This is a genomic window from Streptomyces sp. NPDC002884, from assembly GCF_040295245.1.
Lineage (GTDB): Bacteria > Actinomycetota > Actinomycetes > Streptomycetales > Streptomycetaceae > Streptomyces.
Genome location: NZ_JBEOVB010000014.1, coordinates 115,343 through 224,555 on the forward strand (window position 1 = coordinate 115,343; position 109,213 = coordinate 224,555).

Consider the following 109,213-nt stretch of genomic DNA (forward strand, 5'->3'; position numbering starts at 1 on the left):
AGAGGCCGGGCGGCACCGTGTGCCGATGCGGGTAGACCGTGACGATCTCAGCTTTCGTCAGGTCCGCCGCGCTCTCAACGGCCCGGTCGTCGTCCCACAGCGTTGTGACGTCGACCTTGAGCGCTGCGGCCGTCGCGTACTGGTGTCGCCGATACGGAACCTTCCCCTTCGTGATCCAGCGTTCGACGGTCTTCGGGTTGACATCGATCTCTTCGGCCAGTGCCTGAACCGTCATGCCGCTGGCCAACAAGGCAGACCGCAAGCGTTCGTTGGACATCTGTACCCCCGGTGGGACGTCTAGGGACCTCTTGAAGGTACTCAGACGTCCTTGAGGTGTCCACGCACGGGGTGACCAAGTCCCTTGACCTGGGGCGATTCTGATGGTGCGCCAAGAAGTCCCGGCGTAAAGCCAAGAGGTTCCGCCGCTGTACTTGACGGGACCCCGTGCAGTACCTGTAAAACAGGTACTGCAACGACGTCCGGAGGAAAGCCCGAGGGGGTGAGTACGAAGGCAGCGTGTGTTCCTTGAGAACTCAACAGAGTGCTTTGAATGATCGGCCCCGGCATCCAGCCGTGAGGGCGCGAGATCGAATCTCGCCCGGGGCACTGGCCTGCCGCTTCCTGCGGTGACGGCCCTCAATGGCCGGTGCGGCGTTCTCCCGGACAAGGACAACCCGCCGCCCGGTCTCCCTCCCGACGTAGCAAGAGGAGAGATCCATCATGCGTATGCGCATGTTCGTTGCCGGCCAGGAAGCGCACGGCGACTTGGAGTTCGCGGAACTGGCACTCGGTATCGACGTCGACCTGTTCCGGGGCCCGCTGGAGTCCGAGACGGACAGTGAGCGGGCGGCCCGCGAGGACGCGGCCCGTGACGTCCTCGCCGACCTGCGGGCGGAAGCGGAGGACGGTGACGAGATCGCCGGCTGGGACGCCCTGTACGCCGACGCGCTGACCCGCACGGTGCCGTTCCTGCGGTCCGTTCGCGGCCTGCGAGCGGGGACGGGGGAAGCGGCGTGAACGAGACCCGCAAGCCTCTGACTAGGGTTCAGATCGGTGTGCTGTCGGCGGCGTTCGTGCCCATGCTCGCCACGGGCGTGGTCGGTGGTATCGGCACCTACAGCAACATCGGCCACGCCTACGGCAAGGGGACCGCGCTCGGTGCTCTCGGTGCCGGTGAGGGTGCCACGGCCGTGCTCGCCCTGGTCCTGCTGGGCTTGACCATGCTGGGCCAGTCCTCGCCGCGCGTCGTGCGGGCCGGGCTGTGGGTGCTGCCGGCCGCCGCCGCCGTCATGGGCGCGATGGCAGCGCCGGACCCGGGCCGCACGGTCGTCTACGCGCTGACCCCGATGGGCATGTCCGTCTCCGCTGAGGGCATGGCGTTCCTCGCCCGCCGGATCGTCGTCCACACCGACGGCCGCGACGCGGAGAACGAGCGGCGCACCGCCGACATCGTGCAGGCCCTCGCCTACCACCGGGCCCGTGCCGCCCACCACCCGGTGAGCCGGGTGCGCAAGCGGTCCGATCGGGCGTCGTGGCGTCTGGCCCGCAGGGTCGGGGTCGGGGACGCGGCGCTCGGATCGAGGCTGCTGGACGTTCAGCGCGACCGGATCACCGGCGGCGCGGATGCTGCCCTCGCCTCGATGTTCGGCGCGGCGACCCTCGATTCCTCCTCGGTCGCAAATGCGGAGGAATCGGCAGGAAGCAGTCGAGAACGGTCTATCTCTGACCTGCCTGTATCGACCCCGGCCACGGTCGTGCTGACGCGGCTTTCGGTGCCCGATCCGGCGCCGGTCGATCTCGGCAAGTCGGGCGGCGGCATGAAGCCGATGCCCGCCGTCGTCCCGGTGGTGAAGCCGGTCCCGATCGCCCCGGCGCCCGCCCGTTCGGTCCCGGCCGCGTCGACCGTGGCGCGTCGGGCGACGGGCCGTGTCCCGCTCGCCGCCAAGTCGACCCGCACCCGCCGCACTCCCGATCAGCTCATGACGGAAGCGCGGAAGGCGACGGCCGGCCTGACGGACGCTGAGGTGACGGGGGAGGGCATCCGCCGGGCCCTGCGCACCTCGCCCGCGAACGCCCGCAAGCTGCGTGACGCCCTGCTCGCCGAACGCGCCACCACGGCGGTGACGCCGTGAACACCCTCGCCGCGCTCTTACCGGCCGTGCCGCCCGTCATCGGGTGGGCGGTACACGCCCGGTGGCTGCACGGACGGCTGACCACCGCCCGCCGTGACCCGCTCACCGGCCTGTGGACGCGGGACGCGTTCACCCGGCAGGCCCGCCGTCTGCTGCGTGACCCGCGCGCCGTGGTGGTGCTGGCGGACGTCGACCACTTCAAGCGGATCAACGACACGCACGGCCACGCCGCCGGTGATGTGCTGCTCGCCACGGTCGCCGCCCGCCTCGCACACGGCACGACCCCCAGCGGGGTGGCGGGGCGGCTCGGTGGAGACGAGTTCGCCGCCGTCGTCGTCGACCGCGACGGCACGGCCGCTGACCGGCTGCACACCCTCGCCCGCGTCCTCGCCCGGCCGGTCGACACTGCCCCTGAGGTGCACACCACGGTCTCGCTGGGGTGGGTGCGGGCCGCCGACCATCCGGGCGAGGACTTGTCAGCGTTGCTGCGCCGGGCTGATGGGGCGATGTACGCGGCGAAGCGCTCGGGTCGGCCCGGTCCTCGCCGGGCCCGTCTCGGGCGGCTGCTCGGGTCGGTCGCCGGCCGCCGTCCCGGACGGCGGGGTGCGGCATGAACGGCGCCAGTAGTACGCCAGTGAAGACGTTCAGCTTCGGCGGCGGGGTGCAGTCCACAGCGGCCCTGGTCCTCGCGGCCCGGGGTGAGCTGGACTACCGCACATTCCTGATGGCGAACGTCGGGGACGACTCCGAGCACCCCGGCACGCTCGCCTACCTGCACAAGTACGCGATCCCCTACGCGCAAGCGCACGGCCTTGAGCTGGTCGTGCTGGACCGGGTGATGAAGCGCTCGGGTGAGGTCCGCACGCTGTATCAGGACCTCACCCGTGAGGGCTCACGCTCGCTGAAGATCCCGGTGCGCATGTCGAACGGGGCCCCCGGCACCCGGTCCTGTACGGCCCAGTTCAAAATCAAGGTTGTCGGGGACGAACTCAAGCGCCGTGGGGCGACGAAAGAGAACCCGGCCACGGTCGGGATAGGCATCAGCCTGGATGAGATCGACCGGGCCAACAAGCGGCGCTGCGAGCCGCACGAGCGCATCGAATACCCCCTGCTGGAACGCGGGATCCGCCGTATCGACTGCGCCCGCATCATCCGCAGCGCGGGCCTGCCCGTGCCGCCCAAGTCGTCGTGCTGGTTCTGCCCGTTCCACCGCCCCGAGACATGGCACGACATGCGCCGCGACGAACCCGAGCTGTTCGAGCGCGCGTGCCAGCTCGAAGAACTCCTCAACCGCCGCCGTGACGAACTCGGCAAAGACCATGTCTGGCTGACCCGGTTCAACCGGCCCTTGCGCAAGGCGATCCCGGACGGCGTGGACACCCTGCCGTTCGACGAGTGGGACTCCGGATGTGACTCCGGATGGTGCATGACCTGACCTGTTCCACCCCTGCCGGGCCCGGCCGCCCACCTTCCACAGCAACCGGCCGGGCCCCAACTCCCGAAGGAGTACGTACATCGTGACCGAGACCACCACCTTCACGCCCGCCGGGGACCCGGAGGGCACCGAACAGACCACGGCCGCCATCGTGCCGTTCCCGCTGAAGAAGAAGACCGACCCCGACCCGACCGCCCCGGGCGAGGGTGTGGTGAAGCCGGGGGAGTGGGAGGCCGAACTCCCCGACACCGACGACCCGGACGCCGACGGCCTGAGCGAGGGCGCGCCGGTCGACCCGCCGCGCGAGGTCTATCCGCCTTCGGTCGCTGAGTGGATGGAGGCCAAGGACAAGGCCCGTATGCCGGTGCTGCCGGACTGGGTGAAGCTCCCTGACCAGCGCACGGCCGTGCGCAAGTGGGCCGTCCGGCACTACTCCGCCGTGGCCGGCTACCACGCCGTGCGCTTGCCGCTGGTCTACACGCCGAAGATCTGCATGTACTCGCCGCGCGGCGCGTGGCGGTGGTCGACGGCGATCGGCCGGTGGGTGTTCGACGCGGAGGGCAAGACGCTGCGGCTCGCCTCCGTGGCCAACGAGGACGCGGCGGAGTACCTGAAGCTGTCGCGGCAGCGCAACGACCGCGTCCGGCTGCGGGGGATCGTGGCGACGATCGCCGGTTTCGTCGGTCTGGCCGCCGCGCTGACCCTGTACGTCATGGCGCCGTCGTGGCTGCTCATGCTGGCCGTGGCGACGCTGACCACCACCCTCGGTGTGGTCGGGGCGCCGGCGGACCGGCCGCTGATCGACATGGCCAAGGTGACGTTCCGCAAGCGCAAGCTGTCCTCCGACATCGTCATCCGCGCGCACGACGCGTCCGGGCTGACCACCAAGGATCAGACGATCGCCTTCCCCCGCCCGATCGGCCGGGACGGCGACGGGTGGCGCGTGGTGGTCGACCTGCCGTACGGCAAGACGTTCGAGGACGCGATGAAGGCTCACGCCCGTCTCGCCTCCGGTATGGACATCGCCCCTACTCAGCTCTTCCTCGACAAGGACGAGACGAGCGGGCGGCGGGTGTCGTACTGGATCGCCGACCGTGACCCGCTCGCCGTACCGTCGGGTAAGTCCCCGCTGCTGGGGGCGACGCGGGTGGACTTCTGGAAGCCGTTCCCGTGGGGCGTGGACGAACGCGGCAACCCGGTCATGGGCACCATGCTCTGGCTGTCGCTGCTGGTGGGCGCCGTGCCGCGCCAGGGGAAGACGTTCTCAGCCCGCACGATCGCGCTCGCCGCCGCGCTGGACCCGTACGTCAGGCTGTACGTGTTCGACGGCAAGGCGTCTCCGGACTGGCGCACGTTCGCCAAGGTCGCCCACCGCATCGGGTTCGGCATCGTGCCCAAGAACGGGGTCGACCCGGTTCAGCACCTGCTGACCTCGCTGCGGGAACTCAAGGCGGACGTCGAAGACCGGTACCACCGGCTGTCCGAACTGCCGCTGCACGTCTGCCCGGAGGGCAAGCTGACCCCGGAGATCAGCCGGGACAAGAAGCTGAACATGCCCCTGACGCTGTTCGTGGTGGACGAAGTTCAGGAGTACCTGACCCACCCCGAGCACGGCAAGGAGATCCTGTCCCTGATGGTCTACCTCGCCCGGGTCGCCCCGGCCGTCGGTGTCTCGGTGATGACGGCGACGCAGAAGCCGGACGACAAGGCGTGCCCCTCGGAGCTGCGTGACCAGCATCAGGCCCGGTTCGCGCTGAGGGTCGGCGCCTACCAGGTCTCGGACACGATCCTCGGTGCGGGCTCGTACTCGGAAGGCTTGGACGCGTCCAAGCTGCTGAAGTCCCACAAGGGTGTGGGTCTGCTCAAGGGCATGTCCGACGACTCAGGGATCGTGCGGACCTACCTCGCCGACGGCCGCGATGCCGACCGCATCCTGACCCGCGCCGCCGCGCTGCGTGAGGCGGAGGGGACGCTGTCCGGTGACGCGGTGGGCGAGGTCCCGGCGGCGGAGACGTCCGCGACGATCCTTGACGACGTCGCGGCCGTGCTCGGCAAGAGCGAGACCAAGGTGTGGTCCGAGACGATCGTCGACCGCCTCGCCGACCTGCGCCCCGACGTCTACGGCCCGTGGGCGGAGCTGGAGGCCAAGCCCAAGGCGGAAGCGCTCACCGCCGCGCTCAAGCCGTACGGGGTGGCCACCGAGCAGATCAGCCGCCGCGTCGACGGCAAGGTGGTCAACAAGCGCGGCATCAAGCGCGAGGACATCGCCACCGCGATTACGGAGCGCAATAACAAGCGGGACGCCGGATAAGTCCCCAAGGTCGCTTGCGCAAGCACCGGACGTCGCTTGCGCAAGCGACCCTGCTAGCGACCAAAACCGCCACTGATCAGGTCGCCTAGCGTCTAGCGGCCGACCTGCAGAAACCCCTTGAAACCCCTCGGAGAGGCCTCTCATGAGCCTTGCTCTGCTCGCTTCCGCCTGCCTACTGATCGTCACCCTCGGTTACATCGTCAAGTGCTGGCTGAGCCCGTTCGGGGACTGCCGCAAGTGCGACGGCACGGGCCACGGCTTCAAGACCGACCGCAAGGGCAAGACCCGGCGCGGCAAGGACTGCCGACGCTGCGACGCGACCGGCAAGCGCATACGCGTCGGCCGCTGGATCTACAACCGCGCCGCGCGCACCTACCGCGCCGGCACCCGCTGACCCGCCCGGGAGACACCCGTGACCCTCACCATCCCGCTCGTGCTGCTGCTCGCCGTCGTCGTCGTGCTGCTGCTGCGCTTCAAGGCCGTCGGTGCCGGTGCGGCCGTGGCCGTCGCGCTCTTCGGCTTCTACCTCGCCCACACCGACGCGGCCGACACCGTCAACCAGCTCGTCACCGCCTTCACCGACGCCATGCCCGGCGTCGGCCGCTGACCCGGAAGGGAGACCAGCACCATGAACGAACCCACCGCGTACGGCCGTCCGGCCGGACACGAGACGGCGGCCGTGGAAGTCCACCGCCCCACCCCGATCACCCCCACGCACACCGTCCCGCTCGCCCCCGCCCACCCGCTCATGCAGCCGGGCACCATCCCGGCCGTGGCGAGTGTCGTCCTCCCGGACGGCCGTGTCGTCACCGGCTACGCGGTCGCCCCCGTGCAGCCGGAACCGGTCGCCGCCAAGCCGGTCGTCTCGCGGGCGGCGGTGAACGTCGCCCTCGGGGGCGTCGGGTTCCTCGCCGTGTGCGGCGGACTGCTGCTGCTCACCACGTTCATCACCGCCCTCACCGCTCTCATCACCCAGCTCATCACCCTCGCCGCCGTCGTCTTCGGCGGATGGATCGCCGTGCAGATCTTCGGCGGACGCGGCCACGGCGAGGGCGGGACGACGGTCAACATCCGCAAGGCCGTCATCAAGCGCAACAAGTTCTACGGCTGACAGGAGACAGACACCCATGCTCAGGCTGCGTATCTGGCGTACCGCGCTGCCCTTCAACCGGCTGATCCTGACCGACACTCCCCGCCCGGACTGCCGTGACTGTGAGGGCGTCGGCGGTATCGAGCACGACTACGGCGACTACGAGACCGGCGAGTGGGCCGGTACCGAGTGGGAGTTCTGCGGCTGTTGGACGTCGTGGGCTGTGACCCTGCTGCCGCTCCCGCGCCGGCCCCGGTGGCTGCGCCGCCGCCGCGACGTCGGCCGTGACCCGTGGGGCCCCGGCGGCTACAGCGACGAACCGCCCTTCTAGCTACGCCCGAGGGCGGCGACTCCCGGACAAGGACAACCGCCGCCCTCGGTCTCCGTATCCCGACGTTGCAGAACAGGAGACCTACAGCATGACCGAACTGCACGCTTTCGGCGAGGGCCACTCGGTCCCGACCGGCGCGACGCCCGAACCTCTGCATGTCGCCCTCGCCCTCGCGGCGGCCGGCGTCCCGGTCCTGCCCCTGCGGGCGGGAAAGGTGCCGTTCGGCAACTGCCGCACGTGCAAGGACGGTGCGTGCGGCGGGCGGCCGAACATGAAGGCGGCGGGCCCCTGCCAGTGCCCCGCACCGTGCCACGCATGGTCCGCCGCCACCACCGCCCCGCACGTCCTCACCTCGCCCGTATGGGCGTCGGTGTGGCGTGAGGCGGTGGCGGTCGCCTACCACCCCGGCGGGGCCGGGCTGACGGTGGTCGACCTGGACAACGCGGCGGCCGTCGCGTGGGCCCGCGAGACCCTGCCCGCCACCCGCACGGTGCTGACGACGCGAGGTGAGCACTGGCTCTACCGGGGCGCCATGCCGTCGTCGAACGCGGTCCGCCCGGGCGTCGACGTCAAGTCGGTTATGCAGTACGCCCGTTGGCTTGGTCCCGGCACGGGCCGTATGGCCGTTCTCCCGGCGGTCGTGCGCGCCCTGGTGGTGAAGGAAGACACCACCCCCGCCCCGGGGGAGGTGGCATCTTCTCTCCCTTCCCGCGCCCCGTGGGGCCGGTTGGTGGCCACCGGGTGCCGCCACACCGAGCGCTACGTCCGCACAGGCCTGGAACGCGGCCTCACCCTCGTACGGGCCCGCACCGAATCCGGCGCTGGATCACAGGCGTTCGGCGTCGCCCGGTTCCTCGCCTTCCAGCACACCGGGTGCCCGGGGCCGTGCGGCCTCGCGGCCATCGGCGAGGAGATCGTCACGACCGCCGTCTCGGTGGGCGTCCCGGAGGCCTACGCGCGCCGCGCGGTCGCCAACGGCCTTGAGGCGGCTGTGGAGCGCGCGGCATGAGCAAAGCAGCACGAAACCCCATGAACGGCGCTCAGGGCGCCGTACAGGGCCCGCCACGGCCGACAGTGGGCGAACCGAAGGCCGCCGCCCGCAAGGGCGTCCTTTCTGCCGTTGGTACTGACTCGCACACGGTCACCGTCACCGGCATCACCCCGGGGCTGCAAATCCAGTGCGAGGGCGTACCCGTCGCGGACTGGCTCTGTGCCTGCGGGCAGCACGAACGCGCCCGGGGCCGCGCCGCCGTCATCAGGCTGACCGCCCGCGCCCGTGTCGACGTTTGCCCCCACACCGCCACCGCCGAAGGGAGGGCCGCGTCATGACTCCACAGCCTGTGGGAAACGACCTGTGGGCCGGACTGCCCACCCTGGAAGACCCGGCCTGCGAGGATGACGCGGCACCGGACGTGTGGGAGGACCCCATTCCCCTCACCGGCCGGCGCGACCTCGCACCGTTCCCTGCCCACGTCTTCCCTGCATGGATGGGGGAGTTCGTGGCGGCCGTCGCGGAAGAGACGCAGACCCCGGTGGACCTCGCCGGATCGATCGCCCTCGCCGTGCTCGCCACGGCGGCCGGCGGCCGGTCCGTGGTCCACGTACGCGGCAACTGGCGCGAGCCCACCAACCTCTACACCGTGGTGGCGCTCCCACCCGGCAACCGCAAGTCCGCCGTGTTCGCCCTGCTCACCAACCCCCTCTACGACGCGGAGAAACAGCTCAAGGCCGCCATGCAGCCCGCCATCGTCGAGGCGGAGGTGACCGCCCGCCTCGCGAAGGAAGCGGCCGATAAGGCCGCCGCCCGTGCCGCGTCGGCCGACGACGACAAGCGGCAAGAGATGGTGGCCACCGCCGTCGGTCTCGCACAGACCGCCGGCACGCTCACCGTCCCGGCCGAACCCGTGCTGCTCGCCGACGACTCGACACCCGAGACGGTCACCTCTCTCATGGCAGAGCAGGGCGGCCGGCTGTCCGTGATGAGTGCGGAGGGCGGCATCTTCGACATCATCGCGGGCCGCTACTCCGGGGCGCCGAACATGGACGCGTTCCTCAAGGGGCATGCCGGGGACCGGCTGAGGGTCAACCGCCAGTCCCGCCGCGAGTACATCGACGCACCCGCCCTGACCATCGGTCTGGCCGTGCAGCCGGAAGTGCTGCAAGACATCGGCAAGGTGAAGGGGTTCGACGGACGCGGGTTCCTGGCCCGCTTCCTGTTCTCCCTGCCCAAGTCCATGGTGGGCGAACGGAAGGTCGTCACGGACCCCGTCCCCGAGCAGACGGCCGCCACCTACGCCGCGAGGGTCATCGACCTCACGCTGTCTCTCGCGGAGTGGACCGACCCGGCCGTCATTCAGCTCAGCCCGGGGGCAGACGCGGTCCTGATCACCTATCAGGAACGTGTGGAACCGCAGCTCAAGAAGCGTGGCGGCAAGCTGGGGCACATCACTAACTGGGCTGCGAAACTCGCCGGTGCGACCGCCCGCATGGCCGCGCTGCTGCACCTCGCCGAACATGGTGGCAACGGCTACGCCCACCCGGTCACCGAGGCCACCATGCGCGCGGCGATCGAGCTGGGGGAGTACTACACCGCCCACGCCCTCGCCGTGTTCGACGCCATGGGGGCGGACCCGGTCATCGGCCGCGCCCGCAGCGTGCTGGACGCGCTGAGGGACAACCGGTGGGAGGACGTCAGCCGGCGGGATGTCTTCACCGCCCTGTCCCGCAGCGAGGTGCCGACCGTCGCCGACCTTGAACCCGCCCTCGCGCTGCTGGAAGACCACGGATACCTGCGGTCCTACCAACCCGAGCGCACCGGCAAGCGCGGACGCCCCCCGGCGCCCCGCCTCGCCGCTCACCCCAGCCTGAGGGACAGCGGCCGGTGACCACCGGCCGCGCCTCCAACCCCTCCCGCACAAACCGCAAAATCCGCAGAAAAGCCCGGACCCGCCGCTGACCTGCGGCGGGACCCTCGCGCCACACCGGCGAGGGGCCCGCCGCACAATCCCGCGATATTCCGCAAAAAAGCCGAGCACCACACCCGCGCTGGGACCGGCGACAGGCCGCCCCTGATTTTTGCGGAATATCGCGGGTTTCTGCGCAGTACTGCCCACCACCACCCGCACACTGCATCACCGCAGGTCAGAGACCATCCCCGGCTTTTCTGCGGATTTTGCGGTTTGTGCGGCGGCACTTGCCCATGAACTCAGCCCCACGGAGTGAGCCTTGGACGAACACGCCACCCTCCCCGTCCCCGCCGACGACGACGCGACCCTCGTACTCCTCAAGGTTGAAGAGGCCGCCCGCCGACTCCGCATCGGCCGGACGACATGCTTCGCGCTCATCCGCACCGGAGAGCTGGAGTCCGTCATGGTCGGCGGTCTCCGCAGGATCCCGGTCGACGCGCCGGCCGCGTACGTGACCCGTCTCCGCACCGCCCACCGCGCCGCTTGACGACGCCCGGGGCGGCGGCACTCCCGGACAGGACAACCCGCCGCCCCGGTCCCCATCCCGACACCGAGAAACAGGAGTCTGCCTGTGGCAGAGGAACAGAAGCGCAGTCGACAGCCCAACGGCCGTAGCTCTATCTACCTGGGCAAGGACGGCAAGTGGCACGGCCGCGTCACGGTCGGCATCCGCGACGACGGCACGCCGGACCGCCGTCACGTCGAACGCAAGACCCGCGCCGAAGTGACGGCTGCTGTACGCGAGTTGGAGAAACAGCGCGACGCCAAGACGGTGCGGAAGCCGGGCAAGGCGTGGACGGTCAAGGCATGGCTGACGCACTGGATCGAGAACGTTGCGCCCCTCGCCGTCAACGACAACACCATGGTCGGGTACCGCGTCGCCGTGCGGAAGCACCTGATCCCGGGCTTGGGGGCTCACCGTCTCGACCGGCTCAAGCCCGAGCACATCGAAGTGTTCTACGCGAACATGCAGGCCAACGGCAGCAAGCCCGGGACCGCCCACCAGGTGCATCGCACCTTTCGAACCGCCCTTAATGAAGCCGTACGGCGAGGGCATCTCGGCAAGAACCCCGTTCAGTTGGCCAAGGCCCCGAAGACGGGGGAGTACGAGGTGGAGCCCTACAGCATCCAAGAGGTACAGCGGTTGCTCAAGGCCGCTGACCAGCATCGCAACTCCGCACGGTGGGCCGTCGCCCTCGCCCTCGGACTGCGTCAAGGCGAGGTGTTGGGGCTGAAGTGGGAGGACGTGGACCGTGAGGGTGGGTTCCTCGTTGTCCGCCGTAGTCGCCACCGGCCGCAGTACGCCCACGGGTGCGCGGAGCCCTGCGGACGCAAGGCCGCCGGGTACTGCCCGGAGAGGCGGCGAACCAACCCGGAGTTGTCCACCACCAAGTCCCGCGCCGGCCGTCGTGCCGTCGGTCTTCCCGAACAGCTTGTTGACCTGCTCGGTGCGCACCTCAAGGCGCAGGAAGCGGAGCGGGAGACGGCCGGGAAGCGCTGGGAGGAGAACGGGCTTGTCTTCCCGGACGAGCACGGCCGTAGTCCCTCCCACCGCAGGGATTGGGCCGAGTGGAAGTCGCTTCTTGCGGAGGCGAACGTCCGGGACGGACGTCTGCATGACGCGCGCCACACGGCCGCCACGGTCCTGCTCATCCTCGGTGTTCCCGAGCGGGCTGTCATGGGGCTCATGGGGTGGTCGACCACGGCTATGGCCGCTCGGTACCAGCACATGGTGGACGCCGTGCGGACGGACATCGCGAGGCGGGTGGATGGCCTGATCTGGAAACCCGACCCGGACCGGCCGGACGATGACGACGGCGCGGCCGACGCGCTCGTGCCGGCCGGCTGAGACATAGGGGAAGAAGTAGGTTGCGTCCGAGAGGGCGCCGCCTGCTTCTTTCCTGGCTGTGACCGTGCCCCCTGCATTCAAGAAGCTATGGCGTGGCTGTGCCTCGTGTCGTCCCATTCTTGCGCCACCGTACGAACTCGCGCCTCGATCTCGGAGTTCCCATGAAATTCATTAGGGAGGATTGTTGAGGGAAAAATATGGGCTCCAAGCAGTGAGTTTAGCTCTGGGTTGGATCGCGGCGAAAAGTGGACCCCGAACAGGCATGCATCACCGAAATCTGCTCCCGCTAGATTGGCCCTCCTGAAACTCGTATGATGAAATGTGGCGCTCTCCAGGTATGCCTGCTCCAGGTCTACATGTCCGAAGCGGCAAGCGGTGAACACCGTGCTCGCGGCGGATAGCTCGCGCGCTTCGCCTGAGAAGAATGAGGTCTCGGTTACTGTCGCATGATCCAGCTCTACTCTTGCCATTTTACATTTACTGAACCGACACCTCAGTAGAGCTGCCTCACTCATGTTAGAAAATGACAGATTGCATTCCTTGAAAACGACGTCGGTCAATTGAGCTTTGTAGAGATTGGCGTTGCGCAAGTCTGCGGTAGTGATGGTGCATCCGGAGAGTGTCACTCGGCGCAGGTCGATCTCGAACGGTTCCTCGCGTTCGGGCCTCCTTGCCAGAACGTCAAGGGCTGCCTGTACTGGGTCGCCTGAGTAGGTGTTGTCAGGTGACGGCTTGGCATGTTGTCTAATGAAAGCGGCTAGCACCTCCACAACGGTGTTGTGGTCCTTCACGGAGTCGCGCATGATTCTTTCAAGCGAGTAAATTCCGCCAAGCTGCTCAGTTGTATTCTCTGAAGCGATGAGGTGGATTGCGGCTACGTATCTTTCTGTTACCTGCCCTTCCCGGCTGATATCTGCCTGGCGTGCAGCGTTGGTCTCCGATTGGCGTAGCGATTCTCTGGTCAATTCCGCTTGGTCGGTGAAGTTTTCCTGAGACTTTATAAACGATTCACGGTTCTGTTTGTGATTCAGATGGGTGTATGCGAGGCTCCCCGCTGCAAGGATGCCGGCACCAAAGGCGACAACCGTGGTTCGGAAACCCGTGATAACCGCTCCCTCGCCGGGGGTTAGACCGTGTCCAAGATGCGCTCCATCTGACCACCACGGCCCCTTCCATAGCAAAATAATGAAGGTCCCGAGCAAGACGAGCGCGGCTATCGCGCCGATCGATATAGTGGCAATACGCTTCTTCACCCTGAAATCTCAGCACGCTCGGGAGCCTCGTGCAGCACGTTCCGTCAACTTGCCTTGGCGCAGGTCGCGATCTTGCCCCGGCGCAGCAAGTAGCGATCGGGTGCGGGTTGGCCGCTGTGAGGGGCAGGACGCCGCAAGCCAGGCAACCGGCTTCCGCCGCGCGGGCTGTCGGTCAACTGAGACGAGAACTGAGACGAACGAACGACAGGGTGGCGCCCCTGAGGGGGTGCCACCCTGTCGTTTTGCCTGGTCAGGCCAGTCAGAGGCCGTGGCGGGAATTGAACCCACGTACCTCGCTTTGCAGGCGAGTCCCTAAGCCACTCGGGCACACGGCCAGGTCGGGTGTGGGGTGTCGGCCCCGTTCCGAACTTGGTAGGTCGACCGTACGGGTGGGGTGGGAAAGGGATCAAGGGGGACGTGGGGGCTGCAATGGGACTGCCACACGCCGTTCATGAAACGGGGGCGCGGGGTGGTGGTCGTAGGACCATCGTCCCGGGCGCGGACCCGTCTTCCGACAGGGGTCAAAGTCGGTTGTGGCCCTTACGCTGGCGACCATGGCTGCCCTCGAACCCCGCGACACCGGTGTCGCCGACGATGTCCCGTCCTCCGCTGCCGCCGTGGAGCGTGACGGCGAGACCGGCAGGAGCGACGAGACCGGCAGGACCGGTCAGACCGGAAGGACCGGCGAGACCGGCAGGACTGCAAAGACCGGCACGGTCGGCGAGACGGGTGGGATCGGTGAGGCGGGGGAGATCGGGGCGACCGTTCTCGGGCGGTCTCATCGGGCTCTGACCATCGGGATCGTCTCCGTGGTGCTGCTCATCGCGTTCGAGGCGACCGCCGTCGGGACCGCGATGCCGGTGGCGGCGCGGGAGCTCGACGGGGTGGCGTTGTACGCGTTCGCGTTCTCCGGGTACTTCACCACCAGCCTGTTCGGGATGGTGTTCGCCGGACAGTGGTCGGACCGCCGGGGGCCGCTCGGGGCGCTGGGCGGCGGCATCGCGGCCTTCGCCGCCGGGCTGCTCCTCTCCGGGAGCGCCGGGGGCATGTGGGTGTTCATTCTCGGGCGGGCCGTGCAGGGGCTCGGCGGGGGACTGGTGATCGTCGCCCTGTACGTCGTCGTCGGGCGGGCTTACCCGGAGCGGCTGCGGCCCGCGATCATGGCCGCGTTCGCCGCCTGCTGGGTCGTGCCGTCCGTGGTCGGGCCGCTGGCCGCCGGTGCGGTGACCGAGCAGCTGGGGTGGCGGTGGGTCTTCCTCGGGATACCCGCTCTCGTCGTGCTGCCGCTCGCGCTCGCGCTGCCCCAGATACGGCGGCGGGCGAGCGGCCCCGTGGCGGGCATGGCCGCGGGCGCCTTCGACCGGCGGCGGATCCGGCTCGCCCTCGGGATCTCCCTCGGCGCCGGACTGCTCCAGTACGCCGCCCAGGACCTGCGGCCGCTCTCCCTCGTCCCCGGCGCCGCGGGAATCGCGCTGCTCGTGCCCGCCGTGCTCGGGCTCCTGCCGCACGGCACCTGGCGGGCGGCCCGCGGGCTGCCGTCCGTCGTGCTGCTGCGCGGGGTGGCCGCGGGATCCTTCATCGCCGCCGAGTCCTTCGTACCGCTGATGCTCGTGACGCAGCGGGGGCTGAGCCCGACCCTTGCCGGGTTCTCGCTCGCGGCCGGCGGGGCGACCTGGGCGTTGGGGTCGTGGGTGCAGTCACGGCCGTGGGCGGTGCCGTACCGGGAGCGGCTGATGGCGCTGGGGATGGTGCTGGCGGCCGCCGCGATCGCCGCCGCGCCCGCTGTCCTGCTCCCTTCCGTGCCCGTCTGGACCGTGGCCGTGGCCTGGGGCTTCGGCTGTCTGGGGATGGGGCTGGTGATCTCCTCCAGCAGCGTGCTGCTGTTGCAGCTGTCCGCGCCCGAGGAGGCCGGGGCCAACTCCGCCGCGCTCCAGATCTCGGACGGGCTGTCCAACGTCCTGCTGCTGGCCGCGGGAGGCGCCGCCTTCGCGGCGCTCGGCGGCGGGAGCGTGGCGCACGCCACGACGGCCTCGACGGCCACGGCGTCCGCCGGTTCGCATCCGGCCGCCTTCGCCGCCGTCTTCCTGCCGATGGCGGCCGTCGCGCTGTTCGGGGCCTGGGTGACGACGCGGCTGCGGACGGAATCTCGGTGACTCCACGTGGTACCGGCCGGTACCGTCGAAGGCATTGGCCGGACTGAACCTGCGTTTCACGGACGAGGAACTCGACGCCCTGCGTGAGCGCGCACAGGCGGAGGGGCGCAGCATGCAGGCCTTCGCGCACGACGCGGTGATCAAGGCCGTGGACGAGCACGCGCGGCTCTTCGAAGAGGCCGCCGAGCACGTGCTGAAGGCCGGCGCCGAGCTGAACCGGAGGCTCGCCTGATGCACCACCTCACCCTGTCCGAGCTGCTGAACCTCACCCGGCGGCTCGGGGCGGACGAGGTGCGCGACTACGGACTGCTGGACTCCGCGCTGGCCCGCCCCCGGGCGAGTGTGTTCGGGCAGGACGCGTATCCGGACGGTGGCGCAAGGCCGCGGCGCTGATGGAGTCCCTGGCCCGCAACCACGGCCTCGTCGACGGCAACAAGCGCATCGCCTGGTACGCGACCTGGGTCTATCTGCAGCGGGACGGTCATCCGCTGGCCGTCGACTTCGATGTGGACGAGGCCGAGCGGTTCGTGCTGGACGTGTGCCAGGGCGCCCTCGACGTCCCCGCCATCGCGGCCCGGTTGCCGCGCTTCGCCCGCTGATCCGGCGCCGCCCGTCTTCTGTGACCTGAGTCCCACCCGTACGCGCCCCGGCCTTGTTCGCTCGTTGACGGCGGTGGACCGCCGGTAGGGTGGCCCGGTTGTCATACGCAGCCGAGAGCCCCGAACCCGGAGACCGTGACTACCACCGCCGCTTCCTCCACCTCCCACTCCCACCACCTGTCACCGGCCTTCCCGGGCCGAGCCCCCTGGGGCACCGCGAGCAAGCTGCGGGCCTGGCAGCAGGGGGCGATGGAGAAGTACCTCCAGGAGCAGCCGCGCGACTTCCTGGCCGTCGCCACGCCCGGCGCCGGCAAGACGACCTTCGCGCTGACCCTCGCCTCCTGGCTGCTGCACCACCATGTCGTGCAGCAGGTGACCGTGGTGGCGCCGACCGAGCATCTGAAGAAGCAGTGGGCGGAGGCGGCCGCGCGGATAGGGATCCGGCTGGACCCCGAGTACAGCGCGGGCCCGCTCAGCAAGGACTACCACGGCGTCGCCGTGACGTACGCGGGTGTCGGCGTCCGCCCGATGCTGCACCGCAACCGGAGCGAACAGCGCAAGACCCTCGTCATCCTCGACGAGATCCACCACGCCGGTGACTCCAAGTCCTGGGGCGAGGCCTGTCTCGAGGCCTTCGAACCCGCGACCCGTCGTCTCGCGCTCACCGGTACGCCGTTCCGCTCCGACACCAACCCCATCCCCTTCGTGACGTACGAGGAGGGCAACGACGGGATCCGGCGCTCGGCCGCCGACTACACGTACGGCTACGGGTCCGCGCTCGCCGACCAGGTCGTCCGGCCCGTCATCTTCCTCTCCTACAGCGGCAACATGCGCTGGCGGACCAAGGCGGGGGACGAGATCGCGGCGCGGCTCGGCGAGCCGATGACCAAGGACGCGATCAGTCAGGCCTGGCGTACGGCGCTGGATCCGCGCGGTGAGTGGATGCCGAGTGTGCTGCGCGCCGCCGACCAGCGGCTCACCGAGGTCAGGAAGGCCATCCCGGACGCCGGCGCGCTCGTCATCGCCTCCGACCAGGACTCGGCCCGCGCCTACGCCAAGCTGATCCGGGAGATCACCGGGACGAAGGCGACGCTCGTCCTGTCCGACGACACCGGCGCGTCCAGCCGCATCGACGACTTCAGCGGCAGCAACGACCGCTGGATGGTCGCGGTGCGGATGGTGTCGGAAGGCGTCGACGTGCCGCGGCTCGCCGTCGGCGTGTACGCGACGACCATCTCCACACCTCTCTTCTTCGCCCAGGCCGTCGGACGCTTCGTGCGGTCCCGGCGGCGCGGCGAGACCGCTTCCGTCTTCCTCCCGACCGTGCCCGACCTGCTCACCTTCGCCAACGAGATGGAGGTCGAGCGCGACCACGCCCTCGACAAGCCCAAGAAGGAGGGCGAGGAGGATCCGTACGCCGAGTCCGAGCAGGAGATGGACGAGGCGAACAAGGAGCAGGACGAGGACACCGGCGAGCAGGAGCAGTTCGCCTTCGAGGCGCTGGAGTCCGAGGCCGTCTTCGACCGGGTGATGTACAACGGCGCCGAGTTCGGCATGCAGGCCCACCCGGGAAGCGAGGAGGAGCAGGACTACCTCGGCATCCCCGGCCTGCTGGAGCCCGACCAGGTGCAGATGCTGCTCCAGAAGCGGCAGGCCAAGCAGATCGCGCACAGCAAGAAGCGGCCGGACTCCGAGGCCGATCTGCTGGAGCTGCCGGCCGAGCGGCGGCCGGTCGTCTCGCACAAGGAGCTGATGGAGCTGCGCAAGCAGCTCAACACGATGGTGGGGGCGTACGTCCACCAGAGCGGCAAGCCGCACGGAGTGATCCACACCGAGCTGCGGCGGGTGTGCGGCGGTCCGCCGAGCGCGGAGGCGACGGCGGGGCAGCTGCGGCAGCGCATCGCCAAGGTGCAGGAGTGGGCGACCCGGATGAAGTGAGGTCGCCGTCGGCGATCGCGTGCCCCTGGTCCCTGGCAGGGGCGCGAGCCACGGCGTCACGCTCCGTACGTATCGGGATAAATGCAAGTAGTCCATACCGGCCAATGCCCGGATTCTGGACGGAGCCTTCCGCTCAGCGAACCTGCTTCGCTACTGTCCCGCTACGCACACGCCCCGTGGCAGCGCCGCCGCGGAGCGCAGCCGTGAAGCGACTGGGCCCGGACACGCCGGGCCCATCTGTCGATCGGCGGCCTCTGAAGCGCGTCACTGACGGGACTCGGTGACGCATCTGCCGCGACGGAGGTTGCCGACCTCACCACTTAAGGAGTGGGCGTCGTGACCGCGGAGACCTCCCAGACGCTCGATCGAGGGCTGAAGGTCCTCAAACTGCTGGCCGATACCGACCACGGGCTGACCGTCACCGAACTTTCCAACAAGCTGGGCGTGAACCGGACCGTTGTGTACCGGTTGCTCGCCACTCTGGAGCAGCACGCACTCGTACGGCGGGACCTGGGCGGGCGAGCCAGGGTCGGCCTCGGGGTGCTGCGGCTCGGCCGCCAGGTGCATCCGCTGGTGCGGGAGGCCGCGCTGCCCGCACTGCGGTCGCTGGCCGAGGACATAGGCGCGACCGCGCATCTGACCCTGGTGGACGGGACGGAGGCGCTCGCCGTCGCCGTCGTCGAGCCGACCTGGACGGACTACCACGTGGCCTACCGGGCCGGGTTCCGGCATCCGCTGGACCGGGGCGCCGCCGGCCGGGCGATTCTCTTCGCCCGGCAGAACCCGGCGCGGCCGGCCGACGAACCCGGCTACACGCTGACGCACGGGGAGCTGGAGGCCGGCGCGAGCGGGGCCGCGGCTCCGCTGCTGGGCGTGACCGGCGTCGAGGGCAGCGTGGGCGTGGTGATGCTGGCCGACGCGGTGCCCGAGCGGGTGGGACCGCGGGTCGTGGACGCGGCACGGGAGGTGGCGGAGGCACTGCGCTGACGCCCGGCGCCGACGCGCGAAGGCTGACGCCCGGCGCCGACGCGCGAAGGCTGACGCCCGGCGCCGACGCGCGAAGGCTGACGCCCGGCGCTGACGCCCGGCGCCGAGGTACTGCGCTGGCGCGCGAGGCCGACGCACGAGGCCGACGCCTGCGCTGACGTACTGCGCCGACGCGCGCGCCGATGCCGTGAGGGTCTCGGGGCGGGCGAGGTGCGAGGGGTGAGGGTACGGACGGAGAGCGCGGGAGGCGGCGGAGCAGGGGCTCGCGGTCGGGCGGACGGCAGTCGGCCGCGAGCCGGAACACGTCGTCACGTTAGATTGACCTCGTGCTCTCACGCCTCTCGCGCCCCAAGGCCCTCACCGTCTGCGCTCTGCCGCTCGTGGCGCTGCTCGCGACGGCCGCGTTCGCGCCGCTGCCGTTCTCGGTGGCGCAGCCGGGCATGACGGCGAACGTCCTGGGCGAGAACAAGGGCAACCCGGTCATCACGATCACCGGCGCGCCCGTCCGGAGCACGAGCGGGCAGCTGCGGATGACGACGATCGAGGCGACCAACCCCGACACCGACGTCAGGCTCTCCGACGTCGTCGACGGCTGGTTCCGTGCCGACCAGGCGATCATGCCGCGCGACTCCGTCTACCCCAGCGGGGAGAGCACCAAGGAGATCGAGCAGCACAACACCGAGCAGATGCAGCAGTCCCAGGACGCCGCGACCGAGGCCGCGCTGAAGTACCTCGACCGCGCCGACGACGGCATCGAGGTCACGCTGAAACTGTCCGACGTGGGCGGCCCCAGCGCCGGGCTGCTGTTCTCGCTCGGCATCGTCGACAAGCTCGACGGCGACGGCAGCGGCGGCGACCTCACCGGCGGTCGCACGATCGCCGGTACCGGGACCATCGAGGCCGACGGCACGGTCGGCGCGGTCGGCGGCGTGGCCCTGAAGACGCAGGCCGCCCGGCGGGACGGGGCGACCGTCTTCCTGGTGCCGAAGGCGGAGTGCTCCGACGCCAAGGCCGAACTGCCCAAGGGGCTCCGGCTGATCCCGGTCACCACCCTGAAGGGCACGGTGAGCGCACTGACCGCCCTGGAGAAGGGCAAGGGCTCGGTACCGAGCTGTTAGCGGTCCGCGGTCCGCTACCAGGCGACGGCCGGGCTGTTCGCCCCGGGCGCCGCGGCGAGCCGCAGCCCCACTTCCACGAGGGTCCAGCCGAGCCGGGTGCGCAGTTCGCGGGGGCGCCGGAACGCGGCGGCGAGGCGGTGGGCGTCCGCCCGGGCGCGGAGTTCGGCGTTGCGGGACAGGGCGAGCTGGTGCTCGATGTACATGGCGATGCCTCTCGGTCCGTTGCGTCGGTCGGTCTTGTCGGCCGGGGTCGCCGGTCGATCGCGTCGGTCGGTGACGTCAGTCGGTGGCGATGGGGAAGGCGTGCGTGTGCACGCGGATCGTGGCGGTGCCGGGGTCGTCCGCGTCGGCGGCCCGGTCGCGGTAGGTGTCGATCAACTCGTGCATCCTGCCGATGAGTTCGCGGGTCAGCTCCGGGGTCAGCCGTAGCGTCGCGCTGCTCATGTCCCACACCCGGTTCCACTCCTCGGGCCAGGAGCCGCGGTCGCCCAGCCAGGTCGACAGGTCCCGGGTCTGGCCGGTCGCGACCTCGTGCAGATACATGTCGGCCGCGCCGCGTACGGCCGGGTCGGAGTCCGTGAGCAGTTCGTCGTCGAAGGACAGCCCGTGGTGGGCCGCCTTCCACCACCGTTCCCGTCCCTTGCCCCGCTCGGGGTCGTCCTCGACGAAGCCGTGGGCGGCGAGCTGGCGCAGGTGGTAGCTGGTGGCGCCGCTGGACTCGCCCAGCCGTTCCGCGAGTTGTGAGGCGGTGGCCGGACCGTGCCGGCGCAAGGCGTTGAGCAGCTCCATGCGCAGGGGATGCGCGAGTCCGCGCAGCGAACGGGCGTCGAGCTTGCGTACCTCGGGCTGTTCCGGCATGCGTACAAAGGTAGCCTTGCAAAGGCTCCTTTGCAACGGGTCCTTTGTAAGTCGGCGCCCCGGGGAGGCTACTTGACGAACCCCTCCTTCTTCATCCAGTCCAGGGCCACCTGGTGGGGATCCTCTCCGTCGACGTCCACCTTGGCGTTGAGGTCCTGGGCCACCGTGTTGTCCAGCTTCTTCGTCACCGGGTCGATGACCTTCGCGATCGCCGGCCACTTCTTCAGCGTCTTGGAGTTGATCACGGGGGCCGCGTTGTAGTTGGGGAAGAACTTCTTGTCGTCGGCCATCACCACCAGGTTCATGGACTTGATGCGCCCGTCGGTGGTGAACACCTCCCCGTAGGTGCACGTCCCCTTCTGGACCTGGGTGTAGATGATCCCGGTGTCCATCTGCGTGATCCGCGACGCCGAGATGGACATCCCGTACGCCTTCTCCATGCCGGGCAGCCCGTCCGCCCGGTTGGCGAACTCGCTCTCCACGCAGAGCGTCACGGCCTTCGGGTCGGACTTCGACAGCGCGGCCACCTGCGACAGCGTCCTGGTGCCGTACTTCTTGAAGTTGGCCTGGTTCATGGCCAGCGCGTAGGTGTTGTTCAGCCGCGACGGAGGCAGCCAGGTGACGCCGTTCTTCAGGTCGGCGTCGTGCACGGCCTGCCACTGCGCCTGCGGATCGGTGATGGGCTTGCTGTTGCCCTGGTAGGTGATCCAGGCGGTGCCCGTGTACTCGTACATGGCGTCGGCGTCGCCGTTCCTGACCGCCTCGCGCGAGCCGATGGAGCCCTGGATGCCGGTGCGGTCCAGGACGTCCGCGCCGGCCGCCTCGAAGGCGATGCCCATCATCGCGCCGAGGATGAGGTTCTCGGTGAACGACTTGGACGTCACGGTGAGATGCGCGCCCTCTAGCGGCTCGCCCTGCCCGATCGACCCGGGCGAGACGTCGTCGACCATGGGGGAGCCGCTGGTGAGTCCGCACCCGGTCAGCGCGTGGCCGGTCAGTGCCGCCAGGGCCCCGGCGGTCACCAGGCGGGAGCGCTTCACGAGTCCACCTCCAGCCCTCGCGGCCGCAGCAGCACTTCCGCCAGCGAGGCCAGCCAGTCGACGAGCAGCGCCAGCGAGACGGTGAGGATCGAGCCCAGCACCAGCACCGGCATGCGCTGGTTGGTGATGCCGGTGGTGATCAGCACGCCGAGGCCGCCGCCCCCGCCGAAGGTCGCCAGGGTCGCGGTGCCGACGTTGAGGACGAGGGCCGTGCGCACACCGGCCAGGATCAGCGGGACGGCCAGCGGCAGTTCGACCTTGCGCAGCACGCCCAGCGCGGACATGCCGATCCCGCGGGCCGCCTCCAGCAGCGTCGGGTCGTTCGACTTCAGGCCCGCGATGGTGTTGGCGAGCACCGGCAGGATGGCGTAGGCGATGATGCCGATCAGAGCGGCCTTCGTGCCCGTGCCCAGCCAGATCACCAGCAGGGCGAGCAGACCGATCGCGGGGGTCGCCTGCCCCATGTTGGCGATGGCCATCGCGAACGGCGTGGCCCGGCGCAGCGAACCCCGGGTCAGCAGGATGCCGAGCGGGATGGCGATGATCAGCACGAAGAAGGTGGAGATCACCGTGAGCTGCACCTGCTGCCACAGCGCCTTCGACACCTGCCCGTTCGACAGCGCGTTCTCGGAGATCGGGTCCAGGTCCGCCTGCTGGAACCACAGCCAGGTCGCGAGCAGCAGGGCGACGAGGAAGGCGGGCAGGAAGGTCAGTTTCTGCCAGGTGAGGCGACGGCGGGGCGGCGCCGGGGACGGGGTCCTGGCCTCCGCCGGCTCGTCCTCGGCCACGCCCCCCGGCCCGGTGGTCCCGTCCGGGCCGCGGCTCTTGTCCAGGTCGGGAGTGCTCACGCCTTCGCCTCCCCGCCCGGGCCCTCCTGTTCCGCGTGCGTCTGCGCGGCCCGGGCCTCCTCCAGCTCGTGTTGTGCCTCCAGCGCCTCCAGCCGGTCGGCCTCCAGCAGTTCGTGCACGGAGTTCAGCAGCGTCTCCATGTCGACGACCCCGGTGTACTCGCCCCGCCGCCCGGTGACCGCGACCCGCCCGGTGTTGTCCGTGAGCACCGCCTCCAGCGCGTCCCGCAGGGTGGCGTCCCGGGTCACCGTGTCGCTGACCAGGGTGCCGGCCCGCGCCAGGGAGCCCCTGGCGCGCATCAGGTCCCCGCGGCGCAGCCACTTGTAGGGCCGTCCGCGCTGGTCGAGGAGCAGGATCTCGTTCGTGCCGCTGGAGCGGAGCTTGTTGAAGATGGTCTGGAGCGGGTCGTCGACGGTCACCGTCGGGTAGTCGGTGATCTCCACGTCCCGTACCCGGCTCAGGTTGAGCCGCTTCAGCGCCGCGCCCGCACCCACGAACCCGGACACGAAGTCGTCCGCGGGGTTGGTGAGGATCGCCTCCGGGGTGTCGAACTGGGCGATGTGCGAGCGTTCGCGCAGCACCGCGATCCGGTCGCCCAGCTTGATCGCCTCGTCGAAGTCGTGGGTGACGAACACGATCGTCTTGTGCAGCTCGTGCTGGAGCCGGATGAGCTCGTCCTGGAGGTGGTCGCGGGTGATCGGGTCGACCGCGCCGAACGGCTCGTCCATCAGCAGGACGGGCGGATCCGCCGCCAACGCCCGTGCCACACCCACCCGTTGCTGCTGCCCGCCGGACAGCTGGCGCGGATAGCGGCCGTGGAACTCGCCGGGGTCGAGCCCGACCAGGTCGAGCATCTCCTCCACCCGGTCCCGGATCCGGCCCTTCGGCCAGCCGATCATCTTCGGCACGAGGGCGATGTTCTGGGCGACCGTCATGTGCGGGAAGAGCCCGGAGGACTGGATCGCGTACCCGACCTTGCGGCGCAGCTTCACCGGGTCGATGTCGGTGACGTCCTCGCCGTTGATCCGGATCCGGCCGCCGCTCGGCTCGATCAGCCGGTTGATCATCTTCAGTGTGGTCGACTTCCCGCAGCCCGACGGGCCGACGAAGATGACGGTCTCGCCCGCCTTGATCTCCATGGTGACGTTGTCGACGGCGGGGTTGGGGCTGCCCGGATAGCGCTTGGTGAGATTCACCAGCTCGATCGTCGCGCCGTGGGCGCCGTCCCCGGACTCGGTCTCAGACACGGATCCCCCTGGGAATCGTCAGCCGTCCGATGAGGACGTACACGGCGTCGAACAGCAGGGCCAGGACGATGATCCCGAGCGTGCCCGCCAGGACCTGGTTGAGCGCGTTCTTGCTGCCGAGCGAGGCGATGCCCCGGAAGATCTCGTTGCCGAGGCCGGGCCCGGAGGCGTACGCGGCGATGGCGGCGATGCCCATCAGCATCTGCGTCGAGACCCGGATCCCGGTCAGGATCGGCGGCCAGGCCAGCGGCAGCTCGACCCGCAGCAGCCGCATCGTCCCGGACATCCCGATGCCCTTGGCCGCGTCCACGAGTGTGGGATCGACGCCGCGCAGCCCCACGATCGCGTTGCGCACCACCGGCAGCAGCCCGTACAGGGTCAGCGCGATGACCGTCGGCGGGACGCCGAGCCCCACGAGCGGGATCAGCAGACCGATCATCGCGAGCGACGGGACGGTGAGGATCGCGGAGGTGCCGAGGGTGGCGAGGTTGCCCGCCCAGCCGCTGCGGTAGGTGACGACCCCGACCACGACTCCCAGCAGGGTCGCCATGACCATGCACTGGAAGACGACGCTGGCGTGCTGGTAGGCGTCGGTGAGCAGCTGCTGGTGACGGCTGCCGACGTACTCCCAGAAGCTCACACGCCCTCACCGCCCCATGTCGACCAGATCCGGACCAGCTCCGGGCCAGGTCCGCTGGGTCAGGGCCTGTCCCGGTCGTCCTCGGCGGCCTGCTCCACCAGCGGGATGATCCGCAGCGGAACGGGGTTCTCCATCACGATCGCGGTGGAGGCCCGGACAATGCCATCAAAACCGACAACCAGGTCGATCACCCGCTGGAGATCGGCGTTGGAACGGGCCACCAGCCGGCACAGCATGTCCCCGCTGCCGGTGGTGGTGTGCAGCTCCAGCACCTCCGGCACGGACCCCAAGTGGGCTCGCACGTCGGCTCCTTGCCCCTGCCGGATCTGCAGCGTGGCGAACGCCGTGACCGGGTAGCCGAGCGCCGCCGGATCGACCTCGGGGCCGAATCCCCGGATGACTCCATTCGACTGAAGCCGGTCGAGCCGCGCCTGCGCCGTCCCCCTGGCCACCCCCAACCGCCGGGACATCTCCAGTACCCCCATGCGCGGTTCCCGGGCCAGCAGCACGATGATCCGGCCGTCCAGTCGGTCGATCGCCATACCCGCCCGCCTCCGCGATGGTCACCCTGTACAGAAAGCCCGCCGAAACCGTTGCACCGCTGAACACATTGCCCAGCGATGAAGCGAACTATTGCGCACCTTGCTGCCCGGCGCGAGGCTTCCGCTATGACGCAGACCACACACCTCACTCCCGACACCGCCCGGCAGGCCGACCCCTTCCCGGTCAAGGGAATGGACGCGGTCGTCTTCGCCGTGGGCAACGCCAAACAGGCGGCGCACTACTACTCCACCGCCTTCGGCATGAAACTGGTCGCCTACTCCGGACCGGAGAACGGCAGCCGCGAGACCGCCTCGTACGTGCTCACCAACGGCTCGGCCCGCTTCGTCCTGACCTCCGTCGTCAAGGCCTCCACCGCATGGGGCCACTTCCTCGAGCGGCACGTCGCCGAGCACGGCGACGGCGTCGTCGACCTCGCCATCGAGGTCCCCGACGCGCGGGCCGCGTACGCCTACGCCATCGAGCACGGCGCCCGCTCGGTCGCCGAGCCGTACGAGCTGAAGGACGAGTACGGCACCGTCGTCCTCGCCGCGATCGCCACCTACGGCGAGACCCGCCACACCCTCGTCGACCGCTCCGGCTACGACGGCCCCTACCTCCCCGGCTTCGCCGCCGCCGAGCCGATCGTCGAACCGCCCGCCCACCGCACCTTCCAGGCGATCGACCACTGCGTCGGCAACGTCGAACTCGGCCGGATGAACGAATGGGTCGGCTTCTACAACAAGGTCATGGGCTTCACGAACATGAAGGAGTTCGTGGGCGACGACATCGCCACCGAGTACAGCGCCCTGATGTCGAAGGTCGTCGCGGACGGCACGCTCAAGGTCAAGTTCCCGATCAACGAGCCCGCCATCGCCAAGAAGAAGTCCCAGATCGACGAGTACCTGGAGTTCTACGGCGGCGCCGGCGTCCAGCACATCGCGCTCAACACCAACGACATCGTGGAGACGGTACGGACGATGCGGGCGGCCGGGGTCCGGTTCCTCGACACCCCCGACTCCTACTACGACACCCTCGGCGAGTGGGTCGGCGACACCCGCGTCCCCGTCGACACCCTGCGCGAGCTGAAGATCCTCGCCGACCGCGACGAGGACGGCTATCTGCTGCAGATCTTCACCAAGCCGGTCCAGGACAAGCCGACCGTCTTCTTCGAGATCATCGAACGACACGGCTCGATGGGCTTCGGCAAGGGCAACTTCAAGGCCCTGTTCGAGGCGATCGAGCGCGAGCAGGAGAAGCGCGGCAACCTGTGACGGCGCTGATCACGAGCGACGTGCCGGCCGGCCGGACGGCGGTGTGAGCCCTACTCGGGCAGCTCGGCCGGGGCCGGCTCGCCGCCCAGCCGGGCCACCGCCGCCCGGGCCACCGGGCCGAGCAGCGGTGAGAAGTACGGGTTGATCTGCAAGGCCTCCCGGAGGTGACGCCGGGCCGGCCCCGGCATCGCCAGCCGCCGCTCGATCATGCCCCGGTGGTACATGTACGGCGCGCTGTGCACGGCGCCCCCGTGCACCCGGTCGGTCGCGATCACGGCGAACCTCAGCGCCTCCTTGTCGTTCCCGGCCCGGTGCAGCGCCCAGCCCAGCGCGTCCGCGACCGCGATCCCCGGCTGCTGCCGCCACTCGGCCCGCAGCCGCCGTACCGCCGAGGCCGGATCCCCGTGGTCCGCCTCGAACCGGCCGAGCACCAACGCCCCGTCCACCCCGCCCGCCGCGTCCTGACGGACCCGCGCCCGCAGCAGGTCGTACTGCACCCGCGCCGCCTGCGTGAGCCCCAGCGACTCGTACAGCTCGCCCAGCTCCAGCGCGTACTGCGGCGACGGCTGCTTGGCGAGCGCCACCTGGTACGCGTTCAGCGCCTCCGAGGACCGCCCCAGAGCCGCCAGCGCCCGCCCCTGGCCGGCCTGCGCGGCCCGCTGGTCGGGGTCGATCCTGACCGCCTCCTGGAAGTGCCGCAGGGCGTCCGCCCGCTCACCGCGCTCCCAGGCCAGCTGCCCCGCCCGCTCCAGCCAGGCCGCCTGCTCGGCGGGGGAGGAGGCGCCGGCCGCCGCGTCGGCCAGCGCGGCCTGCGCGTCCTCGCGCCAGCCCCGGTCCCAGTAGACGCCCGCCGCCCGGGCCCGCACGGCGGGACCGGAGTGCAGCGCCGTCAGCGAGTCGAGGGCCTTGCGGGCCTTCTTGTAGTCGCCGACCCCGGTGTACGCGTCGATGAGCTGCGGATACGTCGTCCAGCGCTTCGGCGCCAGCTTGCGCGCGGCCTCGCCCCAGGACACGGCCCCCCGGAAGTCGCGGCGGGCGTTCGCCAGCGCGGCCAGACCGTCGAGGGCCTCGGCGTTGGCCTTCGGGCGCACCTTCAGCGAGGTCCGCAGTGCCTGCTCGGCCTTCGGGTACAGGACGGCGGCGTCGGCGGTGCGCCGGCCCTGCTCGACATAGGCCGCGCCCAGCACCGCCCAGGACCGCGCGTCCCGTGGATGCGCCCGCACCCGGCTCTCGCGCTCGCCGATCAGCACCGCCAGATCCGGCAGCGCGGCCGGCACCCCCGTACGGACCGCGGTGCCCGCCTGCGCCCCCGGGGCCGCCGCGGACGCCCGCCGCACCGCGGGCTCCTCACCGGGCAGGCACAGCAGCACCCCGCCGCCCAGCGCGAGGCACCCCACGAGCGAGCCGACGAGCAGCCGCCGACGCGGCCGGGAAACCTTGCCGGCCGCCGCGGGAGCCGCGTCGTCCGCGGCGGCCTCCTCGGGGGCGGCGCGCTCTTCGGGGGCGCGCTCCGCGTTCTCCATGGCGCTGTTCTCCATGGCGTTCACTGTGCGTCAGTACGACGACCGTACGACGTCAGCCGAAGGGCCGGGCGGACGGGGTTCACACCGATGGCCCCGGGTGCGAACCTGTGATCATGAGCCGTCACCTCGTCGACCGTCTGCTCGTCGGCCTGCCCGCCGAGGCCGTCCTCACCGACCCGGACATCACGGGTTCCTACGCCAACGACATGGCCAGTTTCTGTCCGGCCGGCACCCCCGCCGTGGTGGTGCTGCCGCGCACCGTCGAAGAGGTCCAGCACGTCATGCGCACGGCGACCGAGCTGCGCGTCCCGGTCGTGCCGCAGGGCGCCCGCACCGGACTGTCCGGGGGCGCCAACGCCTCCGAGGGCTGTGTCGTCCTCTCCCTGACGAAGATGGACCGGATCGTCGAGATCAACCCGGTCGACCGGATCGCCGTCGTCGAACCGGGCGTCGTCAACGCGACCCTCTCCCGCGCGGTCAACGAACACGGCCTCTACTACCCGCCCGACCCCTCCAGCTGGGAGACGTGCACGATCGGCGGCAACATCGGCACCGCCTCGGGCGGCCTGTGCTGCGTCAAGTACGGGGTGACGGCCGAGTACGTCCTCGGCCTGGACGTCGTGCTCGCCGACGGCCGCCTGATGACCACCGGCCGCCGCACCGCGAAGGGCGTCGCCGGATACGACCTCACCCGGCTCTTCGTGGGCTCGGAGGGCTCGCTGGGGATCGTCGTCGGAGCGGTCCTCGCCCTGCGGCCGCAGCCGCCGCAGCAGCTGGTGCTGGCGGCCGAGTTCGCGTCCGGGGTCGCCGCCTGCGACGCGGTGTGCCGGATCATGGCCGGCGGACATGTGCCGTCCCTCCTCGAACTCATGGACCGTACGACGGTCGGAGCCGTCAACGACCTGACCCGCATGGGGCTCCCCGAGACCACCGAAGCCCTGCTGCTGGCCGCCTTCGACACCCCCGACCCGGCCGCCGACCTCGCCGCCGTCGGCGCGCTGTGCGAGGCGGCCGGCGCCACCCGGGTGGTCCCCGCCGACGACTTCGCCGAGTCCGAACTCCTGCTCCAGGCACGGCGGTCGTCGCTCGTCGCCCTGGAGGCCGTCAAGGGCGCGACGATGATCGACGACGTGTGCGTGCCCCGGTCCAGGCTCGGCGAGATGATCGAGGGCGTCGAGCGCATCGCGGAGAAGCACCGGCTGACCATCGGGGTCGTCGCCCACGCGGGTGACGGCAACACCCACCCCACGGTCTGCTTCGACGCGGCGGACCCCGACGAGTGCCGGCGCGCCCGCGACTCCTTCGACGAGATCATGGGCCTCGGCCTGGAACTCGGCGGCACCATCACCGGCGAGCACGGCGTGGGCGTGCTGAAGAAGGAGTGGCTGGCGCGCGAGATCGGCCCCGTGGGCGTGGAGATGCAGCGGGCGGTCAAGGCGGCCTTCGACCCGCTGGGCATCCTCAACCCGGGCAAACTGTTCTGACGCCCCCGGGGCCGGGACGAGGACCGGGACCGGGAGCCGTGTCTCACTCCCCGTCCTTGGACTCGTCCGACGGCCACGGGTCGCACAGCCACAGGTCGTCCGCGGGAGTCGGGGCGAGCAGTTCGGCCAGACCGTCGTCGATGCCGAGCTGCTCCGCCTCGGTCCCCGGGGGCACCACCCGCAGCGTCCGCTCCAGCCAGGCCGAGACCTGGGCCGCGGGCGCCTCGAGAAGGGCGTCCCCGTCGGGCGAGCTCAGTGCCATCAGCACGACGCTGCGCCCCTCCACCTTCGTCGGCCACACCCGCACGTCCCCGTGCCCGCACGGCCGGAACACGCCTTCCACCAGCAGCTCGCGGGCGAACGTCCAGTCGACCGGGTGCTCGGAGTTGATGTGGAAGGCGACGTGGACGGCGAACGGGTCGTCGCTGCGGTAGCCCAGCCGGGCCGGGACCGGGATGCTGCGCTCCGGCGACAGGATCAGCTTGAGCTCCAGCTCGCGTTCCACCACGGTGTGATGCATGTCGGTTCTCCTCTCGAGACGGACCTCGCGCGGGCCCGCGGTGGGCCCGTACGAGTGGAGAGGGGCCGGACCCGGAACCATTACGCGGGTTCGGCGGACTTTTTTCGGCGCGTTCCGGCGCCGGGCTTCGACGGGCGGTTCCGAACGTGTGAAGAGCCTGCACGGGGTTGCCCGGAAAGGGGCGGGTCCGACAGGACTGGCCATGGGGCTTGCGTCGGTCTGATAGATGTGGAGCCCCCCAACCCACCCCCGAGCAGATACGGGACGACGGACATGAGCGCCCCAACCCCGGCACCCGGCGACGACAGGCCCCGCGAGGGGTACTACCCGGACCCGTCCATCCCTGGATACGTCCGGTACTGGAACGGTGCCTCCTGGGTACCGGGCACCAGCCGGCCGGCGCCCTCCGACGGCCGACCGCTCACCTCTCCGCCCGGCTCGCCGCCGGCCTCCGTGGAGGAGACCGGCCCGCACTTCTTCGACGAGGACCCGGAACCGGCACCGGCGGACCCGTACGGCGTCCGTCCCGAGCCCGCCTCCGCGTGGGGCGCCGACCGCGCCCACCAGTCCGGCTTCGGCGGCGACCAGGACCGCCGGGTCTCCTGGGGCGCCCCGCAGGGCGCCGACCCGAGGATGCCCTCGCCCGCCCCGGCCCAGCCCGAGGGCCTGTCGACGAGTACGGACGGCACGTCCACGATCCCTCCCGCGGATCCGGCGGACGGCGCGGGCGACGGTGGCGGGGACGTGGTCTCCGGGGGCACGTTCGTCTTCCGCCGGCCCACCCCGGGCGGCGGTGCCGCCCCCGCGTCCGGTCCCGCCGGCCCGCCGGGGCTCGTCCCCGACGAGGGCACGGTGACCTTCCGCGCGCCGGCCCCGCGCGCCGGCCACCAGGACGGCGCCTCCGGTGCGCAGCCGGCGGGCACACCCGGCCCGGCGGGCAACGCGGCCGCGTTCCCCGCCGCGGCGCAGGGGCCCGCCCCCACGGCGGGGACCGGCCCCGGCGCGGCCCCCTTCGGCGCTCAGGGTCCGGTCGCGGCGCCGGCCGCTCCCGGTGCCGCCCCCGCCAAGCCCGGTTTCGGGGCCGGCAAGGCGGCCGCCGAGCGTGCGGCGGCTCAGCCCCCGGGCGTCCCGGCGCCGCAGGGCCCGGCACACGTCGCGGCTGCCGCACCGGCCCCCGCTCCCGCCCCTGTTCCGGCCCCCGCTCCCGCGCCTGCTCCGGCCCCTGCTCCCGCCCCCGCCCCGCAGGGCCCCGCGGGGTTCCCGGCCGCGCCGTCCGGTGCTCAGGCAGGTGCCCAGCCCGGTGTTCAGCCCGTCGCCCAGGCGCCCGCGTCCGCCCTCGGCCCCCGGCCGGGCGCTCCGAGCGTGCCCCAGCAGGCCGCCGGCCCACAGCCGCAGCCCCCGCAGGCCGCCGCCCAGCCGGCCGTCCCGATGGCCGCGGGGCCCGGCGGCGGGCAGCCCTCGTGGGCGCAGCAGGTGCACCGGCTCGCGGGCGCCGAGGACGGACCCGTCGCGCCCTGGAAGCCCCCGGTGGACGACATCTTCCAGGCGGCCGCCCGGCGGGCGGCCTCGGCCCGTCCCGCGGGCCTCGGCAGGCGGCTGGCCGCCCGCTTCGTCGACACGCTCGTCCTCGCGGCCGTCACCTCCGCGGCCGCCGTGCCGCTGGGGGCGAAGGCCCTCGACCACGTGACCGCGAAGGTCGACGCCGCCAAGCTCACCGGAGAGACCGTCACCGTCTGGCTGCTCGACGGCACGACGTCGGTGTACCTCGGGATCGTCCTCGCCGTGCTGCTGGTCTTCGGGATCGTCTACGAAGCCGTGCCGACCGCGAAGTGGGGCCGCACGCTGGGCAAGAAGCTGTTCGGTGTCGAGGTGCGGGACATCGAGGGCGGCGGGCCCCCGTCCTTCGGGGCGGCCCTGCGCCGCTGGCTCGTCTACAGCGTGCCGGGTCTGCTCGTCGTCGGTGTGGTGGGCGTCGTATGGGGCCTGTTCGACAGGCCGTGGCGGCAGTGCTGGCACGACAAGGCGGCGCACACGTTCGTCGCGGGGGCTTGACCGACACCCCCGTACCCCGACCCCTGTACCCCGACCTCCGTACCCCGACCCCCGCTCCCGCCCCCCGGCTCCCGCCCCCCGACCCCGCACATCGACCCCGACCCCCGCACCCGCGTACTCCCACGCCTCGGCGCTCTCGGCGCTCTCGGCGCCGTCCCCCGGACGGCCGCTCGCCGGATGCGGAGCCCGCGGGTTCGCGGTCGACTCGGGGGCATGACCACCGAACCGCCTCCCGGCTCCGGCGGCGGCGAGCCGCCGGACGACGACCCGTTCAGGAAGCGGCCCCCGCAGCAGGAGCCGCCGCAGCCCCCGTACGGCGAGGGCCGGCCCCCGTCCGGTGCGGGGCAGGGCTCGCCGTACGACGCGTCGCACGATCCGTACGGTGGTGGGTCGGGCCGGCCCCCGCCCTACGGCGGCGGCCCGTACGGCGGCGGCCCGTACGGTGGTGGTCCGCAGGGCGGCGACCCCTACGGCGGCTACCCCGCCGACCCGCTCTCCGGGATGCCCCCGCTCGCCGACAGCGGCAAGCGCACGCTGGCCCGGATCATCGACATGATCCTCGTCTTCATCGTGGTGACCCTGCTGGCCTGGGCGTTCGGGGTCGCGCAGTACACGGTGGACGCGGACGAGATCGAGTTCGGCAAGACCTTCGGGCGGGAGCTCCTCGTCGCGATCCTGTACGTCGCGTACGACACGATCCTGACCGCCAAGTCCGGCCAGACACTGGGCAAGAAGTGGCTCGGCCTGCGCGTGGCCAACCTCGACAACGGCTCCACGCCCTCCGCCCAGACCTCGCTGATCCGCGCCCTGGTGCTGTGGGTGCCGTTCGCGTTCTGCTGCGCCTGTGTGTGGACGGCGATCTGCGGCGGCTGGAGCTTCTTCGACAAGCCCTACAAGCAGGGTCTGCACGACAAGGCGGCCAAGACGGTGGTGGTCAGCACGCGGTGAGCCGGCCGCGCGCACGACGAAGGGCCCGCGCCACGAGGCGTGGGCCCTTCGTCGTGCGCTTGAGTGTCAGGGTGCCGTGGGCTCCCGGACGGGCTCGGGTGCCGAGGCGACCGAAGCCGGGACCGTCGCGTGCAGGGGGGCGCGCGCGGCGGGAACGGTGACGGGCTCGGGCCGGCCCGCGGGCACGCTCGCCGTGGAGCGGGCCGCGGGTCGGATCACGGAACGGGGCGTCGAGCGGGCCACGGGGGCACGCGACGGCTTCGGTACCGGCACCGTCATGGCGACGAGCACCCCGAGCGCGACCGCGGCGACGACGACGACCGCGATCCCGGGGCCCGAACTCGTCTGTGACAGCAGCAGCATGGCGAGCGTCGAGCAGATGACGGTGCAGGAACCGTACGTGAGCTGTGCGACAGTCGGACGAGGCATGGCAATCGGTGTCCTCGGAAGCGGGGGCGGTCTCGACTCTATTCGCCTGCATGCCCGAGCGGGACGAACGGTAAGCGTGACCTAACCCACGGTGCCGGTGCACAGGGGGCGCACGGAGTCATGGCGTCCATCAAGTGGACCGTCCCGCGCGCCTGTCGGGGCCTCCGCAACGTTACAGTCATATGTCCGCAATGCGAACACCCGCTCCCAATAATGCAGTTGACTTGTCCAAGTCAAGGTCTGTCTTTTCTCGTAAACCAGTAGTCAAATGGCGTCACTTGACTACACGCGTATAACAGCGCGCGGACCTTCCTTGACAGGGATCCCCCCTTTCCGCGCGTCCGGACGCGTGCGTGGGAGGACATCAAGTGACCAGTAGATCCTGGACGTTCAGGACGGCCGCCACGGTCGTCGCCCTTGCGGCGGCCTCGGCGACGTTCTCGACGTTCGCCGTGGCACAGGCCGCCGACAACACCTCGGCGAAGGCCCCGGCGGTGGACCGGCAGGACCCGCAGCCGGCCAAGGCCAAGGAGCACGACTTCGACGGCCCGCTCAGCAAGACCCAGGAGGCGCAGCGAGAGGAGGCTCTCCAGCAGGTCATATCCGGCGAGGCGTCGGTCAAGGACCGGGACGGCTCGAAGGTCGTCCAGCTCAAGAGCCGGAAGGGCGACAGCAAGTACGTCGAGCTCGGCCGCGAGAAGACCGACAAGATCTTCACGATCCTCGTCGAGTTCGGCGACCAGGTCGACAGCCGCTACGGCGGCACGGCCGGCCCGCTGCACAACCAGATAGCCGCGCCGGACCGCAGCAAGGACAACTCCACCGCCTGGCAGGCGGACTACAACCAGAAGCACTTCCAGGAGCTGTACTTCGGCACCGGCAAGAACACCGAGTCGCTCAAGAAGTACTACGAGAAGCAGTCCTCGGGCCGCTACTCGGTCGAGGGCGAGGTGACCGACTGGGTCAAGGTCCCTTACAACGAGGCCCGGTACGGCTCCAACAGCGCCTCCACCGGCGCCTGGTACGCGGTCCAGGACGGCGTGACCGCGTGGGTCGCCGAGCGTGAGGCGGCCGGCGCCACCGCCGCCGAGATCAAGGCGGAGCTGGCCGAGTTCGACCAGTGGGACCGCTACGACTACGACGGCGACGGCGACTTCAACGAGTCCGACGGCTACATCGACCACTTCCAGATCGTGCACGCCGGCGAGGACGAGTCCGCGGGCGGCGGCGCCCAGGGCGCGGACGCCATCTGGGCCCACCGCTGGTACGCCTTCGGCACCGACGCCGGCTCCACCGGCCCGGACACCAACAAGCTCGGCGGCACCCAGGTCGGTGACACCGGCATCTGGGTCGGCGACTACACCATCCAGCCGGAGAACGGCGGACTCGGCGTCTACGCGCACGAGTACGGCCACGACCTCGGTCTGCCGGACGAGTACGACACCTCCGGCGGCGGCGAGAACTCCACCGGGTTCTGGACCCTGATGTCCTCCGGTTCCTGGCTCGGCACCGGCAAGGAGGCCATCGGCAACCTTCCCGGCGACATGAACGCCTGGGACAAGCTCCAGCTGGGCTGGCTGGACTACGACGTCGCCAAGGCGGGCGTGAAGTCCACCCACACACTCGGCGTCGCGGAGTACAACACCAAGAACGCCCAGGCCCTCGTGGTCCAGTTGCCGGAGAAGGAGGTCACCACCGAGGTGGTCGCCCCGGCCCAGGGCGCCACGCAGTGGTGGAGCGGCAGCGGTGACGACCTGCGCAACACCCTGACCCGCGCGGTCGACCTGACCGGCAAGTCGTCGGCCTCGCTGTCCCTGGACGGCTGGTGGGACATCGAGCAGGACTACGACTACCTGTACACCGAGGTCTCCACCGACGGCGCCAACTGGACGCCGGTCGACGGCACTCTGGCCGACGGCAGCGCCGTCCCGCGCGACGGCAGCGGCAAGCCCGCCCTCACCGGCACGGTCGACGCCTACCAGAAGCTGACCTTCCCGCTGAACGCCTACGCGGGCCAGAAGATCAGCGTCCGCTTCCGTTACGCCACCGACGGCGGCGTGGCCCAGAAGGGCTTCGCGGCCGACGAGATCACGGTCACGGCGGACGGCGCCACGCTCTTCGCGGACAACGCGGAGACCGCGGACGCGGCTTGGACGGCGGCCGGCTTCTCCCGCATCGGCGCGTCCATCACGGACGACTACGCCCAGTACTACATCGCCGAGAACCGCCAGTACGTGTCGTACGACAAGACCCTCAAGGTCGGCCCGTACAACTTCGGCTTCTCGACGACCCGTCCGGACTGGGTGGAGCACTACCCGTACCAGAACGGTCTGCTGATCTGGAAGTGGGACACCTCGCAGGCGGACGACAACACCAGCCAGCACCCGGGTGAGGGCCTGATCCTCCCGATCGACTCGAACCCGACCGCGCTGAAGTGGGCCGACGGCTCCGTGATGAACGCCCGTCTGCAGAGCTTCGACTCGCCCTTCAGCCTGTACCGCACCGACGCGATCACGCTGCACAGGGCGGACGTCGCGGTCAAGATCAAGTCGCGTCCGGGTGTCCCGGTCTTCGACGACGGCAAGTCGACGTACTCCGACGCGGCGACCCCGCTCGCGGGCGTCAAGGTCACTGACACCAACACCTCGATCAAGATCGTCAATGAGGCCGTCAATGGCTCGACGATCAAGGTGAAGGTTGGTCCGTCGACCAAGTAGTCGACGTTTCAGCAGGTCAGACGCGTATCGGCGGCAACCCCTAGCGGGTTGCCGCCGATCGTGTTTAGGTGCCTCCTGTGCCCTTCTTATTGACACCGACAGTGACGCCGACCTCCGTGAAGGCCTCGGCGACGACCTCGATACCGACTCGCACGGGGGTGTGACCGCATGGCCGCAGGAGGCTTCTGCAAGCTGCCCGACGGCATGGTGGTGGTGGCGCTGAACCTGCCCAGCCCCACCGCCCGGGAGGGCCTGCCGGGCCCCTCCGCGGACGTCCGCGTGCTGGTCCACGCACACAACCGGGCACGGGCCCTGACCAGGCTCCGCAATCTCGGCCTGCGCGCCGTCTACCTGCGCGGCAACGCGGCACCACCCACCCCGGACGAGGTCACGGCGGTGCTCCACCACCCGGACGGCCTGATCTGGCGCACGGCCCCTGACAACGGTGTCCCGATCGGCGTCGTCGTACCGGAGCTGTGGCGCCCCATCCGGTCGCTGCTGCGGGGCGCGGCCGCGGCGTAGGCGGGGGCGTGGGCGGGGGCTTAGGCGGGGGCGCGGACGGCGCCTCAGTACGCCTCGACCACCCGCACGTCCTCCTCCGTGACCACCGCGTCCACGATGCGGAACGAGCGGAACTGGAACTCGCCCCCGCCGTCCGTGTCCGCCGTCGACACCAGCACGTAGTGCGCGCCCGGCTCGTTCGCGTACGAGATGTCCGTGCGGGACGGGTACGCCTCCGTCGCCGTGTGGGAGTGGTAGATGATCACCGGATCCTCGTCGCGGTCGTCCAGCTCGCGGTAGAGCTTGAACAGGTCGCCCGAGTCGAACTCGTAGAACGTGGGGGACATGGCCGCGTTCAGCATCGGGATGAAGCGCTCCGGGCGGTCCGAGCCCGCCGGGCCCGCGACCACGCCGCACGCCTCGTCGGGGTGGTCCTTGCGGGCGTGGGCGACGATCTGGTCGTGCAGGGCCTGGGTGATGGTCAGCATGGTCGCCAGGATAAGCAAAGGGGCCGTCCCGTACCGAGGAGTGGTACGGAACGGCCCGCATCGCGGACGTCCTGAGCGGCTGCGGCAGGGGGCGCCACGAGTGCTCCCTGCGGCCGGACGTCCCGGGGATGGTCGACGGGTCGGTCAGCCGACCTTCTCGAACTCCGGCTCGCGCCGGTCGGTGATCTCCGGGTTGCGGCCCTTCAGGACCGCCCAGCCGATGCCGAGCGCGACCGCCCAGCCCGCCATCACGTACAGGCAGATCCGGGAGTCGGCGTCGTACGCGATCAGGCCGGTGACGAAGAGCAGGAAGACGATGGCCACCCAGCTGAACGCCGAGCCGCCCGGGGCCGGGAAGGACGAGGCGGGCAGCCGACCCGCGACGACCGCGCGGCGGTAGAGGACGTGGCTGATCAGGATCATCAGCCAGGTCCAGATGCCGGCCGCGGTGGCCACCGAGGTGACGTAGCCGAAGGCCTTCTCCGGGACGACGTAGTTCAGGATCACGCCGATGCCCATGAACAGGACCGAGACCGTGATGCCGAAGGCCGGGGTCTTGGTCGACGACAGCTTCCGGAAGACCGCGGGGGCCTCGCCGCTGTCGGCCAGGTTCCGCAGCATGCGGCCCGTGGAGTACATGCCCGAGTTGCAGGAGGACAGGGCCGCCGTCAGCACGACGAAGTTCACGATGCCGGCGCCCGCGGGGATGCCGATCTTCGCGAACGCCTCGACGAACGGGCTCACGCCCGGCGCGAACTCCGTCCACTTCACGACGCAGAGGATGACCGTGAGCGCGCCGACGTAGAACAGCGCGATGCGCCACGGCAGGGTGTTGATCGCCTTCGGCAGGGTCTTCTCCGGGTCCTGCGACTCGCCCGCCGTGACACCGACCAGCTCGACGGCGAGGTAGGCGAACATGACGCCCTGGAGGGTCATCAGGGACGAGCCGACGCCCTTGGGGAAGAAGCCGTCGAAGGCCCACAGGTTGGAGACCGCGGCCGTGTCGCCGGCGCTGCTGAAGCCGAACGTGAGGACGCCGAGGCCGATGACGATCATTCCGATGAGCGCGGTGACCTTCACCATCGAGAACCAGAACTCCAGCTCACCGAAGAGCTTCACGGAGATCAGGTTGACCCCGAAGAGGATCACCAGGAAGACCAGCGCGGTCACCCACTGGGGGACGGCCGGGAACCAGTAGTTGACGTAGATCGCGGCGGCCGTCAGCTCGGCCATACCGGTCACGACCCACATCAGCCAGTACGTCCAGCCGGTGAAGTAGCCGAAGAACGGGCCGAGGAACTCGCGCGAGTACTCCGCGAAGGAGCCCGAGACCGGGCGGTAGAGGAGCAGCTCGCCCAGCGCCCGCATGATGAAGAAGATGATCCCGCCCGCGAGGGCGTACATGAGGATGAGACTGGGACCGGCCTTGGCGATGTTCGCCCCGGCGCCCAGGAAGAGCCCGACGCCGATGGCGCCGCCGATGGCGATCATCTGGACCTGGCGGCTGCCGAGTCCGCGCTCGTACCCCTCTTCGGGAGTGTCAGTGACAGCGGTGTCAGTGACCTTCTCAGAGGTCATGTGTGGTGCGCCTTTCTCCATGCCGAACCGGGCCTCTCGTCGGCCTCGGATCGGGTTTCGATCCCCCCGGATTGATGGAGCGATGCCTGGCCGGCGATCAACCGGCTCGGTGGCGCACCCGGCCGAACATACGGGTGGTGTTCGCCGGGCGGTCGTGAAGATTTATCACGCCCGCAATATTGATCAGCCGGACGGTCTGTGGCGCACGACACAAGAAGAAGCGGATGAACGAGACACAAAGAGGACACTCCCGGCCGTCGCGTTGACGCGATCGTTATCCGGATTTGAGCGTCCTCTGAGCGAACAAAAATGCGCACGAACCACTGCATAAGGGCTGTACGAAGGGCTGCGCGAAGGGCTGTGCGGCTCGGCTGCGCGGAAGGGCTACGGCAGGAGGGTCGTCACGAGGGTCTCCTGGAGGCCGCCCAGCCACAGGTACGCCATCACCATCGGCTTGCGCGGGTCCTCGTCCGGCAGCCGGTAGAGGAGGTCGGTGTCGTCCTCGTCGGTGATCTCCAGACGGGAGCCGATCGCGAGCCGCAGGTCGTTCAGCGCGCGGAGCCACTGCTGGGACTCCTGCGGCGTCAGCTTCAGCACCGCCCCGCCCGCCCCGGCCGCCTCGGAGGCCAGCGCGTCCAGCGAGCGGACCACCGCGAGGGCGTTCTCGCGCTTGCCGGCCCGCAGGTCGTTCTCGGTGTAGCGGCGGAACTCGGCGGAGTGCGCCTTCTGCTCGTCCGCCCGCGCGGGTCCCGGGGTGCCCTCCGGGTCGGTGTAGGCGTCCGGGAAGAGGCGGCGCAGCACCGGGTCGGCGGGGGGCTCGCTCGGCCCCTCGGCGAAGAGCTCGGCGAGCGGGTCGTCGGGGGCGTCCTCGGCGGGGCCGGGGCCGATGAGCTCGAGGAGCTGCACGGCCAGCGACCGGATGATGGAGATCTCGACGTCGTCGAGTGCGACGGCCGCGCCGCCGCCGGGGAGCGGTTCGAAGTGTCCAGGCATAGGAGGGCAGGCTACTTCCGGTCCTGCTGCAGGGTGGCCCACAGGCCGTAACCGTGCATGGCCTGCACGTCGCGTTCCATCTCCTCGCGCGAGCCGCTGGAGACGACCGCCCGGCCCTTGTGGTGGACGTCCATCATGAGCTTCGTGGCCTTGTCCTTGGTGTACCCGAAGTACGACTGGAAGACGTACGTCACGTAGCTCATGAGGTTGACCGGGTCGTTGTGGACGATCGTGACCCACGGGACGTCCGGCTCGGGTACGGCGAAGACCTCCTCCGCCGACTCGGTGCGTTCGATCTCAAGGGGAGCGGGTGACGTCACAAGCCCCATGCTGCCACGCATCCGGGAAATCGTCACACCGACGAAAAGGGAGTACTATCCGTTGCCATGAACACAGCGGACCTTGGGCTGCCGGTGGATGTTCCCTCTACGGCGCTCTTCACGGACCAGTACGAACTGACGATGCTCCAGGCTGCCCTGAAAGCGGGCACGGCCGAACGGCGCAGCGTGTTCGAGGTCTTCACCCGGCGGTTGCCGGACGGCCGGCGCTACGGCGTCGTCGCGGGCACCGGGCGGGTCCTGGACGCCGTCGAGAACCTGCGCTTCGACGCGGACGTCATCGGCTTCCTGCGGGAGCGGAACATCGTCGACGAGGAGACCCTCGACCGGCTCGCCGGATACCGCTTCTCGGGTGACATCTGGGGCTACCCGGAGGGCGAGGTCTACTTCCCGGGCTCGCCCATCATGCGGGTCGAGGGCTCCTTCGCCGAGTGCGTGCTCCTCGAGACCGTGATCCTCTCCATCCTCAACCACGACTCCGCGATCGCGGCCGCCGCCTCCCGGATGTCCTCCGCCGCGGGCGAGCGCCCCCTGATCGAGATGGGCGCCCGCCGCACCCACGAACTGGCCGCGGTCGCCGCCGCCCGCGCCGCCTACATCGGCGGCTTCGCCACCACCTCCGACCTGGCCGCCGGCTTCCGCTACGGCATCCCCACCGTGGGCACCAGCGCCCACGCCTTCACCCTCCTGCACGACAGCGAGCGGGACGCCTTCCAGGCCCAGGTCGACTCGCTCGGCCGGGGCACCACCCTGCTCGTGGACACCTACGACGTCGCCGAGGCCGTCCGGACGGCCGTCGAGATCGCCGGGCCCGAGCTCGGCGCGGTCCGCATCGACTCCGGCGACCTGCTCCTCGTGGCCCACCGGGTGCGCCAGCAGCTCGACGAGCTCGGCGCGACGAACACCCGGATCGTCGTCACCTCCGACCTCGACGAGTACGCCATCGCCTCGCTGGCCGCGGCCCCCGTCGACGCGTACGGCGTCGGCACCCAGCTGGTGACCGGCTCCGGGCACCCGACCTGCTCGATGGTCTACAAACTGGTCGCCCGCGCCGGATCCGCCGACCCGCGGGAACCTCTGGTGCCGGTGGCGAAGAAGTCCTCCGGCGGCAAGACCTCCATCGGCGGCCGCAAGTGGGCGGCGCGCCGGCCCGACGCGTACGGGGTGGCCGAGGCCGAGGTCGTCGGCACCGGGGCCGTCCCCGCCGGACTGGCCGACCACCAGCTGCTCGTCCAGCTGGTCAAGGGCGGCGAGGTCGTCGGCCGCGAGCCCCTGGACGCCGTCCGCGACCGCCACGCCGCGGCCCGCGCCGGCCTGCCCCTCTCCGCGAACCAGCTGTCGCGCGGGGAACCCGTCATTCCCACGGAGTATGTACAGGGCCTGTCGGGTAACTAGGGCGTGTGCCCGGCGCACACCGGGCGACGCCCCCTCCCGCGGGGCCGACAAAGTCTCTAGGCTCAATTACTTCACCCTCAGTCGAAGGACACCGACCATGCGCCGCGCCTTGATCGTCGTAGACGTGCAGAACGACTTCTGCGAGGGAGGCAGCCTCGCGGTGACCGGTGGCGCCGATGTGGCCGCCGCCATCACCGAGCTGATCGGGCAGGCGCCCGCCGGATACCGGCACGTGGTGGCCACCCGCGACCACCACATCGCGCCCGGCGGCCACTTCGCCGACAACCCCGACTACGTGCACTCCTGGCCCGCGCACTGCGTGGCGGGCACGGAGGGCGTCGGCTTCCACCCCAACTTCGCGCCCGCCGTCGCCTCCGGCGCCGTCGACGCCGTGTTCGACAAGGGCGCCTACGCGGCCGCGTACAGCGGCTTCGAGGGCGCCGACGAGAACGGCGCCAGGCTGGGCGACTGGCTGCGGGACCGCCAGATCGACGAGGTGGACGTCGTCGGCATCGCGACCGACCACTGCGTGCGCGCCACCGCCCTGGACGCGGCCCGAGAGGGCTTCCGCACCCAGGTCCTGCTCGACCTCACCGCCGGCGTGGCCAAGGAGAGCACCGACCGGGCCCTGGAGGAACTGCGCGCGGCCGGCGTGGAACTGACGGGGAAGCCGGTCGTCTAGGACAGGCCCCGGTCCCGGCGCCGCCCGCCGGTTACCGTTTCCGCAAGGTGTACGCACAACTCGCCCCAACGGAGATGGTGTTGACGCAACGCTCGCACGTACGGCGGCCCACGCTCGAAGACGTCGCCCGCCGGTCGGGAGTCTCGAAGTCGACCGTGTCCCGCGTGATCAACGGGGAGGCCCGGGTACGGGCCGAGGTCGTCGACCGGGTCCGCCAGGTGATCTCCGAGCTGGGATACGTCCCCAACCAAGGGGCCAGGCAACTCGTCACGCACCGCACGAACGCCGTCGCCGTCGTCGCCGCCCAGCCCGAGAACCGGCTCTTCATCGACCCCTTCTTCGACCTCCTCCTGCGCGGTGTCCGCCGCGAACTCGCGCTCCACGGCGCCCAGGCCGTCCTGCTGTTCCTGGAGGAGCCCGACGACTACCCGCGCGTCGCCGACTACCTCGGCGGCGGCCATGTCGACGGCGCGATCCTGTTCTCCCTGCGCCCCGGCGACCGGCTGGCCGAGATCATCGACCGGCTCGGCCTCCCGGCCGTGTTCGGCGGCCGCCCGCTGCTGCGCGACGGCGACCCGGTACGGCCCGGCCAGGCCCATGTCGACGGCGACAACCGGGGCGGCGCCCGGCTGGCCGTCCAGCACCTGGTATCCCTCGGGCGCCGGCGGATCGCGACCGTCGCCGGGCCCTACGACCAGGAGAACTCCGCCGCCGACCGGCTCGCCGGGTACCGGGACGTCCTGCCCGGCGCCGGGACGCCGCACCTCGTCGAGCGGGCCGACTACACCCGGCAGGGCGGCGCCGACGCCATGGCCGCGCTGCTGGACCGCCACCCCGACCTCGACGCCGTGTTCGTCGCCTCCGACCTCATGGCCTCCGGCGCCCTCCAGACCCTGCGGGAGCGCGGCCGCAGGGTCCCCGAGGACGTGGCCGTCGTCGGCTTCGACGACCTCACCTCCATCGCCGAGACGACCGACCCGCCGCTCACCACCGTCCACCAGGACATCGAGGAGATGGGCCGGCTGATGGCCCGGCTGCTGCTCGCCCGGGAAGACGCGCCGGACATGGCACCGGACGGCTCACCGGACGGGACCTCCGTGATCGTCCCCACCCGCCTGGTACGCCGCGCGTCGGCCTGACGCAGCGGTGACATCTCACTCCCCGGCCCCATACCGTCCGCGATGTGGGATCACATTCCGGAAGCCGGACCGGGAATCGATACGATGAGCCCATGGTTCTGAACGACGTGAGCGAGAAGACGCCGGGCGCACTGCTCGTGGCGCGGCTGCACGTCGACCTGTGCAGGCTCGCCAGCGCCATCTGTTGACGTCCCACCCGCCGCCGTACGGCCGAGAGCCGATGGGGGTACCGCCCGTGCCGGCGCAGCCGAGCGTGGGGGAGCCACCCGCACGAACCCGCGCCGCCCACACCTTCCGACAGGAGCCCTGAGCCATGGCCATCGAGGTCCGCATCCCCACCATCCTCCGCCAGTACACCGACGGTCAGAAGGCGGTGGAGGGTACCGGTGACACCCTCGCCGGCCTGTTCACCGACCTCGAGACCCGGCACGCGGGCATCCACGCCCGGATCGTGGACGACGGAAAGCTGCGCCGCTTCGTCAACGTGTACCTGAACGACGAGGACGTCCGCTTCGTCGACGGCATCGACACCAAGCTGACCGACGGCGACACCGTGACCATCCTGCCGGCCGTGGCCGGCGGCATGGCCTGATCGGCCGCCGACCTCCATGCGTTACGACTCCCCGCTGGCCGCGGTGGGCAACACCCCTCTGGTGCGCCTGCCGCGGCTCTCGCCGTCCGCCGACGTCCGCATCTGGGCGAAGCTCGAGGACCGCAACCCCACCGGCTCGGTCAAGGACCGCCCCGCCCTGCACATGGTCGAGCAGGCGGAGAAGGACGGCCGCCTCACCCCCGGCTGCACCATCCTGGAACCGACGAGCGGCAACACCGGCATCTCCCTCGCCATGGCGGCCCGGCTCAAGGGCTACCGCATGGTCTGCGTGATGCCCGAGAACACCTCCCAGGAGCGCCGGGAACTGCTCGCCATGTGGGGCGCCGAGATCGTCCCCTCCCCGGCCGCGGGCGGCTCCAACACCGCGGTCCGCGTCGCCAAGGAGCTCGCCGCCGAACACCCCGACTGGGTGATGCTCTACCAGTACGGCAACCCCGACAACGCCGGCGCCCACTACGCCACCACCGGTCCCGAGATCCTCGCGGACCTCCCGTCCATCACCCACTTCGTCGCCGGTCTCGGCACGACGGGCACGCTGATGGGCGTCGGCCGGTTCCTCCGCGAGAACAAGCCGGACGTGAAGATCGTCGCCGCCGAGCCGCGCTACGACGACCTGGTCTACGGCCTGCGCAACCTCGACGAGGGCTTCGTACCCGAGCTGTACGACGCCTCCGTCCTCACCACCCGCTTCTCGGTCGGCTCGGCGGACGCCGTGACCCGCACCCGGGAACTCCTCCAGCAGGAGGGCATCTTCGCGGGCGTCTCCACCGGAGCCGCCCTGCACGCGGCGATCGGCGTCGGCATGAAGGCGCTGAAGGCGGGGGAGAGCGCCGACATCGCGTTCGTCGTGGCGGACGGCGGCTGGAAGTACCTGTCGACGGGCGTCTACACCGCGGCGACCACGGAGGAAGCGATCGAGACGCTCCAGGGCCAGCTCTGGGCGTAGGGTTTCAGGTAGCCAGGTGACGGACCTGGTCCCACAGGACCGGGTCCACCACACCCACCCTGCGCCGGAAGTCGCTCATCCGGATCTGGCGCAACTCGTCCGTCTCCAGGAAACTCGGCCGCCCCTGCGCGTCCCCCACGGCACCCGGCGGCAGCGGGATCACACCGGCCCGCTCGTCGTGGTACTTGCTGGTGATCTTCGCGACGGTGGCGCGGTCACCGCGCACCATGAGCACCAGACACGGCCGGTCCTTCACCCCCGGGCCGTCCTCGAAGGGCACGTCCGCCCACCAGATCTCCGCGGGCTTCGGACGGTCGGCGACGCCGCGGCCCCGGGTCGACCGGCCTGAAGGCCGGCCCGTCTGCCGGCCGGTCTTCCGACCCGTCGCCCGGCCCGGCGGCCGGGTCCCGCGCCGCTTCGGCCGCCGCCCCCGCCCCCAGCCGTCCACGAGCGTCGCGACCAGCGCGAGCAGTATCACCGCCGCGAGCGCGAGCCACCAGGACGTGTCCATACGACGACGTTACCGGCGCGTGAGCGCCCTCGCGCGCCCCGTCCCCACTTCACATGCCCCCGGTCCAGCCGAACCGGTGACACCACAGGTGAGTTCGCCCACAACGGCCCCTGGCGGAGGAGCGACCCGGGGTTTTGCGCCTTACGCTCGACGCACCGCAAGACCCCCGTCGCCCCATTTAACGATCATTCGTTCCACGATCCGTCCCCCGGACCTCACCCGGTACTTCTCGGTTTCCCGCCAGCGGAGGTTTCGCCTTCATGAAGCTCACCGTCGTCGGCTGCTCGGGGTCGTTCCCGTCCGCGGAATCGGCCTGCTCGAGCTACCTCCTCGAGGCCGACGGCTTCCGGCTGCTTCTCGACATGGGCAACGGCGCCCTGGGCGAGTTGCAGCGCCACTGCGGTCTCTACGACCTCGACGCGATCTTCCTGAGCCATCTGCACGCCGACCACTGCATCGACATGTGCGCCTACTTCGTCGCGCGCTACTACCGGCACGACGGCGGCCGCTGCGACCCCATCCCCGTCTACGGCCCGGAGGGCACGGAGCACCGCCTGACCACGGCCTACGCCGACACCCCGTCGGCCTCCTCGATGAGCGAGGTCTTCGACTTCCACACGGTCAAGCCGTCCACCTTCGACATCGGCCCGTTCACCGTGCACACGGAACGCGTGGCGCACCCGGTGGAGGCGTACGGCATCCGCGTCGAACACAACGGCAGGTCGCTGACCTACTCCGGCGACACCGGCATCAGCCCCGCGCTGGAGGAACTCGCCCGCGACACGGACCTCTTCCTGTGCGAGGCCGCCTTCACGCACGGCAAGGAGAGCATCCCCGACCTGCACCTCAACGGCCGCGAAGCCGGTGAGACGGCGAGCAGGGCGGGCGCGAGAAAGCTCGTACTGACCCACATCCCGCCGTGGACGGACCCCCGGGTCAACCTGGCGGACGCCCGCGCGGTGTTCGACGGCCCGGTGGAACTGGCCGCGCCGAGGCAGACGTACGAGATCTAGACCCCAGGGCATGCGAAAGGCCCCCGGAGCGGTTCAGGGCTCCGGGGGCCTTCGCGTGCGTACCGGCGGGCGGCTACGCCTTGGTGAGGTCCTCGACCTCCTCCTCGGGCTCACGGCCCGGGGTGGGAAGGTTGAACTTCGTGATCGCGAAGCGGAAGACGACGTAGTAGATCGCGCCGAACACCAGGCCGATCGGGATGATCAGCCAGGGCTTGGTGGCCAGGTTCCAGTTCAGTGCGTAGTCGATGAAGCCCGCGGAGAAGGTGAAGCCCGCGTGGACGCCGAGGGCCCAGGTGATCGCCATGGACAGCGCTGTCAGCACCGCGTGGATCGCGTAGAGCAGCGGTGCGATGAACATGAACGAGAACTCGATGGGCTCGGTGACACCGGTGACGAAGGAGGTCAGCGCGAGCGAGATCATCATGCCCAGCACGGCCTTGCGGCGCTCGGGGCGGGCGGTGTGCGCGATGGCCAGGGCGGCGGCCGGCAGACCGAACATCATGATCGGGAAGAAGCCGGACATGAACTGCCCGGCGGTCGGGTCACCGGCGAAGAAGCGGGTCAGGTCGCCGTGCACGACGGCACCGGTGGCGTCCTTGAAGTCGCCGATCTGGAACCAGGCGACCGAGTTCACGAACTGGTGCATGCCGACCGGGATCAGCGCGCGGTTGATCAGACCGAACAGGCCCGCGCCGAAGGCGCCCAGACCCGTCATCCACTCGCCGAAGTCCGAGATGACCTCACCGATCGGCTCCCAGACCAGGCCGAAGAAGACACCTATGAGCGTGCCGACGAACGCCATGATGATCGGCACCAGACGGCGGCCGTTGAAGAAGCCGAGCCAGTCCACCAGCTTCGTGCGGTGGAACCGCTGCCAGATCACCGCGCCCAGCAGACCCATCACGATGCCACCGAGGACACCGGGGTTGTTGTAGGTCGCGGCTATGTCCGCACCCGCCTGGACCTTGGCTTCGGAGACCGGGAACGCCTTCAGGACGTTGGCGTAGACCAGGAAGCCGACCAGCGCGGCCAGCGCCGTGGAGCCGTCCGACTTCTTGGCGAAGCCGATGGCGACACCGATACAGAACAGCATCGGCAGGTTGTCGAAGATGGCACCGCCGGCCGTCGCGAAGACCGCCGTGACCTTGTCGGGCAGATTCAGCTTCTCCTGGACGTCCGACTGCCCGAGCCGCAGCAGCAGGCCCGCCGCCGGCAGCACAGCGATCGGGAGCTGAAGGCTGCGGCCGACCTTCTGGAGCCCCTGCAGAAGGCCGGATCCCCATCTCTTCTGGGGGGCCGCCGTGGGCGCGGTGGCGGTGCTCATAGACTTCCTCCATCGGGTGGTGGTCTACACCACTCAGTGGTGTAGACCATGTTGTAGCACGATGAAGGTGGCATAAGGAACCCACGATTCCCGTAATCGTGGTATTATGTTCAGCTACGCCCGGCGGTGCCTCGGCCGAGTCCCCGGCCGCACCCCCGAACCGGCCCCCGGCTAGGCCTTGGTGACGTCCTCCCGCTCCTCCTCCGGCTCCCGTCCGGGGGTCGACAGGTCGAACTTCGTGATCGCGAAACGGAAGATCGCGTAGTAGACGGCGGCGAAGCACAGACCGATCGGGACGATCGCCCACGGCCGCGTCGCCAGGTTCCAGTTGATGACGTAGTCGATGAGCCCGGCGGAGAAACTGAAACCGTCGTGCACGCCCAGCCCCCACGTCACCGCCATCGACGCCCCCGTCAGCACCGCGTGCACCGCGTACAGCAGGGGGGCGACGAACAGGAACGAGTACTCGATCGGCTCGGTGATGCCCGTGACGAACGACGTCAGCGCCACCGACAGCATCAGACCGCCGACCTCCTTGCGGCGGGACGGCCTCGCACAGTGCGTGATGGCGAGCGCCGCCGCGGGCAGCGCGAACATCATGATCGGGAAGAAACCGGAGGTGAACTGACCGGCGTCCGGGTCGCCCGCCAGGAACATGTTGATGTCGCCGTGCACCACCGTGCCGTCCGGCTTCGTGAAACTGCCGAACTGGAACCAGATGGGCACGTTCAGGAACTGGTGCAGACCGATCACCAGCAACGCCCGGTTCGCGACGCCGAAGATGCCCGCACCCCACGCGTCCAGCCCGTCGAGCCAGTCGCTGAAGCTCTCCAGGGCATCGCCGATCGGCGGCCAGACCCACAGGCACAACGCGGCGAACGCGATCGCGACGAACGCCATGATGATCGGCACCAGACGGCGGCCGTTGAAGAAGCCGAGCCAGTCCACCAGCTTCGTACGGTGGTACCGCTGCCAGAAGAACGCCGTCAGCAACCCCATGACGATCCCGCCGAACACTCCCGGATTCTGGTACGCGAACGCCCCCACCGTGTTGTCCGTCGCCTGGCACCCGATGTTCGGGATCACCTTCGAACCCGGCCCGCAGTCCTCCGGGAACTGCCGCAACACGTTGTAGTAGACGAGGAATCCGGCCACCGCCGCCAGCGCCGTCGAACCGTCCGACTTCTTCGCCATGCCGATGGCCACACCGATGCAGAACAGCAGGGGCAGCCCGAGGGTGCTGTCGAGCAGCGCGGCGCCCGCACCCGCCATCACCTTCGCCACGTTCGTCCAGCCGAGCCCGTCGTCCCCGAACACATCAGGCTGGCCGAGCCTGTTGAGGATGCCCGCGGCCGGCAGCACGGCGATCGGCAGCTGAAGACTGCGTCCCATCTTCTGGAGGCCCTGGAACGCGGTGTGCCAGCGCCGGCGTGCGGGGCTGATCTTCGTCTCGGCGCTCTCGGCACTCATCGTTTGGCGACCGCCTGTCAGGTGGTGTAGACCAGCTACGGACGATTGGGTTGCTGCGACGTCATCACTGACGTCATCCTTCGGTACACCCGACACAATCGCTCGCGAAGTTGGGCCAACTGTGGGTTACTGCGACAAAGCGGTTCACATCGCGGTTCGCATCAGGGAATTCAGGGAGACGGAACATGGCCACCAAGGCTGAGAAGATCGTCGCCGGACTCGGCGGCCTCGACAACATCGAAGAGATCGAAGGCTGCATCACCCGGCTGCGGACCGAGGTCAACGACGCCTCGCTCGTCGACGAAGCCGCCCTGAAGGCCGCCGGTGCCCACGGCGTCGTCAAGATGGGCACCGCCATCCAGGTCGTCATCGGCACCGACGCCGACCCCATCGCCGCGGAGATCGAGGACATGATGTGAGCCGACGCGCTCACACCTGAGGGCTCACCGCCGAGCACTCACTCCTGAGGGGCTCCTCCCACCACCGTGGGAGGGGCCCCTTCCGCGGGTACGGCTAGGCTCAGCGCCATGTCTCGAATCGACGGCCGCACCCCCGAACAGCTCCGCCCCGTCACCATCGAACGTGGCTGGAGCAAGCACGCCGAGGGCTCCGTCCTCGTCTCCTTCGGCGACACGAAGGTCTTCTGCACCGCCTCCGTCACCGAAGGCGTCCCCCGCTGGCGCAAGGGCAGCGGCGAGGGCTGGGTCACCGCGGAGTACTCCATGCTCCCCCGTGCCACCAACACCCGCGGCGACCGCGAGTCCGTCCGCGGCAAGATCGGCGGCCGCACCCACGAGATCTCCCGCCTCATCGGCCGCTCCCTGCGCGCGGTCATCGACTACAAGGCGCTGGGCGAGAACACCATCGTCCTCGACTGCGACGTCCTCCAGGCCGACGGCGGCACGCGCACCGCGGCCATCACCGGCGCGTACGTCGCGCTGGCGGACGCCATCACGTGGGCCCAGGGCCGCAAGCTCATCAAGGCCGGCCGCCGGCCCCTCACCGGCACGGTGAGCGCGGTCTCGGTCGGCATCGTGGGAGGAGTGCCCCTGCTGGACCTCCGCTACGAGGAAGACGTCCGCGCCGAGACCGACATGAACGTCGTCTGCACCGGCGACGGCCGCTTCGTCGAGGTCCAGGGCACCGCCGAGGCCGAGCCGTTCGCCCGCGATGAGCTCAACTCCCTTCTGGACCTTGCCGTTCTGGGCTGCACGGAACTGACTGTCCTACAGCGCACGGCACTTGATACGGTCCTCGAAAAGTAAAGGGAACACCAAGAGGAGCGGCGGGCGCGAGCAACCGGTCCGCCCGCCGAGGCGTCTTGGCCAGTACACCAACGGGGGCCCCTTGGGCCTGGCAAGGGGAGGAACACACTTATGTCCACGGCCGCGAGCCCACGCCCACAGTGGCGTCGCCGTACCGTCATAGTCACCGCCGCGGCGGCCGTCGCCCTCACCGTGGGACTGACGGCGACCGGCTGCGACGCAGTCAACAAGGCCCTGGACTGCGTCCAGACCGCCGACTCCATCGCCGACAGCGTCACCGACCTCCAGCAGGCCGTGGAGAACGCCGCGAACGACCCCACGCAGACGCAGGAGTCGCTGACCTCCATCGAGAACAACCTCGACAAGATAGGCGACAAGACGGACAACGCCGACGTCAACAAGGCGGTCGACGACCTCCAGAGCGCCGTCGCCAACGTCCGCACCGCCGTCGAGAACGGCGACAACACCCCCGACCTGAGCCCGGTCACGGACGCGGCGGGCGAACTGACGAAGGTCTGCACCCCGTAGCACCCGAGATGCGGGAGCACTGGGGATACTGGGCGCATGACCCGCCTGATCCTCGCCACCCGCAACGCCGGAAAGATCACCGAACTGAGGTCGATCCTCGCCGACGCAGGCCTGCCCCACGACCTCGTCGGCGCGGACGCCTACCCCGACATCCCCGACGTCAGGGAAACCGGCGTCACCTTCGCCGAGAACGCGCTCCTGAAGGCCCACGCCCTCGCGCAGGCGACGGGCTTCCCGGCCGTCGCCGACGACTCGGGCCTCTGCGTCGACGTGCTGAACGGCGCCCCGGGCATCTTCTCCGCCCGCTGGGCGGGCAAACACGGCGACGACCAGGCCAACCTGGACCTGCTCCTGGCCCAGCTCTCGGACATGGCCGACGAACACCGGGGCGCCCACTTCGCCTGCGCCGCGGCCCTGGCCCTGCCGGACGGCACGGAACGCGTCGTCGAGGGCCGCCTCACCGGCACCCTCCGCCACACCCCGGCCGGCACCAACGGCTTCGGCTACGACCCGGTCCTCCAGCCCGACGGCGAGACCCGCACCTGCGCGGAACTGACGCCGGCGGAGAAGAACGCGATCAGCCACCGCGGCAAGGCGTTCCGGGGACTGGTGCCGGTGGTGCGGGAGTTGCTGGGCTGAGCCAACGATCCAGGCCCCGCACCTTCGAATCGAAGGTGCGGGGCCTGTTTCTCTTGTACGCCCGGTCGGATTCGAACCGACAGACACAACTACCTAAAAGTTGCCGCTCAGCCCTTGGCGTACGGGCGCCAGTGCTGCGGCCTACTTTACTGGGCTAGGTCGTTCTGCGTCCGCCCCCTCTGCACCAGGTGTCGGTGACGGCGTGGCAGTTCGGACACAGCAACCGCAGGTTCTCCCGCCGGTCGTCGCTCCAGTCCCCGCTGATGTGATCGACCTCCAGGGTCATGGGCTTGCCGAGCCACTCGGGGCCCGTGCCGCAGCTCGCGCAAGCCTCGAGTACGCCGACCTCGTGCAGCGCTCGGCGAAGCAGGCGGGTCCTGGTCCGGCGCTTGCCGTCGTGCTGAACGAGGATCTCGGCAGGCCGCCTCGACATGTCCGGCCGAGTCTTGCCCCGCTGGTGGGCTTGCCCCAAGAAATGCGCGGTTTCGAGAGCTTCCTCGGCGATCCATTGACGCAAAAGCGCGCGTTGCCCGCCGTTGTCCGGGCGTTCCAGACGGCGTAGAGCCTCGGCGATGGACAGGGACTCGCTGACAGTTGCTCGCAACACACCGCGTGTGGGGCGGATCCGCCTGCCGGAGCCGTCGAAGTGCGAGATGTCGATGCCGAAGTGAGCGAACCGCCGGGTGAGGTAGCGATTGAGCTGGGCGTACGGTCTGGTGCCGAAGAAGGCGATGACCTCTTCGATGTTCGAGCACTGCGCGGAGGCCTCCGCCAATCGCTCTCGGGTGTATCGCGTGCCGCTGGTCATGAGGTGCGACCCTTGCCGCGACCTCGGTAATTGTCCGTCGTCGAGTGGCAGTTGGGGCACAGGAAGCGCAGGTTCTCGATTCGGTTGTCTCGCCGGTTGCCGTCGATGTGGTCCACCTCCAGCGGTAGCGGACGCCCTTGCCATACCGTGCCGACCTGGCACAGGGCACACTGCTCCGAGATGCCCGAGGCTGTCATCGCCCACCTGAGGCGGTCGCTCTGGATGCGTCGAGCGCCGGTCGGAGGTTGCTCGACGAGCAGCGTTCCCGGCGTCCGAGGGCGCCGTGCTGCACCCCGCCGGGTCTGCCCCTGAAAATGCGACGTGTCGATCCCGTACGCCTTGATGCGGTGGCTGATGTGAGTGTGGTGCCCGCCGACGATCTCCAGGCCGAGATGCCGCAACACCTCGCTCATGTTCGCCGAGGCGGCCACCGCCGACTCCAGGATCTCCCGCGTCCACTTCACCCCCTCCCGCTCGAAGTGCGACGTATCCACCCCGAGCTTGCGCATCCGCTCCCGGATATAGCGCCGCGTCGAACTTCCCGGCTCCACCCCCAGCCTTCGCAACACCTCCGTCAGCGTCCGAGCCCCCCGGGCCGCCTCCTCCAGTCGTTCCCTGGTGTAAGCGCTCGCGCCCATCCGAACCCCCTCCGTCTCCGACCACCCGTTCGTGGTCTCGTACGGAGTAACGAACCGTTTATCGGACAGTCACGCCCGAAATGTAGAAGCGGCCCGTGTCGGGGATCCCGATGCGGGCCGCTCGGCGACGGAGAAGGGGGACTCAGATGCCCAGGTCCTTGATGATCTTGGCTACGTGGCCGGTGGCCCGGACGTTGTACAGGGCGTGTTCGACCTTGCCGGACTCGTCGACCACGATCGTGGAGCGGATGACGCCCATGTAGGTCTTGCCGTAGTTCTTCTTCTCGCCGTACGCGGCGTAGGCCTCGGTGACGGCCTTCTCGGGGTCGGCCAGGAGGGTGACCTTCAGGGACTCCTTGTCGCGGAACCTGCCCAGCTTCTCGGGGCTGTCGGGGGAGATGCCGATGACGTCGTACCCGGCGGCGGCCAGGAGTTCCAGGTTGTCCGTGAAGTCGCAGGCCTGCTTCGTGCAGCCGGGGGTAAGCGCGGCCGGGTAGAAGTAGACGATGACCTTGCGGCCCTTGTGGTCGGACAGGGACACCTGGTTGCCGTCGGCGTCGGGGAGGGTGAAGGCGGGGGCCACGTCCCCGGGCTGGAGTCGCTCGCTCATCGGACCAGCGTAACCGGGGGTCCTGACAGTGCGGCGGCGGGCAGAGCTGACAGACTGTCCAGAACAAGACACAGCTGACTTCGGAGGCCTTACCGTGGCGGAGACGTCGGACACCAGAACCCCGGCGCAGATCGAGGCGGACATCAGGGCCCGCCGCGAGGTGCTGGCGGAGACGCTGGACGAGATCGGGGTGCGGGTGCACCCGAAGACCATCGTCGGGGACGCCAAGGCCAAGGTCGTCGCCAACGTCGATCACACGCTCGGGAGGGCCTACGTCCAGGTCAACCGCGCCGTGAGCGAGGTGCGGGCGCAGTTCGTGGACGAGGAGGGCGCGCCCCGGCTGGAGCGGGTCGTGCCGGTGGCGCTCGTGGTCGTCGGCGTCGTGGGGCTGCTCGCGTTCGGCGGGTCGCGCCGCAAGCGCTGACCGCCGTGCTTCCCCGGGTGTTCCCCGGGGCCCCACTCGCGTACGGATCCGCTTCGGGCAGGTAGGTTCAGTGGTGTGAGCGCCAAGAGAGACGACCTGAGTACCACGCACGACAAGCTGCCCATCCGGATGCTGCACGACCGTGTGCTCGTGAAGCAGGAGACCGGCGAGGGTGAGCGGCGTTCGGGTGGTGGCATTCTGATTCCCGCCACCGCGGCCGTCGGTCGTCGGCTGGCCTGGGCGGCGGTCGTCGCGGTGGGCCAGAACGTGCGGACCGTGGAGCCGGGGGACCGGGTGCTGTACGACCCCGAGGACCGCGCGGAGGTCGAGGTGCGGGGCGTCGCGTACGTGCTGATGCGGGAGCGCGATCTGCACGCCGTGGCGGCCGACCGGTTCGAGGGCTCCGAGGACTCGACCGGCCTGTACCTCTGATCGGCCTGTACCTCCGATCGGTCTGTACCTCTGATTCAGTCGGCACAAAGGGCTGGTGACCATGGTCACCAGCCCTCTTGCTGTTTCTTTGCTACGTTTGGAAGGAGCCCGACGAGACGCGCCGTACCGGGATGCCGCAGCCAGTGACGCGGCGGGAACGCAGGAAAAGACGACGCATCGCTGTGTCAGTGCGTTCGCGCTCGTGTCTCGGAGGTGTCCCTCATGGCCTGGGTTCTGCTCGTCGTCGCCGGTCTGCTGGAAGTCGGCTGGTCGATCGGGATGAAGTACACGGACGGGTTCACCCGCCTCGTCCCGAGTCTGTTCACCGGCGCCGGCATCGTCGCCAGCATGCTGCTGCTGTCGTACGCCGCCCGCTCCCTCCCCATCGGTACCGCCTATGGCGTCTGGGTCGGGATCGGGGCGGCCGGGGCCGCGGTGGTCGGCATGGCGGTGCTGGGGGAGCCGGCGACCGCCGCCCGGATCTTCTTCGTGTGTCTGCTGCTGGTCGCCGTGGTGGGGCTCAAGGCGACCAGCGGTCACTGAGGGACCTCAGGGACGCGTCAGGACGCGTCAGGACACATCGGTACGTCAGTCCCAGCCGGTGGACGTCAGCTGGGGGCCGGTCGTCGTGCCGACCGTGTTGCCGGTGTCTCCGGTCGTGCCGTCGGTGGTGCCGGTGGACGTGTTGCCCTCGGTGGTGCCCGAGCTGGTGCCCGAGGTCGTTCCGTTGGTCGCGGTCCCGCCGTCGGTGGTGCCGGTCGACGTGCTGCCGTCGGTGGTGCCGCCGTCGGTGGTGCCGGAGCTGGTGCCGGTCGACGTGGTGCCGGTGGTCGTGCCGCCGTTCGTCTGCCCCTGGGTCTGGCCCTGCGTCCGGCCGTCGGTCGCGTCGGAGCTCGGCGAGCTGCCGTCGGTCTCGTCGTCGGTGGGCTCGTCCTCGGAGGGCGGGGACGACGGGTAGGCGGACTGCTCTCCGCCCTCCTGGATCTGGAGGTTGAAGTCCGAGGCCGGGGTGCCCTTCAGGGCGTTCTTGGTGAACTGGGCCCAGATCTCGGTGGGCGCGCCGCCGCCGTTGATGCGGGGCAGGCCCATCGCACCCTTGAGGGACTTGTGGGCGGCGGTCTCCGGGTCCTGGCCCATGACCGCGACCACGGTGGCCAGGTCGGGGGTGTAGCCGGCGAACCAGGCGGCGGTGTCCTCCTCGGCGGTGCCGGTCTTGCCGGCGGCGGGGCGGTCGGCGGCGAGGGCCGCGGTGGCGGTGCCGTTCTGGACGACGCTGCGCAGGACCGAGGTGGTGGTGTCGGCGGCCTCGCGGCTGACGACCTGGGAGGACTTCTGCTCGGGCAGGTCGACGACGTCGGCGCCGTCCTTGGTGACCTTCTCGATCAGGGTGTACGTGCCGTGCTTGCCGTGGTTGGCGAGGGTGGCGTAGGCCTCGGCCATGTCCAGGACGCTGGCGGTGGCCGTGCCCAGGGCGATGGAGGGGTAGGGCTGGAGGTCGGGGGTGTCGGTGGGCAGGCCGAGCTCGATCGCGGTCTGCTTGACCTTCGCGGGGCCGACGTCGACGGCCATCTGCGCGTACACCGAGTTCACCGACTTGTCGGTGGCGGTGCGCACGTCGATGTTGCCGTAGTTGACGTAGTCCTCGTTCTCGGGGGCGTAGGTGCCGCCGCTCCAGCCCTGGATGGGCCGCTTGTTGGTGCCGTCGTAGATCGTGTTGGGGGTGATCTGGCGGCCGTCCTGGGTCTCGGAGCCGTTCTCGACGGCCGAGGTGAAGACGAACGGCTTGAAGGTGGAGCCGACCTGGAAGTCCTGGCGGGTGGCGTTGTTGGTGTACTGCTTGACGTAGTCGATGCCGCCGTACAGGGCGAGGACCTTGCCGGTCTTGGGCTCGACGGCGGCGCCGCCCGCCCGGACGTAGGTGTCGACCTTGCGGTTCTTCTTGTCGAGCTTCTTGATCAGTTTGTCGTTGACGGCGTCGACGAAGGCGTTCTGCTTCTTCTTGTCGATGGTGGTGGTGATGCGGTAGCCGCCGGCGTCGAGTTCGTCCTGGGTGACGATCTTGTTCTCGCGCAGGTAGTCCTTGATCGCGTTGACGAGGTAGCCGCGCTGCCCGGACATGCCGGTGTCGGCGCCCGAGGTCTCCTTGGGCGTGGGGAACTTCATGCCCGTGCGCTTGGCCTCGCTGAGCCAGCCCTTGGTGACCATGCCGTCGAGGACGTAGTTCCAGCGGGCCTCGGCGGCGGCCTTGTTCTCGGGGTGGGCGATGATGTCGAACTCGCTGGGCGCGTTGACCAGGGCGGCGAGGTAGGCGCCCTGGGCGGGGGTGAGCTCGGCGGCTTCGATGCCGTAGTAGGCCTTGGCGGCGGCCTGCATGCCGTAGGCGTTGCGGCCGAAGTAGCTGGTGTTGAGGTAGCCCTCGAGGATGTCGTCCTTGGAGGTCTCGCGGTCCAGCTTGATGGAGATGAAGAACTCCTTCACCTTGCGGGTGACGGTCTGTTCCTGCGCGAGGTAGTAGTTCTTCACGTACTGCTGGGTGATCGTGGAGCCGGACTGCTTGCCCTTGCCGGTGGCGGTGTTCCAGCCGGCCCGGAGCATCGCCTTGAGGTCGATGGCGGACTCGGTGTAGAAGTCGCGGTCCTCGGCGGCGAGCACGGCGTGCTGTGCGTCCTTGGAGATCTGGGAGAGGTCGACGTTCTCGCGGTTGACGGTGCCGTCGCGGGCGATCTCGGTGCCGTCGGCGTAGAGGTAGACGTTGGACTGCTTGGTGGCGAGCGCGTTGGCCGGTGGGATCTTGACCATGGAGTAGCCGAGGAAGAAGAGTCCGGCGAGCACCAGGACGCCGAGGACGAACGTGCCGAGCACCATCCGCCAGGTGGGCAGGAGCCGGCGCAGGCCGGTGCGCTTGGGTCGCTTCATCTTCTTGCCTTCCTTGCCACTTCCTCCGTCACCCGCCTCGGGCGCTCCGGGTGCCGAGCCCTCGGTGGGCTGCTGCGGCTGTGGCTCGTCACTCATGTGCTGCTGGACTCCTGTTTCGCGTCGTACGTTCCCGTACGCCTCGTAAGCCTCGTACGCCTTGTGCGTCCCCTGTTGAAGACTCTCGCACCAAGCGTTCCGTTCCCGACAATCGGCGCGCGTTCGGTCACACGTCGTGCCCGGAAAACGCGTGGCACGCGACGGCGGCGGCGCACTAGGCTCCTGCGCTTCGGTGTCGAAGCGGGCACCAAGGGTGACTAGCGGGCGAGGAGGACGGTTGCCTTGGGATCGGCACGTTTGTACGCGGCCGTCGCGGCGGGGGGTTTCAGAAGGTACGCGACCTATCGGGTGGCCACGGCCGCAGGGGTGTTCACCAATACCGTTTTCGGCCTGATCCTCGTCTACACATATCTGGCGTTGTGGGACGAGCGGCCGCACCTCGGGGGCTATGACCAGGCGCAGGCGGTCACCTATGTGTGGCTGGGGCAGGCGCTGTTCGCGACGCTGGCGATCCAGGGCGGCGGTTTCGAGACCGAGTTGATGGAGCGGATCCGCACGGGTGAGGTAGCCATCGATCTGTACCGGCCGGCCGATCTCCAGGCGTGGTGGCTGGCGGCCGACCTGGGGCGGGCGTTGTTCCAGTTGCTGGGCCGTGGGGTGCTGCCCTTCGTCTTCGGGGCGTTGTTCTTTCCCACCGCGTTGCCGCACGATCCGGTGATCTGGCTTGCCTTCGGGGTGACGATCGCGCTGGCGATGGTGGTCGGTTACGGGATCCGGTTCCTGGTGGCGCTGAGCGGGTTCTGGCTGATGGACGGCACGGGTGCGGTGCAGGTGCTGATGGTCACCGGGATGTTCTTCTCGGGGATGGCGCTGCCGCTCAACGCGTTTCCCCAGCCGCTCGGTGACATCGTGACGCTGCTGCCGTGGTCGGCGTTGTTGCAGATGCCGGCCGACGTGCTGATGGGGCGGACCGATCCGCTGCCCGCGTTCGCCTTCCAGGCGGGTTGGGCGGTGGTGCTGCTGGCGGTGGGCCGGCTGGTGCAGGGGGCGGCGACGCGGCGGGTGGTGGTGCAGGGTGGGTGAGGGCGGCCGGCTGGCGGAGGGGCTGCGGGCCTATCGGCTGATCGCCGGGATGTGGATCCGTTCGACGCTGGCCTACCGGGTGTCGTTCGCGCTGACCGTGGTCGGTGGCCTGCTGGTGACCGGGCTGGACTTTGTCGCGATCTTGCTGATGTTCTCGCAGGTGGACGTGCTCGGCGGCTACACGCTGCCGGAGGTCGCCTTTCTGTACGGGCTGTCGGCGATGTCGTTCGGGCTCGCGGACCTGTCGATCGGCTCGGCGGGCCGGCTGGGCTCGCGGGTGCGGGACGGCACGCTCGACACGCTGCTGGTGCGGCCGGCGCCGGTGCTGGCCCAGGTCGCCGCGGACCGGTTCGCGCTGCGCCGGGTCGCCCGGCTGATCCAGGGCACGCTGGTGCTGGGCTACGCGTGTGCGGCGCTGGACGTCGCCTGGACGCCGGTGAAGGTGGCGCTGGTGCCGGTGATGCTGGTGTGCGGCGGGGTGATCTTCTCGGCGGTGTTCGTGGCGGGCGCGGCGTTCCAGTTCGTGGCGCAGGACGCGTCGGAGGTGCAGGCCGCGTTCACGTTCGGCGGTCAGACGCTGTTGCAGTATCCGCCGACGGTGTTCGGCAAGGAGCTGGTGCGCGGGGTGACGTTCGTGCTGCCGCTGGCGTTCGTCAACTGGGTGCCGGCGGCGTATGTGCTGGGGCGGCCGTATCCGTTGGGGCTGCCGGAGTGGGCGGCGTTCGCTCCGCCGCTGGTGGCGGCGGCGTGCTGTGCGGTGGCGGGGCTGGCGTGGCGGGCGGGGCTGCGGACGTATCGGAGTACGGGGAGTTGAGGGTGACCGTGTCGGAGGGTGTGCCGGTGTCGGAGAGTGCGTTCATCGAGGTGGACCGGGTCGAGAAGGTCTTCGACGTACGGCGCAGGACGGGGTTCCTGAAGCGGGAGCTGCGGCGGGTGCGGGCGGTGGACGCGATCTCCTTCACCGTGGCACGCGGGGAGATGGTCGGCTACATCGGGCCGAACGGCGCGGGGAAGTCGACGACGATCAAGATGCTGACGGGGATCCTGACGCCGAGCGGGGGCCGGCTGCGGGTCGCCGGGATCGACCCGTCCCGTGAGCGGATGCGGCTGGCGCATCGCATAGGGGTGGTGTTCGGGCAGCGTACGACGCTGTGGTGGGACCTTCCGCTGATCGACTCCTACCGGCTGATGCACCGTATGTACCGGATCCCGGACGGCCGTTACCGGGAGAACCTCGACCGGCTGGTCGAACTCCTCGATCTTTCCTCCCTGCTGGAGGTGCCGGTGCGTCAGCTGTCGCTCGGTCAGCGGATGCGCGGGGACATCGTGGCGGCTCTGCTGCACGACCCCGAGGTGCTCTATCTGGACGAGCCGACGATCGGTCTCGACGTGGTCTCCAAGGCGCGGGTGCGGGAGTTCCTGCGCGAGCTGAACACCGAGCGCGGCACGACGGTCCTGCTCACGACGCACGACCTCCAGGACATCGAGCAGCTCTGCTCCCGGGTGATGGTCATCGACCACGGCCGTCTGGTCTACGACGGTGCGCTCGCCGGGCTGCACGAGGTGGGGGAGAGCGAGCGGACGCTGGTGGTGGACCTGGAGCGGGAGCTGCCGCCGGTCGAGGTGGGGGAGGCGGCGCGGGTGGTGAAGGTGGACGGGCCGAGGCAGTGGCTGGCGTTCCCGGCCTCGGAGTCGGCGGCTCCGCTCGTCGCCCGGATCGCGGCGGAGTACCCGCTGGTGGACCTGTCGGTGCGGGAGCCGGACATCGAGGCCGTGATCGCGAAGATGCTGTACTCGACGGCGGACGCTTCCGGGCCCTCGGCGGACCGGGAGCCCGCGCGGGAGACCGTAGTGCCGGGGCCCGGGAACTCGTAGGCTGCTGATATGACCGACGACGCAGCCCCGGGCCTGCCGGATCTCCGTGCCTCCGACGCCGATCGTGAGCGGGTCGCGGAGGTCCTGCGGGACGCCCTCGCGGAGGGCCGGCTCGACATGACGGAGTTCGAGGAGCGGCTGGAGGAGACGTACAAGGCGCGCACGTACGGGGAGTTGGCGCCGATCACCCGTGATCTGCCGGTCGCCGGGATCACGCCCCCGCCTCTCGTGTCGCTGCACAAGGAGCCGCTGGAGGACGGGGGTTGGGCCGGCCGGATCGTGGGCGGCGAGGGTTCGTCGACCTGGGCGGTGGCCGTGCTGTCCGGCTTCCAGCGCAGGGGCCGCTGGACGGCTCCCCGGCGGTTCAACTGCTTCGCCTTCTGGGGCGGCGGCGAGATCGATCTGCGTGAGGCGAACTTCGCGGCCGGTGAGATCGAGATCAACTGTGTCGCGATCATGGGCGGGTTGCAGATCACGGTGCCGCCGGGGGTCGAGGTCGTGGTCCGCGGGATCGGTGTGATGGGCGGCTTCGACCAGCGCGAGACCGGTGTTCCCGGTGAGCCGGGCGCGCCGCGGGTGATCGTCGGCGGGTTCGCCTTCTGGGGCGGGGTCGGCATCGAGCGCAAGAAGACGCGGGCCGCCCGGCGGCAGGAGAAGCTGGACCGCAAGGCGGCCAGGCGCGAGCTGCGTTCGTCGTCCCGGGACGACGAGGGGGAGGCCCACCGGCGGGGGCTGGAGGGCCACAAGGACATCCTGCACGGGCTCGGCCACGGCCAGGGTCAGGGCCACGGCGCGGGTGCCGGGTCCCGGGAGGAACAGCGGGAGCGCCGCCACGAGGACTGAGCGTGCGGTGCGAGGGCCGGGGCGGTGTGCGGCCGGGGCTCTCACACGGCCCGGCGGCTGTCACAGGCGGGCGGGCGCCGGGCCTTCCAGGTCCGCCGGGTCGATGGCCTCCGCCATCTTGCGGTAGCCCCGGTCGCTGGGGTGCAGACGGTCGCCCGAGTCGTACTCCGGGCGCAGGCTGCGCGGGTCGTACGGGTCGCGCAGCGCCCGGTCGAAGTCGACGACGGCGTCGAACACCCCGTCCGACCGGATCGCCTGGTTGATCCGCTGCCGTACGTCCTCGCGGCCGTCGCTGTAGCCGCGGTGGCCGCGGAACGGCGTGAGGGTGGTGCCGACGACCCTGATGCCGTGGGCGTGGGCGCGTTCGACGAGGGTGCGCAGGCCGTCCACGACCGCCTGCGGGTCGGCCAGCCCCGGGTCGCGCAGGATGTCGTTGATGCCGAGGTCGATGACGACGACCTTGACGTTCGTACGGCCGAGGACGTCCCGTTCGAAGCGGTTGAGGCCGGCGGCGCCGCGCCGGGAGTCGTCGGCGAGGACCTGGTTGCCGCTGATGCCCTCGTTGACGACGCCGTAGCGGGGCGCGTCCCCGTCGGCGGCAAGGCTCGCCCGCAGCCGGTCGGCGAGGACGTCGGGCCAGCGGCGGTTCGCGCCCGGGGTGGAGGTGATGCCGTCGGTGATGGAGTCGCCGAGGGCGACGACGGTGCCGTCGGCCTCGTTGCTGAGCACGTCGAGGGCGGTCAGGTAGCGCCAGAACCCGCCGGCCCCGGTGAACGCGGCGCCGGTGACGTCCTCGGTGGACTCGCCCTCGGCGACGTAGTTGGTCTGCCGGGCGTGCGGGTGGTAGGTGACCGGACCGGCGGAGGTGGGCGAGTAGGTGCTGACCAGGACGTCGGAGTCGTGCGGGACGACGACGGTCACGGCGTCGCTGACCGTCTGCCCGCCGGGCGGGACGACGACGGTGGTGGCGCCGCCGAAGGTGAGCCGGCGCAGCGTGTCGGGGACGGCTGCCGCGCTCCCGCCGCCGGCCGAGACGGCCAGGGTGGCGTGCGTCACGGTGAGCGGGCCGGTGCCGTAGAGGTTGGACAGCGTGACGCGGGCACTCGTCCCGCCGACGCTGGTGTGCACGACGTTGCGGACCGTGCGGCCCGCCATGCCGTCGTTCGCGGTGCCCGGTTCACCGCTGACCGGGGCGGCCGCCCAGGTGCCGACCCAGACGCCCGTCGAGATGGGGGCGGCGCTGCCGGGGCCGGGGGCCGCGGCGCGGGTGACCGCGCGGAGGTCGGGCCCGGGGCCGTGATCGGAGGCGACGGAGACGTATATGGCGGCGGAGAGGCCCACCACGAGGGCGATGATCGCCGACAGGAGGACGCCGTGTCTTGTGGGGGAGACCTCCACACCCCCGATGTGTGGCCTGGTCATGCGGGGGTTCTCCTCGGTGAGGGGAGCGGCGCGGCTCCGGGGACGCAGTCCTGCGGTCCTGCGGTCCTGTGTTTGTGCGTTGATGCGTTCGTGCAGGAGTTCACCGTTGAGCTCCCCCACCTGACAGACGCCGGGAACTCTTGTTCCGTTCCAGGAGTCGGTCAAGTAGGGACAATATCTGCGTGCGGGACACGGGTGGCACGGGGCGTCGACCGGAACGGATGGAGCGGATGGATCGTACGGAAGCGGAGCGGCCGGCCGGCACCAGGGCGGCGCGCACGATGACCGTCTTCAGCGCGGCCGACGAGGAGAAGCGGCGCGGGGTGCGCCGGATGAAGCTCACCGCGGCCGGGCTGCTGCTGTTCGTGGCCGTGGTGTACGTGCTCGCCGAGTGGGCCTCCCATCGGGGCGCGGGCCCCTGGGCGGGCTATGTGGCGGCCGCCGCGGAGGCGGGCATGGTCGGTGCGCTCGCCGACTGGTTCGCGGTCACGGCGCTCTTCCGCCACCCGCTCGGGCTGCCCATCCCGCACACCGCGATCATCCCGAGCAAGAAGGACCAACTGGGTGTCTCGCTGGGTGAGTTCGTCGGGGAGAACTTCCTCTCCGAGGACGTCGTACGGCAGCGGCTGCGCGCGGTCGGCATCGGTACCCGGCTGGGCGCCTGGCTGGCCGAACCGGAGCACGCCGACCGGGTGACGGCCGAGCTGGCGACGGCGCTGCGGGGCGCGCTCACGGTGCTGCGCGACTCGGACGTGCAGGCGGTGGTGGGGGAGGCGATCACGCGCCGCGCGGACGCGCAGGAGATCGCGCCGGGCATCGGGAAGATGCTGGAGAAGGTCGTCGCGGACGGCGGTCACCGGCGGGCCGTGGACCTGGTCGTGACCCGGGCGTACGACTGGCTGGTGCTGCACGGCGACTCGGTGATGGGCGCGGTGGAGGGCGGCGCGCCCGGCTGGACGCCCCGGTTCGTCGACAAGCGGATCGGCGAGCGCGTCTACAAGGAACTGCTGCGGTTCTGCGCGGAGATGCGGGACATGCCCTCCCACCCGGCCCGGGGCGCCCTCGACCGTTTCCTCACCGACTTCGCCTCCGACCTCCAGTCCGACACGGACACCCGGGCGCGGGTGGAGCGGCTCAAGGGCGAGGTGCTGGGCCGGGGCGAGGTGCAGGATCTGATCGCGTCCGCCTGGACGGCCGTCCGCTCCATGATCGTCGCCGCGGCGGAGGACGAGCGCAGTGAGCTGCGGCTGCGGGTGCGGGCCTCGCTCCTGTCCCTGGGGGCCCGGATGGCCACCGAGCGCAAGGTCCAGGAGAAGGTGGACAGCTGGGTCGAGGGCGCGGCGGTGCACGTGGTGACGACGTACCGGAAGGAGATCACCTCCCTGATCACCGACACGGTCGCCGGCTGGGACGCGGAGCACACGACCCGCAAGATCGAGGCCAACATCGGCCGTGACCTCCAGTTCATCCGGATCAACGGCACGGTGGTGGGTTCGCTGGCCGGGTTGCTGATCTACACGGTGGCGCGCGCGCTCGGGGCGTGAACGGGCCGGTCGCGGGAACCTGATCCGCATGCCGCCCGATGGGGAGCGTGCCGAGGAGGGAGCCCATGACCAGCGCCGAAGCCGCCGTGCCGGCTGAGAAGGACCGCACGATCACCACCGACATCCCCGCCCGTCTCGACCGGCTGCCCTGGTCGCGCTGGCACTGGACCATCGTCTTCGGGCTCGGCACCGTGTGGATCCTGGACGGCCTCGAGGTCACGGTCGTCGGGAACATCGCGAGCCGACTGTCGGAGCCCGGCAGCGGTCTGCCCATCACCTCCGGGCAGGTCACCGGCATCGCGGCCGCGCTGTACGTGGCGGGCGCCTGTGTCGGCGCCCTGTTCTGGGGCCGGCTGACCGACAAGTGGGGCCGCAAGAAGCTGTTCATGATCACCCTCGCGGTGTATCTGGCGGCCACCGCCCTGACCGCGGTCTCCTTCGACACCTGGTGGTTCCTGCTCTTCCGCTTCCTCACCGGCTTCGGCATCGGCGGCGAGTACGCGGCCATCAACTCCGCGATCGACGAGCTGATCCCCGCGCAGTACCGGGGCCGCGTCGACCTGATCATCAACGGCAGCTTCTGGCTCGGCGCGGTCGCCGGTTCGCTGCTGTCGATCGTCGCGCTGAACACGGACATCTTCGCCGCGGACGTGGGCTGGCGGCTGACGTTCGCGCTGGGCGCCGTCCTCGCCCTGGTGATCCTGCTCGTACGGCGGCACGTCCCGGAGAGCCCGCGCTGGCTGCTGATCCACGGCCGGGACCGGGAGGCCGAGGAGATCGTCACCTCGATCGAACAGCAGATCGAGCAGGAGAAGGGGGAGCGGCTGCCCCGGGCCGAGAGCGAGCTCACCATCCACCAGCGCCGCAGCGTCTCCTTCGTCGAGATCGCCCGCACGGTGTTCTCCTCCTACCGGCGCCGCGCGGTACTCGGCTTCTCCCTCTTCATCGGGCAGGCCTTCCTCTACAACGCGATCACCTTCGGCTTCGGCGCGATCCTGACCAAGTTCTTCGACGTGCCGAGCGGCAACACCGGCTACTACTTCGCCGTCATCGCCATCGGCAACTTCTGCGGTCCGCTGCTGCTGGGCAAGCTGTTCGACACGGTCGGCCGACGGGTGATGATCTCCTCCACGTATCTGCTCTCCGGTGTGCTGCTGTTCGGCACGGCCTGGCTGTTCGACCAGGGTTCGCTCACCGCGACGACGATGACGGCCTGCTGGTGCGCGGTGCTGTTCTTCGCGTCGGCGGGTGCGTCGAGCGCCTATCTGACGGTGTCCGAGGTCTTCCCGATGGAGACCCGCGCGATGTCCATCGCCTTCTTCTACGCCCTCGGCACCGCCGCCGGCGGTATCAGCGGCCCCCTGCTGTTCGCCGAGCTCACCGACACGGGCAAGGTCGGCGACACGGTCCTCGCCTTCTGCATCGGCGCGACCCTGATGTGCGCGGCGGGCCTGGTGGCGGTGTTCCTGGCGGTCAAGGCCGAGCGGCGCTCCCTGGAGGACATCGCCCAGCCGCTGACGGCGGCGGATCCGAAGGCCCGCGAGGAGACGAGGCCGGGTGGTCCGACGCCGGGCGGGCCGAGGCCGGGCGGGCCGCGCGAGGCCACCGCCTGAGGGCACGCGGTCGCCCTCGGGGGGTCGCCTCACCCGGGTGCCCCTCGGCGCTTCCTACTCCGGCTGGCCCCCGGCCTCGCCCCCGGCCCGCTCCCGCCCCCGCCCCCGCCTGCGCAGCAACAGCAGGCCGCCGGCCAGGGCGGTGAGGCCGGTGGCCGTGGTCCACGCGACGAGATCGGTGGAGCCGGTGGACGCGAGGCCGCCGCCCTTCGCGGCGGCGCCCTCCGCCCCGGCCGTCCCTGCCGGGACGGAGGCCGACCCGCCCGACGCCACGGCACCCGACGCGGACAGGGACGAGGACACGGACGGGGACGAGGGCCCGGCTGCGGTCGGGGACGGGGACGAGGTCGGGGACGTAGCGGTCGAGGATCCCCCCACGGTCGACGCCGACCTGTCCCGTGTGAACGCCAGCGTCCCGAAGCCGAGTTGGTCGTAGCCGCCGCTGTTGGGCCCGTAGTCCCCGCCGCCGCCCTCGGGCGCCGCCTTGGCCGCGATGCGGGTGAGGTAGGGCGCGGACAGCCCCCGGCGCCCGGTGTAGTGGTTGGCGATCATCGCCCAGATCGGCCGGGTCATCGTGGGATCGACAGCGGCCGCACCGGAGGCGGTCTCGCTGCCCGACCAGCCGTTCACGGCACCCTTCGCCCGGGTGTTGGCCGTATAGGCGACATCCCCGCCGAGGCTCCACTTGGCCACGTACTGGGCGCCCTTGAGGAAACGGCTGTCGTCATGGCCGTAGAGGTCGATGCCCTGGTTCCAGGCCATCTCGCAGAAGGTGCCCATGAGGCCGACGCCGAGCAGCGCGTGCCCCTGGTCACGGCCCGCCTCCAGCCACTCGGCGAGACCGTCGTCGTGCACCACGGGGATGGCCTTCCCGACGGCGCCGAGCCCGGAGCCGTTCTTGAAGTACTCGACGGCCTGCTCCACCCTGGCGCCGTCGTCGCAGAAGATGCCGGTGGCCAGGACGCAGGCCATGGCGGCGAGATCCCAGTTGGGCCAGTAGTTGGTGACCACGGCGTCGTTGTGCTTGACGAGGAAGCTCTCGCTGAGCGACGAGAAGACGGTGGTCAGCATCCTCTGGAAACGCTCCCGCTCGAAGCCGGCGTGGTCGCGCACGAGTTCGGCGGCGTTGGCGGCCTGGTAGCCGTAGAGCCCGGCCGCGAGGAACCGGTCGGCCGAGCCCGCGAGCGAAGTCAGTTTCGCCGACCAGGCGTTGAGGATCGCGACGGCGGTGTCGGCGTACGCGCTCTCACCGCTGACGTGGAACCGCAGGCCGTTCTGGTAGGCGGCGTGGAGGTCGTTGTAGAGGATCGTGTAGTTCTGCGGCGAGCCCGAACCCCGGTACACGGTCGCCTGCGGGTTGGCCGTCCAGCCGCTCTGCGCATGCCGGTTGGCGGTGAGCCTGGCGTATCCGGCCGTGCAGGGCGCGGCGCCGGCCTTCACCTTGGCGGTCATACGGGCCAGGTCGGCGGCGGTGTGCAGCAGGCCCGGGTGCGCGTATCCGACGGCGGCGGCGGCGGGGGCCGCGGGAAGGGCGGCGGCCGCACCGACGGCTCCGGCCGCCACGCCCGCGGCCTTCAGCAGGCCCCGCCGGCTGACCTGCCGGCTGCTGACCTGCCCGCTACCGGTCTGTCGGCTGCCGTCCTGCCGAGGGGCGGTCTGCTGGCTGCCGTCCTGCCGAGGGGCGGTCTGCTGGCTGCCGTCCTGCCGGGGGCCGTTCTGGCGGAGGCTGATCTGTGCGGGTCGGTTCAGGTGCGGTTGCGGATGCATGCCGGGGAGACGGCCGAGAGGCCGGGCCGATAACGAAAACCTGGCCGTCGGCCGGCCCGGGGTCAGGCCCCCGTCGTCGATCCCGGCCGGACGATCATCAGAATCGTCACGGTCGCCCACAGCAGGTTGAACACCCCGGTGAACATGGCAAGTCGCACCGTCGTCTCGCGCGCCCCCGTGCCCTCGACGAGCACCTCCTGCCGGGGCAGCACGAGGACCAGCAGCACCCCCGCGGCCAGCACGGTCAGCACGATCGACGTGATCAGCCAGGGGTCACCCATCACACCCATCGCGCCCGCCGTGGCGAACCCGAAGACGGGGACGGCGAGGCCGACGGCCGCGTACACCTGGCAGATGCGGTGCAGCAGCCGTACGGTCTCGCTCGCGCGGGCGTCGTCGGGCGCGGCCAGGGCGCGGCGCGCGGCGGGCGGGAACATGCTGGCGGCGACGGTGACGGGCCCGATCGCGACGATCGCGGCGAGGACGTGCACGGCGAGGAGGAACTTGGTCACGCACCGACGCTAGGCGGCACGGCCGACCCGCAGAAGCGGCGGAAATGCCAGAGGCCGACGGATTCTCGCCAGGGGGAGGCGGGCGCGGGCGTGAGTGGGTGCCGGGCTGGGGTCGAGGCGGGCGTGAGCGGGTACCGGGCTGGGGTCGAGGCGAGCGTGAGTGGGTGCCGGGCTGGGGCCGAGGCTGGCGCGGGCGCGTACCGGGCGTGTACCGGGCGGGGGTGAGGCGGGCGCGGGCGCGTACCGGGCGGGGGCCGAGGCAGGAGTGGGGCAGGGGCGGGGGCCTGGGCTACCAGGGGGGCCGGGGTGGCCGTAATCCGTCGTATGCCTACCCTCTTGCCATGCACACCGTCGCCGTACTGGCCCTGGACGGGGTCGTCCCGTTCGACCTGTCCGCCCCGATCGACGCCTTCGGCTGGCCGCGGCTGCCCGACGGGCGCCCTGCGTACCGGGTCAGGGTCTGCTCGCCGTCCCCCTCCGGGGAGGTGAGCGCGGGGGCGTTCACCGTGCGCGCGCCGTACGGGCTCGAGGCGCTGGCCGAGGCGGACACGATCATCCTGCCCGGGGTCGCGAACCCGCCGGACGAGCTGCCGATCGGCGTCGCGGAGGCCCTGCGGGACGCGGCGGCGGGCGGCACCCGGATCGCCTCGGTCTGCGTCGGCGCGTTCCTGTTCGCCGCGACGGGCCTGCTGGACGGACTGCGCGCGACGACCCACTGGATCGCGGCGCGCGAACTGGCCGAGCGCTACCCGAAGGTGACGGTCGACCCGAACGTCCTCTACGTCGACAACGGTCAGTTCCTCACCTCGGCGGGCGCCGCCGCGGCCCTCGACATGTGCCTGCACATGATCCGCGGCGACTACGGCTCGGCGGTCGCCGCGCAGGCGGCCCGGATGTCGGTCATGCCGCTCGAACGGGAGGGCGGCCAGGCCCAGTTCATCGTCCACGACCTGCCGCCCGCGCCCGCCGGGGCGACCCTCGAACCCGTGCTGGCCTGGCTGGAGGACAACTGCGGCCGGGAGGTGACGCTGGAGCAGATCGCCGGGCGGGCCGGCATGAGCACCCGCACCCTCAACCGCCGCTTCCGCGAACAGACCGGCACGACGCCGCTGCGCTGGCTGCACCGGGCGCGGGTGCGGCGCGCGCAGTACCTGCTGGAGTCGACGGCGTACCCGGTGGAACGCATCGCCACCCAGGCGGGCTTCGGCTCCCCGACAGCCTTCCGCGAACGCTTCCGCAAGGTGGTCGGCACCAGCCCCCAGGGGTATCGGCGGGCGTTCCGGTCGGGGCTGCCCGAGGCGTGACCGCGGGCGCGCGCCGCCGAAGACCGGATGGCGCACCCCGCCGTGGCACGCGCCGGACCCGACGTACGCGCCGGACCCGATGTACGTGCCCGGATCCGACGTACGCGCCGGACCCGATGTACGCGCCGGACCCGATGTACCTGCCGGATCCGACTACGTGCCGGATTCGCAGTACCCCGTCGTACGTCCCGTACCGGCCGCAGTCCGCGTAGCACTCACTACGAGGCAGGGGGCGGGCGGTGCGGCCGACCGTGGAGTGCCGGTCACCCGCGCAGGGCACCCGTGCCGGTCATCCCTTCCGGTCGGCGACCGCCCAGGACGCGAGGGCGACCGCGCCGGCCACGCCGAACACCGACGGCCAGGCGCCCACCTTCTTCGCCAGCGGATGCGACCCCGCGAAGGCGGCGACGTACGCGACGGTCAGCGCCCCCGCCGCCTTCCCGCCCGCCTGTTGCCGCCACTGCTGTGCGGCCGCGGCCCCCGCGACGGCGAGGACGGCCCCGCCCAGCGGTCGCTTCCTCGTCCACCGGGCCACGCCGTACCCGCCGACCAGCCCGCCCGCGGCGATCACCGCACTGGGAACCTTCGCCATGTCTGCCTGCCTTCTCTCTGCCTGCTGGTCCACCCCGTCCGCTGCGAGGCTAACGCCAGGCCGAAGTGGTCAGGCAACCTGAACCGCGGCCGGTCGAGTTCCCCGCTGCTGCCGCACGGCCAGAAGGCCACCCGCTTGTCTGCATCAGGCACGTGACTCGTCGCCGGATTCTGCGCGGCGCTCGATCGGCGGGTACCGGACGGACGGACTTGGCTGACATACTCCCGGCCGCGGCGGGCATAGCCCTCTGTGCTCGGACGGCGTGCAGGCATCTGGGGGGAGCTCGCATGAGCATGACTGACGACGGGGAACTGTGCATCTGGGGCCTTGGGCTGATCGGCTACTCGCTGGCCGGTGCTCTCGCCAGGGCCGGCCGGCGCTGTGTGGTGATGGACGTCGACCCCGAGCGGGTCGCCAGGCTCAACCGCGGCGAACTCCCCTTCCACCACCTTCCTCACCTGCCGGACGACTTCGGTGCCGAGACGCTCCGGGGCGCACTGCGCGCCACCACGGATGCGGCCGATGTACTCAAGCCCGGCCACGCCGTGCACATCCTGTGTGTGCCCACCGAGGCCAACGGCGTCATCGACGCGTCCGCACTGCACGACGTTGTCATGCGCCTGGCGGAAGGTGCGCAGGCTCGGCCGCTGTACCTGATCATCGAGTCGACCATCGCGCCGGTCTGGCTCGACTCCGTGGTGCACAGCGTGCTCGGCGATGCCGGATGGCGGCGGGGCGTGGACTACCACGTCGGGGTGTCCCCCCGCCGGGACTGGCTGACGGACCGGGAGCGCAGCATGGTCTCCACGCCGAAGGTCATCGGTGGGGAGAGCCCCGAGATCGTCACGTTGATGAGACGCCTGTACACGGCCGTCTGCGGCGAGGTGTTCGAGGCCCGGGACGCGCGGCACGCCGCCATGGTCAAGGTGGTCGAGAACTACTTCCGGTACCGCGACATCCTGCTGGCCAGTGAACTCAGCCTGATGCTGCCGGACTTCGACGTGGCGGAGATCCTGCGTCTCGCGGCGACGAAGTGGAACATGGACCTCTACCACCCTTCGTTCGGGATCGGCGGCTATTGCGTTCCCCTCGCCAAGGACTACCTGGGTACGGAGCCCCACGCCCAGGGTGCCGTGGCCGACTTCGAGCGCATGGAGAAGGATCTCTTCGCGACTCTCCGCCAGACGGTGTGGCGGCACGGGCCGATCGGTCGAGCCGCGGTGCTGGGCATCGCGTACGCCTCCGACATGAAGATCCACACCCGGTCTCCGTCGATCGAGCTGATCCATGACATGCAGGAGCGGGGGGTGGAGGTGTACGCACACGACCCGCTCTACCCGCCGTCCGAGATCCAGGGGATCACCGGCGCTCGCCCCCTGCGCTTTCCGGAGGATTTGCGGCGGTGTGACACCGTGATCCTGATGACCGGCCACACGCTCTACCGGACCGTGGACGACGCCACGCTGCGGGCGAACCTGGCCGAAACAGTGAAGATTTTCGACAACCACGGGACATGGCTGCAAAGGGAGTTCGGCGATGGCACCCGCTACCTTGAGGTGGGCGGCCGGCACTTCCATCCGTGGTCGGGAACTCCCCCGGACTGACAGCGGCCGCTGTGTGTGCGTTCCTGCCGGACCGACAGCGTCCGCTGTGTGTCCTTGCCGGACCGACAGCGACGCCCCCGGGCTGTCCGAACCCCACGTGCAACCGGATGGGAGCCGAACCGATGCAGTTGACCAGCCGACGTGCCTGGCGCGCCCATATGCCGTACCTGCTCCGCATCATCCTCGGACGGTTCGGGCGGCTCTCGGCGCTGCACGGCAGCCTGCTCGGCATAGGGGTTCTCGGGGTCGTCATCAGTGTGGTGGGTTTCGAGGACGGCTCTCTGGTTGCGCTGCTGCTGGGACTGGCCGGCATCCTCGCGTCCCTCGTCGGGATTCTCGCGCAGATCGTCGAAGACTGGCGACGGGTGTCACGGATCTACCGAGACACCCGCACCAGAGCGTTCGACGCCTCGTACGCCGCGCCGTACGACGGTTGGAGCCGCCTTCGCTTCAACGAGTTCTCCTCGGTGCACAGCGAGGAGGTGGACGCCCGCCTGCGCAGTGACTCGGACATCCCACTCCAGATGGAGCCGGGCTTCTGGGATGTGCCCGCCGAGTGCGAGGAAGTGCGCCGGCTCATCCGCGTCCTGCTCGACTTCGACGATGACAAGATCCGGCTCTCCGACGATCTCCTTCCGGACACGGACCGCGTCCGAGTACAGAAGACCCAGTACTCGGCTCACGTGGTCACCAACCTGCTCGGCGAGGTGATGCTGCGGGAGCAGCGGCGTCGCCGTGAACTGGTCTCCAGCGAAGCGGTGCTCCTGCGCAACGGCACGATCCCGCGACTGCGCTACAGCAATTGCTCGAACCATCTCGGGGTCGACGTGGTGGCCGTGACCTCCAGTGGTCGCGTTGTGCTGACCCTCCAAGGGGACAAGAACGACACGAACCAGGGCATGCTGGCCGCCTCGGGAAGCGGCTCCATGGACTGGAAGGATCTGCGGCGCTGCCCGGATCTGCTGCGGCTGGTCAAGAGCACGATGCTGCGCGAGATGTCGGAGGAGCTCGGGCTGCGCAGCCGGGATGCGGTCGGCTTCGGTGATGTCCGGGTCCTGCGGTACGTCCGGGTCACCAACTGGGGAGGCAAACCGCAGTTCTGTGGTGTCGCGCGCCTCGGGGAGGTGAACGAGGAGGTGCGGGGCATCGAGCGCCGCTACCACCGCGATCACTTCAGCATCGACTTCGACCCGGAGGCCGGTCCCCTTGATTTCGCCAGGACGGTGCGCGGTTATGTGCAGGAGCACGCCAAGCGCGTCTCGTTCCCCCTGTACGAGACCCTCGACGTGCTCTGCACCTGGCTGGAGCGGGACGCGGACGCCTGGCCCTGGCTGATGAGGAGGTGACGGTGACCGGCCCGCTCGTCACCAGGGCGGCGCACCGGAGTCGCGACTCGTCCGGGTCCGGTGGTTCCGGTCGCCTCGCGGCCTAGCCCCGTCCCGTCCGACGCCGCTCGCCCGGTTCTTGCCCGCTCCTGTCCACGACGGCCCGCTCCAGCACCGCGCTGGTGTCATAGACCGTCCCCGCCTCGGCCCGCTCGGTGTCCCGGCTGAAGACGGTGCGTACGCCGAGGTAGTCGAGGGTGCCGGGATCGAAGATCCACTCGGTACGGGTGCCGTGCCGGGTGTCCTCCCGGGCGATGGCGATACCGTGCCGGCCGACGGCGTCCACCGCGTCGGCCACCTCGGTCACACCGGGGATCCGGGCGGTGGCCTTGTAGAACGCGGCAGCGGTCGCGGACGGCATGATCTGCTCGGCGACGAGATCGCCGATCCGTCCGAAGACCTCCTGGTCCTTGTCCTCCCCCTTCTCGACGGGGGTGTCGGCGTAGAGCAGTTTCAGCAGGGCGCCGGGATCGGTGGGCAGCGAGGCGAGCCAGGCGTAGGTCGGCCGGTCGAACCCGGCCGGTACCGCGGCGTCCTTCGGATCCGTACCGTCCGGCACGCCGACCTCGATCGGCCAGTCCTGCCCGTACTCGCGGATCAACCCGACGTCGATCACGGGCCCCTGCCGCTGCGAGAACCACACCTGCCGCTCATGCATCTTCCCGAGCTCGACGGGTCCGTCGAAGGCCCCCTCGTTCCCGGCACCCTTGCTGCGCACGTACACGAACTGACCGTCGTCCACGGGCTCGACATCCGTCCGCAGAGCGACGGCGGCGATACGGTCGAGCGTCACGACGGCGCCACGGGTACCGCCCCCGCCCGCAGTACTGGTCGCGCCGGGCCGGGCCGCCGTACCACCCCCGTCGTCCCGCCCCCCGCCGATCCCCACGGTGAGCCCGGCGGCCAACGCGACGGCAACGGCGACGGATCCGGCGACGAGGGCGGGCCGCGGAAGCCGCGGGCGGGTCCGCACCGGCGAACCGGCGTCGTTTCTCTCCTGGTCGCGGTCGATGAGCTGCATCAGAACGTCCTTGTGCTGGGAGCGACGCCCGGGGGACAGCACCTGCTCGACGGGACCGGTCGGCAACAGCCGTTCCAGTTCCTCGAGTTCCGCGCGCTCCTCCTGCTCGGACCCGGCGGGAGTGGCGTTCATCGGGCTTCCTCCTGAATGGGCAGGACCGCGAACGCGGTCTCACTCTCTACCTCTCCGCGACGGAAGCGGGGTTCCCCGCGCGTTTCCGCACGAGGCCCCGCACGCCGTGCCTCGCGCTCGACGATCTCCCTGAGTCGGGTGCGGGCCCGGGACAACCGCGACCGAACGGTCCCCACCGGCACCCCGAGCGCCTCCGCGGCCTGCGCGTAGTCGAGCCCGCCCCACACGCACAGGGCGATGACCTCGCGTTCGTGCCGACGCAACCGCCCGAGCACCCGCCGCACTTCGGCGAGCCGACGGGCGTCGTCGATCCGCCCGACGAGTTCCTCGGCGAAGTCCCCGACGGCTTCACCACCTCCGGTACCGGAACCGCCGGAACCGGAACCGCCGGTGCCGGCTCCGGCCTCGGCCCGCCGGGCGAGAAAGGCGAGCCGTCGCCGAAGGCTCCGGTCGGCGTTGCGCGCCTTGTTGGTGGCGATCCCGAACAACCAGGGCCGCAACGACCCGCCCTCGACCTCCACGGCCCCGCGCCCCCGCCAGGCGGCGAGGAACGTCTCCGACATGACCTCCTCGGCGACGGACCAGTCACCGCTCAGCCGAAGGGCATGGTTGTACACGGCCGTCGCGTACAACTCGTAGAGCTCGGCGAATGCCGCCCGCTCCCCGCTCCGCACCCGTGCGCGCAGCAGCCTGCCGTCGTCCCCATTGCCGCCATCGCCCCTGTCATCGCCGTCGCCATCGTTGGAACTCACACCTCTACCTCTCCGAGCGGGGAAGGCAGTTCCAGTGCCGTGGGTCACACTCCTCCGCCCCGCCCCTCGGGGACTACCAGGGCAGTGTCCCCGCCGCGTCGAGATACCCGCCGGTCGGACCGTCGGGGCCCACCTGCGCCATCCGGACGATGATCTCGGCGCCCTCCTCGACGCTCTGGACGCCGGTGTTCCCGTTGAGGTCGGTCCGCGTGAAGCCGGGCTCCACCGCGTTGATCCGCATGGCCGGGAACGCCTTCGCGTACTGCACGGTGATCATGTTGACCGTGGTCTTCGAGGCCGGGTAGGCGACGCCCGGATAGCCGTACGCCGGGGTGCTCGCGTCGGCGACGCGGCCCAGGGAGCCCAGACCGCTGCTGACGTTGACGATGACGGGCGCGGGGGAGCGCCGCAGCAACGGCAGGAACGCGTGGGTGACCCGCACCATGCCGAAGACGTTCGTCTCGAACACCTCCCGCATGTGCTCGGCGGTCACTTCCGCGGCGCCGACGATGCTGTTGCCGGCGCCCCGGCTCTCGATGCCCGCGTTGTTGATCAGGACGTCCAGGCCGCCGTCGGCCTCGATGGCCTTGGCCGCGGCCTCGACGGAATCGTCGTCGGTGACGTCGAGCCGGACCCACCGCGCGCCCAGCCGTTCGGCGGCCGACCGCCCGCGCTCGGCGTCACGGCTGCCGACGTAGACGATGTGCCCCGCGCCGACGAGCCGCCGAGCGGTCTCGAACCCGAGCCCTTTGTTGCCCCCGGTGACAAGTGTCGTCGTCGCGGCCGTCGCGGCCGTAGCGGCCGTCGTGTTCGCGTCCGCGCTCACGTCCGTGCTGGTGCTGGTGCTGGTACTCGTGCTCGTGTTCGTCGTCATGCCTCCAGGCTGCGACCGATGGCGGGGAGCAGCCAGGAGCCCCGTCTTCCTGGGACTGCCGGTACCAGGAAGACCCGGACGCGGCGGTGCACAGTGGAGACATGGCGAGCACGGAGTTCGGACGGACGGTACGACGGTGGCGGGACCGGGTGGCTCCGGCGGCGGCGGGTCTGCCCTCGGGCGGCCACCGGCGCGCCCCCGGGCTGCGCCGCGAGGAACTGGCGATGCTGGCGGGCATCTCGGTCGACTACGTCACCCGCCTCGAACAGGGCCGGGCGGAGAACCCGTCGGAGCAGGTCGTCGAGGCCCTCGGGCGGGCGCTGCGCGTCTCCCCGGCCGAGCGCGAGCACCTGTTCCACACCGCCGGTCTCGTACCGCCCGGCCGGGGCACGGTACCGGCGTACATCGCGCCGAGCGTCCACCGGATGCTGGACCGCCTGACGGGCACACCGGTGGCGGTATCGGACGCGTCCTGGACGCTCCTCCTCACCAACCCCCTGTACACCGCCCTCATGGGCGAACGGCACGGCCGCGAGCGCAACGGCGCCTGGCGCGCGTTCCTCGGTTCGAACGGCCGCGTGCGCCACACGCCGGAGTCCCGCCGGTCACTGGAGGCCGCGGTGACCGCCGACCTGCGCACGGCGGCGAGCCGCTACCCGGCTGACCAGCGGCTACGCCAACTGATCGTGGACCTCCGAGCGAACAGCGCCCGCTTCGCCGACCTCTGGGACTCCGGAGCCGTCGGCCACCACGAGGCCTCCCGCAAGACCATCGACCATCCCCAGGTGGGCCCCCTCACCCTGGACTGCGACGTCCTCACCGTCGCCGGCACCGACCTCCGCATCATGATCTACACCGCCGAACCGGACACGGAGGACGCGGAACGCCTGGAACTCCTGGCGGTGCTGGGCCCGCAGCCGCTCATCGACGACCCGCACCCGGAAGGACCCGGGCCCACGGAGAAGCCGTCTCCTACGGCTCCGGCGATGCGTCGGGGAGCTGGGGGAAACCCAACGCGTCCAGCAGGTCGCTGAAGAGTTCCTCGACAAAGGTCTCGCTCGAGCGGAGCAGCTCCTCGATCCGGGGCTGCTCCGCTCCGGCCGGGACGCCGGCCGCCGCAGCCCACGCAAGAGCACCCCGGGCGTCGGCCGGAACGTCCATCTCCAGCTCCGCGCGCTTGCGGCGCAGGGCGTCGTCGAACTCGGGAGAGACCGCCCACAGGCTGGTGTCGTCCACATCCTCGGGCTCCTCCACCAGGAGCGCCGCCGCCAGATCCAGGTTGAGCCATGCCTGCCAGCGCTGCCCGTCGGTTCCCAGACCGGTCACCAGGGCGATGTCACTGTCGGAGACATCGGCGACGCAGGCCGGCGCTCCGGTCGACTCGACCAGGGCGCTCAGGTCGTCGTCCTCCCACAAGCCGTGATCGAACTGCAGGGTCTGCCAACCGCCGGGCCTCGACGGCCACGTATGCACGGCGCTCTTCACCTCGTCGTCGACACCGTCGAACACGGGCGCTTCCAGCAGCGAACGCTCCCCACGAGCAAAGACCAAGTGCCCCGAGAACCCCACGGAACCTCCTCCTCCGAGACGTTCCGCGCACCCTAATCGATCGGGGTTGTCCCGCCTCCGGGGTCCACTCACATGACAGCGGAGTCACCGACGCAGACCGTGCAACACACGACGGTCCAGGACGGACGGATCACCCGTTACACCTCGACGAGGACACCTACGCCGTCGCCAAGGCCTACGTCGGCGAGTGATCGTCCGGGGAGTCCGGGGAGTCCGGGGAGTCCGGGGAGTCCGGGCGGTCAGGGCGGTCAGGGGATTCCGGGCGGTCTGGGAAGGCCGGGCGGTCCGGGCGGGACCGGACATCCTACGCGGGCGGCTTTGTCATTCGTCCGGGGGGTGCGGCGGCAGCCGTGCCGTCGGTCGACGAAGCCGACCGGCTCACGCTGGGGCAGCTCCGACGTCGCTGCCCCAGACACGCAAGGGCACGCTCTCTCGCTCGGCTGCGGTCCGTCCCGAGCGGTCGTGCGTCTCGACCAGCTCCGGCCAGGCGACGACGCTGCCCGGCTCGCTGTCGCTCAGGAACCCCTCGACCACCGGTCCGAGATCTCCGGAAAGCACGTAGGAGCCGCTGAACGGCAACGCGTCCGGGGCCACCGATCCGGTCGAGCACCGGAGCTGCCCGGCCTGCTCGTCGTGCCACACATAGAACGTCGCCGCCCCCGGAAAGCCCAGCTCGCGGATGCGGCCTCGGATGGCCGCGGCGGTCCGTTCGAAGGCAGCGACCACCTCGAAGACGGACAACGACAGCCGGTCTTCGTCCTCCGCCCCCAACGACCAGGTGTTGGCCTCCCACTCCCTCCGCCGATCGGCGGGTTCCAACACCAAGACCTCGTCAGCGACCTCGGCGATCCACGTCAACAGCACCGCAGCAGTACCCCCCATCTCGGCAGAGCGCCGGTCCGTGCTCGTCGTGTCAGCTCTCGGTGTCATGCTTCACGGTGCGGATGAACGAGAACCAAGCCCCGCTCCGTACGGCGATCTCGGGCCCTCCCGCACACTTCGAGTCGCGCACCAGCGCGCCGTCATCCATCAGCGCACATTCGACGCACTCTCCTCCCGCCCCGTTGCTGTAGGACGACGTGAACCACGCCGGACGGCGCGTCCTGCCGGGTATCGCACTGCTCACTTCGCGTACTCCTTCAACACCGTCTCCATGAGGTGGATCGAACGCTGAGGGCTCAACGCCGCGGCGCGCAGACCGTCGAACGCCCGGGTGTACTCACGAACATGATGCTCGCCCTCCAGGTAGACGGCATCCGTGATGCCGTCGCGGTAGACGATGTCGGGATCCTCCGGCGCGGGGAAGCCCAGCATGTTGAATGAGCCGGTGACCGGATAGGTACCGGAGTCGAAGGCGAGGACCTGAAGTGTGACGGCAGGCAACCGGGCGACATCCAGGACGTGTTCGATCTGTTCGCGCATCAGTGCACGGTCCCCGATGACGTTGCGCAGCGCACCTTCATTCACGATGAACCAGGCTTCGGGTGCGTCCGAACCCACCAGCAGGGCTTGACGCTCCATCCGGACCTGTACGGCCCTGTCGATGTCCTCGGCCGACATGTGCGAACCGCTCTTGTGGAGTTCAGAGGTGTACGCGTGGGTCTGCATGAGACCGGGCACCAATTCGCACTGGTACTGGCGGAAGGTCGAGGCCTCCTGTTCGAGACCGATGTAGATGTTGAACCACTCCGGAACACCTGAGCCATGAACCTGCCACCAGCCACGCATCTTCGCCTGCCGGGCCAGCGATTTGAGGAACTCTCGTAGTTCCTCGCTGGTGCCGTAGAACCGGCACAGGGCGTCGATGTCCGACGGCTGGACCCGGCCACTGCCCGTCTCCATACGGTTGACCTTGGAACCGCTCCAGTCGAGACCAGTGCCCACCTGGGCGCAGGTCAGCGTCGACTGTTCCCGGAGCTTCTTCAGCTCGATCGAGAGACGGCGACGGCGTGCCGTCGGAGATCCGGCCATATCAACCCCGTTTCGGATAGCGGACGTTCAGTCTCAGGCCAAGAGACACGCTTGCCAATCACTCGGAAGTGGGATTCTCGCCGTGCACATTGCACGAAGGGATTCGCCGGCTGCACTCTGAGGCGACGCAACTCATCGTGATTCCCTGTGACGCTGTGTGTCTCCACGGGATGTCACCTGCGACGAAAGGGCTCTCGTGGGTCAGGACGCATGCATGACGCGCAAGCCGTGGGACCTCGCCTTCACCGCCGAGCCGACGGAGGTGGCAGCCCTGCGGCGGATCATGCGGCTGCATCTGGGCATCTGGGGCTTGCAAGAAGTCGTCGACGATGCCCAGCTCTGCGTGAGCGAACTGGTGTCCAACGTCATCACCCACGTCGGGCCCGGAACTCCGGCCACACTCGCGGTGTCGATGAGCGGCGTCCACCTGCGCATCGAAGTCCACGATCCCGACGCACGGGCGCTGCCCACCCTCCTCGACGCTAATACTGAATCGGAGTCAGGGCGCGGCATGGCACTCGTGGGTGCCATCGCCGACCGGTGGGGAGTTCAGCTCCATGCCGATAAAAAGGTGACGTGGTGTGAGCTCGTCACTGGCCTGAGTGCAGCAGACAGCCTCTGCGTGAGCCCTCGACTCGCGAGAGCCGAGAAGGTATCTGCCGTGTACGAAATGGCACCGTGCTCGAGCGCCCATGGGTCGAGTCGGCTTGGGGCGGCGATGGCGGAATCTATGGTGGTTGATGCCATCGCCGACCTCCTTCACTGGCTCCGAATGCATGGCTATGACGCGGATGAGGCCCTGGATCGAGCACAGATGCGCTTCGAAGCAGCATTCGATGGCGTGGACGAATCGCCGTGACGCATCACCCGGCTGCGATTGCTGAGTACGTCCAGACGTCAGCTGGGATGACTTCCTTGAGTCGCCAGGTGATGGCCATTGGCTTGCTTCCTTTGTGTTCCGCGTACTCGGCAAAGCCCAGCAGCATCCAAGGCTGAGCACTGCCGATGTCTGTGTTCTTGTATCGGCGTACAAACAGCAGCACGTGGCTGCCACCCGCAGCGTGATGCTGATAGCGCAGACCAGTGGGAGACGTCTCTGATGTCTGGTTCTGTGACTCCCAGTGGAAGAGCGTCTCACTCAGAGCGTAGTCGTGGTAGCGGGTCTGCGGAGAGAAGTCTTTTTCGTCTTTGTCCAGGGTGATCAGCAGAGCGTCAGTTTTGATTGACTCGCACCACTTCACCCCCTCGCGAAAATCCGCCGGCATGAATCCGCCAATAAATGACTGCCCAAGGGTCGGAAGGATCTCCTCGCGACTGTACGAAGCGTGCACGGTCAGCGGGATCCCTGATGGGCCGCCAACTCCCAAGAGCGGGATCGGTACGTGTTCGGTGTGGGCAAGGTTGTACGCCAGTACTTGCCGCAGCTCACTACGCACCGCTGCTTGTGCGTGCAGTGTCGAGAACCCGGCGTCGTAGTTCGCGAACCCCTTCCGTGTCACGCCGCCGAGTGGCCACAGCTGGAAGAAGAGCATGCGGGCGTAGGCCTGCGCTTGTTCGTCGAGCTCGCTGTAGGAGGGGGCATCGTCCTCCAGCATGCGGCTGTAGGCGGCCACCCTCAGTGGATCATCCACGTGCAGGAAGGAGGGGACACGCTTGAGGAGGGCTGCTTCGCCTTCGGCTGCTTCGCCCTTGAGTAGCCCTGAGCGGCGGAGCAGTCCTGTCCAGGAGTTTCCGTGGCCGCGATAAAGTTCCTTGAGCTCACGACCGCTCTCTTCTAGGTAGCGGCTCAATGCTGACTCTCCATAGTCAGATACTTCGCGCGCCAGGGCCGTGACATTAACGCCAATCTGCTCCTTGATATTGGCGATGATGATCTTCTTCGCCTTCTCCTCAAGGATGATCTGACAGCCGGACGGTAGCTGAGGAAAGTCGTACTCAATGTTGTCTAGCAGGCGTTTGCGGGTCAGGTTTGTGAGCGCTCGGAACTGATTCTCGAAGCGGAATTCCTTGCGGTGTTGCCCGATGAAGTCGAGCACTGTGAGCACGGCCTTGTCCTCGGTGCGACGGAGTCCACGGCCAAGCTGTTGCAGGAACACAGTGGCGCTGGAGGTGGGGCGGAGCAGCAGCAGTGTGTCTACGTCAGGGATATCGAGCCCCTCGTTGAAGAGGTCGACCGAGAAGATCACCTGTAGAGTTCCCGACCTCAGGTCGGCAAGCGCCTGCTTGCGCTCGCCAACAGGGGTCTCGCCGGATAGTGCGATGGCGTTAAGGCCAGCTGTGCGGAAGGACTCCGCCATGAAGTTGGCATGGAGCACCGATACGCAGAACCCCAGTGCCCGCATGGCGCCTGGCTCAGCGACCTTCTCTTTGACAGCCTTGACGACAAGCCCTGCGCGCCTCACATCGCTTGATAGCTTGTTGCTCAACGCGCTGGGGTCGTACGTACCGCGCTTCCACTCCACTGTGCTCAGGTCGGTGTTGTCGCTGATTCCGAAGTAGTGGAACGGGCTGAGGAGATCGTTCTCGAGTGCCTCCCACAGCCGCATCTCGGCAGCGATGCGACCCTCGAAGAACTCGTCTTGGATGTTCTTGCCGTCCATACGTTCTGGTGTAGCGGTGAGACCCAGAAGTTCCAGTGGCTCGAAGTGATCGAGGATCTTCCGATATGTCGGCGAGATGCCATGGTGGAACTCGTCGATCACGATGACATCGAAGTGATCAGAGGGAAGTCGATCGAGGGCCCGCGCATTCAATGACTGCACGCTAGCGAACACGTGATTCCAACGCTCCGGGAGCTCGCCGCTGTGGAAGGACTCGCCAAAGTTGGGGTCCACCAGGACGTCCTGATATGTGCGAAGAGACTGCTGAAGGATCTCTCTACGGTGAGCGACGAACAGTAGACGTAGGTCGCGACCACCGTGCTTCTTGCGAAGCTGCTTGTAATCGAGCGCAGCCATGACCGTCTTGCCTGTGCCGGTAGCTGCCACGAGTAGATTCCGGTGCCTGTCGTGTACCGCGCGCTCGACCTCTAGTCGCTCCAACATGTCGCGCTGGTGCGGATACGGCCGTACTTCGAGGCCGGACAGCGTGATCCCGCGGTCGGCAACGACGGTCGACGATGTGCCGCCTGCGATCGCCAACGCCTCTTGGAGGCGGCCTCCGTCAACTTGAGGGTCGTATGACTCGAAAGACGGATCACTCCAGTAAGCCTCAAAGGTGGCCTCGAACTTGCGCAGTACGTCAGGCGTAGCGACAGACGACAGCCGTACATTCCACTCCAAGCCGTCGAGCAGCGCGGCCTTCGACAGGTTGGAGCTGCCGACGTAGGCCGTGTCGTAGCCGCTCTTTCGGCGGAACAGCCAAGCCTTGGCGTGTAGTCGCGTCGATCGAGTTTCGTAGTTGACCTTGACCTCGGCGTTGAAGTCCTCCACCAACCGATCCAGGGCACGTCGCTCGGTCGCGCCGATGTAGGTGGTCGTGATGACCCGTATCGGCACGTCTCGTTCATGTGCGGCCCTGAGTGACTGCTCGAGGATCCGCAAGCCATGCCACTTGACGAAGGCGCAGAGTAGGTCGACTCGGTCAGCCGTGGCGAGTTCGGCGCGCAACTCAAAGCCGAGGCTTGGATCCTCAGGGGAGTTGGTGATGAGCGCAGTGTCGGAGAGTGGGATGCCTGGCCGCACGGCAAAAACGCCCGGGGCTTCTTGCCGAGTGATTGCGAGGAGTTGGCGAGGGCCGTCGGCTACGAGGTCCACCCACTCTTGTGCTCCATCCAGCGTGCTGATGGACTCGAGGATGTGGTTCGCGGCGTAGACACGCTCCTCTGCCGGAAGGCTCTGGAGGACCTTACGGACCGTTTCTGCCACATGCCGTGACAAAACATGAGGCATCGATCCTGGCCCCACTGCCTCGCTCACGGGATGCCAACCGAGGCTGGTGAGCTCCTTCAACTGCTGTGCGAAGCGCAGCGTGATGAGCTCCTCGTACAGGCCTGCGGAGGGCCCCGAAGCTTCTTCTGGCTTGGTCACGTCGGCTTCCCCCGCTCACTCGGACAGCTGCCTTATGTGTAACAGAGGGCACAGACACGGACAGGTGCGGGGGCGGGTACGGCGCGATCGCGGGGCCCAACTTTGCGGATTTGATTATTTAGTTGACTGGATCGATCGAGGTCGGTCCAGTATGGGCTCGTGGAAATCAAACGGGTGATCGGGAATGTTCGGGGTGTCGTCGTGGGCGACCACTTCGGAAGCCGACGCGAGGTGATGGGCGCCAAGCTCCATCAAACCAACCAACGGGGCATCTCCTGGCTCAAGGATGACCAGGATGGCTTACCCGTCGCTGATGCGATCGTTCTCAACGGTGGGTACGTGGATGATGACGACCGTTGGACGACTATGAAGTACACGGGTGCGTCGAAGGGTAGGGATCGTGATCCCGATACCGGCAAGCTGCTTCGCAGCCAGTCGTGGTCGTACGTGGATAACGCCGCCCTCAAGCGCAGCTATGAGCGCAAATACCCGATTCGCGTAATACGCGGCTATGAGGGCGATGAGCGCTACTCGCCGCCTAAAGGTTATCGGTATGACGGTATATTCGAGATTACGGCCATTCGTACAGGCGTCTCGAAGTGGCCTGCTCTCGATGGGTCCGAGATCGAGATCTGCCAGTTTGACCTGGAGCGACTGCCTGATTTGCACCAAGCGCTCACGCCAGTAGAACGGCGTGTTGCCGAGATGCTCGATCAGGTGGAGGAGCTCCAAGCCGATGAGGCTGAGGAGATTTTTCCGGAAGTGCGGACCGTATCGGTCAAGCGCTACATGCGCAGTGTCGCAACATCTCGGCGAGTGAAGAACCTCTATCGGGGAGAGTGTCAGCTCTGCGGGCTCCACTTGCTCGGGCCGGATGGAGAGCCTCACAGTCAGGGTGCGCATATCAGGCCCCTGGGAGATCCTCACAACGGGCCTGACGTTGAGCCAAATATTCTTTGCGTCTGCCCCAACTGTCATGTGCGACTGGATGTTGGCGCAGTCGTTGTAGACGAGGATTGGTCAATCGTCGTGCGTGCGTCGATGCTTGGTGCGCCGATGTTGCCAAAGCTTGAGACCAAGGGCTGGCATCGAGTGCATCCGGACTACATTCGCTATCACAGAGAGTGGTGGGAGAGCCGGGGGAATCCCGACCGGCGCTCCTAACGTCATTCCCGCCGAGCGGCCGCCAATGGGGTGCAGGTCTGGCGGCCGCAGAGGGCGTGTCGAACCATCGTGGCTGTCCCGGACTGTGAGACAGGGTGCCCTCTTCTACGCCTCCGACCCGTGGCACGCCGAGTACGAGTTCCCCGATCCGCACCAGCACCCCGCCCCCCGCTCCGGCGGCCACCCCGCCGCCCGGCCCCGGGCTGCCAGGGTCGTCGCGTACTGGGGGAGCAGGTCCGTGTCGGTCGGGGATGTGGCTTCCGAGGCTGCGAAGGCCTCGTAGGACGGGACCGTGCCGGTCACGATGCCGAGGTTGGCCGTGCCCGAGGCGGCCAGTTCGGTGAGGGAGGCCTCTATGCCGGACAGGTGCTCCTCGTGGGACGGGTACTCCGCGGACAGTGACGGGTAGGCGGCGACGAGCTCCGCCAGTTCGGCCGCCGGCCAGTGGAGGACGGCCACCGGGAACGGGCGGGACAGCTCCTCGCGGTACGCGCCCAGCTCGGCGCGGAGTCGGGAGATCTCCGCCTCCAGTTCCGCCGGGTTGTCCGAGCCCAGGGACCAGACGCGTTTCGGGTCGTGGAGCTCGTCCAGGGAGACGGGCAGCGAGTGGAGGGTGTCCGCCAGCAGGTCCCACTCGTCGTGGCCCGCGCCCAGCATCCGGCGTACCCGGTGGCGGCCGAAGAGCAGCGGGTGGGCGGCGTGCGGGGGTTCCGGCGCGTCCGCCAGGAGCAGGGTCGCCCCCTCCGTGAACGTCTTCTGCGCCGCCTCCAGCTCGTCGTGGGCTTCCAGCGACTCCGCGACGATCACCCAGGGGGCCGGGTCGCGGGGGGCCGCGGCCCGGATGCCGTCGATGATGGCTCGGGCCTCGGCCTCGTGGCCGTACTCCCACAGGTTGGCGGCCTTCAGGGCGCGGACCAGGTGGGGGCTGTCCAGGTTCTCCGGACCCTCCGTGGAGGACAGGAGACGGTCGTACAAGGTCGTCGCGGCGGGGCGGTCGCCGGCCAGTTCCAGGTGGGCCGCGGCCTGTAGCAGCAGGGCTTCCGCGTCCTCGGGATAGAGGCCGGCGGTCCGCTCCAGGCGTGCCGCTTCGGCGGTGTGGTCGACGTTCTCGGCAGGAGTGTCGGGGCGCATGGTTGACACCGTAGCGCCGCCCGGTGACGAAGGAGAGATATCTGCTGGCCAGAGGCGCAGATCGGCTCCCCGAGTTGGTCAGGTACCGGGCGGCGTCGTCGATCTCCGACCGGCGGTACCTAGATCGTCACCCCGTCCACCTGAAGCGTCTGCACCGCGCCCGCCGCGAACGGCACGCTGATCGTCTTGCCGCTCAGATACGTGTCCGAGCGGGCCGTGTAGAGGTCGCCCGACCCGCTCGTCACGGTGTTCCAGCGGGGGACCAGGCCGGACGAGCCGCCCGTCACCGTCGTGAAACGGGAGAGGTCGAAGGTCAGGGTCTGGGCCGAGGTGGAGGTGTTCGCGGCCACGATCACCAGCCGCTTCGCCGTCTTGTCGATCGCCGCCACCGCGTAGCTCACGCCCGTGTCGAGGATCGTCATGCCGGGGCGGATGTGCCGGCTGAACTGGGCCATCACGTAGTACTTCGTGGTGACCGCGCCCGCCGCCAGCGTGCTCGCGTCGTACGCGATCATCGCCCAGTTCGTCGACGGGTCCATGACCTGCCAGTAGACCCAGGCCGTCGGGTGCAGCCAGCGGAAGTCGTAGAGCAGGTTGCTCGCCATCGACAGGCCGGTGCCGTCGTTGTCGCCCGTCTCCGAGTTCCACAACGCCTTGCCGGCCGTCGTCACCACGTCGGTGTAGAGCAGGTCGCGGCGGCCGCCCGAGCCCTGGTAGCCGTGCACGTTGACCCGGTTCACGTACCCCTTCGTCGTCGACGAGAAGGAGTTCCACGTGGTGCGGGCGAGGTCGTAGCTCGTCTCGTCCGACGCCGAGATCTTCGTCGCCGTCAGACCACGCTTGTCCAACTCGCTGCGCATGTAGGGCAGTACGGCCGACTGGACGGTCGCGTCCATGTGGCAGCCCTCCTGTGTGCCGGTCGCCGTCCACCAGGACGACGAGGGCTCGTTGAAGGGGTCGACCGTGGCGAAGTTCACGCCCCAGTTCGACTTCGCGTACAGCGCGACCGCCGCCAGGTGGGAGGCGTGCTGGCGGTAGTTCCAGGTCTGGAGGTTGTTGCCGCCGCCCGAGGCGCCGGACGGGTTGTGGTTCGAACACATCCACCACATGGGGGAGTTGGCGAACAGCTCGGTCGTCGCGCCGCGCGACACCGCCTTCTGGAGCATCGCGCGCTGGGCCGCGTCCGCCGTCCAGTCCCAGGCCGAGGAGGTGGGGTCCTCGTTGTTCCAGTCCTGCCAGAAGCCCTCGATCTGCTTGAACGCGGGGATGTTGGCGGAGGCCACCATGCTCGAGCCGCTGACCGTGTTCCAGCTGCACGCGCCCAGGTTGTAGCGGGCGATGTTGAGGCCGAGACCGGGGAGGGTCTTGCCGTTGTAGGCCACCGAGTTGGTCGTGAAGAAGATGTCGGCGAAGTCGTCCCGGGCGCCGAAGACGTTCGCCCACCAGGCGAGGGAGGTGCCCCAGCCTTCCCATGTGCCGTACGTCGTAGCCGGGTTGACGGAAATCGTCGCGTCGGCGTGGGCGGTGCCCGTCGCGAGGGCGCTTCCGAAGAGCGCGCCGCCCGTGGCCGCCAGCAGTGTCCTGCGTCGGATCATGACTTCTCCGCTTCGATCACGTGGAGCAATCGGCTCGTTCCGATCGACTCCCGGGTGTCCCTGCCGGCGGCGATCGGGTGCGTGAGGCACTGGAGGCTCAGTGCGTCACGAAGCATCGGGCGCGGTGCGTGGTGTTGTCGAGAGTTATGACAGCCCTTTCTCAAACCTGTGGAGAAAGGGCGGGCGAGGAGTTCGAGGGGACGAACGGGTGGGGTGGGAACGGGCCGTGTATGTACGGGTCTGGAGACCTTGTCCGCCTCCCCCTATGGTGCCCGCGTGCGGATTCCCGCTCGGCGAGCGGAGTTCCTTCGTGCAGCGGATCCCCCTCGGCGAGCGGAGTTCCTTCGTGCAGCGGATCCCCCTCGTACAGCACAGCACCCGGCGACGGCGCGCCCGGTACCGGCGGGTGCTCTGGAGCGGCGCCGAACTCCTCGTGACCGCTGGGGTGTTGGTGCTGCTCCTCGTCGCGCATCAGCTGTGGTGGACCAACCGGGAGGCCAAGGACGGCGCCGAGCGGAGGGTGGAGGCGCTGGAGCGGGAGTGGGGAGCCGGCACGGAACCCGGTGACGCCACGGGCGCCGGTGGCGGCGAACCCGGGGGCGACGGCTCCGGCACCGGGGCCGAGGGTGCGCCCTCGGCGGCCGGCGGGGGCGCCGGGCAGGGCGGTACGGCGGCGTCGTCCACCACCCCGCGCACCTCCCAGACCTACGCCGTCCTCCGCATCCCCCGGCTCGATCTCCGCGTCCCCGTCGCCGAGGGCACCAGCAAGCGGAACGTGCTCAACAAGGGGTACGTCGGCCACTACGCCGGCACCCAGCAGCCGGGGCAGGACGGCAACTTCGCGGTCGCCGGGCATCGCAACACCCACGGCGAGCCCTTCCGGTATCTCGACCGCATCAGGAAGGGCGACAAGGTGGAGGTGGAGACCCGGAACGCGACCTACACCTACCTCGTCGACAAGATCCTGCCGCAGACCTCACCCCGCGACTCGGGTGTCATCCGGCCCGTGCCCCGCTCCCTCACCCGGCCCGCCCACGGCTACGACGCCCCCGGCCGCTATCTCACGCTCACCACCTGTACGCCCGAGTACACCTCCCGGTACCGCCTGGTGGTGTGGGGCAAGCTCGTCGCGTCCCGGCCCCGGGGCTAGCGCGCCGACGCGCCGTCCGGCCCCGCAGATGACGAAGGTGACGCTGATCAGCAGGGCCCAGGAGACCCACTTGGACAGGGAGACCGGTTCCCAGCCGTGCAGTTGGTACGGGTATCGCCAGGCCCCGAGGTACGTGGCGATGTTCTCCGCCAGCCAGAGGAAGAAGCCGATCAGCGCGAAGGACAGCGCGAGGGGCATCCGGTGCCGGCGTTCGACGATCGTGAAGTGCACCCGAGTGCCCGTGGTCGCGGCCAGCAGCAGGGCGCCGAGGGGCAGGCGCAGGTCCGGCAGCCAGTGGTGGCTCAGGAAGTTGACGTACAGGCCGACGGCCAACGCGGCGGTGGCGCGGGCGCGGTAGCCGGTGAGGGCCAGGTCGAGCAGCCGCCGGGCGCGGCACACGTAGCTGCCGACGGCCGCGTACATGAAGCCTCCGTACAGCGGCACCCCGGCGAGCTTCGCCAGTCCCGGCTCGGGGTAACTCCACGACCCCACCCGCACCTTGACCATCTCGAAGGCGAGCCCCAGCACATGGCAGGCGGCGACGACCGCGACCTCCCGCCGGGTCTCCCAGCCGAGCAGGAAACCGACGGCGGTCAGCAGGACGCCGTAGGCGAGCAGCAGGTCGTAGCGGGCCACCGGCAGGGGCGGGAGCAGCTTCGAGACCGCCATGCCGCCGAGCAGCGCGACCGCGAAGGCGCAGCAGCGCGCCTGGAGCCAGGCGAAGCAGACCAGTTGCCGGACGAACGTTTCTGCGCGGTACTTGATCCCGTGCCGGGCCGCTGCGTCCGCGGCTGCTCCGGGCGTGGTCGTCTTGTGCATGGTCATGTAGAGCGGTCCGGCGGGGGCGGCGGTTGCGCCTCCCGTATCGCGGCCTCCGCCGGCCGCGTCCAGGCTCCGCCCACGGTGTCGCGGCCGGCCGCCTACGACCCTTCCTCCAGGGCCTCTCGGACGGCGGTCAGGACGGCCTCGGTGTCGGCGCCGAGGGCGCGGGCGGAGGCGGTGAAGTCGCGGGCCAGGGTGGCGAGTCGGCCCGGGTCGGGACGGGCCGGTTCGGACGGGGGCGCAGCCACCCGGGTGCCCGCGCCCCGCCGGGTGCGGATCAGCTCGGTGGCCTCCAGCTCGCGGTAGGCGCGGGCCACGGTGCCCGGGGCCAGGCCCAGGTCGGAGGCCAGCTGGCGCACGGTCGGCAGGCGTTCGCCCTCCGTCAGCCGGCCGGTGACGATCAGGGCGGCGAGCTGGGCGCGGATCTGCTCGAACGGCGGTACCTGGCTCGTGGTGTCGACGCGGACCGCGGGTTCACTCATCGCCGACGGCCCGGGGCATCACGATGGTGAACAGGCACCATCCCAGCGTGAACAGGCTCAGCAGGCCCAGGGGGTAGATCACCAGGGCGGTGACGTTGCCCAGCATGCCGGCGCAGGTCGTGCGGGACAGCACTCTGCCGATCATGCCGAGGACGAGCAGCAACTGGCTGGAGACCAGCAGTCCCCAGGCGGCGGTGATCGCCCACGAGCGGTCGTGGCGCTGCTGGTTCTCGCCCGGGCGGTGCGCGATGCGGCGCAGGGCCCACACGCAGGCGGCGGTTCCGAGGGCGAGGGAGACGAGGATCGGGACGGCGTAGAAGATGCCGGGCCAGGGGCCGAGGGGTCTGGTCACGCTCCTGCACGTGACGGTCACGGCCCGCCCGGCCCGGCCCATGCTGTCGGGTGAGGCCGCGGCGGCCCCGATCGTCAGGAGGACGACGAGACACGCTGCCTGGAAGAGCAGCAGCGGGGCCATCCGGGGCGGGACGTGGTCGCGGACCCGGCGCGGGGCGAGGCTGGCGGTGCGGACCGCTTCGAGCGGGGCGGGGGTGAGGGAGTCGCCGAGCAGCACGCCGCCGACCGCGCACAGTCCGAACGCGGTGACCGCGCTGAGGAAGGTCATGGCGCCGTCGTCGCTGTCCCGCACCGCCAGTTGCTGTGCGACGACGGCGCCCAGGGTCAGCCCGGCCCAGCGGGCGCAGAGGTCGGCACGGGCGAGCAGACGCTCAGGTGGAACGGTGTCCAGCATGTCGGGTCCCCCGGTGAGTACTTGTATCAACTGGTGAGTACAAGATGCCGGGAGCCGGATCTTGTGTCAATCGGTTGATACAAGTACCCACCGGGGTGACCGGTCGGTCGGTTGTGCTGGTGGCGTCGGTCCCGTCGCCCCGTGAGTCCGTCGGTCCCGTGAGTCCCCTCGGTCCCGTGAGTCCCCTCGGTTCCGTGAGTTCCGTGCGTCCCCTCGGGTCCGTCAGTTCCGCCCCCGGGGGCCCGTCGTGGCCAGGTTCCGTGCCGCGGCCGCTGCCGGTGTCCCGCCCAGGGCGCCCAGCACGCCCACGGCGCCGAGGATCGCCAGTCCCGCCGACACCGCCATCGCCACGTCCGTCCCGTGGGCGAGCCCGCCGCCCGTGCCGGTGGCGATGGCGATCGTCAGGGCCACGCCGGCGCACGAGCCGACGTAGCGCAGCGTCTGCTGCGCACCCGACCCCATCGCCGCTCGCGCCGCCGGTACCGACTCCACCGCCAGCAGGGGCAGTGCCGCGTTCAGGAGGCCGCTGCCGATGCCCGCGAGGACGAGGCCCGGCAGCATCCGGTGCCAGGAGCCCGCGTCCACCGCGCCGAGCAGGGTCAGGACGCCCGCCGCGTGCAGGGCGAAGCCGAGGGCGAGCTGGACCCGGGTCGGGACGCGGCCGGCCAGCCGGCGGGCCTGGAGGGCGACCACGAAGGACAGGCCGGACCAGAGGAGGAACAGCCAGGCGGTGGCCATCGGGGACATGCCCAGCGACTTCTGGAGCACCGTCGGCAGGAAGCTGAACAGGCCGATCACCGCGAGGCCGGTGACCAGCCCGCCGGTGGAGGAGGCCAGGAAGGCCGGGTTGCGGAGCAGGGAGAGGTCGATCATCGGGGTGGCCACCCTGCGCTCGACGAGCACGAAGAGCCCCAGCAGGATCAGCGACGCCAGGAGCAGCAGCCCCACCGGCGCCCGCAGCCAGCCGTCCCGGCCCAGCGTCAGGGCCGCGATCAGGGCGACGGTCGCCGCGCCGAAGGCCGCCGCGCCCGGCAGGTCCGGGCGGCCGCCGCGCGGTGAGCGGGACTCCGTCAGCACGCGGGATGCGACGGCGGCGATCAGCAGGGTCGCGGCGCCGAGCAGGACGTAGACCAGGCGCCAGCCGGGCAGTGCGCCGCTGAGCACCGGGCTCACGGCGATGCCCGCGCTGACGAACGCGCCCCACACCCCGGTGGCGTGCAGCCGGCCGCGCGGGGTGGGGAAGGCGTGCACCAGCAGGCCCAGGCTGCTCGCCAGCAGCGCCGCGCTGGACGCGCCCTGCGCGACCCGGGCCAGGGTGAACTGCCAGGTCGTCGTCGCCAGTGCGCCGAGCAGGGTGGTCAGGGCGAGGGCCAGGGTGCCCGACACGAAGAGCCGGCGGCGGCCGTGGTCGTCGGCCAGGCTGCCGGCGACCAGCAGCGCCGCGGCCAGGCCGAGCGGGGTGCCGTTGAGCAGCCAGGCCTGGGCGGAGGGCGCGGTGTGCAGGGCGGCGGCGGTGTCCACGAGCGTGACCGCCGGCGCGGTGTACGTCATCAGGGCGAGGGCGGTGGCCGCGCTGGTCACGGCGAGGGTGGCGCGGGCCCGGACCGGCGCCACCGGCGCCACCGGCTCCGCCTCGACGGAGGGGGCGGGGGCCGGCTCGGCCCTGGCATCAGTTCGTTCAATGAACCTACTCATGCCTCCGTACGCTAGCACCCTTGGTTCGTTCATTGAACCAACCCGGGGTAAATGGCTACAGTGGACGTCATGGCACTCGGCAAGGACTACGCGACACAGGAGTGCTCGATCGCTCGGGCACTGGAGGTCGTCGGCGAGCGCTGGACGCTCCTCGTCGTCCGCGACGCGCTCTACGGCGTCCGGCGCTACAACGACTTCCTCGTCCACCTCGGCATCCCGCGCGCCGTCCTCGCCGCCCGCCTCCAGGCGCTGACCGCCGAGGGCATCCTCGTCAAGCGCCGTTACCAGGAGTCCCCGCCGCGGGACGAGTACGTCGTCACCGAGCGCGCCATCGCCCTGTGGCCGACACTGCGCTCGCTCGGCCTCTGGGGCCGCGAGCACTTCGGCGAGGCCAAACTGCGGATCTTCCGACACGTGGACTGCGGCACCGAACTCGGCCCGTACGGCGAATGTCCCGCCTGCGGAACTGTCGTACCGGTCCCGGACGTCCTCATGGTGCCGGGCCCGGGACTCGACCCCGACCCGGCGGATCCGGTCAGCCGGGCGCTGCTGAAGCCGAAGAGGCTGCTGGAGCCGATCGAGGCCGGTCAGGTATAACCGACGCAGGAGCCGGCGGGAGAAGCGAGAGCCGGCGAGGGAAGCGGGAGGGGGAGAGCGTGGTCCGCAGTCGGTTCGTCCCGCGTCCCGCCCTCGTGCTGTTCCTCCTCTTCGTCGACGTCGTGCTCCTCGACGCCGGCAGCCTCTCCGCCGCCGTCGCGCTCGCCGCGACCGCCGCGGCCGGCTCCGCGCTGGCCGTCTGCACCCTGGTCGCGGCGCGCAGCGCCCCCGCCGTCCCGCCCACCCGGGTGCGTACGGCCATCAGGGACCGGGCCCGCCGTACGGCCTTCCTGCCGCAACGCGACCCCGACGCCTCCGGCCGCCCCCGCCCCAGGGCGCCGGGCCACGCCCTCCCGACGACCGTCGCGTAGGGCCGCTCTCCACCGTCACGTGGGTGACCCACGCGGGTCGTCATGCCGCCATCCCGTTTCCCGGCACGACGAGACCCCCGGAGGGCTCCCCACCCATGTCCGTATTCGCCACCCTGGTCGAGCGGCTCGCCGACCTGCTCCACCCGCTGTTCGGCGCCACCGCCGCGGCCGCCGCGATCGTCCTGTTCACCGCACTCGTACGACTCCTCGTGCACCCCTTGTCCCGCGCGGCCGCCCGCGGCCAGAAGGCCCGTACGGCGCTGCAGCCGAAGATCGCCGAACTGCGCAGGAAGCATGCCCGGAACCCCGAGAAGCTCCAGCGGGCGGTGCTGGAACTGCACGCGGAGGAGAAGGTGTCGCCGCTGTCCGGGCTGCTGCCCAGCCTCTGCCAGATACCGGCCTTCTTCCTGCTCTACCACCTCTTCTCCAGCTCCTCGATCGGCGGCGAGGGCAACGGCCTGCTCGGGCATCAGCTGTTCGCCGCGCCCCTCGGCGGCCGCTGGGCGGACGCGCTGTCCGGGGGCGGGGTGTTCGGCGCGGCCGGACTGGTCTACCTCGGGCTCTTCGCCGTCGTCGCGGCCGTCGCCTCCTTCAACCTCGTCCGGGCGAAGCGGGTGCCGCTGCCCCGGATCGGCGGCGCTGAGGAGGTGCCCGGAGTCGGCACGATCGCCAAGGCCATGCCGTTCCTGTCCTTTTTCACGCTGGTCACCGTGGCCGTCGTACCGCTGGCCGCCGCGCTGTACGTGATCACGAGCACGACCTGGAGCGCGCTCGAACGGGCGGTCCTGTACCGGTGACGGCCCTGTACCGGTGACGGTCCCGTACCGGTGCCGCTCCTGAACGGGGGGCCGTCCTGAACGGGGGACGGTCCAGTCCGTGAACGGGGGCTTGCGGACCGAAAGGCGAGCTTGGAGGATCGACCAGTCCTCCGATGGCTGCACCCATCGGGCGGGTGCCCCGCGATCGAGGGAGAGAGTGACCATGAAGCTGCTGCGAGTCGGTACGGCGGGAACGGAGCGGCCCGCGCTGCTCGACCGCGAGGGGGTCCTGCGGGATCTCTCCGGGCTCGTCCCGGACATCGACGGGGCGCTGCTCGCCGACGACGTGGCCCTCGGCCGGGTGCGGGAGGCCGCCGGGTCCGGGGAGCTGCCGGTGCTGGACGCGACCGGGCTGCGGATCGGGCCGCCGCTGGCCCGGATCGGCAAGATCGTGTGCATCGGGCTGAACTACCACGACCACGCCCGGGAGATCGGGGCCCAGCCGCCCGCCGAGCCCGTCGTCTTCTTCAAGGCGGCGGACACGGTCGTGGGGCCGCACGACACCGTTCTCGTGCCGCGCCGGTCCGTCAAGACCGACTGGGAGGTGGAGCTGGCGGTCGTCATCGGACGCACGGCCCGCTACCTGGAGTCGGCGGAGGAAGGGCTCGCGCATGTCGCGGGCTACGCCGTCGCGCACGACGTGTCGGAGCGGGAGTTCCAGATCGAGCGGGGCGGGACCTGGGACAAGGGGAAGAACTGCGAGACGTTCAATCCGCTGGGCCCGTGGCTGGTGACGGCCGACGAGGTCGCCGACCCGCAGGACCTCGCCCTGAAGCTCTGGGTCAACGGGGAGTTGAAGCAGGACGGGACCACGGGTGAGCAGATCTTCCCGGTGGGGGAGGTCGTCCGGTACGTCAGCCGGTTCATGACCCTGTACCCGGGAGACGTCATCAACACCGGGACGCCCGCCGGCGTCGCCATGGGCCGGCCGGAGCCCAAGCCGTACCTGCGGGCCGGGGACGTGGTGGAGCTGGAGATCGCCGGGCTCGGCCGCCAGCGGCAGGAGTTCAAGGACGCGTAGCGCTCCGCCGGGGGCGGGGAACCGGGGCCGGTTGTCGGCCGCGGGCCGGTCCGTGGCCGGTCGCGCGGTTCCCCGCGCCCCTTCGGGCGCGCTTCAGCCCAGGTACTTCTCCAGGAACTGTTCCAGCACCTCCACCACGAACCGGTGGTCCTCCAGTTGGGGCAGGCCCGACACGGTCACCGCGCCGATGATGCCCACGCCCTCCACGTTGACGGGGAAGGAGCCGCCGTGCGCCGCGTACTCGTCGGGGTCCAGGCGGGAGGAGTCCTCGAACGTCGTGCCCTTGGCGCGGAAGCGGGAGCCCACCAGGTAGGAGGAGGCGCCGAAGCGCTCCACCACCCGGCGCTTGCGGGCGATCCAGGCGTCGTTGTCGGGCGTCGAACCGGGCAGGGCGGCGTGGAAGAGCTGCTGGCCGGCCCGGTGGATGTCGACGGCGACCGGCGCCTGGCGCTCGCGGGCCAGCTCCACCAGCAGGGAGCCGAGCTCCCACGCGTCGTCGTTCGTGAACTGGCGGAAGATCAGCCGTCGTTCCTGCGCCTGGAGCTCCTCCAGGGTCGGGGTGATCTCCGGGGTGAACTTCGGGGTCATCTGGTGGGTTCCCATCACAGCGTCACCGCCACCTTGTCTCGTGCCGAACGGCGGGCCGCCTCCAGTACGTCCAGGGCGGCGGCCGCCTCGGCGGCGGTCACCGGATTGGGGCCGCCGTCGATCAGTGCCCTGGCCACCGCAGCGTAGTAGGCCGGATAGTCGCCGGGGAGGGTCCGTTCGGCTCGTCCGCCGCCGGTCAGCGGCGATTCCCCGGCGCCGACGCGGCCCCACAGCTCCGCCGGTTCGGTGCCCCAGCCGGGAGTGCCGTCGGGCCGGCCGCCCTCGCGCAGGGCCGCCTCCTGCGGATCCAGGCCGTACTTCACATAGCCCGCCTTCGAGCCCAGCACCCGGAAGCGCGGGCCGAGCTGGGACGTCGTCGCGGAGGCGTAGAGGTGGGAGCGGACGCCGTTCGCGTGCGTCAGCGCGATGAAGGTGTCGTCGTCGGTCTCCGCGCCGGGCCGGCGGATGTCCGCCTCGGCGTGGACGGAGACCACCGGGCCGAACAGCACCAGCGCCTGGTCGACGAGGTGGCTGCCGAGGTCGTACAGGAGACCTCCGATCTCTGCGGGGTCGCCGGACTCCCGCCAGCCACCCTTCGGCAGCGGCCGCCACCGCTCGAACCGGGACTCGAAGCGCCACACGTCGCCCAGTTCGCCTTCGTCGAGCAGCTTGCGCAGGGTCAGGAAGTCGTTGTCCCAGCGGCGGTTCTGGAAGACGGACAGCAGCAGTCCGCGCTCCTCGGCGAGGGCGGCCAGCTCCCGCGCCTCCGCCGCGGTGCCGGCGACGGGCTTGTCGACGACGACCGGCAGGCCGGCCTTGAGCGCGGCGGTCGCGAGCGGGACGTGCGTCTTGTTCGGGGACGCGATGACGACCAGGTCCAGTTCGCCGGCGCGGGCGAGGAGGTCGTCGGGGCCCGCGGCGACGCGTACGTCCGGGAACTCGGCGCGGGCCTGCTCCTGCCGCTCGGGGTTCGAGGTGACCACCGTGTCGAGGACGAGGCCCTCGGTCGCGGCGATCAGCGGGGCGTGGAAGACGGAGCCCGCGAGGCCGTAGCCGATCAGGCCCACGCGGAGCGGAGGGGCGGCCGGGCGGGTGCCGGATGAGGTGCCGGTGTCGAGGCCCGTTTCGGAGCCGGTGTGGTCAGTCGTGCGTCCAGTCATGCCGACCACTTTGGCAACGCTGTTGCCAAAGTGCAAGCGCGAGGCACAATGGCAGAGTGAACAGGACGAACGACGGAGGCGACACGGACCGCCCGCGCGACACGTCCGCGCCCGAGCCCGGTACGGCGCCCGTGTGGGGGTCCACCTGGGGAGTCCCGCCGGGCCTCGCGCCGGAGCGTGCGGCGGATGCCGTGACGCGCCGGGCCGCGGGCGTGAACCTGCTGGCGCTGCGCAGCCACAACACCGCGCTCGTGCTCGACCTGCTGCGCACCGCCGGGGCCGAGGGCATCAGCCGGCTGGAGCTCGCCGAACGCGCCGGGCTCACCCCGCAGGCGGTCAGCAAGATCACCGCCCGGCTGCGGGAGGAGGGGCTGGCGGCGGAGGCCGGCCGGCGCGCCTCCACCGGCGGCAAGCCGCGCACGGTCCTGCGGCTGGTCCCCGAGGCCGGTCACGCGGTCGGCGTCCACCTCGACCGGGACGAGCTGAGGGTGGTGCTGGCCGACCTCGACGGACGCGTGGTGGGCGAGCGGCGCGCCCCGACGTCCCTGGGCGCGGGGGCGGAGGCGGTCCTCGAAGCGTTGCTCGGCGAGGTGACGGAGGTCCTCTCCGAGGCCCTCGGGGGCGGCGCCCTCCTGGCCCCGCTCGGTGTCGGGGTGGCGCTTCCGGGTCCGCTCGACCATGTGCGCGGCGTGCTGCACCGGGTCACCGGCTTTCCCGAGTGGGACGGTTTTCCGCTGCGGGACGTGCTGGCGGCGCGGCTCGGCGTGCCGGTGGTCGTCGACAAGGACACCAACGCCGCCGCGCTCGGCCTCGCCGTCCGCGGCGAACGCGGCTCCTTCGCCTGCCTGTACCTCGGGACGGGCCTCGGCGCCGGCCTGGTGATCGGCGACGCCGTGCACCGGGGTGCCCGCACCGGCGCGGGGGAGTTCGGACATCAGGTCATCCAGCTGGACGGGCCGCTCTGCTCCTGCGGCAACCGGGGCTGTGTCGAGGCACTGTGCCTGGCGGCGATGGACCGGGGTGACGTGGCCGAGGCGGCGCGGGTGCTCGGCGAGGGCGCCGCGAACCTGGTCGGCCTGCTCGACATCGACGCCGTCCTGCTGGGCGGACGCACCATCACGGCCGCGCCGGACCCCTTCGTCCGGGGGGTCGCCGCCGTCCTCGAGGCCCATGCGCGCCGTGAGGGATCGCGCGGGGGTGCCGTGCCGGTACGTCTCGCTCCCGGCGGGGCCCGCGCCGTCGCGGAGGGCGCGGCGCAGCTGCTGCTGGGTCCGGTGTTCGGACGGCAGGACGGCTGAGCCGACCGGTCGGTGCCGCCTCCGCCGAACGAGGGGATTCGTACGGTCGTGCGGTGTGCCGTTCCCGCCCGGCGCGGGGCGGCGTGCAGGCTCACGTGTTCATGCGACTGTGCCCGCCTGTCTCCCTCTGCCTCGCCGTGGCCGCCGCCCTCCTCCCCGCGCCCGCCCACGCGGAAGCCGGCCCGAGTTGTGCCGGTCCCGACGGCGCCGGCTTCCCCCTCACCACCCGGCTGCACGGGGGCCCGGATTCCTACCGGGCCGGGGGCGGCTACGGCATCTGGTATCTCGATCTCACCAACACCACCCGCCTCACCTGCGACGGGATCCACCCGGTGGTCGTCCTGGTCGACGCCGGACGCACCCTGAAGCCGTCCCAGGCGCGCCTGGAGTTCTACGCCGACGGACAACCCCACCCGGTCCGCTTCGAACCCACCGACGACGACGAACTGGTCGGGGCCTTCACCGACGGGCCCACCGCCCGGGAGGCCGAGGGGCGGACTGACGGGCGGACCGACGGCGCCGGCAGCTTCCCCGGTTTCTCCGTGGGCCCCGGCCGGACCCTCACCGTCAAGCTGCGCCTCGCCCTCACCTCGGACACCGCGCCCAACGACGTCACCGCCAACGCGGCGGTCGTCCAGCGGCACGGCGACGACGGCGACTGGATCGGACAGTCGAACGACTACCGCTTCGCCGTCGAGACCGGCACCGCCCCCGACCGCGACACCGCCCCCGACACCGCCCCTGACCGCGACACCGCCCCCGACCGCGGCACGGCTCCCGGCCTCGACCCGGCCGCGCCCACCCCCGGTACCACCCACGCCGCCACCGCCACTGCCACCGCCACTGCCACCGCCACCGCGGCCCCCGTTCCCCCTCTCGTCCCCACTCCCGCCCCGGACGCCTCCGCCGCGGACACCGGCCGGCTCTCCCTCGCCGACGAGGCCGAGGAACTCGCCCGCACCGGCCTCACCTCACCCGCCGTTCTCGTCGGCGCCACCGTCTGTCTCCTCGCCGCCGGGACGGTCCTGCTGCTGGCCCGCCGGCTGGCCCGGCGACGCCGTTGAACCGAGGCCGCGTCCCAGCCGGTGGACGCCTCACCACCGGCCATTCCCTCAAGATCGGGCCTGTGCTTAGGCTGGGGCGCACGCAGCAACCGCGTGCAGGCGCAGCACCGCGTACAGGCGCGGCCACCGCGTACTCGCGTCCGCGTACGGCAGGGAGATCCCGCACATGGCAGACCGCAAGCCCATCGAGTCGTGGCTCACCGACATGGACGGTGTGCTCATCCACGAGGGCGTACCGATCCCCGGCGCCGACGCCTTCCTGAAGAAGCTGCGCGACTCGGGCAAGCCGTTCCTGGTCCTGACCAACAACTCGATCTACACCCCGCGAGACCTGCACGCCCGGCTGCGGCGCATGGGCCTGGACGTGCCGATCGAGAACATCTGGACCTCGGCGATGGCCACCGCCCAGTTCCTGGACGACCAGCGGCCCGAGGGCACGGCGTACGTCATCGGCGAGGCCGGGCTGACCACCGCGCTGCACGACATCGGGTACATCCTCACCGACCACGAGCCCGACTACGTCGTCCTCGGCGAGACCCGCACCTACTCGTTCGAGGCGATGACGAAGGCCGTCCGGCTCATCAACGACGGCGCCCGGTTCATCTGCACCAACCCGGACGAGACCGGCCCCTCCGCCGAGGGCGCGCTCCCGGCCACCGGAGCCGTCGCCGCGCTGATCACCAAGGCGACCGGCAAGAACCCGTACTTCGCGGGCAAGCCCAACCCGCTGATGATGCGCACCGGTCTGAACGCCATCGGCGCCCACTCCGAGAGCAGCGCGATGATCGGCGACCGCATGGACACCGACGTCCTCGCGGGCATGGAGGCCGGCATGCAGACGTTCCTGGTGCTCACCGGTCTGACCCGGCCCGAGCAGGTCGAGAACTTCCCGTACCGCCCGTCGAAGATCGTGGACTCGATCGCGGATCTCGTCGACCGGATCTGAAACCCGTAACACGGCGTGAGCCACTCGTACGGAGCAGTGATGCCCCGCCTGGGGATGCGCGTCGGGTCCCGGCGGGAGAGTCTCCAACCAGCTGGAGGTTCACGATGGGTTCACTGAAAATCACTGTCTGTGCGGGAGTCGCGGTCGCCGCCGCGGTGCTCATCCCGACGGCGTACGCCTCGGGCGAGGACGGCGGGGACAAGGGCGGCAGCGTCTCGATCACGCCGTCCACGCCCGCACCCGGAGCCGACGTCACGCTGAAGGTCAGCGGCTGCGGCGGCAGAACGGCCACCGCGGCCTCGGACGCCTTCGTCGCGGACGCGCAGCTCGCCGGCGCGGGCGGCACGCTCGTCGGCGACACCCGGGTCCGCTCCTCGATCGGGGCGGGCACCTACGACGTGCGGATCACCTGCGTCGACTTCAAGGTGAAGGGTCACCTCGAGGTCGTCGCCCCGTCGCCCGCCGAGTCGTCGCAGGCGTCGCGGCCGTCGGACTTCGAGTCGGCGGAGCCGTACGGGCCGTCCACGCCCGCCTCTCCCGTCGCCCCGGTGCACGCCGGCGGCGGTGGCACCGCCCCGCTGGCTCCCCTCGCCCCGCTCGCCGCCGCCGAGGAGGCGCGGGTGGACGGTCCCGGCACCGTGCAGGCGGTCGTCGGGCTGGTGCTCGCGGGTGTCGCCGCGGCCGCCGTCGTGTTCCGCGGGGTGCACCGGAGACGCAGGGCGGATTGAGCATGCCCGACCGCGAACGCTCTTCCGGCCGCTTCCTCACCGGTCTGGCCTGGGCGGTGCTGCTGCTCGGGCTGTGGCTGTGGGGTCGCGAGGTGACCGACGTACGGCACGGCACATCCGCCCCGGCCACCGGTGACATGGCCGCGGTCGGCCGCCCGCCGGACGCCGAACTCCCGCCCGCCGCGAAGCCGTTGGGGCAGGCGCTGCCGCAACGCATCGACATCCCCGACCTGGGTGTGCAGGCCCCGGTCGTCGCCCGCGGGCTGGACCCCCAGGGGGGCATCGATCCACCGCCCTTCGACCAGGCGGGCGTCGTCGGCTGGTACGCCGAGGGTGCGAAACCCGGCGCCCGGGGCACGGCCCTGCTGGTCGGGCACGTCGACACCGCGACCAGGCCCGCCGTCTTCTACAAGCTCAGCACGCTCAAGGCCGGCGAGACGGTACGGGTGGTCCGCGACGACGGGAAGATCGCCGAGTTCACCGTCGACGACGTCGAGGTGGTCCAGCGCGACCGCTTCGACGCCCGGCAGGCCTACGGCCCCCGGCAGCCGGACCGCGCCGAGCTGCGCCTGATCACCTGCGGCGGCACCTTCGACCGGGTGAGCCGCAGCTACACGGCGAACGTGATCGTGTCGGCGTATCTGACGGGCACCGGCGTCTGACCCGACGCCCTCCACCCGCCCGGCCGCCGGCCCGGCGCCGTCCGGGCCGACGTCACCTGGCCCGGTCGACGGCCCGCTCCCCCGAAACCGCCGACCGGGCCGGTCCTCGACCGCGCGCGCCCGGGCTGCGGGAGTAGCCCGGCGACCGGCGCGGGAGGCTGTGAGGTTCACCTACCCCGTGGACGGCGGTGACGACCGTCTTCCGGCACTCTCGTGAGCAACGCGGGTCTTATGTCTGAATTGAGCAGGGGAAGTTGTGAGGCGGACGGATATGGCGGCCCGTCGCGTGCACGCCCGTCGCGTGTACACCCGCGCTCGTGCTCACAACGAGCGAAGGCCCCTCGCTTTCGCGAAGGGCCTTCGGTGTCTGTGCGCCGCCAGGGACTCGAACCCCGGACCCGCTGATTAAGAGTCAGCTGCTCTAACCAACTGAGCTAGCGGCGCCTGCTGACGTGAGAACTCTACAGGACCACCGGGGGTGCGCCGGACCACCCGGCCGCCGGGCCGCCGCGTCACTGGGCCGGGCGGGTGTCGCGTACATCATTCGGACCGTCAGCATGCGCGTCGGGAAGACAGTTGAGAAACTGGCGAACGTGCACAGTCGCGGACATTTTCAGCTGGAGTGTGAGGGGAATCGCATGGGCTCTCCGGTATTCGAGGAATTCGATCCCGAGAGTGACTGCGAGTGCCCCGGATGCGTATCCCGGCGGTGGGCGGGATCGAATTCCCCGCCCGCGCGGTTCGGCGGTCGCCCGGCCGCCCATCGCGTGGTGGTCGTCGCCACGGCGGCGGCCGCGGCGCTCGGCACCGCCCACGCGGTGCCCGCCTTCGCGGCCCCGCAGACCTCCGACCGGCCCGGCGTACCCGCAGGTGACGAGCCCGAGACCCCGCAGGGCGGCAAGGCGCCGCTGCACGGTCCGGCCGGGCAGCCGGCCAAGCCCGGGGGAGTGGCGGGACCGGTGAAAACGCCCCCGACGACCCGGGCGGACATCATCAGACGGGCCAAGGAATGGGTTTCGGCAGAGGTGCCGTACAGCATGAGCACCTACTGGTACGACGGATACCGGCAGGACTGCTCGGGCTTCGTCTCCAAGGCCTGGAACCTGCCCGGCAACGAGTGGACGGGCAGCCTCCACCAGTACGGGACACGGATTACCAAGGAGGAGCTCCAGCCCGGCGACATTCTGTTGTTCCATAATCCGTCCGACCCCGAGAAAGGCTCGCACGTCGTCCTTTTCGGCGGCTGGACGGACTACACGCACAGCTACTACCTGGTCTACGAGCAGACCCGCCCGACCACCCGCCGGCAGCCCACTCCCTATGCCTACTGGAGCCATTCGGACCGCTACGTGCCCTACCGGTACAAGGGCCTCACGGCGGCCGCTCCCGGCGGCGGGGAACAGGTCGGCACGACCGCCCTCGGCGGGAACAGGCCCGGCGCCGGGGGTGCCGCGACGACGTCGTTCCCGGGGCGGAGGGCCTTCGGGCCCGGGGCGAACAATCCGTACGTCACCCAGCTCGGCCGGCTCCTCGTCGAGCGCGGCGGCGCACGCTTCTACGCCTCGGGCCCGGGACCGAGGTGGTCGGCGTCCGACGGCTGGGCCACCCTCGCCTTCCAGCAGGCCCAGGGCTGGCGCGGCGCCGACGCCGACGGCATCCCCGGCCCGAGCACCTGGGCCCTGCTGATCTCCGGCCAGGGCAGGAACATCACCCCCGCGCAGCCCCCGAGGACCGGCGCCGGCCCGGACTCCGGCTTCGGTTCCGGCTTCGGCTCCGGCGGTGGAAACGGTGGGTATCCCGCGACCGGGGCGGCCGGCGCGCCCTCGGCACCGCGCGTCCCCGCCTACCCGGGCCGGGGCATGTTCCGGCCCGGCGCGCAGAACGCGTACGTCACCCAGCTGGGGAGGCAGCTGGTGAGGAAGGGGTTCGGCAGGTACTACGCGACGGGTCCCGGGGCGCGCTGGGGCGAGGCCGACCGGCGAGGGGTCGAGGCCTTCCAGCGCACCCAGGGCTGGCGCGGCGGCGCGGCCGACGGCTACCCGGGCCCGGAGACCTGGCGGCGGCTCTTCTCGTAGACCGGAGCGGGATCCGCTCGCCCGCTCGATCCCATCCCACTGTCATGGCGTATCTGGCGCGGAGGCTGGAGGCACGCAATGAACACGACCACTTCACCGACACCCGAGTCCGAGGGACCGTCCAGGCCCACCCGGCTCATCCAGAACGAGGCGACCACCGAGATCCCCGTCCATCTGCTGTTCCGCGACGAGCCCGAGCCGCGGCCCGTGCCGCTCGGGCCCGCCGTGGTGGGCAGCCGGGCGGGCACCGGCGAGCAGCCGCGACTGCGCCGGCCGACACCGGCCAAGCCCCGCCCGGTGGCGCAGGTCGACCCGGACCTGGTGGAGCGGCCGGCCCGGGTGCTGCCCGGCGCGGCGGGCGTGTTCGCCGGGATGTGCGGGGCGGCGGGCTGTGTGGCCGCCTCGTGGTGGTCCGGGGTGTTGCCGCCGCACGCGGCGCAGGCGCTGCGGCTGCCGGACTTCGCGGGCGCCGGGCTCGGTCCGGCGCAGTGGGCCGCGTACGCGGGGGCGGGTGCGCTGGGGCTGTTCGGCTTCGGCGGTCTGGCCCGCGGGCGGACCGGCCGGGCCTGGGTGCTCGGACTGTTCGGCCGCTACAGGGGGACCGTGCGGCGCACCGGACTGCTGTGGGTCAACCCGCTGCTGCTGCGCCGCCGGGTGGACGTACGGCTGCGGCACTGGCGCAGCGAGCCGATGCCCGCCGCCGACGGCAGCGGGGTCGCGCTGCGGGTGGTGACGCTCGTGGTGTGGCGGGTGCGGGACACCGCGCGGGCCACGCTCGGCGTGGAGGACCACGAGACGTATCTGCGCGAGTGCGTCGAGGCGGCCCTGGCCAGGATCCCGGTGGAGACGCCGGGCGCGGGACGGGGGTCGGTGGAGGCGGCGGGGGAGGCGCTGACCAGGCGGGTCGCGCAGGACGCGGGCGCGATCGGCCTGGAGGTGTTCTCGGTACGGCCGCTGCGGATCGAGTACGCCCCCGAGGTGGCCGCCGCGATGCACCGCCGCCGGATCGCCGCGCTCGACGCCCAGCACCGCGCGACCATGCTGACCTCGGTCGTGGACTCGGTGGAGGACACGGTGACCCGGTTGACCATGCGGGGTCTCGTGGAACTCGACGACTACGAGCGCAAGGCCCTGGTGAAGGACCTGACGGTCGCCTTCTGTTCGGGGCGGGGGGAACAGGGGCCGTGACGGGGCCGGACACGTCTTTGATATGGACACAGCCAAGAAACGGCAATAATCTCGAACTTGGTCTAGACCTGCACGCATGAGCTCACTGAACTCCTCACCGAACTCCCCACGTTCTCCAGGAGCGGCAGCATGCGCAAAAAGACCAAGTGGTACGCCGCCGCGCTCGGACTCACCACGGCGGGAGCCTTCGTGCTCACCGCCGGGGGTGCGAGCGGCCACGGCTACACCGACCTCCCCATCAGCCGGCAGAAGCTCTGCCAGAACGGCTCCGTCACCAACTGCGGTGACATCCAGTGGGAGCCGCAGAGCGTCGAGGGCCCGAAGGGCTTCCCGGCGTCCGGCGCGGCCGACGGAAGGATCTGCTCCGCGAACAACACCCGCTTCGCCCAGCTCGACAGCCCGAAGACCCCGTTGGGCGGGGCGTGGCCGGCCACCAGGGTGACCGGCGGTCAGAGCTACACCTTCCGGTGGCAGTTCACCGCCATGCACGCCACGACCGACTTCAAGTACTACGTCACCAAGCAGGGCTGGAACCAGAACCACAACCTGGCCCGCTCCGACCTCAACCTCACCCCGTTCCTGACCGTGCCCTACGGCGGTCAGCGGCCCCCGTCCACCCTCTCGCACAGCGGCACGCTGCCGTCCGGGCTCAGCGGACGTCACGTGATCGTCGCGGTGTGGACGGTCGCCGACACGACCAACGCCTTCTACGCCTGCTCCGACGTCACGTTCTGAGCATCGCTTGAGCTCCCCCGGGTCCGCGCGCGGGTACGTTCCCTGCACGCCGACACGACCAGGTCGGCGCCTGGACCTCGGGGGAGCTCATGGAAGCCTTCTTCTACCTTGTGCCGTCGGTCATGATCGCCGGCCTGCTGTTCGGCGTGTTCGGGCTGGTCCGCCGCTCCCGGCGGGTCGTCCGGGCCTGGGACGGCGGCTGCACCGCGGAGGCGCGCTGTCTGCGGTCGTACACGACGACCAGCGGCGGCGGCGACACGATGGTCGGCACGACGTTGCACCACGTCTACGAGTTCACCACCCGCGAGGGCCGGGCCGTCCGCTTCGAGGAGGCGAACGGCCCGGGCACGACCATCGAGGGCGACATCGTCACCGTCCACTACGCGGCCGGCCACCCCGAGGAGGCCACGGCCAAGGCGCCCGCCCACGGCAGGCTCTTCGCCGAGTCCGGCTGCCTGCTGCTCTTCCTCGGCGTGGCCATCGCCTTCTGCGTCTTCTTCATGGTCACCGCCCACTGGATGTTCGCCGAGGCGGACGACTTCATGCCGTAGCCCTCCACATCTGACGGTACGTCAACTACCGTGCGCCGCCATGGAGTCCGTCGCCGAACTCGTAGCGGCCCGGTGGGGCGACCACCGTCCCGGGCTGTGGTGCCGCCACCCCGCGCACCCCGAGAACGCCAAGAAGCCCGAGCAGCCCGAGGGCACGGTCCTCACCCATCACGAGGTCGCGGCCGGCGCCGCCGCCCGGGCGGCGCTGCTGGCCGACCTGCTGCCGTCGGACGGTCCGCCGCATCTCGGGGTGCTGCTGGACAACACCCCGGAGTTCCCGCTCTGGCTGTCGGCCGCCGCCCTCGCCGGCGCGGCCGTCGCCGGGATCAACCCCACCCGGCGGGGCCCCGAACTGGCCCGGGACATCCTGCACACCGAGTGCCGGCTGCTGATCACCGAGCACACCCACCTGCCCCTCCTCAGGGGCCTGGACCTGCCCGGGGTCCGGCTGCTGATCACCGGCACCCCCGAGTACGACGACCTGCTCGCCCCGTACGCGGACGCCCGCCCCGACCCCTCCCGGGCGGGCCCCGCCGACCGGTTCCTGCTCTACTTCACCTCCGGCTCGACCGGCGCCCCCAAGGCGGCGATCTGCACCCAGGGCCGGCTGGCCGCCGCCGGACGCTCGCTGGCCGGGCAGTTCTCCGTGCGCCGGGACGACGTGCACTACGTCTGCATGCCGATGTTCCACGGCAACGCGGTGATCGCCGACTGGGCGCCCGCCCTGGCGGCCGGGGCCGGGGTGGCGCTGCGACGGCGGTTCTCGGCATCCGGGTTCCTGGCGGACGTACGGCACTTCCGGGCGACGTACTTCACCTACGTGGGCCGGGCGATCCAGTACGTCCTGGCCACCGAGCCGCGCCCCGACGACCGGGACCACACGCTGCGGCTGGGCTTCGGCACCGAGGCGGGCGCGGTGGACGCGGCCGCCTTCGAACGGCGGTTCGGGGTGCGGCTGGTGGAGGGGTACGGCTCCTCGGAGGGCGGGGCGGCCGTGCAGTGGTCGCCGGGGACTCCGGCGGGGGCGGTCGGGCGGGCGGGGCCCGGTCTCGTCGTCCTCGACCAGGAGACCCGCGCCGAGTGCGCGCCCGCCGTTCTCGACCCGGGCGGACGTCTGCTGAACGGCGAAGAGGCGATCGGCGAGCTGGTCAACCGGGGTCCCAACCCCTTCGAGGGCTACTGGCGCAACCCGGCGGCGGAGGCCGAGCGGCGCCGGGACGACGGGGAGTACTGGACCGGCGACCTCTTCTACCGCGACGGCGAAGGCTTCCTCTACTTCGCGGGCCGCACCGACGACCGGCTCCGCGTCGACAGCGAGAACCTGGCCGCCGCGATGATCGAGAACATCCTCGCCCGGTACGAGGGGGCGTCCGCCGTGGCCGTCTACGCGGTGCCGGACCCGGTGACCGGGGACCAGGTGATGGCGGCACTGGCCGGGTCCTTCGAGCCGCTCGGTTTCGCCGAGTTCCTGCTCGCCCAGCCCGATCTGGGGACGAAGATGGCGCCCCGGTTCGTACGGGTGCTGGAGCGGATGCCCGTCACCGCCACGAACAAGATCCACCGGGCGCTGCTGCGGCGGGAGGGGGTCCGGTGCGCCGATCCGGTGTGGTGGCGGCCGCCGGGAAAGGCGACGTACCGCAGGCTCACGGCAGAGGAAGCCGAAGGGCCCCTCGTGTCCACGAGAGGCCCTTCATCTGTGCGCCGCCAGGGACTCGAACCCCGGACCCGCTGATTAAGAGTCAGCTGCTCTAACCAACTGAGCTAGCGGCGCATGACTCCCGCCCTCCGCCTTCGGCGGTTGACGACGGAGAAAATACTACCCGGTCCGCGGGGGTGCTCCGCACCACCCGGGACCACCCGTCGGACCGCCCGCCGGACCGCCCACGGGGCGGCCGCCGGACGGGGATCAGATCGCGAGGGACAGCAGTACCGGTGCCGTGTTCCTGTTCAGGGTCTCGGCGGCCTGGCGGAGCCGGTGGGCGTGCTCCACGGGCAGGGAGAGCGCCAGGCAGCCCGCCATGGAGCCGGCGGTGATCGGGACGGCCGCGCAGACCGTGCCGATCGCGTACTCCTGGAGGTCGAGCATCGGGACCGTGGGCGGCTGCGCCTCCAGCCGGGAGAGCAGGAGCTTGTCGTTGGTGATGGTGCGCGAGGTGAGCCGGGCCATCTTGTGCCGGGAGAGGTGGTCGCGCCGGCCGTTGTGGTCGAGCTGGCCGAGCAGGCTCTTGCCGAGCGCGGTGGCGTGGGCGGAGGAGCGGAAGTCGACCCACTCGTTGACGGACGGCGTGGCGGGGCCGTCGGCGTACTGGGTGATCGTGACCTCGCCGTCGACGTACCGGCTGATGTAGACGGCGGCGCCGACGGAGTCGCGGAGCCGGTCGAGGGTGTGCTGGAGCTGGTCGTGCAGGGCCTGCTCACGGTGGTGCGCGGAACCCAGGCGGGTCAGGGCGTCGCCCGTGACGTACGCCCCGTCGGCGACCTGCTCGACGTAGCCCTCGCGGCGCAGCATGCGCAGGAGTGTGGTCAGCCGCTCCGCGGTGAGTCCGGTCTCGCGGGCGAGTTCGGCGTCGGTGACACCGGTGGAGTGCCGCGCCACCGTCTCCAGGACGCGCAACGCTTCCTGGGCCGAGTGGTACGGCACGGTCGGCTCGTGCTTCAGCGCCACGGTTCCCCCCTGGTCGCCTCATGGCCGTGATTCCTGATCCTGACAGTGAATCACCTCCACGATAGCGGCCAAGGGGGCCGGGGGGAGGGGTTGTTGACGAGAATGTGTGGCACCTTCGGCCCCCTCAACTGCGGCGCTGGCACGCTGGCATATGCCTGCGTCATGCTCCGGCGTCGAGAGCTGGGGTCTTGCGCGCAGCCCCGGGCGGATTAACTTCCTGAAGCCGGACCGAGGCCGGGGCCGTGGCGGGCCCGGGCCCGTAATGGAGGCCGTAGCCGGGCCCATGGCCGGGCTTGAGCCCGGCCCTTGGCCCCCGCCCCGGCCAAGGGCCCCGGCCCCCGCCCTGGGGCCCCGCCCCCGCCCAGGGCCCCCGCCCCCCCAGAACGGAAGAGCACACCTCAGAACTCCAGTCACGAATCAAGAGATCTCCTATAACGTAATATCAAAATAATAAAATCGAGTGAGTGTGTCGTTTTTC

The 109,213-nt window shown here is 70.4% G+C and carries 108 protein-coding genes, 4 tRNA genes, 2 pseudogenes and 1 riboswitch (1 of these 115 only partly in view); of the genes and pseudogenes, 66 read left to right on the forward strand and 48 right to left on the reverse strand.

Annotated elements, in window-relative coordinates; translation table 11 throughout:
- Positions 1–277 carry the beginning of an XRE family transcriptional regulator gene (locus tag ABT070_RS26320; RefSeq protein WP_351764328.1) on the reverse strand. It extends 491 nt beyond the left edge of the window, so the window shows 277 of its 768 coding nt (coding positions 1–277); the start codon lies at positions 275–277; its stop codon lies off the left edge, out of view.
- Between the two features lie 449 nt (positions 278–726).
- On the opposite strand from ABT070_RS26320, the gene ABT070_RS26325 reads away from it, so the two are divergent.
- From ABT070_RS26325 to ABT070_RS26385, 13 genes are all read left to right on the forward strand, one after another.
- Positions 727–1,017: a hypothetical protein gene (locus ABT070_RS26325; protein WP_351764431.1), complete on the forward strand. Its 291-nt coding sequence runs from the start codon at positions 727–729 to the stop codon at positions 1,015–1,017.
- A complete protein-coding gene (locus ABT070_RS26330) occupies positions 1,014–2,132 on the forward strand; it encodes a conjugal transfer protein (RefSeq protein WP_351764329.1) in 1,119 nt (372 codons plus the stop codon). The genes ABT070_RS26325 and ABT070_RS26330 overlap by 4 nt, the downstream gene beginning before the upstream one ends.
- A complete protein-coding gene (locus tag ABT070_RS26335; RefSeq protein WP_351764330.1) occupies positions 2,129–2,746 on the forward strand; it encodes a GGDEF domain-containing protein in 618 nt (205 codons plus the stop codon). The genes ABT070_RS26330 and ABT070_RS26335 overlap by 4 nt, the downstream gene beginning before the upstream one ends.
- Before the next feature lie 20 nt (positions 2,747–2,766).
- Positions 2,767–3,567 carry a phosphoadenosine phosphosulfate reductase gene (locus ABT070_RS26340; protein WP_351764331.1) on the forward strand — a complete coding sequence of 267 codons (801 nt, stop codon included), beginning with the start codon at positions 2,767–2,769 and terminating at the stop codon, positions 3,565–3,567.
- 82 nt (positions 3,568–3,649) lie between these two features.
- On the forward strand, positions 3,650–5,878 hold the full coding sequence (locus tag ABT070_RS26345; protein ID WP_351764332.1) for a cell division protein FtsK: 2,229 nt from the start codon (positions 3,650–3,652) through the stop codon (positions 5,876–5,878).
- A gap of 142 nt (positions 5,879–6,020) precedes the next feature.
- Positions 6,021–6,272, forward strand: a complete 252-nt coding sequence (locus ABT070_RS26350; RefSeq protein WP_351764333.1) for a hypothetical protein — start codon at positions 6,021–6,023, stop codon at positions 6,270–6,272.
- Between the two features lie 18 nt (positions 6,273–6,290).
- Positions 6,291–6,485: a hypothetical protein gene (locus tag ABT070_RS26355; RefSeq protein WP_351764334.1), complete on the forward strand. Its 195-nt coding sequence runs from the start codon at positions 6,291–6,293 to the stop codon at positions 6,483–6,485.
- Positions 6,486–6,506: 21 nt separating this feature from the next.
- Positions 6,507–6,989 (forward strand): hypothetical protein, encoded by a 483-nt coding sequence (locus ABT070_RS26360; protein ID WP_351764335.1) that lies wholly within the window; start codon positions 6,507–6,509, stop codon positions 6,987–6,989.
- 16 nt (positions 6,990–7,005) lie between these two features.
- Positions 7,006–7,299 carry a hypothetical protein gene (locus ABT070_RS26365; protein WP_351764336.1) on the forward strand — a complete coding sequence of 98 codons (294 nt, stop codon included), beginning with the start codon at positions 7,006–7,008 and terminating at the stop codon, positions 7,297–7,299.
- An 88-nt stretch (positions 7,300–7,387) separates the two neighbouring features.
- Entirely contained in the window at positions 7,388–8,308 is a 921-nt protein-coding gene (locus ABT070_RS26370; protein ID WP_351764337.1) for a bifunctional DNA primase/polymerase, read from the forward strand.
- A gap of 316 nt (positions 8,309–8,624) precedes the next feature.
- Positions 8,625–10,184 (forward strand): YfjI family protein, encoded by a 1,560-nt coding sequence (locus ABT070_RS26375; RefSeq protein ID WP_351764338.1) that lies wholly within the window; start codon positions 8,625–8,627, stop codon positions 10,182–10,184.
- Between the two features lie 340 nt (positions 10,185–10,524).
- Positions 10,525–10,752, forward strand: coding sequence for an excisionase family DNA-binding protein (locus ABT070_RS26380; protein ID WP_351764339.1), 228 nt, complete (start codon positions 10,525–10,527; stop codon positions 10,750–10,752).
- An 84-nt stretch (positions 10,753–10,836) separates the two neighbouring features.
- Positions 10,837–12,114: a tyrosine-type recombinase/integrase gene (locus tag ABT070_RS26385; RefSeq protein ID WP_351764340.1), complete on the forward strand. Its 1,278-nt coding sequence runs from the start codon at positions 10,837–10,839 to the stop codon at positions 12,112–12,114.
- A gap of 77 nt (positions 12,115–12,191) precedes the next feature.
- Here the strand turns inward: ABT070_RS26385 and ABT070_RS26390 are convergent, their stop codons facing one another.
- A complete protein-coding gene (locus ABT070_RS26390; RefSeq protein ID WP_351764341.1) occupies positions 12,192–13,367 on the reverse strand; it encodes a pentapeptide repeat-containing protein in 1,176 nt (391 codons plus the stop codon).
- Between the two features lie 263 nt (positions 13,368–13,630).
- A tRNA-Cys gene (locus ABT070_RS26395) sits at positions 13,631–13,702 on the reverse strand.
- 219 nt (positions 13,703–13,921) lie between these two features.
- On the opposite strand from ABT070_RS26395, the gene ABT070_RS26400 reads away from it, so the two are divergent.
- From ABT070_RS26400 to ABT070_RS26425, 6 genes and pseudogenes are all read left to right on the forward strand, one after another.
- Entirely contained in the window at positions 13,922–15,520 is a 1,599-nt protein-coding gene (locus tag ABT070_RS26400; protein ID WP_351764342.1) for an MFS transporter, read from the forward strand.
- Positions 15,521–15,554: 34 nt separating this feature from the next.
- Positions 15,555–15,752: a hypothetical protein gene (locus tag ABT070_RS26405; protein WP_351764343.1), complete on the forward strand. Its 198-nt coding sequence runs from the start codon at positions 15,555–15,557 to the stop codon at positions 15,750–15,752.
- Positions 15,752–16,119: pseudogene (locus ABT070_RS26410) on the forward strand (type II toxin-antitoxin system death-on-curing family toxin). Before ABT070_RS26405 ends, ABT070_RS26410 begins: the two are co-directional and overlap by 1 nt.
- Positions 16,120–16,254: 135 nt before the next feature.
- On the forward strand, positions 16,255–18,057 hold the full coding sequence (locus tag ABT070_RS26415) for a DEAD/DEAH box helicase (protein ID WP_351764344.1): 1,803 nt from the start codon (positions 16,255–16,257) through the stop codon (positions 18,055–18,057).
- A 336-nt stretch (positions 18,058–18,393) separates the two neighbouring features.
- Positions 18,394–19,044: an IclR family transcriptional regulator gene (locus tag ABT070_RS26420; RefSeq protein WP_020132430.1), complete on the forward strand. Its 651-nt coding sequence runs from the start codon at positions 18,394–18,396 to the stop codon at positions 19,042–19,044.
- A 326-nt stretch (positions 19,045–19,370) separates the two neighbouring features.
- Positions 19,371–20,162: a S16 family serine protease gene (locus ABT070_RS26425; RefSeq protein ID WP_351764345.1), complete on the forward strand. Its 792-nt coding sequence runs from the start codon at positions 19,371–19,373 to the stop codon at positions 20,160–20,162.
- A 14-nt stretch (positions 20,163–20,176) separates the two neighbouring features.
- On the opposite strand, the gene ABT070_RS26430 is transcribed toward ABT070_RS26425, so the two are convergent.
- The 7 genes from ABT070_RS26430 to ABT070_RS26460 form a co-directional block, all read right to left on the reverse strand.
- Positions 20,177–20,365 carry a hypothetical protein gene (locus tag ABT070_RS26430; protein WP_351764346.1) on the reverse strand — a complete coding sequence of 63 codons (189 nt, stop codon included), beginning with the start codon at positions 20,363–20,365 and terminating at the stop codon, positions 20,177–20,179.
- Between the two features lie 76 nt (positions 20,366–20,441).
- A complete protein-coding gene (locus tag ABT070_RS26435) occupies positions 20,442–21,020 on the reverse strand; it encodes an ArsR/SmtB family transcription factor (protein ID WP_351764347.1) in 579 nt (192 codons plus the stop codon).
- Between the two features lie 68 nt (positions 21,021–21,088).
- A complete protein-coding gene (locus ABT070_RS26440; protein ID WP_351764348.1) occupies positions 21,089–22,060 on the reverse strand; it encodes a glycine betaine ABC transporter substrate-binding protein in 972 nt (323 codons plus the stop codon).
- Positions 22,057–22,848 carry an ABC transporter permease gene (locus tag ABT070_RS26445; RefSeq protein WP_351764432.1) on the reverse strand — a complete coding sequence of 264 codons (792 nt, stop codon included), beginning with the start codon at positions 22,846–22,848 and terminating at the stop codon, positions 22,057–22,059. Before ABT070_RS26445 ends, ABT070_RS26440 begins: the two co-directional genes overlap by 4 nt.
- Positions 22,849–22,904: 56 nt before the next feature.
- Positions 22,905–24,155, reverse strand: coding sequence for a betaine/proline/choline family ABC transporter ATP-binding protein (locus ABT070_RS26450; protein WP_351764349.1), 1,251 nt, complete (start codon positions 24,153–24,155; stop codon positions 22,905–22,907).
- Positions 24,148–24,795: an ABC transporter permease gene (locus ABT070_RS26455; protein WP_351764350.1), complete on the reverse strand. Its 648-nt coding sequence runs from the start codon at positions 24,793–24,795 to the stop codon at positions 24,148–24,150. The genes ABT070_RS26450 and ABT070_RS26455 overlap by 8 nt, the downstream gene beginning before the upstream one ends.
- A gap of 59 nt (positions 24,796–24,854) precedes the next feature.
- The gene (locus tag ABT070_RS26460) at positions 24,855–25,337 is read right to left on the reverse strand and encodes an Lrp/AsnC family transcriptional regulator (protein WP_351764351.1); all 483 of its coding nucleotides are present in this window, start codon (positions 25,335–25,337) and stop codon (positions 24,855–24,857) included.
- Between the two features lie 126 nt (positions 25,338–25,463).
- Here ABT070_RS26460 and hppD point away from each other — a divergent pair, with 126 nt between their 5' ends.
- Positions 25,464–26,609 (forward strand): 4-hydroxyphenylpyruvate dioxygenase, encoded by a 1,146-nt coding sequence (gene hppD, locus ABT070_RS26465; RefSeq protein WP_351764352.1) that lies wholly within the window; start codon positions 25,464–25,466, stop codon positions 26,607–26,609.
- A 50-nt stretch (positions 26,610–26,659) separates the two neighbouring features.
- On the opposite strand, the gene ABT070_RS26470 is transcribed toward hppD, so the two are convergent.
- Positions 26,660–28,147: a tetratricopeptide repeat protein gene (locus tag ABT070_RS26470; protein ID WP_351764353.1), complete on the reverse strand. Its 1,488-nt coding sequence runs from the start codon at positions 28,145–28,147 to the stop codon at positions 26,660–26,662.
- A gap of 98 nt (positions 28,148–28,245) precedes the next feature.
- Here ABT070_RS26470 and ABT070_RS26475 point away from each other — a divergent pair, with 98 nt between their 5' ends.
- On the forward strand, positions 28,246–29,616 hold the full coding sequence (locus tag ABT070_RS26475; protein WP_351764354.1) for an FAD-binding oxidoreductase: 1,371 nt from the start codon (positions 28,246–28,248) through the stop codon (positions 29,614–29,616).
- A gap of 43 nt (positions 29,617–29,659) precedes the next feature.
- Here the strand turns inward: ABT070_RS26475 and ABT070_RS26480 are convergent, their stop codons facing one another.
- Complete coding sequence (locus ABT070_RS26480) at positions 29,660–30,136, reverse strand: SsgA family sporulation/cell division regulator (protein ID WP_351764355.1); 477 nt, start codon at positions 30,134–30,136, stop codon at positions 29,660–29,662.
- A gap of 273 nt (positions 30,137–30,409) precedes the next feature.
- Here ABT070_RS26480 and ABT070_RS26485 point away from each other — a divergent pair, with 273 nt between their 5' ends.
- A complete protein-coding gene (locus ABT070_RS26485) occupies positions 30,410–32,188 on the forward strand; it encodes an RDD family protein (protein WP_351764356.1) in 1,779 nt (592 codons plus the stop codon).
- Positions 32,189–32,401: 213 nt separating this feature from the next.
- Positions 32,402–33,136 carry an RDD family protein gene (locus tag ABT070_RS26490; RefSeq protein WP_351764357.1) on the forward strand — a complete coding sequence of 245 codons (735 nt, stop codon included), beginning with the start codon at positions 32,402–32,404 and terminating at the stop codon, positions 33,134–33,136.
- A 66-nt stretch (positions 33,137–33,202) separates the two neighbouring features.
- Here ABT070_RS26490 and ABT070_RS26495 read toward each other — a convergent pair whose 3' ends face one another.
- Positions 33,203–33,565 carry a hypothetical protein gene (locus ABT070_RS26495; protein ID WP_351764358.1) on the reverse strand — a complete coding sequence of 121 codons (363 nt, stop codon included), beginning with the start codon at positions 33,563–33,565 and terminating at the stop codon, positions 33,203–33,205.
- Between the two features lie 368 nt (positions 33,566–33,933).
- Here ABT070_RS26495 and ABT070_RS26500 point away from each other — a divergent pair, with 368 nt between their 5' ends.
- Positions 33,934–36,282 carry an immune inhibitor A domain-containing protein gene (locus ABT070_RS26500; RefSeq protein ID WP_351764359.1) on the forward strand — a complete coding sequence of 783 codons (2,349 nt, stop codon included), beginning with the start codon at positions 33,934–33,936 and terminating at the stop codon, positions 36,280–36,282.
- A gap of 168 nt (positions 36,283–36,450) precedes the next feature.
- Positions 36,451–36,804 (forward strand): hypothetical protein, encoded by a 354-nt coding sequence (locus ABT070_RS26505; RefSeq protein ID WP_351764360.1) that lies wholly within the window; start codon positions 36,451–36,453, stop codon positions 36,802–36,804.
- Between the two features lie 44 nt (positions 36,805–36,848).
- Here ABT070_RS26505 and ABT070_RS26510 read toward each other — a convergent pair whose 3' ends face one another.
- From ABT070_RS26510 to clpS, 4 genes are all read right to left on the reverse strand, one after another.
- On the reverse strand, positions 36,849–37,271 hold the full coding sequence (locus ABT070_RS26510) for a M67 family metallopeptidase (RefSeq protein ID WP_351764361.1): 423 nt from the start codon (positions 37,269–37,271) through the stop codon (positions 36,849–36,851).
- A gap of 144 nt (positions 37,272–37,415) precedes the next feature.
- A complete protein-coding gene (locus ABT070_RS26515) occupies positions 37,416–38,849 on the reverse strand; it encodes an amino acid permease (RefSeq protein ID WP_351764362.1) in 1,434 nt (477 codons plus the stop codon).
- A gap of 384 nt (positions 38,850–39,233) precedes the next feature.
- Positions 39,234–39,842, reverse strand: a complete 609-nt coding sequence (locus tag ABT070_RS26520; RefSeq protein WP_351764363.1) for a DUF2017 domain-containing protein — start codon at positions 39,840–39,842, stop codon at positions 39,234–39,236.
- 11 nt (positions 39,843–39,853) lie between these two features.
- A complete protein-coding gene (clpS, locus tag ABT070_RS26525) occupies positions 39,854–40,171 on the reverse strand; it encodes an ATP-dependent Clp protease adapter ClpS (RefSeq protein ID WP_351764433.1) in 318 nt (105 codons plus the stop codon).
- 57 nt (positions 40,172–40,228) lie between these two features.
- On the opposite strand from clpS, the gene ABT070_RS26530 reads away from it, so the two are divergent.
- From ABT070_RS26530 to ABT070_RS26555, 6 genes are all read left to right on the forward strand, one after another.
- Complete coding sequence (locus ABT070_RS26530) at positions 40,229–41,575, forward strand: nicotinate phosphoribosyltransferase (RefSeq protein ID WP_351764364.1); 1,347 nt, start codon at positions 40,229–40,231, stop codon at positions 41,573–41,575.
- Positions 41,576–41,672: 97 nt separating this feature from the next.
- Entirely contained in the window at positions 41,673–42,257 is a 585-nt protein-coding gene (locus ABT070_RS26535; protein WP_351764365.1) for a nicotinamidase, read from the forward strand.
- 74 nt (positions 42,258–42,331) lie between these two features.
- Positions 42,332–43,396, forward strand: a complete 1,065-nt coding sequence (locus ABT070_RS26540; RefSeq protein WP_351764366.1) for a LacI family DNA-binding transcriptional regulator — start codon at positions 42,332–42,334, stop codon at positions 43,394–43,396.
- A 92-nt stretch (positions 43,397–43,488) separates the two neighbouring features.
- A complete protein-coding gene (locus ABT070_RS26545; RefSeq protein WP_020132206.1) occupies positions 43,489–43,584 on the forward strand; it encodes a putative leader peptide in 96 nt (31 codons plus the stop codon).
- Positions 43,585–43,709: 125 nt separating this feature from the next.
- A complete protein-coding gene (locus ABT070_RS26550; RefSeq protein WP_351764367.1) occupies positions 43,710–43,988 on the forward strand; it encodes a MoaD/ThiS family protein in 279 nt (92 codons plus the stop codon).
- A 16-nt stretch (positions 43,989–44,004) separates the two neighbouring features.
- Entirely contained in the window at positions 44,005–44,955 is a 951-nt protein-coding gene (locus tag ABT070_RS26555) for a PLP-dependent cysteine synthase family protein (RefSeq protein WP_351764368.1), read from the forward strand.
- Positions 44,956–44,959: 4 nt separating this feature from the next.
- Here ABT070_RS26555 and ABT070_RS26560 read toward each other — a convergent pair whose 3' ends face one another.
- On the reverse strand, positions 44,960–45,466 hold the full coding sequence (locus ABT070_RS26560) for a type II toxin-antitoxin system PemK/MazF family toxin (RefSeq protein WP_351764369.1): 507 nt from the start codon (positions 45,464–45,466) through the stop codon (positions 44,960–44,962).
- A 260-nt stretch (positions 45,467–45,726) separates the two neighbouring features.
- Between ABT070_RS26560 and ABT070_RS26565 the strand changes: the two genes are divergently transcribed.
- Positions 45,727–46,479 (forward strand): MBL fold metallo-hydrolase, encoded by a 753-nt coding sequence (locus tag ABT070_RS26565; RefSeq protein WP_351764370.1) that lies wholly within the window; start codon positions 45,727–45,729, stop codon positions 46,477–46,479.
- A 73-nt stretch (positions 46,480–46,552) separates the two neighbouring features.
- Here ABT070_RS26565 and ABT070_RS26570 read toward each other — a convergent pair whose 3' ends face one another.
- Together ABT070_RS26570 and ABT070_RS26575 are read right to left on the reverse strand one after the other, a co-directional pair.
- The gene (locus ABT070_RS26570) at positions 46,553–47,803 is read right to left on the reverse strand and encodes a PTS transporter subunit EIIC (RefSeq protein ID WP_351764371.1); all 1,251 of its coding nucleotides are present in this window, start codon (positions 47,801–47,803) and stop codon (positions 46,553–46,555) included.
- Positions 47,804–47,974: 171 nt separating this feature from the next.
- A complete protein-coding gene (locus ABT070_RS26575) occupies positions 47,975–49,273 on the reverse strand; it encodes a PTS transporter subunit EIIC (RefSeq protein ID WP_351764372.1) in 1,299 nt (432 codons plus the stop codon).
- 185 nt (positions 49,274–49,458) lie between these two features.
- On the opposite strand from ABT070_RS26575, the gene ABT070_RS26580 reads away from it, so the two are divergent.
- From ABT070_RS26580 to rdgB, 4 genes are all read left to right on the forward strand, one after another.
- On the forward strand, positions 49,459–49,692 hold the full coding sequence (locus ABT070_RS26580; protein WP_020132213.1) for a PTS sugar transporter subunit IIB: 234 nt from the start codon (positions 49,459–49,461) through the stop codon (positions 49,690–49,692).
- A 108-nt stretch (positions 49,693–49,800) separates the two neighbouring features.
- Positions 49,801–50,538, forward strand: coding sequence for a ribonuclease PH (rph, locus tag ABT070_RS26585; protein WP_351764373.1), 738 nt, complete (start codon positions 49,801–49,803; stop codon positions 50,536–50,538).
- Between the two features lie 111 nt (positions 50,539–50,649).
- Positions 50,650–51,066 carry a hypothetical protein gene (locus tag ABT070_RS26590; protein ID WP_351764374.1) on the forward strand — a complete coding sequence of 139 codons (417 nt, stop codon included), beginning with the start codon at positions 50,650–50,652 and terminating at the stop codon, positions 51,064–51,066.
- Positions 51,067–51,102: 36 nt separating this feature from the next.
- Complete coding sequence (gene rdgB, locus ABT070_RS26595) at positions 51,103–51,705, forward strand: RdgB/HAM1 family non-canonical purine NTP pyrophosphatase (protein ID WP_351764375.1); 603 nt, start codon at positions 51,103–51,105, stop codon at positions 51,703–51,705.
- A gap of 56 nt (positions 51,706–51,761) precedes the next feature.
- Here rdgB and ABT070_RS26600 read toward each other — a convergent pair.
- The 4 genes from ABT070_RS26600 to bcp form a co-directional block, all read right to left on the reverse strand.
- Positions 51,762–51,834, reverse strand: a tRNA-Leu gene (locus tag ABT070_RS26600).
- A gap of 25 nt (positions 51,835–51,859) precedes the next feature.
- Entirely contained in the window at positions 51,860–52,513 is a 654-nt protein-coding gene (locus ABT070_RS26605; RefSeq protein WP_351764376.1) for an HNH endonuclease, read from the reverse strand.
- Positions 52,510–53,151, reverse strand: coding sequence for an HNH endonuclease signature motif containing protein (locus ABT070_RS26610; RefSeq protein WP_351764377.1), 642 nt, complete (start codon positions 53,149–53,151; stop codon positions 52,510–52,512). Before ABT070_RS26610 ends, ABT070_RS26605 begins: the two co-directional genes overlap by 4 nt.
- Positions 53,152–53,293: 142 nt before the next feature.
- Positions 53,294–53,761 (reverse strand): thioredoxin-dependent thiol peroxidase, encoded by a 468-nt coding sequence (bcp, locus tag ABT070_RS26615; protein ID WP_351764378.1) that lies wholly within the window; start codon positions 53,759–53,761, stop codon positions 53,294–53,296.
- A gap of 94 nt (positions 53,762–53,855) precedes the next feature.
- Here bcp and ABT070_RS26620 point away from each other — a divergent pair, with 94 nt between their 5' ends.
- The 3 genes from ABT070_RS26620 to ABT070_RS26630 all read left to right on the forward strand — a co-directional run bounded on the left by ABT070_RS26620 (position 53,856) and on the right by ABT070_RS26630 (position 55,160).
- Positions 53,856–54,185 (forward strand): DUF3618 domain-containing protein, encoded by a 330-nt coding sequence (locus ABT070_RS26620; RefSeq protein WP_351764379.1) that lies wholly within the window; start codon positions 53,856–53,858, stop codon positions 54,183–54,185.
- 129 nt (positions 54,186–54,314) lie between these two features.
- A complete protein-coding gene (locus tag ABT070_RS26625; RefSeq protein ID WP_384123671.1) occupies positions 54,315–54,617 on the forward strand; it encodes a GroES family chaperonin in 303 nt (100 codons plus the stop codon).
- An 85-nt stretch (positions 54,618–54,702) separates the two neighbouring features.
- Positions 54,703–54,796: riboswitch (guanidine-III (ykkC-III) riboswitch) on the forward strand.
- Positions 54,797–54,839: 43 nt separating this feature from the next.
- Positions 54,840–55,160 carry a DMT family transporter gene (locus ABT070_RS26630; RefSeq protein WP_171397540.1) on the forward strand — a complete coding sequence of 107 codons (321 nt, stop codon included), beginning with the start codon at positions 54,840–54,842 and terminating at the stop codon, positions 55,158–55,160.
- A 45-nt stretch (positions 55,161–55,205) separates the two neighbouring features.
- On the opposite strand, the gene ABT070_RS26635 is transcribed toward ABT070_RS26630, so the two are convergent.
- On the reverse strand, positions 55,206–57,629 hold the full coding sequence (locus ABT070_RS26635) for a transglycosylase domain-containing protein (RefSeq protein ID WP_351764381.1): 2,424 nt from the start codon (positions 57,627–57,629) through the stop codon (positions 55,206–55,208).
- A gap of 243 nt (positions 57,630–57,872) precedes the next feature.
- Here ABT070_RS26635 and ABT070_RS26640 point away from each other — a divergent pair, with 243 nt between their 5' ends.
- Genes ABT070_RS26640 through ABT070_RS26655 form a run of 4 tightly spaced genes read left to right on the forward strand, consistent with a single transcriptional unit; the run spans position 57,873 to position 61,391 of the window.
- Positions 57,873–58,673: an ABC transporter permease gene (locus tag ABT070_RS26640; protein WP_351764382.1), complete on the forward strand. Its 801-nt coding sequence runs from the start codon at positions 57,873–57,875 to the stop codon at positions 58,671–58,673.
- Between the two features lie 49 nt (positions 58,674–58,722).
- Positions 58,723–59,487: an ABC transporter permease gene (locus ABT070_RS26645; RefSeq protein ID WP_351764434.1), complete on the forward strand. Its 765-nt coding sequence runs from the start codon at positions 58,723–58,725 to the stop codon at positions 59,485–59,487.
- Positions 59,488–59,489: 2 nt separating this feature from the next.
- Positions 59,490–60,548: an ABC transporter ATP-binding protein gene (locus ABT070_RS26650; protein ID WP_451099064.1), complete on the forward strand. Its 1,059-nt coding sequence runs from the start codon at positions 59,490–59,492 to the stop codon at positions 60,546–60,548.
- A gap of 9 nt (positions 60,549–60,557) precedes the next feature.
- Positions 60,558–61,391: a DUF1707 SHOCT-like domain-containing protein gene (locus tag ABT070_RS26655; RefSeq protein WP_351764383.1), complete on the forward strand. Its 834-nt coding sequence runs from the start codon at positions 60,558–60,560 to the stop codon at positions 61,389–61,391.
- Positions 61,392–61,451: 60 nt separating this feature from the next.
- On the opposite strand, the gene ABT070_RS26660 is transcribed toward ABT070_RS26655, so the two are convergent.
- Positions 61,452–62,813 (reverse strand): SGNH/GDSL hydrolase family protein, encoded by a 1,362-nt coding sequence (locus ABT070_RS26660; RefSeq protein ID WP_351764384.1) that lies wholly within the window; start codon positions 62,811–62,813, stop codon positions 61,452–61,454.
- A gap of 221 nt (positions 62,814–63,034) precedes the next feature.
- Between ABT070_RS26660 and ABT070_RS26665 the strand changes: the two genes are divergently transcribed.
- Positions 63,035–64,357: a DUF445 domain-containing protein gene (locus ABT070_RS26665; protein WP_451099380.1), complete on the forward strand. Its 1,323-nt coding sequence runs from the start codon at positions 63,035–63,037 to the stop codon at positions 64,355–64,357.
- 65 nt (positions 64,358–64,422) lie between these two features.
- Entirely contained in the window at positions 64,423–65,970 is a 1,548-nt protein-coding gene (locus ABT070_RS26670) for an MFS transporter (RefSeq protein ID WP_351764386.1), read from the forward strand.
- Between the two features lie 54 nt (positions 65,971–66,024).
- Here ABT070_RS26670 and ABT070_RS26675 read toward each other — a convergent pair whose 3' ends face one another.
- Together ABT070_RS26675 and ABT070_RS26680 are read right to left on the reverse strand one after the other, a co-directional pair.
- Positions 66,025–67,551: an alginate lyase family protein gene (locus tag ABT070_RS26675; RefSeq protein WP_351764436.1), complete on the reverse strand. Its 1,527-nt coding sequence runs from the start codon at positions 67,549–67,551 to the stop codon at positions 66,025–66,027.
- A 248-nt stretch (positions 67,552–67,799) separates the two neighbouring features.
- A complete protein-coding gene (locus ABT070_RS26680) occupies positions 67,800–68,249 on the reverse strand; it encodes a hypothetical protein (RefSeq protein WP_351764387.1) in 450 nt (149 codons plus the stop codon).
- A gap of 341 nt (positions 68,250–68,590) precedes the next feature.
- Between ABT070_RS26680 and ABT070_RS26685 the strand changes: the two genes are divergently transcribed.
- Positions 68,591–69,553, forward strand: coding sequence for a GlxA family transcriptional regulator (locus tag ABT070_RS26685; RefSeq protein ID WP_351764388.1), 963 nt, complete (start codon positions 68,591–68,593; stop codon positions 69,551–69,553).
- Positions 69,554–69,842: 289 nt separating this feature from the next.
- Here ABT070_RS26685 and ABT070_RS26690 read toward each other — a convergent pair whose 3' ends face one another.
- Entirely contained in the window at positions 69,843–70,145 is a 303-nt protein-coding gene (locus ABT070_RS26690; RefSeq protein WP_327183289.1) for a hypothetical protein, read from the reverse strand.
- 287 nt (positions 70,146–70,432) lie between these two features.
- On the opposite strand from ABT070_RS26690, the gene ABT070_RS26695 reads away from it, so the two are divergent.
- The gene (locus ABT070_RS26695) at positions 70,433–71,749 is read left to right on the forward strand and encodes a nucleotide sugar dehydrogenase (RefSeq protein WP_351764389.1); all 1,317 of its coding nucleotides are present in this window, start codon (positions 70,433–70,435) and stop codon (positions 71,747–71,749) included.
- Between the two features lie 122 nt (positions 71,750–71,871).
- On the forward strand, positions 71,872–73,095 hold the full coding sequence (locus tag ABT070_RS26700; RefSeq protein ID WP_351764390.1) for a hypothetical protein: 1,224 nt from the start codon (positions 71,872–71,874) through the stop codon (positions 73,093–73,095).
- 82 nt (positions 73,096–73,177) lie between these two features.
- On the opposite strand, the gene ABT070_RS26705 is transcribed toward ABT070_RS26700, so the two are convergent.
- From ABT070_RS26705 to ABT070_RS26715, 3 genes are all read right to left on the reverse strand, one after another.
- On the reverse strand, positions 73,178–74,287 hold the full coding sequence (locus tag ABT070_RS26705) for a CU044_5270 family protein (RefSeq protein WP_351764391.1): 1,110 nt from the start codon (positions 74,285–74,287) through the stop codon (positions 73,178–73,180).
- Entirely contained in the window at positions 74,284–74,973 is a 690-nt protein-coding gene (locus ABT070_RS26710; protein WP_351764437.1) for an RNA polymerase sigma factor, read from the reverse strand. The genes ABT070_RS26705 and ABT070_RS26710 overlap by 4 nt, the downstream gene beginning before the upstream one ends.
- Positions 74,974–75,112: 139 nt before the next feature.
- The gene (locus tag ABT070_RS26715) at positions 75,113–75,913 is read right to left on the reverse strand and encodes an SDR family NAD(P)-dependent oxidoreductase (protein WP_351764392.1); all 801 of its coding nucleotides are present in this window, start codon (positions 75,911–75,913) and stop codon (positions 75,113–75,115) included.
- Positions 75,914–76,014: 101 nt separating this feature from the next.
- Between ABT070_RS26715 and ABT070_RS26720 the strand changes: the two genes are divergently transcribed.
- A complete protein-coding gene (locus ABT070_RS26720) occupies positions 76,015–76,947 on the forward strand; it encodes a helix-turn-helix transcriptional regulator (RefSeq protein WP_351764393.1) in 933 nt (310 codons plus the stop codon).
- Here the strand turns inward: ABT070_RS26720 and ABT070_RS26725 are convergent.
- The 4 genes from ABT070_RS26725 to ABT070_RS26740 all read right to left on the reverse strand — a co-directional run bounded on the left by ABT070_RS26725 (position 76,886) and on the right by ABT070_RS26740 (position 79,453).
- The gene (locus tag ABT070_RS26725) at positions 76,886–77,482 is read right to left on the reverse strand and encodes a hypothetical protein (RefSeq protein ID WP_351764394.1); all 597 of its coding nucleotides are present in this window, start codon (positions 77,480–77,482) and stop codon (positions 76,886–76,888) included. The genes ABT070_RS26720 and ABT070_RS26725 overlap by 62 nt on opposite strands.
- Before the next feature lie 378 nt (positions 77,483–77,860).
- Entirely contained in the window at positions 77,861–78,346 is a 486-nt protein-coding gene (locus ABT070_RS26730; protein WP_351764395.1) for a hypothetical protein, read from the reverse strand.
- 49 nt (positions 78,347–78,395) lie between these two features.
- Positions 78,396–78,608 carry a DUF397 domain-containing protein gene (locus ABT070_RS26735; protein ID WP_351764396.1) on the reverse strand — a complete coding sequence of 71 codons (213 nt, stop codon included), beginning with the start codon at positions 78,606–78,608 and terminating at the stop codon, positions 78,396–78,398.
- The gene (locus ABT070_RS26740; protein WP_351764397.1) at positions 78,605–79,453 is read right to left on the reverse strand and encodes a helix-turn-helix domain-containing protein; all 849 of its coding nucleotides are present in this window, start codon (positions 79,451–79,453) and stop codon (positions 78,605–78,607) included. The genes ABT070_RS26735 and ABT070_RS26740 overlap by 4 nt, the downstream gene beginning before the upstream one ends.
- 214 nt (positions 79,454–79,667) lie before the next feature.
- On the opposite strand from ABT070_RS26740, the gene ABT070_RS26745 reads away from it, so the two are divergent.
- Positions 79,668–80,312, forward strand: coding sequence for an ATP-binding protein (locus ABT070_RS26745; RefSeq protein ID WP_351764398.1), 645 nt, complete (start codon positions 79,668–79,670; stop codon positions 80,310–80,312).
- A gap of 4 nt (positions 80,313–80,316) precedes the next feature.
- Here ABT070_RS26745 and ABT070_RS26750 read toward each other — a convergent pair whose 3' ends face one another.
- Complete coding sequence (locus tag ABT070_RS26750) at positions 80,317–83,481, reverse strand: DEAD/DEAH box helicase (RefSeq protein ID WP_351764399.1); 3,165 nt, start codon at positions 83,479–83,481, stop codon at positions 80,317–80,319.
- A 159-nt stretch (positions 83,482–83,640) separates the two neighbouring features.
- Between ABT070_RS26750 and ABT070_RS26755 the strand changes: the two genes are divergently transcribed.
- Positions 83,641–84,645 carry a YDG/SRA domain-containing protein gene (locus ABT070_RS26755; protein ID WP_351764400.1) on the forward strand — a complete coding sequence of 335 codons (1,005 nt, stop codon included), beginning with the start codon at positions 83,641–83,643 and terminating at the stop codon, positions 84,643–84,645.
- A gap of 105 nt (positions 84,646–84,750) precedes the next feature.
- Here the strand turns inward: ABT070_RS26755 and ABT070_RS26760 are convergent, their stop codons facing one another.
- Together ABT070_RS26760 and ABT070_RS26765 are read right to left on the reverse strand one after the other, a co-directional pair.
- Positions 84,751–85,776: an SEC-C domain-containing protein gene (locus tag ABT070_RS26760; protein WP_351764401.1), complete on the reverse strand. Its 1,026-nt coding sequence runs from the start codon at positions 85,774–85,776 to the stop codon at positions 84,751–84,753.
- Positions 85,777–85,895: 119 nt separating this feature from the next.
- Positions 85,896–87,371 carry a glycoside hydrolase gene (locus tag ABT070_RS26765; protein ID WP_351764402.1) on the reverse strand — a complete coding sequence of 492 codons (1,476 nt, stop codon included), beginning with the start codon at positions 87,369–87,371 and terminating at the stop codon, positions 85,896–85,898.
- Between the two features lie 310 nt (positions 87,372–87,681).
- Between ABT070_RS26765 and ABT070_RS26770 the strand changes: the two genes are divergently transcribed.
- Positions 87,682–88,521: a class E sortase gene (locus tag ABT070_RS26770; RefSeq protein ID WP_351764403.1), complete on the forward strand. Its 840-nt coding sequence runs from the start codon at positions 87,682–87,684 to the stop codon at positions 88,519–88,521.
- 45 nt (positions 88,522–88,566) lie between these two features.
- Here the strand turns inward: ABT070_RS26770 and ABT070_RS26775 are convergent.
- The 4 genes and pseudogenes from ABT070_RS26775 to ABT070_RS26790 form a co-directional block, all read right to left on the reverse strand.
- Positions 88,567–89,346: pseudogene (locus tag ABT070_RS26775) on the reverse strand (DUF817 domain-containing protein); the annotation flags it as partial.
- Between the two features lie 95 nt (positions 89,347–89,441).
- Positions 89,442–89,825: a GntR family transcriptional regulator gene (locus tag ABT070_RS26780; RefSeq protein WP_351764404.1), complete on the reverse strand. Its 384-nt coding sequence runs from the start codon at positions 89,823–89,825 to the stop codon at positions 89,442–89,444.
- Positions 89,818–90,573: a hypothetical protein gene (locus tag ABT070_RS26785; protein ID WP_351764405.1), complete on the reverse strand. Its 756-nt coding sequence runs from the start codon at positions 90,571–90,573 to the stop codon at positions 89,818–89,820. Before ABT070_RS26785 ends, ABT070_RS26780 begins: the two co-directional genes overlap by 8 nt.
- 222 nt (positions 90,574–90,795) lie before the next feature.
- Entirely contained in the window at positions 90,796–92,268 is a 1,473-nt protein-coding gene (locus ABT070_RS26790) for an MFS transporter (protein WP_351764406.1), read from the reverse strand.
- Between the two features lie 69 nt (positions 92,269–92,337).
- On the opposite strand from ABT070_RS26790, the gene ABT070_RS26795 reads away from it, so the two are divergent.
- From ABT070_RS26795 to ABT070_RS26810, 4 genes are all read left to right on the forward strand, one after another.
- Complete coding sequence (locus ABT070_RS26795; protein WP_351764407.1) at positions 92,338–92,865, forward strand: winged helix-turn-helix transcriptional regulator; 528 nt, start codon at positions 92,338–92,340, stop codon at positions 92,863–92,865.
- Positions 92,866–92,924: 59 nt separating this feature from the next.
- Complete coding sequence (locus tag ABT070_RS26800; RefSeq protein WP_351764408.1) at positions 92,925–93,236, forward strand: DUF6412 domain-containing protein; 312 nt, start codon at positions 92,925–92,927, stop codon at positions 93,234–93,236.
- A 95-nt stretch (positions 93,237–93,331) separates the two neighbouring features.
- On the forward strand, positions 93,332–94,033 hold the full coding sequence (locus ABT070_RS26805) for a YidC/Oxa1 family membrane protein insertase (RefSeq protein WP_351764409.1): 702 nt from the start codon (positions 93,332–93,334) through the stop codon (positions 94,031–94,033).
- 184 nt (positions 94,034–94,217) lie between these two features.
- Positions 94,218–95,075 (forward strand): fumarylacetoacetate hydrolase family protein, encoded by an 858-nt coding sequence (locus ABT070_RS26810; protein WP_351764410.1) that lies wholly within the window; start codon positions 94,218–94,220, stop codon positions 95,073–95,075.
- 93 nt (positions 95,076–95,168) lie between these two features.
- Here ABT070_RS26810 and ABT070_RS26815 read toward each other — a convergent pair whose 3' ends face one another.
- Both ABT070_RS26815 and ABT070_RS26820 read right to left on the reverse strand, forming a co-directional pair.
- Positions 95,169–95,678, reverse strand: coding sequence for a heme-degrading domain-containing protein (locus ABT070_RS26815; RefSeq protein WP_351764411.1), 510 nt, complete (start codon positions 95,676–95,678; stop codon positions 95,169–95,171).
- Positions 95,678–96,823, reverse strand: a complete 1,146-nt coding sequence (locus ABT070_RS26820; RefSeq protein ID WP_351764412.1) for a Gfo/Idh/MocA family protein — start codon at positions 96,821–96,823, stop codon at positions 95,678–95,680. Before ABT070_RS26820 ends, ABT070_RS26815 begins: the two co-directional genes overlap by 1 nt.
- 191 nt (positions 96,824–97,014) lie before the next feature.
- Here ABT070_RS26820 and ABT070_RS26825 point away from each other — a divergent pair, with 191 nt between their 5' ends.
- From ABT070_RS26825 to ABT070_RS26845, 5 genes are all read left to right on the forward strand, one after another.
- Positions 97,015–98,121 carry an ROK family transcriptional regulator gene (locus ABT070_RS26825; protein ID WP_351764438.1) on the forward strand — a complete coding sequence of 369 codons (1,107 nt, stop codon included), beginning with the start codon at positions 97,015–97,017 and terminating at the stop codon, positions 98,119–98,121.
- A 101-nt stretch (positions 98,122–98,222) separates the two neighbouring features.
- Positions 98,223–99,185, forward strand: a complete 963-nt coding sequence (locus ABT070_RS26830; protein WP_351764413.1) for a hypothetical protein — start codon at positions 98,223–98,225, stop codon at positions 99,183–99,185.
- 166 nt (positions 99,186–99,351) lie between these two features.
- Positions 99,352–100,131, forward strand: a complete 780-nt coding sequence (locus ABT070_RS26835; RefSeq protein ID WP_351764414.1) for an HAD-IIA family hydrolase — start codon at positions 99,352–99,354, stop codon at positions 100,129–100,131.
- Positions 100,132–100,235: 104 nt separating this feature from the next.
- On the forward strand, positions 100,236–100,859 hold the full coding sequence (locus ABT070_RS26840; protein ID WP_351764415.1) for a hypothetical protein: 624 nt from the start codon (positions 100,236–100,238) through the stop codon (positions 100,857–100,859).
- Between the two features lie 2 nt (positions 100,860–100,861).
- Complete coding sequence (locus tag ABT070_RS26845; RefSeq protein WP_351764416.1) at positions 100,862–101,521, forward strand: class F sortase; 660 nt, start codon at positions 100,862–100,864, stop codon at positions 101,519–101,521.
- A 370-nt stretch (positions 101,522–101,891) separates the two neighbouring features.
- Here ABT070_RS26845 and ABT070_RS26850 read toward each other — a convergent pair.
- Positions 101,892–101,965: transfer RNA gene (locus ABT070_RS26850), tRNA-Lys, on the reverse strand.
- A 194-nt stretch (positions 101,966–102,159) separates the two neighbouring features.
- Between ABT070_RS26850 and ABT070_RS26855 the strand changes: the two genes are divergently transcribed.
- From ABT070_RS26855 to ABT070_RS26875, 5 genes are all read left to right on the forward strand, one after another.
- Positions 102,160–103,596: a peptidoglycan-binding protein gene (locus ABT070_RS26855; RefSeq protein WP_351764417.1), complete on the forward strand. Its 1,437-nt coding sequence runs from the start codon at positions 102,160–102,162 to the stop codon at positions 103,594–103,596.
- 78 nt (positions 103,597–103,674) lie between these two features.
- Entirely contained in the window at positions 103,675–104,784 is a 1,110-nt protein-coding gene (locus ABT070_RS26860; RefSeq protein WP_351764418.1) for an SPFH domain-containing protein, read from the forward strand.
- A 129-nt stretch (positions 104,785–104,913) separates the two neighbouring features.
- Positions 104,914–105,519 (forward strand): lytic polysaccharide monooxygenase auxiliary activity family 9 protein, encoded by a 606-nt coding sequence (locus tag ABT070_RS26865; protein WP_351764419.1) that lies wholly within the window; start codon positions 104,914–104,916, stop codon positions 105,517–105,519.
- Positions 105,520–105,608: 89 nt separating this feature from the next.
- Entirely contained in the window at positions 105,609–106,070 is a 462-nt protein-coding gene (locus ABT070_RS26870) for a DUF3592 domain-containing protein (protein ID WP_351764420.1), read from the forward strand.
- 40 nt (positions 106,071–106,110) lie between these two features.
- Entirely contained in the window at positions 106,111–107,802 is a 1,692-nt protein-coding gene (locus tag ABT070_RS26875) for an AMP-binding protein (protein WP_351764421.1), read from the forward strand.
- On the opposite strand, the gene ABT070_RS26880 is transcribed toward ABT070_RS26875, so the two are convergent.
- Positions 107,768–107,841 (reverse strand) — tRNA-Lys (locus ABT070_RS26880). The two genes, ABT070_RS26875 and ABT070_RS26880, sit on opposite strands and share 35 nt — an antisense overlap.
- Positions 107,842–107,976: 135 nt before the next feature.
- Complete coding sequence (locus ABT070_RS26885) at positions 107,977–108,735, reverse strand: IclR family transcriptional regulator (protein WP_351764422.1); 759 nt, start codon at positions 108,733–108,735, stop codon at positions 107,977–107,979.
- Between the last annotated feature and the right edge of the window lie 478 nt (positions 108,736–109,213).

Coding starts and splice junctions, on each gene's coding strand:
- ABT070_RS26325 (WP_351764431.1), top strand. CDS start 727: ATGCGCATGTTCGTTGCCGGCCAGGAAGCGCACGGCGACTTGGAGTTC.
- ABT070_RS26350 (WP_351764333.1), top strand. CDS start 6,021: ATGAGCCTTGCTCTGCTCGCTTCCGCCTGCCTACTGATCGTCACCCTC.
- ABT070_RS26360 (WP_351764335.1), top strand. CDS start 6,507: ATGAACGAACCCACCGCGTACGGCCGTCCGGCCGGACACGAGACGGCG.
- ABT070_RS26365 (WP_351764336.1), top strand. CDS start 7,006: ATGCTCAGGCTGCGTATCTGGCGTACCGCGCTGCCCTTCAACCGGCTG.
- ABT070_RS26370 (WP_351764337.1), top strand. CDS start 7,388: ATGACCGAACTGCACGCTTTCGGCGAGGGCCACTCGGTCCCGACCGGC.
- ABT070_RS26375 (WP_351764338.1), top strand. CDS start 8,625: ATGACTCCACAGCCTGTGGGAAACGACCTGTGGGCCGGACTGCCCACC.
- ABT070_RS26400 (WP_351764342.1), top strand. CDS start 13,922: ATGGCTGCCCTCGAACCCCGCGACACCGGTGTCGCCGACGATGTCCCG.
- ABT070_RS26430 (WP_351764346.1), bottom strand. CDS start 20,365: ATGTACATCGAGCACCAGCTCGCCCTGTCCCGCAACGCCGAACTCCGC.
- ABT070_RS26435 (WP_351764347.1), bottom strand. CDS start 21,020: ATGCCGGAACAGCCCGAGGTACGCAAGCTCGACGCCCGTTCGCTGCGC.
- ABT070_RS26460 (WP_351764351.1), bottom strand. CDS start 25,337: ATGGCGATCGACCGACTGGACGGCCGGATCATCGTGCTGCTGGCCCGG.
- hppD (WP_351764352.1), top strand. CDS start 25,464: ATGACGCAGACCACACACCTCACTCCCGACACCGCCCGGCAGGCCGAC.
- ABT070_RS26470 (WP_351764353.1), bottom strand. CDS start 28,147: ATGGAGAACAGCGCCATGGAGAACGCGGAGCGCGCCCCCGAAGAGCGC.
- ABT070_RS26475 (WP_351764354.1), top strand. CDS start 28,246: ATGAGCCGTCACCTCGTCGACCGTCTGCTCGTCGGCCTGCCCGCCGAG.
- ABT070_RS26480 (WP_351764355.1), bottom strand. CDS start 30,136: ATGCATCACACCGTGGTGGAACGCGAGCTGGAGCTCAAGCTGATCCTG.
- ABT070_RS26485 (WP_351764356.1), top strand. CDS start 30,410: ATGAGCGCCCCAACCCCGGCACCCGGCGACGACAGGCCCCGCGAGGGG.
- ABT070_RS26490 (WP_351764357.1), top strand. CDS start 32,402: ATGACCACCGAACCGCCTCCCGGCTCCGGCGGCGGCGAGCCGCCGGAC.
- ABT070_RS26495 (WP_351764358.1), bottom strand. CDS start 33,565: ATGCCTCGTCCGACTGTCGCACAGCTCACGTACGGTTCCTGCACCGTC.
- ABT070_RS26505 (WP_351764360.1), top strand. CDS start 36,451: ATGGCCGCAGGAGGCTTCTGCAAGCTGCCCGACGGCATGGTGGTGGTG.
- ABT070_RS26510 (WP_351764361.1), bottom strand. CDS start 37,271: ATGCTGACCATCACCCAGGCCCTGCACGACCAGATCGTCGCCCACGCC.
- ABT070_RS26515 (WP_351764362.1), bottom strand. CDS start 38,849: ATGACCTCTGAGAAGGTCACTGACACCGCTGTCACTGACACTCCCGAA.
- ABT070_RS26520 (WP_351764363.1), bottom strand. CDS start 39,842: ATGCCTGGACACTTCGAACCGCTCCCCGGCGGCGGCGCGGCCGTCGCA.
- clpS (WP_351764433.1), bottom strand. CDS start 40,171: ATGGGGCTTGTGACGTCACCCGCTCCCCTTGAGATCGAACGCACCGAG.
- ABT070_RS26530 (WP_351764364.1), top strand. CDS start 40,229: ATGAACACAGCGGACCTTGGGCTGCCGGTGGATGTTCCCTCTACGGCG.
- ABT070_RS26535 (WP_351764365.1), top strand. CDS start 41,673: ATGCGCCGCGCCTTGATCGTCGTAGACGTGCAGAACGACTTCTGCGAG.
- ABT070_RS26540 (WP_351764366.1), top strand. CDS start 42,332: ATGGTGTTGACGCAACGCTCGCACGTACGGCGGCCCACGCTCGAAGAC.
- ABT070_RS26545 (WP_020132206.1), top strand. CDS start 43,489: ATGGTTCTGAACGACGTGAGCGAGAAGACGCCGGGCGCACTGCTCGTG.
- ABT070_RS26550 (WP_351764367.1), top strand. CDS start 43,710: ATGGCCATCGAGGTCCGCATCCCCACCATCCTCCGCCAGTACACCGAC.
- ABT070_RS26555 (WP_351764368.1), top strand. CDS start 44,005: ATGCGTTACGACTCCCCGCTGGCCGCGGTGGGCAACACCCCTCTGGTG.
- ABT070_RS26560 (WP_351764369.1), bottom strand. CDS start 45,466: ATGGACACGTCCTGGTGGCTCGCGCTCGCGGCGGTGATACTGCTCGCG.
- ABT070_RS26565 (WP_351764370.1), top strand. CDS start 45,727: ATGAAGCTCACCGTCGTCGGCTGCTCGGGGTCGTTCCCGTCCGCGGAA.
- ABT070_RS26570 (WP_351764371.1), bottom strand. CDS start 47,803: ATGAGCACCGCCACCGCGCCCACGGCGGCCCCCCAGAAGAGATGGGGA.
- ABT070_RS26575 (WP_351764372.1), bottom strand. CDS start 49,273: ATGAGTGCCGAGAGCGCCGAGACGAAGATCAGCCCCGCACGCCGGCGC.
- ABT070_RS26580 (WP_020132213.1), top strand. CDS start 49,459: ATGGCCACCAAGGCTGAGAAGATCGTCGCCGGACTCGGCGGCCTCGAC.
- rph (WP_351764373.1), top strand. CDS start 49,801: ATGTCTCGAATCGACGGCCGCACCCCCGAACAGCTCCGCCCCGTCACC.
- ABT070_RS26590 (WP_351764374.1), top strand. CDS start 50,650: ATGTCCACGGCCGCGAGCCCACGCCCACAGTGGCGTCGCCGTACCGTC.
- rdgB (WP_351764375.1), top strand. CDS start 51,103: ATGACCCGCCTGATCCTCGCCACCCGCAACGCCGGAAAGATCACCGAA.
- ABT070_RS26605 (WP_351764376.1), bottom strand. CDS start 52,513: ATGACCAGCGGCACGCGATACACCCGAGAGCGATTGGCGGAGGCCTCC.
- ABT070_RS26610 (WP_351764377.1), bottom strand. CDS start 53,151: ATGGGCGCGAGCGCTTACACCAGGGAACGACTGGAGGAGGCGGCCCGG.
- bcp (WP_351764378.1), bottom strand. CDS start 53,761: ATGAGCGAGCGACTCCAGCCCGGGGACGTGGCCCCCGCCTTCACCCTC.
- ABT070_RS26625 (WP_384123671.1), top strand. CDS start 54,315: ATGCTGCACGACCGTGTGCTCGTGAAGCAGGAGACCGGCGAGGGTGAG.
- ABT070_RS26630 (WP_171397540.1), top strand. CDS start 54,840: ATGGCCTGGGTTCTGCTCGTCGTCGCCGGTCTGCTGGAAGTCGGCTGG.
- ABT070_RS26635 (WP_351764381.1), bottom strand. CDS start 57,629: ATGAGTGACGAGCCACAGCCGCAGCAGCCCACCGAGGGCTCGGCACCC.
- ABT070_RS26645 (WP_351764434.1), top strand. CDS start 58,723: ATGTGGATCCGTTCGACGCTGGCCTACCGGGTGTCGTTCGCGCTGACC.
- ABT070_RS26655 (WP_351764383.1), top strand. CDS start 60,558: ATGACCGACGACGCAGCCCCGGGCCTGCCGGATCTCCGTGCCTCCGAC.
- ABT070_RS26660 (WP_351764384.1), bottom strand. CDS start 62,813: ATGACCAGGCCACACATCGGGGGTGTGGAGGTCTCCCCCACAAGACAC.
- ABT070_RS26665 (WP_451099380.1), top strand. CDS start 63,035: ATGGAGCGGATGGATCGTACGGAAGCGGAGCGGCCGGCCGGCACCAGG.
- ABT070_RS26670 (WP_351764386.1), top strand. CDS start 64,423: ATGACCAGCGCCGAAGCCGCCGTGCCGGCTGAGAAGGACCGCACGATC.
- ABT070_RS26685 (WP_351764388.1), top strand. CDS start 68,591: ATGCACACCGTCGCCGTACTGGCCCTGGACGGGGTCGTCCCGTTCGAC.
- ABT070_RS26690 (WP_327183289.1), bottom strand. CDS start 70,145: ATGGCGAAGGTTCCCAGTGCGGTGATCGCCGCGGGCGGGCTGGTCGGC.
- ABT070_RS26695 (WP_351764389.1), top strand. CDS start 70,433: ATGAGCATGACTGACGACGGGGAACTGTGCATCTGGGGCCTTGGGCTG.
- ABT070_RS26700 (WP_351764390.1), top strand. CDS start 71,872: ATGCAGTTGACCAGCCGACGTGCCTGGCGCGCCCATATGCCGTACCTG.
- ABT070_RS26705 (WP_351764391.1), bottom strand. CDS start 74,287: ATGAACGCCACTCCCGCCGGGTCCGAGCAGGAGGAGCGCGCGGAACTC.
- ABT070_RS26715 (WP_351764392.1), bottom strand. CDS start 75,913: ATGACGACGAACACGAGCACGAGTACCAGCACCAGCACCAGCACGGAC.
- ABT070_RS26720 (WP_351764393.1), top strand. CDS start 76,015: ATGGCGAGCACGGAGTTCGGACGGACGGTACGACGGTGGCGGGACCGG.
- ABT070_RS26740 (WP_351764397.1), bottom strand. CDS start 79,453: ATGGCCGGATCTCCGACGGCACGCCGTCGCCGTCTCTCGATCGAGCTG.
- ABT070_RS26745 (WP_351764398.1), top strand. CDS start 79,668: ATGACGCGCAAGCCGTGGGACCTCGCCTTCACCGCCGAGCCGACGGAG.
- ABT070_RS26760 (WP_351764401.1), bottom strand. CDS start 85,776: ATGCGCCCCGACACTCCTGCCGAGAACGTCGACCACACCGCCGAAGCG.
- ABT070_RS26765 (WP_351764402.1), bottom strand. CDS start 87,371: ATGATCCGACGCAGGACACTGCTGGCGGCCACGGGCGGCGCGCTCTTC.
- ABT070_RS26780 (WP_351764404.1), bottom strand. CDS start 89,825: ATGAGTGAACCCGCGGTCCGCGTCGACACCACGAGCCAGGTACCGCCG.
- ABT070_RS26785 (WP_351764405.1), bottom strand. CDS start 90,573: ATGCTGGACACCGTTCCACCTGAGCGTCTGCTCGCCCGTGCCGACCTC.
- ABT070_RS26790 (WP_351764406.1), bottom strand. CDS start 92,268: ATGAGTAGGTTCATTGAACGAACTGATGCCAGGGCCGAGCCGGCCCCC.
- ABT070_RS26795 (WP_351764407.1), top strand. CDS start 92,338: ATGGCACTCGGCAAGGACTACGCGACACAGGAGTGCTCGATCGCTCGG.
- ABT070_RS26805 (WP_351764409.1), top strand. CDS start 93,332: ATGTCCGTATTCGCCACCCTGGTCGAGCGGCTCGCCGACCTGCTCCAC.
- ABT070_RS26810 (WP_351764410.1), top strand. CDS start 94,218: ATGAAGCTGCTGCGAGTCGGTACGGCGGGAACGGAGCGGCCCGCGCTG.
- ABT070_RS26815 (WP_351764411.1), bottom strand. CDS start 95,678: ATGGGAACCCACCAGATGACCCCGAAGTTCACCCCGGAGATCACCCCG.
- ABT070_RS26820 (WP_351764412.1), bottom strand. CDS start 96,823: ATGACTGGACGCACGACTGACCACACCGGCTCCGAAACGGGCCTCGAC.
- ABT070_RS26830 (WP_351764413.1), top strand. CDS start 98,223: ATGCGACTGTGCCCGCCTGTCTCCCTCTGCCTCGCCGTGGCCGCCGCC.
- ABT070_RS26835 (WP_351764414.1), top strand. CDS start 99,352: ATGGCAGACCGCAAGCCCATCGAGTCGTGGCTCACCGACATGGACGGT.
- ABT070_RS26840 (WP_351764415.1), top strand. CDS start 100,236: ATGGGTTCACTGAAAATCACTGTCTGTGCGGGAGTCGCGGTCGCCGCC.
- ABT070_RS26845 (WP_351764416.1), top strand. CDS start 100,862: ATGCCCGACCGCGAACGCTCTTCCGGCCGCTTCCTCACCGGTCTGGCC.
- ABT070_RS26855 (WP_351764417.1), top strand. CDS start 102,160: ATGGGCTCTCCGGTATTCGAGGAATTCGATCCCGAGAGTGACTGCGAG.
- ABT070_RS26860 (WP_351764418.1), top strand. CDS start 103,675: ATGAACACGACCACTTCACCGACACCCGAGTCCGAGGGACCGTCCAGG.
- ABT070_RS26865 (WP_351764419.1), top strand. CDS start 104,914: ATGCGCAAAAAGACCAAGTGGTACGCCGCCGCGCTCGGACTCACCACG.
- ABT070_RS26870 (WP_351764420.1), top strand. CDS start 105,609: ATGGAAGCCTTCTTCTACCTTGTGCCGTCGGTCATGATCGCCGGCCTG.
- ABT070_RS26875 (WP_351764421.1), top strand. CDS start 106,111: ATGGAGTCCGTCGCCGAACTCGTAGCGGCCCGGTGGGGCGACCACCGT.